This is a genomic window from Orrella dioscoreae (assembly GCF_900089455.2).
GTDB lineage: Bacteria > Pseudomonadota > Gammaproteobacteria > Burkholderiales > Burkholderiaceae_B > Orrella > Orrella dioscoreae.
The window spans coordinates 4,584,818-4,695,949 of record NZ_LT907988.1 but is presented as its reverse complement, the minus strand read 5'-3'; the positions used below and the strand labels follow the sequence as shown (position 1 = coordinate 4,695,949).

General features: G+C 68.4%; 105 protein-coding genes and 1 riboswitch (2 of these 106 only partly in view). Of the genes, 54 read left to right on the top strand and 51 right to left on the bottom strand.

The genetic code is table 11. From position 1 onward, the window contains the following. From ODI_RS21495 to metF, 6 genes are all read left to right on the top strand, one after another. On the top strand, positions 1-562 hold the 3' portion of the coding sequence (locus tag ODI_RS21495) for an ABC transporter substrate-binding protein (protein WP_067757837.1). 455 nt of this gene lie to the left of the window's left edge; the window shows 562 of its 1,017 coding nt (coding positions 456-1,017); its start codon lies off the left edge, out of view; the stop codon is at positions 560-562. A 186-nt stretch (positions 563-748) separates the two neighbouring features. Then, positions 749-955, top strand: coding sequence for a DUF1289 domain-containing protein (locus ODI_RS21490; RefSeq protein WP_067757835.1), 207 nt, complete (start codon positions 749-751; stop codon positions 953-955). Between the two features lie 67 nt (positions 956-1,022). Next, the gene (locus tag ODI_RS21485; RefSeq protein ID WP_157929802.1) at positions 1,023-2,117 is read left to right on the top strand and encodes a glycosyltransferase family 4 protein; all 1,095 of its coding nucleotides are present in this window, start codon (positions 1,023-1,025) and stop codon (positions 2,115-2,117) included. Beyond that, positions 2,076-2,216: riboswitch (S-adenosyl-L-homocysteine riboswitch) on the top strand. It overlaps the preceding gene by 42 nt. 75 nt (positions 2,217-2,291) lie before the next feature. Then, positions 2,292-3,710: an adenosylhomocysteinase gene (gene ahcY, locus ODI_RS21480; protein WP_067757561.1), complete on the top strand. Its 1,419-nt coding sequence runs from the start codon at positions 2,292-2,294 to the stop codon at positions 3,708-3,710. 99 nt (positions 3,711-3,809) lie between these two features. Continuing rightward, the gene (locus tag ODI_RS21475; protein WP_067757559.1) at positions 3,810-4,145 is read left to right on the top strand and encodes a phage holin family protein; all 336 of its coding nucleotides are present in this window, start codon (positions 3,810-3,812) and stop codon (positions 4,143-4,145) included. Next, positions 4,145-5,005: a methylenetetrahydrofolate reductase [NAD(P)H] gene (metF, locus tag ODI_RS21470; protein WP_067757556.1), complete on the top strand. Its 861-nt coding sequence runs from the start codon at positions 4,145-4,147 to the stop codon at positions 5,003-5,005. The genes ODI_RS21475 and metF overlap by 1 nt, the downstream gene beginning before the upstream one ends. Here metF and ODI_RS21465 read toward each other — a convergent pair whose 3' ends face one another. The 7 genes from ODI_RS21465 to ODI_RS21435 all read right to left on the bottom strand — a co-directional run bounded on the left by ODI_RS21465 (position 5,006) and on the right by ODI_RS21435 (position 12,332). Next, positions 5,006-6,139 carry an Rpn family recombination-promoting nuclease/putative transposase gene (locus tag ODI_RS21465; protein WP_157929801.1) on the bottom strand — a complete coding sequence of 378 codons (1,134 nt, stop codon included), beginning with the start codon at positions 6,137-6,139 and terminating at the stop codon, positions 5,006-5,008. 72 nt (positions 6,140-6,211) lie between these two features. Continuing rightward, positions 6,212-7,075: a proteasome-type protease gene (locus ODI_RS21460; RefSeq protein WP_067757551.1), complete on the bottom strand. Its 864-nt coding sequence runs from the start codon at positions 7,073-7,075 to the stop codon at positions 6,212-6,214. A gap of 105 nt (positions 7,076-7,180) precedes the next feature. Beyond that, positions 7,181-7,987, bottom strand: a complete 807-nt coding sequence (locus ODI_RS21455; RefSeq protein ID WP_067757548.1) for a transglutaminase family protein — start codon at positions 7,985-7,987, stop codon at positions 7,181-7,183. 23 nt (positions 7,988-8,010) lie between these two features. Then, entirely contained in the window at positions 8,011-9,009 is a 999-nt protein-coding gene (locus tag ODI_RS21450) for an alpha-E domain-containing protein (RefSeq protein ID WP_067757545.1), read from the bottom strand. A gap of 17 nt (positions 9,010-9,026) precedes the next feature. Beyond that, a complete protein-coding gene (locus ODI_RS21445) occupies positions 9,027-10,448 on the bottom strand; it encodes a circularly permuted type 2 ATP-grasp protein (protein ID WP_067757543.1) in 1,422 nt (473 codons plus the stop codon). A gap of 373 nt (positions 10,449-10,821) precedes the next feature. Beyond that, a complete protein-coding gene (locus ODI_RS21440) occupies positions 10,822-11,691 on the bottom strand; it encodes a hypothetical protein (protein ID WP_067757540.1) in 870 nt (289 codons plus the stop codon). Between the two features lie 5 nt (positions 11,692-11,696). After that, on the bottom strand, positions 11,697-12,332 hold the full coding sequence (locus ODI_RS21435) for a 5-formyltetrahydrofolate cyclo-ligase (protein ID WP_067757537.1): 636 nt from the start codon (positions 12,330-12,332) through the stop codon (positions 11,697-11,699). Positions 12,333-12,345: 13 nt separating this feature from the next. Between ODI_RS21435 and ODI_RS21430 the strand changes: the two genes are divergently transcribed. After that, entirely contained in the window at positions 12,346-14,388 is a 2,043-nt protein-coding gene (locus ODI_RS21430; protein WP_074046835.1) for a lytic transglycosylase domain-containing protein, read from the top strand. Further along, positions 14,385-15,500, top strand: coding sequence for a tRNA CCA-pyrophosphorylase (locus tag ODI_RS21425; RefSeq protein ID WP_067757534.1), 1,116 nt, complete (start codon positions 14,385-14,387; stop codon positions 15,498-15,500). The genes ODI_RS21430 and ODI_RS21425 overlap by 4 nt, the downstream gene beginning before the upstream one ends. A 21-nt stretch (positions 15,501-15,521) precedes the next feature. Here ODI_RS21425 and ODI_RS21420 read toward each other — a convergent pair whose 3' ends face one another. The 4 genes from ODI_RS21420 to ODI_RS21405 form a co-directional block, all read right to left on the bottom strand. Further along, complete coding sequence (locus ODI_RS21420; protein WP_067757531.1) at positions 15,522-16,724, bottom strand: class I SAM-dependent methyltransferase; 1,203 nt, start codon at positions 16,722-16,724, stop codon at positions 15,522-15,524. Between the two features lie 158 nt (positions 16,725-16,882). Beyond that, a complete protein-coding gene (locus ODI_RS21415) occupies positions 16,883-18,310 on the bottom strand; it encodes a DEAD/DEAH box helicase (protein ID WP_082985442.1) in 1,428 nt (475 codons plus the stop codon). Positions 18,311-18,720: 410 nt separating this feature from the next. Next, positions 18,721-19,470, bottom strand: a complete 750-nt coding sequence (locus ODI_RS21410) for a uracil-DNA glycosylase (protein WP_067757527.1) — start codon at positions 19,468-19,470, stop codon at positions 18,721-18,723. Then, entirely contained in the window at positions 19,467-20,441 is a 975-nt protein-coding gene (locus ODI_RS21405) for a LysR family transcriptional regulator (protein ID WP_067757828.1), read from the bottom strand. Before ODI_RS21405 ends, ODI_RS21410 begins: the two co-directional genes overlap by 4 nt. 143 nt (positions 20,442-20,584) lie before the next feature. Here ODI_RS21405 and ODI_RS21400 point away from each other — a divergent pair, with 143 nt between their 5' ends. The 4 genes from ODI_RS21400 to ODI_RS21385 are packed head-to-tail and all read left to right on the top strand — an operon-like array spanning position 20,585 to position 24,774. After that, positions 20,585-21,556 (top strand): Bug family tripartite tricarboxylate transporter substrate binding protein, encoded by a 972-nt coding sequence (locus ODI_RS21400; RefSeq protein WP_067757524.1) that lies wholly within the window; start codon positions 20,585-20,587, stop codon positions 21,554-21,556. 4 nt (positions 21,557-21,560) lie between these two features. Next, positions 21,561-22,607, top strand: a complete 1,047-nt coding sequence (locus tag ODI_RS21395) for a 4-hydroxythreonine-4-phosphate dehydrogenase PdxA (protein WP_231968159.1) — start codon at positions 21,561-21,563, stop codon at positions 22,605-22,607. Positions 22,608-22,663: 56 nt separating this feature from the next. After that, positions 22,664-23,836 carry an L-rhamnonate dehydratase gene (locus ODI_RS21390; RefSeq protein ID WP_067757522.1) on the top strand — a complete coding sequence of 391 codons (1,173 nt, stop codon included), beginning with the start codon at positions 22,664-22,666 and terminating at the stop codon, positions 23,834-23,836. An 8-nt stretch (positions 23,837-23,844) separates the two neighbouring features. Beyond that, entirely contained in the window at positions 23,845-24,774 is a 930-nt protein-coding gene (locus ODI_RS21385) for a dihydrodipicolinate synthase family protein (protein ID WP_067757519.1), read from the top strand. Between the two features lies 1 nt (position 24,775). Here ODI_RS21385 and ODI_RS21380 read toward each other — a convergent pair whose 3' ends face one another. The 13 genes from ODI_RS21380 to ODI_RS21320 form a co-directional block, all read right to left on the bottom strand. Further along, on the bottom strand, positions 24,776-25,201 hold the full coding sequence (locus tag ODI_RS21380; RefSeq protein ID WP_067757516.1) for an HIT family protein: 426 nt from the start codon (positions 25,199-25,201) through the stop codon (positions 24,776-24,778). Between the two features lie 17 nt (positions 25,202-25,218). Beyond that, the gene (pap, locus tag ODI_RS21375) at positions 25,219-26,700 is read right to left on the bottom strand and encodes a polyphosphate:AMP phosphotransferase (protein ID WP_067757514.1); all 1,482 of its coding nucleotides are present in this window, start codon (positions 26,698-26,700) and stop codon (positions 25,219-25,221) included. Positions 26,701-26,721: 21 nt separating this feature from the next. Beyond that, on the bottom strand, positions 26,722-27,510 hold the full coding sequence (gene trpC / locus ODI_RS21370; protein WP_067757511.1) for an indole-3-glycerol phosphate synthase TrpC: 789 nt from the start codon (positions 27,508-27,510) through the stop codon (positions 26,722-26,724). A gap of 7 nt (positions 27,511-27,517) precedes the next feature. After that, positions 27,518-28,546 carry an anthranilate phosphoribosyltransferase gene (gene trpD, locus ODI_RS21365; RefSeq protein WP_067757508.1) on the bottom strand — a complete coding sequence of 343 codons (1,029 nt, stop codon included), beginning with the start codon at positions 28,544-28,546 and terminating at the stop codon, positions 27,518-27,520. Positions 28,547-28,553: 7 nt separating this feature from the next. Then, positions 28,554-29,123 carry an anthranilate synthase component II gene (locus ODI_RS21360; RefSeq protein ID WP_067757505.1) on the bottom strand — a complete coding sequence of 190 codons (570 nt, stop codon included), beginning with the start codon at positions 29,121-29,123 and terminating at the stop codon, positions 28,554-28,556. A gap of 474 nt (positions 29,124-29,597) precedes the next feature. Continuing rightward, complete coding sequence (locus ODI_RS21355) at positions 29,598-30,914, bottom strand: NtaA/DmoA family FMN-dependent monooxygenase (protein ID WP_067757503.1); 1,317 nt, start codon at positions 30,912-30,914, stop codon at positions 29,598-29,600. Between the two features lie 52 nt (positions 30,915-30,966). Continuing rightward, positions 30,967-31,782 carry an ABC transporter ATP-binding protein gene (locus ODI_RS21350; RefSeq protein WP_067757500.1) on the bottom strand — a complete coding sequence of 272 codons (816 nt, stop codon included), beginning with the start codon at positions 31,780-31,782 and terminating at the stop codon, positions 30,967-30,969. After that, positions 31,779-32,861, bottom strand: a complete 1,083-nt coding sequence (locus tag ODI_RS21345) for a FecCD family ABC transporter permease (protein WP_173719701.1) — start codon at positions 32,859-32,861, stop codon at positions 31,779-31,781. The genes ODI_RS21350 and ODI_RS21345 overlap by 4 nt, the downstream gene beginning before the upstream one ends. Next, a complete protein-coding gene (locus tag ODI_RS21340; protein WP_067757498.1) occupies positions 32,858-33,916 on the bottom strand; it encodes a FecCD family ABC transporter permease in 1,059 nt (352 codons plus the stop codon). The genes ODI_RS21345 and ODI_RS21340 overlap by 4 nt, the downstream gene beginning before the upstream one ends. A 28-nt stretch (positions 33,917-33,944) precedes the next feature. Beyond that, positions 33,945-34,916: a Fe2+-enterobactin ABC transporter substrate-binding protein gene (gene fepB / locus ODI_RS21335; protein ID WP_067757496.1), complete on the bottom strand. Its 972-nt coding sequence runs from the start codon at positions 34,914-34,916 to the stop codon at positions 33,945-33,947. 6 nt (positions 34,917-34,922) lie between these two features. After that, positions 34,923-37,187 (bottom strand): TonB-dependent siderophore receptor, encoded by a 2,265-nt coding sequence (locus ODI_RS21330; RefSeq protein WP_231968108.1) that lies wholly within the window; start codon positions 37,185-37,187, stop codon positions 34,923-34,925. Positions 37,188-37,323: 136 nt separating this feature from the next. Next, on the bottom strand, positions 37,324-38,241 hold the full coding sequence (locus ODI_RS21325; RefSeq protein ID WP_082985440.1) for an AraC family transcriptional regulator: 918 nt from the start codon (positions 38,239-38,241) through the stop codon (positions 37,324-37,326). 176 nt (positions 38,242-38,417) lie between these two features. After that, positions 38,418-40,478, bottom strand: coding sequence for a LamG-like jellyroll fold domain-containing protein (locus ODI_RS21320; RefSeq protein WP_157929800.1), 2,061 nt, complete (start codon positions 40,476-40,478; stop codon positions 38,418-38,420). Between the two features lie 259 nt (positions 40,479-40,737). Here ODI_RS21320 and ODI_RS21315 point away from each other — a divergent pair, with 259 nt between their 5' ends. After that, positions 40,738-41,760, top strand: a complete 1,023-nt coding sequence (locus tag ODI_RS21315) for an SAM-dependent methyltransferase (protein WP_067757488.1) — start codon at positions 40,738-40,740, stop codon at positions 41,758-41,760. A 27-nt stretch (positions 41,761-41,787) separates the two neighbouring features. Here the strand turns inward: ODI_RS21315 and ODI_RS21310 are convergent, their stop codons facing one another. The 3 genes from ODI_RS21310 to ODI_RS21300 all read right to left on the bottom strand — a co-directional run bounded on the left by ODI_RS21310 (position 41,788) and on the right by ODI_RS21300 (position 44,175). Beyond that, positions 41,788-42,540 carry an amino acid ABC transporter ATP-binding protein gene (locus ODI_RS21310; RefSeq protein WP_067757486.1) on the bottom strand — a complete coding sequence of 251 codons (753 nt, stop codon included), beginning with the start codon at positions 42,538-42,540 and terminating at the stop codon, positions 41,788-41,790. Positions 42,541-42,565: 25 nt separating this feature from the next. Continuing rightward, positions 42,566-43,219, bottom strand: a complete 654-nt coding sequence (locus ODI_RS21305) for an amino acid ABC transporter permease (RefSeq protein WP_067757483.1) — start codon at positions 43,217-43,219, stop codon at positions 42,566-42,568. A gap of 161 nt (positions 43,220-43,380) precedes the next feature. Beyond that, positions 43,381-44,175 carry an amino acid ABC transporter substrate-binding protein gene (locus ODI_RS21300; protein ID WP_067757480.1) on the bottom strand — a complete coding sequence of 265 codons (795 nt, stop codon included), beginning with the start codon at positions 44,173-44,175 and terminating at the stop codon, positions 43,381-43,383. 372 nt (positions 44,176-44,547) lie between these two features. Here ODI_RS21300 and ODI_RS21295 point away from each other — a divergent pair, with 372 nt between their 5' ends. From ODI_RS21295 to ODI_RS21285, 3 genes are all read left to right on the top strand, one after another. Continuing rightward, positions 44,548-45,639 carry a tartrate dehydrogenase gene (locus ODI_RS21295; RefSeq protein WP_067757478.1) on the top strand — a complete coding sequence of 364 codons (1,092 nt, stop codon included), beginning with the start codon at positions 44,548-44,550 and terminating at the stop codon, positions 45,637-45,639. Between the two features lie 43 nt (positions 45,640-45,682). Further along, a complete protein-coding gene (locus ODI_RS21290; RefSeq protein ID WP_067757476.1) occupies positions 45,683-47,167 on the top strand; it encodes an NAD-dependent succinate-semialdehyde dehydrogenase in 1,485 nt (494 codons plus the stop codon). 105 nt (positions 47,168-47,272) lie between these two features. Then, a complete protein-coding gene (locus ODI_RS21285) occupies positions 47,273-47,947 on the top strand; it encodes a class I SAM-dependent methyltransferase (protein WP_067757475.1) in 675 nt (224 codons plus the stop codon). A gap of 10 nt (positions 47,948-47,957) precedes the next feature. Here the strand turns inward: ODI_RS21285 and ODI_RS21280 are convergent, their stop codons facing one another. Continuing rightward, positions 47,958-48,704 carry a sulfite exporter TauE/SafE family protein gene (locus ODI_RS21280; protein ID WP_067757472.1) on the bottom strand — a complete coding sequence of 249 codons (747 nt, stop codon included), beginning with the start codon at positions 48,702-48,704 and terminating at the stop codon, positions 47,958-47,960. Between the two features lie 86 nt (positions 48,705-48,790). On the opposite strand from ODI_RS21280, the gene ODI_RS21275 reads away from it, so the two are divergent. Continuing rightward, on the top strand, positions 48,791-49,321 hold the full coding sequence (locus tag ODI_RS21275; protein ID WP_067757469.1) for a GNAT family N-acetyltransferase: 531 nt from the start codon (positions 48,791-48,793) through the stop codon (positions 49,319-49,321). Here ODI_RS21275 and ODI_RS21270 read toward each other — a convergent pair. From ODI_RS21270 to ODI_RS21260, 3 genes are read right to left on the bottom strand one after another with little or no spacing between them, the layout of a single operon-like run. Then, the gene (locus tag ODI_RS21270) at positions 49,303-50,460 is read right to left on the bottom strand and encodes an iron-containing alcohol dehydrogenase (protein WP_067757466.1); all 1,158 of its coding nucleotides are present in this window, start codon (positions 50,458-50,460) and stop codon (positions 49,303-49,305) included. The two genes, ODI_RS21275 and ODI_RS21270, sit on opposite strands and share 19 nt — an antisense overlap. A 42-nt stretch (positions 50,461-50,502) precedes the next feature. Next, positions 50,503-50,838, bottom strand: coding sequence for a DUF202 domain-containing protein (locus tag ODI_RS21265; RefSeq protein WP_067757463.1), 336 nt, complete (start codon positions 50,836-50,838; stop codon positions 50,503-50,505). Next, a complete protein-coding gene (locus ODI_RS21260; protein ID WP_067757456.1) occupies positions 50,835-51,185 on the bottom strand; it encodes a YidH family protein in 351 nt (116 codons plus the stop codon). The genes ODI_RS21265 and ODI_RS21260 overlap by 4 nt, the downstream gene beginning before the upstream one ends. Positions 51,186-51,311: 126 nt before the next feature. On the opposite strand from ODI_RS21260, the gene ODI_RS21255 reads away from it, so the two are divergent. The 4 genes from ODI_RS21255 to ODI_RS21240 all read left to right on the top strand — a co-directional run bounded on the left by ODI_RS21255 (position 51,312) and on the right by ODI_RS21240 (position 55,845). Further along, a complete protein-coding gene (locus ODI_RS21255; protein WP_067757453.1) occupies positions 51,312-52,943 on the top strand; it encodes a GMC family oxidoreductase in 1,632 nt (543 codons plus the stop codon). Between the two features lie 216 nt (positions 52,944-53,159). Then, entirely contained in the window at positions 53,160-54,782 is a 1,623-nt protein-coding gene (locus tag ODI_RS21250) for a PepSY-associated TM helix domain-containing protein (RefSeq protein ID WP_197707122.1), read from the top strand. Then, positions 54,779-55,069, top strand: a complete 291-nt coding sequence (locus ODI_RS21245) for a DUF3649 domain-containing protein (protein WP_067757448.1) — start codon at positions 54,779-54,781, stop codon at positions 55,067-55,069. The genes ODI_RS21250 and ODI_RS21245 overlap by 4 nt, the downstream gene beginning before the upstream one ends. Beyond that, complete coding sequence (locus ODI_RS21240) at positions 55,066-55,845, top strand: DUF3325 domain-containing protein (protein ID WP_067757444.1); 780 nt, start codon at positions 55,066-55,068, stop codon at positions 55,843-55,845. Before ODI_RS21245 ends, ODI_RS21240 begins: the two co-directional genes overlap by 4 nt. 93 nt (positions 55,846-55,938) lie before the next feature. On the opposite strand, the gene trpE is transcribed toward ODI_RS21240, so the two are convergent. The 3 genes from trpE to rpe form a co-directional block, all read right to left on the bottom strand. Next, positions 55,939-57,462, bottom strand: coding sequence for an anthranilate synthase component I (gene trpE / locus ODI_RS21235; RefSeq protein WP_067757441.1), 1,524 nt, complete (start codon positions 57,460-57,462; stop codon positions 55,939-55,941). A 275-nt stretch (positions 57,463-57,737) separates the two neighbouring features. Beyond that, positions 57,738-58,454 (bottom strand): phosphoglycolate phosphatase, encoded by a 717-nt coding sequence (locus tag ODI_RS21230; protein ID WP_067757438.1) that lies wholly within the window; start codon positions 58,452-58,454, stop codon positions 57,738-57,740. Next, positions 58,447-59,181, bottom strand: coding sequence for a ribulose-phosphate 3-epimerase (gene rpe / locus ODI_RS21225; protein ID WP_098020958.1), 735 nt, complete (start codon positions 59,179-59,181; stop codon positions 58,447-58,449). Before rpe ends, ODI_RS21230 begins: the two co-directional genes overlap by 8 nt. Before the next feature lie 71 nt (positions 59,182-59,252). Here rpe and apaG point away from each other — a divergent pair, with 71 nt between their 5' ends. From apaG to ODI_RS21175, 10 genes are all read left to right on the top strand, one after another. After that, positions 59,253-59,627: a Co2+/Mg2+ efflux protein ApaG gene (gene apaG, locus ODI_RS21220; RefSeq protein WP_067757434.1), complete on the top strand. Its 375-nt coding sequence runs from the start codon at positions 59,253-59,255 to the stop codon at positions 59,625-59,627. Between the two features lie 51 nt (positions 59,628-59,678). Then, on the top strand, positions 59,679-60,980 hold the full coding sequence (gene mltA / locus ODI_RS21215) for a murein transglycosylase A (RefSeq protein WP_067757432.1): 1,302 nt from the start codon (positions 59,679-59,681) through the stop codon (positions 60,978-60,980). Next, positions 60,977-62,146 (top strand): UbiH/UbiF family hydroxylase, encoded by a 1,170-nt coding sequence (locus ODI_RS21210; protein ID WP_067757429.1) that lies wholly within the window; start codon positions 60,977-60,979, stop codon positions 62,144-62,146. Before mltA ends, ODI_RS21210 begins: the two co-directional genes overlap by 4 nt. Further along, positions 62,143-62,985, top strand: a complete 843-nt coding sequence (locus ODI_RS21205; RefSeq protein WP_157929799.1) for a DsbC family protein — start codon at positions 62,143-62,145, stop codon at positions 62,983-62,985. Before ODI_RS21210 ends, ODI_RS21205 begins: the two co-directional genes overlap by 4 nt. 84 nt (positions 62,986-63,069) lie before the next feature. Beyond that, complete coding sequence (locus ODI_RS21200; protein WP_067757423.1) at positions 63,070-63,264, top strand: YqaE/Pmp3 family membrane protein; 195 nt, start codon at positions 63,070-63,072, stop codon at positions 63,262-63,264. A 100-nt stretch (positions 63,265-63,364) separates the two neighbouring features. Next, on the top strand, positions 63,365-64,327 hold the full coding sequence (locus ODI_RS21195; RefSeq protein ID WP_067757419.1) for a D-2-hydroxyacid dehydrogenase family protein: 963 nt from the start codon (positions 63,365-63,367) through the stop codon (positions 64,325-64,327). 114 nt (positions 64,328-64,441) lie between these two features. Beyond that, positions 64,442-65,581, top strand: coding sequence for an AI-2E family transporter (locus ODI_RS21190; RefSeq protein ID WP_067757417.1), 1,140 nt, complete (start codon positions 64,442-64,444; stop codon positions 65,579-65,581). A gap of 107 nt (positions 65,582-65,688) precedes the next feature. Then, positions 65,689-66,204 (top strand): sigma-70 family RNA polymerase sigma factor, encoded by a 516-nt coding sequence (locus ODI_RS21185; RefSeq protein WP_067757415.1) that lies wholly within the window; start codon positions 65,689-65,691, stop codon positions 66,202-66,204. A gap of 29 nt (positions 66,205-66,233) precedes the next feature. Continuing rightward, positions 66,234-67,214, top strand: a complete 981-nt coding sequence (locus ODI_RS21180; protein ID WP_082985436.1) for a FecR domain-containing protein — start codon at positions 66,234-66,236, stop codon at positions 67,212-67,214. An 80-nt stretch (positions 67,215-67,294) separates the two neighbouring features. Continuing rightward, positions 67,295-69,730 carry a TonB-dependent siderophore receptor gene (locus tag ODI_RS21175; protein WP_231968107.1) on the top strand — a complete coding sequence of 812 codons (2,436 nt, stop codon included), beginning with the start codon at positions 67,295-67,297 and terminating at the stop codon, positions 69,728-69,730. 16 nt (positions 69,731-69,746) lie between these two features. On the opposite strand, the gene ODI_RS21170 is transcribed toward ODI_RS21175, so the two are convergent. Next, entirely contained in the window at positions 69,747-70,649 is a 903-nt protein-coding gene (locus tag ODI_RS21170; protein WP_067757410.1) for a LysR family transcriptional regulator, read from the bottom strand. A gap of 116 nt (positions 70,650-70,765) precedes the next feature. Between ODI_RS21170 and ODI_RS21165 the strand changes: the two genes are divergently transcribed. Continuing rightward, on the top strand, positions 70,766-71,467 hold the full coding sequence (locus tag ODI_RS21165; protein ID WP_067757407.1) for a pirin family protein: 702 nt from the start codon (positions 70,766-70,768) through the stop codon (positions 71,465-71,467). A 94-nt stretch (positions 71,468-71,561) separates the two neighbouring features. Then, a complete protein-coding gene (locus ODI_RS21160) occupies positions 71,562-72,476 on the top strand; it encodes a VTT domain-containing protein (protein WP_067757405.1) in 915 nt (304 codons plus the stop codon). 51 nt (positions 72,477-72,527) lie between these two features. On the opposite strand, the gene ODI_RS21155 is transcribed toward ODI_RS21160, so the two are convergent. The 6 genes from ODI_RS21155 to ODI_RS21130 all read right to left on the bottom strand — a co-directional run bounded on the left by ODI_RS21155 (position 72,528) and on the right by ODI_RS21130 (position 78,913). After that, the gene (locus ODI_RS21155) at positions 72,528-74,036 is read right to left on the bottom strand and encodes a tripartite tricarboxylate transporter permease (RefSeq protein WP_067757402.1); all 1,509 of its coding nucleotides are present in this window, start codon (positions 74,034-74,036) and stop codon (positions 72,528-72,530) included. Positions 74,037-74,073: 37 nt separating this feature from the next. Next, entirely contained in the window at positions 74,074-74,541 is a 468-nt protein-coding gene (locus ODI_RS21150) for a tripartite tricarboxylate transporter TctB family protein (protein WP_067757399.1), read from the bottom strand. 86 nt (positions 74,542-74,627) lie between these two features. Beyond that, positions 74,628-75,602 carry a tripartite tricarboxylate transporter substrate binding protein gene (locus tag ODI_RS21145; RefSeq protein ID WP_067757398.1) on the bottom strand — a complete coding sequence of 325 codons (975 nt, stop codon included), beginning with the start codon at positions 75,600-75,602 and terminating at the stop codon, positions 74,628-74,630. 82 nt (positions 75,603-75,684) lie between these two features. Continuing rightward, complete coding sequence (locus tag ODI_RS21140; protein WP_067757395.1) at positions 75,685-76,851, bottom strand: mandelate racemase/muconate lactonizing enzyme family protein; 1,167 nt, start codon at positions 76,849-76,851, stop codon at positions 75,685-75,687. A 72-nt stretch (positions 76,852-76,923) separates the two neighbouring features. Continuing rightward, complete coding sequence (locus ODI_RS21135; protein ID WP_067757392.1) at positions 76,924-77,721, bottom strand: enoyl-CoA hydratase; 798 nt, start codon at positions 77,719-77,721, stop codon at positions 76,924-76,926. Beyond that, positions 77,711-78,913, bottom strand: coding sequence for a CaiB/BaiF CoA transferase family protein (locus tag ODI_RS21130; RefSeq protein WP_067757390.1), 1,203 nt, complete (start codon positions 78,911-78,913; stop codon positions 77,711-77,713). The genes ODI_RS21135 and ODI_RS21130 overlap by 11 nt, the downstream gene beginning before the upstream one ends. A 259-nt stretch (positions 78,914-79,172) precedes the next feature. Here ODI_RS21130 and ODI_RS21125 point away from each other — a divergent pair, with 259 nt between their 5' ends. After that, positions 79,173-79,922 carry a GntR family transcriptional regulator gene (locus ODI_RS21125; RefSeq protein WP_082985435.1) on the top strand — a complete coding sequence of 250 codons (750 nt, stop codon included), beginning with the start codon at positions 79,173-79,175 and terminating at the stop codon, positions 79,920-79,922. Between the two features lie 8 nt (positions 79,923-79,930). Here the strand turns inward: ODI_RS21125 and ODI_RS21120 are convergent, their stop codons facing one another. Then, a complete protein-coding gene (locus ODI_RS21120) occupies positions 79,931-80,809 on the bottom strand; it encodes a LysR family transcriptional regulator (protein WP_067757387.1) in 879 nt (292 codons plus the stop codon). Positions 80,810-80,972: 163 nt separating this feature from the next. Between ODI_RS21120 and ODI_RS21115 the strand changes: the two genes are divergently transcribed. From ODI_RS21115 to ODI_RS21045, 15 genes are all read left to right on the top strand, one after another. Then, complete coding sequence (locus tag ODI_RS21115) at positions 80,973-81,695, top strand: ribonuclease activity regulator RraA (RefSeq protein ID WP_067757385.1); 723 nt, start codon at positions 80,973-80,975, stop codon at positions 81,693-81,695. Positions 81,696-81,878: 183 nt separating this feature from the next. Beyond that, complete coding sequence (locus tag ODI_RS21110) at positions 81,879-82,886, top strand: Bug family tripartite tricarboxylate transporter substrate binding protein (protein ID WP_067757382.1); 1,008 nt, start codon at positions 81,879-81,881, stop codon at positions 82,884-82,886. A gap of 7 nt (positions 82,887-82,893) precedes the next feature. Beyond that, positions 82,894-84,087 (top strand): alpha-hydroxy acid oxidase, encoded by a 1,194-nt coding sequence (locus ODI_RS21105; RefSeq protein ID WP_067757379.1) that lies wholly within the window; start codon positions 82,894-82,896, stop codon positions 84,085-84,087. Between the two features lie 176 nt (positions 84,088-84,263). Continuing rightward, entirely contained in the window at positions 84,264-85,070 is an 807-nt protein-coding gene (locus ODI_RS21100) for an ABC transporter ATP-binding protein (RefSeq protein ID WP_067757376.1), read from the top strand. Positions 85,071-85,072: 2 nt separating this feature from the next. Further along, a complete protein-coding gene (locus ODI_RS21095; protein WP_067757373.1) occupies positions 85,073-85,876 on the top strand; it encodes an ABC transporter permease in 804 nt (267 codons plus the stop codon). A 48-nt stretch (positions 85,877-85,924) separates the two neighbouring features. After that, on the top strand, positions 85,925-86,929 hold the full coding sequence (locus tag ODI_RS21090; RefSeq protein WP_197707165.1) for a zinc-binding dehydrogenase: 1,005 nt from the start codon (positions 85,925-85,927) through the stop codon (positions 86,927-86,929). 16 nt (positions 86,930-86,945) lie between these two features. Beyond that, complete coding sequence (locus ODI_RS21085; protein WP_067757368.1) at positions 86,946-87,383, top strand: PaaI family thioesterase; 438 nt, start codon at positions 86,946-86,948, stop codon at positions 87,381-87,383. 4 nt (positions 87,384-87,387) lie between these two features. After that, the gene (locus ODI_RS21080) at positions 87,388-88,239 is read left to right on the top strand and encodes a VOC family protein (RefSeq protein ID WP_067757365.1); all 852 of its coding nucleotides are present in this window, start codon (positions 87,388-87,390) and stop codon (positions 88,237-88,239) included. Beyond that, a complete protein-coding gene (locus ODI_RS21075) occupies positions 88,223-89,755 on the top strand; it encodes a class I adenylate-forming enzyme family protein (RefSeq protein ID WP_067757363.1) in 1,533 nt (510 codons plus the stop codon). The genes ODI_RS21080 and ODI_RS21075 overlap by 17 nt, the downstream gene beginning before the upstream one ends. A 43-nt stretch (positions 89,756-89,798) precedes the next feature. Beyond that, a complete protein-coding gene (locus ODI_RS21070; protein WP_067757360.1) occupies positions 89,799-90,884 on the top strand; it encodes an ABC transporter substrate-binding protein in 1,086 nt (361 codons plus the stop codon). Positions 90,885-90,936: 52 nt separating this feature from the next. Continuing rightward, positions 90,937-92,031 carry an ABC transporter substrate-binding protein gene (locus ODI_RS21065; protein WP_067757358.1) on the top strand — a complete coding sequence of 365 codons (1,095 nt, stop codon included), beginning with the start codon at positions 90,937-90,939 and terminating at the stop codon, positions 92,029-92,031. Then, a complete protein-coding gene (locus ODI_RS21060; protein ID WP_082985434.1) occupies positions 92,028-92,852 on the top strand; it encodes an ABC transporter ATP-binding protein in 825 nt (274 codons plus the stop codon). The genes ODI_RS21065 and ODI_RS21060 overlap by 4 nt, the downstream gene beginning before the upstream one ends. A 7-nt stretch (positions 92,853-92,859) precedes the next feature. Then, positions 92,860-93,642: an ABC transporter permease gene (locus tag ODI_RS21055; RefSeq protein ID WP_082985433.1), complete on the top strand. Its 783-nt coding sequence runs from the start codon at positions 92,860-92,862 to the stop codon at positions 93,640-93,642. Continuing rightward, positions 93,614-94,453: a class II aldolase/adducin family protein gene (locus ODI_RS21050; protein WP_074046834.1), complete on the top strand. Its 840-nt coding sequence runs from the start codon at positions 93,614-93,616 to the stop codon at positions 94,451-94,453. The genes ODI_RS21055 and ODI_RS21050 overlap by 29 nt, the downstream gene beginning before the upstream one ends. Continuing rightward, positions 94,450-95,445, top strand: coding sequence for an ABC transporter substrate-binding protein (locus ODI_RS21045; protein ID WP_067757345.1), 996 nt, complete (start codon positions 94,450-94,452; stop codon positions 95,443-95,445). The genes ODI_RS21050 and ODI_RS21045 overlap by 4 nt, the downstream gene beginning before the upstream one ends. A 55-nt stretch (positions 95,446-95,500) precedes the next feature. Here ODI_RS21045 and ODI_RS21040 read toward each other — a convergent pair whose 3' ends face one another. Together ODI_RS21040 and ODI_RS21035 are read right to left on the bottom strand one after the other, a co-directional pair. After that, positions 95,501-96,559, bottom strand: a complete 1,059-nt coding sequence (locus tag ODI_RS21040) for a PDDEXK nuclease domain-containing protein (protein ID WP_067757342.1) — start codon at positions 96,557-96,559, stop codon at positions 95,501-95,503. Positions 96,560-96,728: 169 nt separating this feature from the next. Beyond that, positions 96,729-98,048, bottom strand: a complete 1,320-nt coding sequence (locus ODI_RS21035; protein WP_067757339.1) for an acyl-CoA thioesterase/bile acid-CoA:amino acid N-acyltransferase family protein — start codon at positions 98,046-98,048, stop codon at positions 96,729-96,731. A gap of 207 nt (positions 98,049-98,255) precedes the next feature. On the opposite strand from ODI_RS21035, the gene ODI_RS21030 reads away from it, so the two are divergent. Continuing rightward, positions 98,256-99,293: a 5-methyltetrahydropteroyltriglutamate--homocysteine methyltransferase gene (locus tag ODI_RS21030; protein ID WP_067757336.1), complete on the top strand. Its 1,038-nt coding sequence runs from the start codon at positions 98,256-98,258 to the stop codon at positions 99,291-99,293. 16 nt (positions 99,294-99,309) lie between these two features. After that, a complete protein-coding gene (locus tag ODI_RS21025; protein WP_067757333.1) occupies positions 99,310-100,284 on the top strand; it encodes a Bug family tripartite tricarboxylate transporter substrate binding protein in 975 nt (324 codons plus the stop codon). A gap of 9 nt (positions 100,285-100,293) precedes the next feature. Here ODI_RS21025 and ODI_RS21020 read toward each other — a convergent pair whose 3' ends face one another. From ODI_RS21020 to ODI_RS21005, 4 genes are read right to left on the bottom strand one after another with little or no spacing between them, the layout of a single operon-like run. Further along, positions 100,294-101,154 (bottom strand): GntR family transcriptional regulator, encoded by an 861-nt coding sequence (locus ODI_RS21020; protein WP_082985432.1) that lies wholly within the window; start codon positions 101,152-101,154, stop codon positions 100,294-100,296. 26 nt (positions 101,155-101,180) lie between these two features. Beyond that, positions 101,181-102,428 carry an amidase gene (locus tag ODI_RS21015; protein WP_067757331.1) on the bottom strand — a complete coding sequence of 416 codons (1,248 nt, stop codon included), beginning with the start codon at positions 102,426-102,428 and terminating at the stop codon, positions 101,181-101,183. Between the two features lie 13 nt (positions 102,429-102,441). Next, on the bottom strand, positions 102,442-103,359 hold the full coding sequence (locus ODI_RS21010; RefSeq protein WP_067757328.1) for a polysaccharide deacetylase family protein: 918 nt from the start codon (positions 103,357-103,359) through the stop codon (positions 102,442-102,444). Continuing rightward, on the bottom strand, positions 103,356-103,793 hold the full coding sequence (locus ODI_RS21005; protein ID WP_067757800.1) for a nuclear transport factor 2-like protein: 438 nt from the start codon (positions 103,791-103,793) through the stop codon (positions 103,356-103,358). The genes ODI_RS21010 and ODI_RS21005 overlap by 4 nt, the downstream gene beginning before the upstream one ends. Before the next feature lie 267 nt (positions 103,794-104,060). Between ODI_RS21005 and ODI_RS21000 the strand changes: the two genes are divergently transcribed. Genes ODI_RS21000 through ODI_RS20990 form a run of 3 tightly spaced genes read left to right on the top strand, consistent with a single transcriptional unit; the run spans position 104,061 to position 108,676 of the window. Then, positions 104,061-105,245, top strand: coding sequence for an ABC transporter substrate-binding protein (locus tag ODI_RS21000; protein WP_067757325.1), 1,185 nt, complete (start codon positions 104,061-104,063; stop codon positions 105,243-105,245). 27 nt (positions 105,246-105,272) lie between these two features. Then, positions 105,273-106,151 (top strand): branched-chain amino acid ABC transporter permease, encoded by an 879-nt coding sequence (locus tag ODI_RS20995; RefSeq protein WP_067757322.1) that lies wholly within the window; start codon positions 105,273-105,275, stop codon positions 106,149-106,151. Next, a complete protein-coding gene (locus tag ODI_RS20990) occupies positions 106,148-108,676 on the top strand; it encodes a branched-chain amino acid ABC transporter ATP-binding protein/permease (protein ID WP_067757320.1) in 2,529 nt (842 codons plus the stop codon). Before ODI_RS20995 ends, ODI_RS20990 begins: the two co-directional genes overlap by 4 nt. Positions 108,677-108,710: 34 nt before the next feature. On the opposite strand, the gene ODI_RS20985 is transcribed toward ODI_RS20990, so the two are convergent. The 3 genes in view from ODI_RS20985 to ODI_RS20975 are tightly spaced (each overlapping or abutting the next) and all read right to left on the bottom strand, a layout consistent with a single transcriptional unit that may run on beyond the window. Then, positions 108,711-109,469, bottom strand: a complete 759-nt coding sequence (locus ODI_RS20985; protein ID WP_067757317.1) for an ABC transporter ATP-binding protein — start codon at positions 109,467-109,469, stop codon at positions 108,711-108,713. Next, the gene (locus ODI_RS20980; protein ID WP_067757315.1) at positions 109,453-110,298 is read right to left on the bottom strand and encodes an ABC transporter ATP-binding protein; all 846 of its coding nucleotides are present in this window, start codon (positions 110,296-110,298) and stop codon (positions 109,453-109,455) included. The genes ODI_RS20985 and ODI_RS20980 overlap by 17 nt, the downstream gene beginning before the upstream one ends. Beyond that, on the bottom strand, positions 110,295-111,132 hold the 3' end of the coding sequence (locus ODI_RS20975) for an ABC transporter permease (protein WP_067757313.1). 1,040 nt of this gene lie beyond the right edge of the window; only the last 838 of its 1,878 coding nucleotides appear in the window; the start codon falls outside the window, past its right edge — the gene reads right to left on this strand; its stop codon occupies positions 110,295-110,297. The genes ODI_RS20980 and ODI_RS20975 overlap by 4 nt, the downstream gene beginning before the upstream one ends.

Genomic DNA, 111,132 nt, shown 5'->3' with positions numbered 1-111,132 from the left:
CCAGGCCCGCCTGTTGCAGATGGCGGCCGCCAAGCAGCATGGACAGGCCCAGTTCAATCGCTATGACGCCCTGACCGTGGCGCTGCCGCATGCCGACGCGACCAGCGTGCTGCTGGCGGGCGGCAACGCCGTCGTGGGCAGCTTTGCGGGCGAGCCCTTCACGACGCTGGCCTTGCGCAACCCGTCGGTGCACAAGGTCATCAGTTCCTACGAGATCCTGGGCGGCCCGCATACGGTCAACCTGATCTGGGCGACCAGCCGCTTCCGCGAGCGCGAGCCCAAGGCCTATCGCGCGGTGCTGGCGGCGCTGGCCGAGGCGCAGACATTCGTTCAGGCCGACCCGCAGGCGGCGGCCGATGTCTTCCTGCGCCAGGGCGACTCCAGCCTGCCGCGCGAGCAGGTGCTGGCCCTGATCCAGAATCCCGAGACCCGCTATACGCTGGTGCCCGAGAACACCTTCCCCTTTGCGCGGTTCATGCACCAGGTGGGCGCGATCAAGCACCTGCCTGCGTCCTGGAAGGACTACTTCTTCGAGGAGGCCTACGCCCTGGGCGGGAGCTGAGGCGGGCGGCCAATGGCCCGGTCAGGCATTCACGCACCCGCCGTAGGGACAGAAAATGGGGCCGCAAGGTCTGGTGCTAAGCTTGACGCGATGTGTGCAACACCCGACTCCCTCTTGCCGCCCCCTGCGGCGGCCCCGTCCGATGACAGGGACACCGCTGCCGCCAGCGGCGTCCCGCTCCACCGTATCGAGATCAAGACCGCGCGCGGCACGTTCGTCGCGACGGATTCCCCCTGCGTGGCGGTCTGCTCCACCCTCTATGACGACATCTGCCGGGGCTGCGGCCGCACGGCCATGGAAGTCGCCAATTGGGTCTTCATGAACGAAGCGGAAAAGCATGAGGTCTGGGTGCGCATCCGCGCCCAGGGTTATCCGCGCCGCAACAACCCCTAGCCCCTTGTCTTGGTCATGTCATGTGGTCGGTGCCTAATAGCCGCAACGTCACCCGACAGACCGCCTCATGCGTATCCTGCTCGTTACTGATGCTTGGCATCCCCAAGTCAGCGGTGTGGTCCGTACCTGGACCATTATGCAGAAGCTCCTGGTCTCCTGGGGCCATGAACTTGTCGTCATCAGCCCGCAAGGCGCACGCACCGTCAGGGCGCCGTCCGAAAAGGGCCTGCGGCTGGCCATCGATCCGGCCTCGCACCTGCGCCGCCAACTGGGCGATTTCGTGCCCGATGCCATGCACATCGCCACCGAAGGCCCGCTGGGCGTTGCCGCCCGCAGCCTGGCCATGAAGCGCGGCTGGCGCTACACCACCTCCTTCCACACGGTCTTCCCCGAATACCTGCGCATGCGCATGGGCATTCCGGCCGGCTGGACCTGGCGCTACATGCGCTGGTTCCACAAGCACTCCCAGCGCGTGCTGGTGCCGACGCACGCCATGCGCACGCTGCTGGCCTCGCACGGCCTGTGCAACATGCAGGTCTGGGCGCGCGGCGTCGACGCCCGGGCCTTCGCGCCCGATGACGGCATGGCCCTGGCCGGCCTGCCGCGCCCCATCCACCTGAGCGTGGGGCGCCTGGCCCGTGAAAAGAATCTCGACGCCTTCCTGTCCCTGGACCTGCCGGGCAGCAAGGTCGTGGTGGGCAGCGGTCCCGACGAGGCGCGGCTGCGCCGCCGCCATCCCGACGCCGTGTTCCTGGGCATGGTCCCGCATGACCGCCTGGCGCCGCTCTATTCGGCGGCCGATGTGTTCGTCTTCCCGAGCCTGACCGACACCTTCGGGCTGGTGATGCTGGAGGCCATGGCTTGCGGCACGCCGGTCGCGGCCTTGCCGGGCGAGGCGCCGCAGGCGGTGGTGGAAGAGGGCGTCACGGGTTGCCTGGATGCAGACCTGGCGCGCGCCTGCCATGCCGCGCTGTCCCTGGACCGTGTCACGGTGCGCGAACGCACGCTGGGCCGCACCTGGGAGACCATCGCGCTGGCGCTGCTGGGGGCGTTGACGCCGCTGCGCGCCGCGCAGGCGCAGGCCTTGCCGCAAGAGGCGGGCGCAGGTATACAATGCGGGCTTCCTGAGGAGCGTTGCGACGGGTCGCGCGTTGTCCGCTAGGGGGCGCATCCCTCCAGCCGGACCCCACCCGCCAGGCTCAGGAACTTCCTCTTTCCAGCCGCTTGCCCGTGCAAGCGGCTAGAACGGCGCTCGCCAACCCTGTCCGCGCAGGGAGGGCGAGGCCATTTCCACGGCAGCGCCCCGACGCGCGTGCAGGTTCTTCCGGAGCCATGCATGAATACCGTGACCGACAAGACCTTCACCGACTACATCATCGCCGACATCGCGTTGGCTGACTGGGGCCGCCGCGAGCTCGCGATCGCCGAAACCGAAATGCCCGGCCTGATGGCGACCCGCGAGGAATACGCCGCGTCGCAGCCCTTGAAGGGCGCGCGCATCGCCGGCAGCCTGCACATGACCATCCAGACCGGCGTGCTGATCGAGACGCTGCAGGCGCTGGGCGCCGAAGTGCGCTGGGCCTCGTGCAACATCTTCTCGACCCAGGACCATGCCGCCGCCGCCATCGCCGCCACGGGCACGCCCGTGTTCGCCGTCAAGGGCGAGACGCTGGAGGAGTACTGGCAGTACACCCACAACATCTTCGACTGGCCCGGTGAAGAACAGGCCAACATGATCCTGGACGACGGCGGCGACGCCACGCTGCTGCTGCACCTGGGCACCCGCGCCGAGTCGGACCTGTCGGTGCTGGACAAGCCGGGCAGCGAAGAAGAGCGCATCCTGTTCGCGTCGATCCGCGAGCGCCTGAAGCAGGATCCCAAGTGGTACTCGACCCGTCTGGCGCAAGTGCGCGGCGTGACCGAGGAAACCACCACCGGCGTGCACCGCCTGTACCAGATGTCGAAGAAGGGCGAGCTGGCCTTCGCCGCCATCAACGTGAACGACTCCGTCACCAAGTCCAAGTTCGACAACCTCTACGGTTGCCGCGAGTCGCTGGTTGACGGCATCAAGCGCGCCACCGACGTGATGGTGGCCGGCAAGATCGCCGTCGTGGCCGGCTACGGCGACGTGGGCAAGGGCTGCGCCCAGGCGCTGGTCGCGCTGCGCGCGCAAGTGTGGGTGACCGAGATCGACCCGATCTGCGCGCTGCAGGCCTCGATGGAAGGCTTCAAGGTCGTGACGATGGAAGAGGCTGCCGACAAGGCCGACATCTTCGTCACCACGACCGGCAACTTCAACGTGATCCGCCGTGAGCACATGGATCGCATGAAGGACCAGGCCATCGTCTGCAACATCGGTCACTTCGACAACGAAATCGACGTGGCGGGGATCGAAGACTGCCAGTGGGAGGAAATCAAGCCCCAGGTCGACCATGTGATCTTCCCCGACGGCAAGCGCATCATCCTGCTGGCCAAGGGGCGCCTGGTGAACCTGGGCTGCGCCACCGGCCACCCCTCGTTCGTGATGTCGGCGTCGTTCACCAACCAGACGATTGCCCAGATCGAGCTCTTCACGCGCGGCGACGCCTATGAGTCGGGCAAGGTCTTCATCCTGCCCAAGCATCTGGATGAGAAGGTTGCGCGCCTGCACCTGAAGAAGCTGGGCGTCCAGCTGACCGAACTCACGCCTGCCCAGGCGGCCTATATTGGTGTCTCGGCACAGGGTCCGTACAAACCCGATCACTATCGTTACTGATCGCGTTACGCCCGCCAGGCGGGCGCGCGTGTAAGCTCCTTCTAAGCCGTCCCCAGTTTTGGGGACGGTTCCTTCATCAACAGGAACAGGACTTTCGACATGTCGCTCATACTCGTCTGGCTCTTGAACGCCGTGGCCTTGCTGGCCGTTGCCTATCTGCTGCCCGGCATCACCGTGGCAAGCTTTGGTTCCGCGCTGATTGCCGCCCTGGTGCTTGGCCTGCTGAACATGCTGGTCAAGCCGGTGCTGGTCTTCCTGACGCTGCCCATCACCATCGTTACGCTCGGGCTCTTCCTGATCGTGCTCAACGCGCTGCTGTTCTGGTTCGCGGGCTCGATCCTCAAGGGCTTCCAGGTCGCGGGTTTCTGGTGGGCGTTGGCCGGCGCGGTGCTCTACAGCCTGATTTCGGGGCTCCTCTCGAGGTTGATCGTTTAATGTCCCTGGACACGGAAAAGGCTGCCATCAGCCTCGAGTTCTTTCCTCCGCGCGACCTCGCCGCGCAGGAGCGCCTGGTGCGCACGGCCAAGCAGCTGCTGGCCGTGCAGCCCCGGTATGTCAGCGTGACCTTTGGCGCGGGTGGTTCCACCCGCGACGGGACGTCGGGCACGGTGCGCACCTTGCGCAACCTGGGTTGCGACGCCGCGCCTCATCTGTCCTGCATTGGCGCATCGCGCGACGAATTGCGTCAGATCCTGCAAGGCTATCGCGACGAGGGCGTGCGCCGGGTCGTGGCCCTGCGTGGCGACTTGCCTTCCGGCATGGGGGGCGACGCCGGCGAATTGCGGTATGCGGCCGACCTGGTGGCGTTCATCCGCGCGGAGTTCGGCGATGCCTTCCACGTCGAAGTGGCGGCCTACCCGGAAATGCATCCGCAAGCCGAGAGCCCTTCCGCCGACCTGCGTCATTTCGCCGACAAGGTGGCCGCAGGCGCCGACAGCGCCATCACGCAGTATTTCTTCAATGCCGACGCGTACTTCGATTTCCTCGACCGTACACAGGCCCTGGGCGTGTCCGTGCCGATCGTGCCCGGCATCATGCCGATCACGAACAATACGCAGCTCACGCGCTTCTCGCAGATGTGCGGCGCGGAAATCCCGCGCTGGATCCGGCTGCGCCTGGCCGAGTTCGGCGACGACAAGGCGTCCCTGCGCGCCTTCGGTGTGGACGTGGTCAGCGAGCTGTGCCAGACCTTGCTGGACAACGGCGCGCCGGGCCTGCATTTCTATACCCTGAACAGTGCCGACGCGCCGCTGGCGATCTGGCGGCAACTGGGGCTGGAGCGTGCCGCGGCCTGATCAGCTTGCGGGTGTGCCGGCAGGGAGAGCGGCTTCGGCCGCTTTTTCTTTTTCCAGCGCGAATCGGGTGTGTGCAAAGACGCTGCCGATATCGGGCGCGTCGAGCAGCGCGAGCGACCACTGCTCGAGGTCTTGCAGCGATGCCCGTGCGATGCGTTGGCCGATTGCAGCGGGAACGGGACCAAAGCGGCAGGTCAGTTGGCGAGTGAGCAGTGTGCGGGTGGCGTCGTGTTTGCCTTCTTGGCGGCCTGCCTGTCTGCCTTCTTTTCTTCCTTCACGTCTTCCTTCTAGCATGCCCAGGCGCTTCCCTTCACGCCTTCCTTCCTGCATGCCCTCCCGCTTCCATTGGCGGGTCCAATCCTTGACCGTGTCTGCCAGCATGTCCCGGAACTCCTCGAGGTCGTCGATGGTGGAGAGCTTAAGGCTGGGAAAGCGTCCGGGCAGCAAAGCGTTCCTGAGCCATTCGACGAAGGCGCGGCGCAGGCTGGCATCGCCAGGAGAACGGGTGCAGCGGGCCAGGTCCGCCAGGATGTTCGTCATTTCGTTGGGATGACGGCTTTGCTCCAGCTGGAACAACAATGCGACGGGGTTGTCGATGTACGCGGCGCCAGTGCATGCCAGCTGCAACGGGTCCAGAAGGAGATACCGGAGTTGAGGCTGATAGGCTTGCAGGTCCGGGGGGCAGGCATCGGCAAGGTCCCGGTATTCCGTCCGCGCTCGCCATGCGCGCTGGCCGTTGTACAAGACCACGGCCAGCACGGGCGGCAGCCGGCCGTTCTGTGTCGAGGTTCTCGCATGCGCCTGCAGCAGCAGCGAGACATAACTCATCATGCGCAGCGCCATGTGGGGGTCGGGCCGGGATTGGAATTCCAGCAGCAGATGGATGTTGGCCGTTGCGTTTTGCGGGTGCCGGCGCAACGGAATGCGCCAGACGCGGTCGCTGTGCCGTTGCTCGCCGCGGTCCGAGAGATAGGAGGCGGGAAGCTGCGTCAGCGCGGTGGCATCGATGTGCGCGACCCATGCTTGCGGGACGAACCCGCGCAGCAGGGCCATCACCATCCGGGGATGGGAAAACAGCTGCTTGTAGTGGGTGTCGTGATGAGGCATGGCATCGGTGAGGCGTGAAACCTGCACCGTATTGCCCTTTGCCGGACTGTGCGCACCGGGCGCGCCGGAAATGTCCGCCCCGGTTTTCCCACCGAGGCCTTATTCCGCCTGAGCGCTCGGCTCGCCGTCGGCCAGCACCTGGATGTCGGTGAAGTCGGTGGGTTCGGCGTGATCGGGAATCATGCGTACCGGTTGATGCACGCGGCCGGCCGGCACCAGCGATTGCGGGTCGTGGGCCGAGCTCCAGACCGGATCGGGGATCTCCGCGAAGACCTGGCGCAGGCGCTCGCCCCAGGAGCTGCGGATCATGTGGAAGTATTCGTTGTGCTCGTCGATGTTGGCGAAGTGCGTCACGCGCAGCTTGTCCGCTTCGTAGACCAGCAGGTCCAGCGGCAGGCCGACCGAGATGTTCGAGCGCAGCGTGGAGTCCATGGAGATGAGCGCGCACTTGGCGGCCTCGTCCAGCGTGGAGTCCGGGCTCAGCGCGCGGTCCAGGATGGGCTTGCCATACTTGGCTTCGCCGATCTGGAAGTAGGGCGATTCGGCGTGGGCCTCGATGAAGTTGCCGGCCGAGTACACCTGGAACAGGCGGCAGCTTTCCTGGCCGATCTGGCCGCCGAAGATGATGGAGACGTTGAAGTCGATGCCCTGTTCCTTCAGGGCCGGCCCTTCGCGCAGGTGGATGGCGCGGATGGCCTCGCCGACGTGGCGCGCCGCATCGAACATGCTGGCGGCGTTCCAGATGGACTCGGCGCCTTCGCGCTCGTGCGCGGCCAGCAGATTGAGCACGGCCTGGCTGATGGCCAGGTTGCCTGCGGTCATCAGGACCATGACCCTGTCACCCGGCCGTTCGAAGACACTGAGCTTGCGATAGGTGCTGATCTGGTCGACACCGGCGTTGGTGCGTGAATCGGCCAGGAAAACCAGTCCGGCATTGAGCCGGGCCGCAACACAGTAGGTCATGGTAAGGCAGGGTCCGTAACGAGCAGGCTTCAGGCGGATGTCAGGTGCCGCCGACAAGCGCGCATCCAGCGCGCCCCGCCGATTGTATAGCGCCTGCCAGCCTGATCAAGCCTGGGTTGCGCCCTGCATGACCTGCACGTTCACCATCATGGATTCGACGCCGCCGCCATGGCGCACGCCCCGCACGGGCGAGGCCGAGTCATAGTCGCGCGCCACGGCCAGCCGGCAGTGGCATTCCGAGGCGTACTGGCGATTGGTGACGTCGATGCTGACCCAGCCGGTATCGGCCAGCCAGACATCGATCCAGGCGTGGCTGGCGGCGTGCTCGGCCGTGGTGTACAGGTAGCCGCTGACGTAGCGGACGGGCAGGCCGAGCCCGCGTGCGCAGGCCAGGAACAGGTGGGCGTGGTCCTGGCACACGCCGTGGCCCAGGCGCAACACTTCCGGGGCGGCGGTCGTGACGTCGGTCATGCCGGGCTCGTAGTGCACCCGGTCGCTGATGGCGGTGGCCAGCGCCAGGGCGTCTTCGGGCGCCCGGATGCCTTGCGGCAGGACCTCGCGGCAGAAGGCCATGACGGTCTCGTCGGGCCGCGTGAGCGGCGTGCTGACGCAATAGGCCTGCACCGGCAGGCGATCATCGTCGCGGCGCAACACGCCGCCGGGCAGCGACTCGACCTCGACCTGGCCGGTCACCCGCAATTCGATCTCGGTGTGCGGCTGGTTCAGCGTCAGGGTGTGCGTGATGTTGCCGTAGGCGTCGATGCTGGATTGCAGCGGCCCGGGCGCGTCGATGTGCCAGCGCAAGGCGTGCTGGTGATCCTCGGTGCGCGGCGTCAGCCGCAGGGTCTGGATGCTGTAGGTGGCCGGCTGCGTGTAGCGGTAGCGGGTCACATGGCGGATCAGGTGCTTCATGTCGTGGCTCCTTGCCGTCGCCATCAGGTGGAGAGCGGCACCAGGAAATCCTGGGCGATTCGGTTGCCGAGGTCGTTGATGCGCTTCAGGAAACGTTCCAGGTAGGTGTGCAGGCCTGCCTCCAGGATGTCCTCGATCCTGCCGTACTCCAATTCGGCGCGTAGCATGCCCGCCAGGCGCTCTGTTTCACTGGAACGTTCGTTGGAGATCTTGCCGAGGTCCTTGGACACGGAGCGCACCGAGGCCAGCAGCGAGCGCGGCATGTCGCCGCGCAGGATCAACAGCTCGGCCACGCGCGCCGGCGTGATGACGTCGCGGTAGACCTTGCGGTAGATCTCGAAACCCGAGACCGCGCCCAGGATGGCCGACCAGCGATAGAACTCGCCCACGGCAGGGTCGGCATCGTCGTTGCGCGCGCGCTCCGGAGACGGCGAGTGCGAGTGGAACTGCAATTGCGACTGGGTCGTGCGTTCGTGGAACTTCACGTCCAGCAGGCGCGCCGTGTTGTCGGCGCGTTCCAGGTGCATGCCCAGCCGCAGGAAGTACAGCGCGTCGTCCTCCAGCATGGTGCCGATGGTCACGCCGCGCGCCAGGTGCGAGCGCAGCTTCACCCATTCGAAGAACTCGCCCGCGTTGTGCTCCAGCAGGCCGCCGCGCAGGTGGCGCTGCATTTCCAGCCAGATGCCGTTGTAGGTTTCCCAGACTTCGGTGGTCAGGCTGCCGCGCACGGCGCGGGCATTCTCGCGCGCGGCGTGCAGGCAGGCATAGATGGAGGAAGGATTGTTCGGATCGTGCACCATGAAGTGCAGGATTTCCTGCGTGGTGCCCGAGGGATACGCTGCGTCGAAGCGGTTCTGCAGTTCGCTGATGCCCAGCACCGCGCGCCACGACGCGGCGCGCGTGGCGGGGTCCTGCGGCAGCAGGGACATGTGCAGGTTCACGTCCAGCATGCGCGCGGTGTTTTCCGCGCGCTCCATGTATCGGCACATCCAGAACAGATTGTCGGCGGTGCGGCTCAGCATCGTGTCTCTCCTCGTCCTCAGCGTTCCAGCACCCAGGTGTCCTTGGTCCCGCCGCCCTGGCTGCTGTTGACGACCAGCGAGCCTTCGCGCAGCGCGACGCGGCACAGGCCGCCGGGCACGGTGGTGATCTGCCGCGATCCGCAGACCACGTAGGGACGCAGGTCGACGTGGCGCGGCGCGATGCCGGACTCCACATAGGTGGGCACGGTCGAGAGCGCGAGCGTGGGCTGCGCGATGTAGTTGGCCGGGTTGGCGCGCACGCGCTCGCGGAAGGCGTCGATCTCGGCGCGGCTTGCGCCGGGGCCCACCAGCATGCCGTAGCCGCCGGCGCCATGGACTTCCTTCACGACCAGCTCGGCCATGTTCTCCAGCACGTAGGACAGTTCCTGCTGCAGGCCGCAGCGCCAGGTGGGCACGTTGGACAGGAGGGGCTCCTCGCCGAGATAGAAGCGGATCATGTCGGGCACGTAGAGATACGTCGACTTGTCGTCGGCGATGCCGGTGCCGATGGCGTTGGCCAGCGTGATGCGGCCGGCGCGATAGACCGACAGCAGGCCGGGCACGCCCAGCGCCGAGTCGGCGCGGAAGGAGAGCGGGTCCAGGTAGTCGTCGTCGACGCGTCGGTAGATCACGTCGACGCGCTTGGGACCTTGCGTGGTGCGCATGTAGACGGTGTCGCCGTCCACGAAGAGGTCGCGTCCTTCCACCAGTTCCACGCCCATCTGCTGGGCAAGGAAGGCGTGTTCGAAATAGGCCGAGTTGTACATGCCAGGCGTCAGCACGACCACCGTGGGTTCGTCGCCGCTGGGCGAGACGTCGCGCAGGTTTTCCAGCAGCAGGTCGGGATAGTGGGCGACCGGCGCGATCTTGTTGCTGCCGAAGGCCTCGGGCATCAGGCGCATGGAAACCTTGCGGTTCTCCAGCATGTAGGACACGCCCGACGGCACCCGCAGGTTGTCCTCCAGCACGTAGAACTCGCCCGCGCCAGCGCGCACGACGTCGATGCCGGCGATATGGCAATAGATGTCTTCGGGCACGTCCACGTCCTGCATCTCGGGACGGTACTGCGCGTTCATGAAGACCTGCTCGGCGGGGATCTTGCCCGCGCGCACGATCTCATGGTCGTGGTAGATGTCGCGCAGGAACATGTTGAGCGCGCGCACCCGCTGGCGCAGGCCCGCGTCCAGGCGCTCCCAGTCGTCGGCGGGGATGATGCGGGGAATCAGGTCGAAGGGGATCAGCCTTTCCGTGCCGGCTTCATCGCCCGCCACGGAGAAGGTGATGCCCACCCGGCGAAAGCTCAGGTCGGCCTCGACCCGCTTGGCGGTCATGACCGAAGAGGGCTGGGCGGACAGCCAGCGCGCGAAGTCCGCGTAATGCGGGCGGATATCGCTGTCGCTGTCGAACATCTCGTCGAAAGCCGGCGGTTTCAAGGTCATGCGGCGATTCCTGTGGCGGGCCGCCACTGGGGGCGGCCGCGGTGCTGAAGGGGCCCACTTGGCTCGGCATATGCAAGCAAGCAGCGTGCCATGCTGAAGGCGGCTTGCCAGCCTATGCGCGAATCCGGCGCGCAATTGTCACGGCGGCGTAACCGCGTGCCCTATTGTGTGGCGGGGTCTGTCGGCGCGTAAAGGGTGAGGTGCAGCATGGCACGGTGCATGCCACGGCGGGCGGCACCGCGCTGGTGCCCTCGGACTGCCGGCGTGCCTTGCCGTGGTGCGTGACGCGATGCGCAAAAAACGGAGCGTTTGCGCCACCCGTCGTAGCATCCGCACGCAAATTACCCGGGTGTTGTCACACTCGGCCACGCGGTCAGCTGGCCTGCCGGGCGGCAAGCAGGAAAACCCGGGCGTCCCGGACCTGGCCATCCTGCAGGGTCAGGCACAGGTGGCTGATGCCGCGCTTGGCCGGGCCGCCGTTGGCGTGCCCGTCCAGCCGGGCGGGCCAGGCGAGCGCCGCCAGGGCGGCTGCCTCGGTGGCCAGGCCGCGCTCGCGCAAGGCGTCCAGCATCAGGCGCCAGCGTGCGGCGGGATCGGGATTGCCGCGGCTGACCAGCAGCTCCAGGCCCCAGCGGGGACGAGGGCCTTGCGCATCGATATCGAAGGTGGCGACGCAGCGGTCGGCGAGGCTGGCCAGCGCGTGGGCCGTGTCGCCCAGCCGCTGGTGGGGAGGGCATCCCAGTGGCAGGTGCGAGACGTAGCAGCGTATCGGCTGGCCGGGGCGGCGGTCCAGCCAGCCGATGTTGTCCAGCGTGGCCTCGGGCGGGAAAGCCACCAGGCAGGCCTGCGCGCGCGCCACGGTGTCCGGCGGCACGCCCAGCGCATGCAGGGCCTCGGCCACGCGCGGGGTGTCGGCGGCATGCACGCCGGGCGGCACCAGCGGCAGGGGCACGCTGGCATCGCCGGCGTCGTTGCGGGTGTAACGCAGATAGGCGTGGCTCAGTCCGCCGGGCAGGCCCGCGGCCGCCATTTCGGTCTCGCCGCGCAGGGCCAGGTACAGGTGCGCGCGCAGGCCGGGGGTCAGGCCGCACTCCAGCGCGAATGCGGCGGCGGGCGGCGTGTCGGACGAGGCGGCCAGCCGGTCGAAGGCGCCGCGTGCCACGGCGTCGAGGAGCACCTCGGGAACGTCGGGCCCGTGGGCGCGCCACAACGCATGGAAAGCGCCTTCGCGCGGCGTCGTCATGGGACTCAGCGTGGCGCCGGGGCGGCCGGGAGCCAGCCGGCGGGCGTCAGGATGGCGTCGAGCCGGACATCGTGCGGCGCGGCCTGATAGTCGGGATCGTCGATGCGTCCTTCGGTCCAGGCGATGCCGATGGTGACGGGCGAGGGGCCGGACTCGCGCAGGGCGGCCAGCGTGCGGTCGTAATAGCCGCCGCCGTAGCCCAGGCGGTCGGCCTGGCGGGTGTAGCCCAGCGTGGGCACCAGCACGACATCGGGGCGCTCCGGCGTGCCCAGCGGCGGCACCGGGATGCCATAGGCGCCCGGGCGCATCGGCGTGTCGGGCGTCCAGCGATGGAAGCGCAGCGGCGCGCGCGTTTCTTCGATGACGGGCAGCAGCACGGTCATGCCGGCGTCGGCCCACTGGCTCAGCAAGGGGCGCAGGTCGGGCTCGTCTTCCATGGGCCAGAACGCGGCGACCGAGCGGGGCGCCTGGCGGCCTTCCGAGACGGCGGTATCGCGGTTCACGCCCAGCCAGGTGAAGAGCCGTCCGCGCATCAGCAGCGCGCCGCGGCGGCGCTCGTCGGCGGGCACATTCGCGCGTGCCTCGCGCAATCGCTTGCGCAGCGCGACTGCGTTATCCTGTGCGCTGTTTTGAGTGTTCATGCGGGCTGACACGATGTTCCTGGTTTCAGAGCTACGAAAGTATCAGAAATCCGGCCGGGGCGTCCTGGCGCGCGGCCGCGGGGCCGGTGCGTTGACGCTGGCCGTGATTTCCGCCGCCCTCGGGGCGGCTGTTGGGGCCGCGCCCGCTGCCGCCCAGACCGTGCGGCAGGCGGTGCAGCCTGCACAGCCCCAGACGCCGCAGGAGGCCGTGGCGGCCGCCCGCGATGCGGTCAACAAGCGCCAGTGGGCGCAATTGCCGCCGCTGGTGTCGCGCGCCAAGGGCGATCCCCTGGCCATGTATGCCGAATACTGGCTGCTGCGCTATCGCCTGAACGCGTCTTCGGTGCCGACGCCCGCCGCGGATCTCGAGGATTTCATGCGGCGTAACCAGGGCGCCTACCTGGCCGACCGCCTGCGTGGCGACTGGGTGCTGGCCGCCACGCGCTCGGGCGATTTCGCCACCGCGCGCCGCCTGGGCGAGGTCGTGGCCGCCACCGACCAGGTGAAGTGCGCGCAACTGGAGGCCGCGCACCTGGGCGGCCAACGCGCCACGCCCGCGCAAGCCCAGGCTGTCTTCACGCCGGGCTCTGCCTGTTGGGACCTCTATGACCAACTGGTCGCCGACCGGGTGCTGGGCCCGCAGCAGTTGATCCCGGCGCTGCGCGACGCGCTGGAAGCCAACAAGCGCGACGATGCGCGCCGCTATGCGGTGTATGTGTTCGAGCCCGCGCAACTGCGCGATTACGACGCGCTGATGAAGGATCCCATGAAGTGGCTGGTGCGCCAGCCGCGTCCGGTCAAGGGCGACATGGAGCGCGAGCTGGTGGCCGTGGCGCTGTCGCGCCTGGCGCGCAGCGACATGACGCCCGGCGAGGCCTATCTGCGCCGCGAGTGGGAGGGCCTGCCGCGCGAACTGAAGCAGTGGGTCTACAGCCAGTTCGCCCTGGTGGCGGTGCTCAATCTCGATGATCGTGCCCACGAGTGGTACAAGCACGCGGGTGACGTGCGCATGAGCGAATACAACCACGCCTGGCGCGTGCGTGCCGCCTTGCGCCAGCCGAAGATCGACTGGGCGTGGGTCATGAAGTCCATCAGCCAGATGCCGGCCTCGCAGCAGGCCGAGCCCGTCTGGGTGTACTGGCATGCGCGTGGCCTGCAGGCCACCGGCCATCCCGAGCAGGCGCGCAAGCAGTACGAAAGCATCGCCCCCGGTTTCAACTTCTATGGCCAGCTGGCGGCCGAGGAGCTGGGCCGCGTCATCACCGTGCCGGCCCGTCCTTCGCCGCTGACCGACGCCGAGATCGCCGAGGCGCGTGGCCATGCCGGCCTGCAGCGTGCCGTGGCGCTCTTCAAGCTGGGCTGGCGCCCGGAGGCCGTGCCCGAGTGGAACTACTCGCTGCGCGGCATGAATGACCGGCAGCTCATGGCCGCGGCCGAGCTGGCGCGCCAGGAAGGCATCTACGACCGCGTGGTCAACACGTCCGAGCGCACCGAGAGCGAGTTCGACTTCACCCAGCGCTTCATCGCGCCGTTCGAAGGCCGGGTCAGCGCGCAGGCGCGCCAGATTTCGCTGGATCCGGCCTGGGTCTATGGCCTCATCCGCCAGGAGTCGCGTTTCATCACCGACGCACGTTCCGTCGTGGGCGCATCGGGGCTGATGCAGCTGATGCCCGCCACGGCCAAGTGGGTGGCGAAGCGGATCGGCATGACCGACTTCCAGCCTTCGCGCGTGAACGAGTTCGAGGTCAATACGATCCTGGGCACGAACTACCTGAACATGGTGCTGGGCGACCTCAACGGTTCGCAGGTGCTGGCCAGCGCCGGCTACAACGCCGGTCCGGGCCGTCCGCGCCTGTGGCGCTCGCGCCTGTCGCATCCGGTGGAAGGCGCGATCTTCGCCGAGACGATTCCTTTCACCGAGACGCGCCTGTATGTGAAGAACGTCCTGTCGAACGCCACGTACTACGCGGCGCTCTTCACCGGCGAGCCGCAGTCGCTGAAGGCGCGCCTGGGCCACATCGCGCCGCAACGCAACGAACGCACGGCCTTGCCGTGACGGCGGCCGCTGCCGATCCCGCCCTCGACGGCCTGCAGGTCTATGTCGTGGGCGGGGCCGTGCGGGACGACCTGCTGGGGCGTCCCGCCGGCGACCAGGATTGGGTCGTGGTGGGCGCCAGCCCCGAGGACATGGCCGCGCGCGGCTTCATCCCGGTGGGCGGCGATTTTCCCGTCTTCCTGCATCCGGACACCAAAGAGGAATACGCGCTGGCGCGCACCGAGCGCAAGTCGGGGCGCGGCTACAAGGGCTTCGTCTTCCATGCGGGGCCCGAGGTCACGCTGGAAGAGGATCTGGCGCGGCGCGACCTGACCGTCAACGCCATTGCCCGCCACGCCGATGGCACGCTCGTCGATCCGATGGGAGGTGTCGAGGATGTGCGCGCACGCGTGTTGCGCCACGTGGGCGAGGCTTTCCAGGAAGATCCGGTGCGCGTGCTGCGGCTGGCGCGCTTCGCGGCGCGTTTTGCCGATTTCACCATCGCGCCGGAAACCCTGGCGCTGTGCCGCCGCATGGCGGCCGAGGGCGAGGTGGATGCCCTGGTGCCCGAGCGCGTGTGGCGCGAGGTGTCGCGCGGCCTCATGGCGGCGCAGCCCTCACGCATGCTGCGGGTGTTGCAGGACGCGGACGCCTTGCCGCGCATCGCGCCCGAACTGCGGTTGACCGACACGCTGCTGTCCGACCTGGACCGTGCCGCGGACCAGGGCCTGGCCTTGCCTGGGCGTTACGCCCTGCTCGCGCGTGGCGCCCAGGATCCGGATGCCCTGGCCAAGCGATGGCGCGTGCCGTCGGAGTGCGCCGATCATGCGCGCCTGCTGCGCCGTGTGCTGGATTACGCGGCGTCGGATGCCCGCGATGCGCTCGCGATGCTGGACCTGATCGAAAGCTGCGACGGCCTGCGCAAGCCCGAGCGCTTCCTGTCCCTGCTGGATACCGCGGCAGTCGTCGCGGACACGGACCGTGAGCGCTTGACGCTGGCCTTGGCGCAAGTGCGCGGCGTGGATGCGGGCGCGGTGGCGCGCGCCTGCGCGGCCAATCCCGCCGAGATCAAGTCGCGGGTGCGCGAGGCGCGCTTGCAGGCCTTGCTCGGCCAGGACGCCGGCACGCCCTGAGCCCGCCGGGCGTCGAGGGTTCTACAGCGCGCCGCGCCGGTCGCCGCGCAGGAAGCCCAGCAGCGGCGGGTCGATGTCCCGGCCCACTGCCAGCACCTTGAAGAGCTCACCCATTTCCGCTTCGGAGAGCAGCCGTTGCACGGGCGCCAGGCGCGCGGCATGGGCGCGCACGTCGGTGGCGTCCGCCTGCGACAGCAGCGTCAGCAAACCGGCATTGCCCAGGAAGCGCGCCTGCGAGGTGTAGCCCAGCACGTCCAGGCCGCCGGCCAGCGCCGCGTCGGCCATGGCGGTGAAGTCCACGTGCGCCGTGATGTCCTGCAGGCCGGGCGCGACGAAGGGGTCGGCGTGCGCGTGGTGGCGCAGGTGGCACATCAGCGTGCCTTCGGCGCGCTGCGGGTGATAGAACTCATGGCGCGGGAAGCCGTAGTCGATCAGGATCGCGGCGCCGCGCGTGAGCCATGTGCCCAGGTCGCGGACCCAGGCCTCGGCCTGCAGGTTGATCTCGGTGACGTAGCCAGGCAACGCTGGCATGCGCTCGGCCAATGCCGCGCGCAGCGTGGCGTCGGCAGGACGCGCGTCCCAGGCAAAGGCCGGGGCACCTGCAGCGGCGGCTGCATCCAGCACCACGCCGTATTCGAGCACGGCGCCTTCGCCGTTCCAGCCCGCGCGCCGCGCCGGCATGGCGTCCAGCACTTCGTTGGCGATGACACAGCCCTGGAAGCCCGACGGCAATGCATCCAGCCACTGCACCGCGTCGCCATGGGCTGCCAGTGCCGTCTGCTGGCGTGCGCGCAGGTCGGCCGACACCTCCAGGATGTCGTAGCGGATGCTGCGGCCCTCTGCCCGCAGGGCATCGAGCACGCTGCGCGCCAGCGCGCCCGAGCCCGCGCCGAATTCCAGCACGCGGTTCGATTCGCTGCGATCCAGCACCTCGGCGATCTGGCGGGCCAGCGTGTGGCCGAAGAGCGGGGTGAGTTCAGGCGCGGTGGTGAAGTCGCCCGCAGGGGCGCGGACATCGCCTGCATCGAGCTTGGCGCTGCCGGCGGCGTAATAGCCCAGGCCCGGCGCATACAGCGCCTCGCGCATATAGGTGTCGAACGGCAGCCAGCCGCCGGCTGCCTGCACGCATTCGGCCAGGTGCGCCGCGACGCGTGCGCCATGGGCAAGCGCGTCGGGATGCAGCGGGGGCAGGCCGCGGGGGGGAGGGGTGGCGGAGGCACTCATGCGTGGGTCCTGATTGATGCACCCGGCATGATAAAGGAAGCGAAAGGGGAGGGCCCCAAGCCGCAGGCGCGGCCCGGAAAGCAAACCGCCGACCACGAGGGTCGGCGGAATGGAGACAGCGTGTTCGGCGCGCACCTTGCGGTACGCGCCGTTGGCGATCAGGCGTAGTCGCGGCGGGCGGGCTTGCCGGCGGGACGCGCGCCCTGGGGGCGGCCTTCCGGGCGGGCGCCTTGGGGACGGCCCTGCGGGCGCGCCTGCGGGTGGCCTTGATAGCCGCCCTGGCCGTAGCCTTGCGGGGCGCTGCCTTCGGGGCGGCGCGACTTGCCGTAGGACGGCTTGCCGGCGTTGCCGCCGAACTCAGGCTTGCCTTCGCCGGGACGGCGCTTGGGGGCGCCGCTGGGCTTGAAGCCGGGACGGCGGCCGGTGGGCGGGCCCGAACGCACGATGCGCTTGGGTTCCAGGCCTTCGATGACCTGGGCCGGGATCGGCTGGCCGATGTATTGCTCGATACGGCGGATCTTGTGGCGCTCGGTGTGCGTGACCAGGGTATAGGCCTGGCCGCTGCGGCCGGCGCGGCCCGTGCGGCCGATACGGTGCACGTAGTCCTCAGCCTGCATGGGCAGGTCGAAGTTGAAGGCGTGGCTGATGCCCTGCACGTCGATGCCGCGGGCAGCCACGTCGGTGGCGACCAGGATGCGGACCTGGCCGCGTTGCAGCTGGGACAGGGTGCGGGTGCGCTGGCGCTGGTTCATGTCGCCATGCAGCGCGGCGGCGGGGAAGCCCTGGTCGGCCAGGCGGTCGGCCAGGTCATCGGCGCCACGCTTGGTGGACGTGAAGACGATGGCCTGGTCCAGGCTGGCGTCACGCAGCAGGTGATCCAGCAGGCGCAGCTTGTGCTCCGAGTCGTCGGCGTACAGCAGGTTCTGCGTGATGTTGGCGTGCTTGTCACGCTGGCCGGCGAGTTCGAGGCGCTCGGGCTCGCGCATCATGCGCTGGGCCAGGCGGGCGATCGTGCCATCCAGCGTGGCCGAGAACAGCAGCGTCTGGCGCGTAGCGGGCGTGGCGGCCACGATGGTTTCGATGTCTTCGATGAAGCCCATGTCCAGCATGCGGTCGGCTTCGTCCAGCACCAGCGTGTGCACGCCGGACAGGTCGACGCGGCGGGCGTTCAGGTGGTCGATCAGGCGGCCGGGCGTGGCGACCAGGACGTCGACGCGGCGCGACAGGGCGCGCAACTGGGCGCCGTAGGGCATGCCGCCGACGACCGTGGCGGTGCGCAGGTCCTTCAGGCCCTTGCCGTATTGCAGCGTGGCGTCGTTGACCTGCAGGGCCAGTTCGCGCGTGGGCGTCAGGACGAGCACCTGCACGCCCTTGGATTTGTTGGAGGCTTCCTGCACGATGCGGTGCAGCGAGGGCAGCATGAAGGCGGCGGTCTTGCCGCTGCCGGTCTGCGAGGAGACCATCAGGTCCTGGCCGCTCAGGGCCTTGGGGATGGCGGCGCTCTGGACGGGCGTGGGCGTGGTGAAGCCGGCTGCGTTCAGGGCGGACAGCAGTTCGGGCGCGAGGCCCAGGGTATCGAAGGACATGCGGGTTCCATTGCGGCATGCGCCGCGCAACAGGACGCGACCGGGCAAATGCGCGGTACGCGGGGACCTACGGTTGATCGAACATCGTGCCGACCGAATCAACCGTGCGCGAGCGGCATCCAGAACAGAAGGAGCCAGCGAATGGAAAGGAGGTCAGGAAGCGATGGCTGTCGGTATCGATGCCGGCATTGCCGGGCGGACTGCTAATGCGCCGAGGAGATGTGTGTGGCGCGCGTCGATACCGCAACGAGTGTGCAGTGCGAGCATCATACTCGAAAACCCTAGGTCAAGCACGCAAGTCTCGGGAAACATTGCTGAAATCTTGGGAAATCGTCGCGTGGATCAGACGAAAGGGCGGGAAGGCGTCATGTTTTCGTCATTTTTTGGCAAGCGCGACGGACCCCGCAGGGTCAGGCCGCGGGGGCTTCCCAATCAATCGGCGCCGCACCCTGTTCCACCAGCCACGCATTGGCCTGCCGGAAATGGTCGCAGCCCAGGAAGGGCACGGGCGGGCGGCGCGCGGACAGCGGCGAGGGATGGTTGGCCATCAGCACACGGTGGCGGCCATCGGCGGGCAGGAGCGCGGCCTTGGCCTGCGCGTGGGCGCCCCACAGCAGGAAGACCTTGGGTGTGGGCAGCGCAGCCACGCGCTGGATCAGCGCGTCGGTGACCGCCTCCCAGCCGCGCTTGGCGTGTGCGCCCGCCTGGCCGTCTTCCACGGTCAGCGAGGTGTTGAGCAGCAGCACGCCCTGGCGCGCCCAGCGGGTCAGGTCGTTGGGCATGGTGTCGGCGCGGGCCTTGGCGTCGGCCGGCGTCACGCCGGCTTCGCTTGCGATCTCGAGGAACATGTTGCGCAGGCTGGGCGGGCGGCGCATGGCGTCCGGCACCGAAAACGCCAGGCCCTGCGCCTGGCCGGGTCCGTGATAGGGATCCTGCCCCAGGATCACCACGCGGGTATCTTCGGGCGCCACCAGTTCCAGGGCGCGGAAGGGCCGGGCCGGATAGATGATGGCGCCGGCCTGCCGCCGCTCGTCCAGGAAGGCCTGCAGGCGCGCCAGCGCTTGCGCCGCGGCGGGCTGGGCGAGGGCGTCGCGCCAGGCCGGCGACAGTTGCGCGGCCTCGTCGGCCAGGGAGGTGCTGAGCAGGTTGGAGGCAGTCATGGGCGCGATTGTGGCATGCCAGTCGTGCCCGACGCGGCGGCGTCGCCGGCGGGTCGGTGCAGCAGGTCCAGGAAATGCCGGGCGGGCGCGCTCAGCGGACGGTCGCGCGGCACGATGCTGCCGTAGGTGGTCAGGCGGCGCTGGATCCGGTAGCCCAGGATGGCCAGCAGGCCGTGCTGCGCGTAGCGGCTGGCGACGGATTCCGGAATCACGCCCAGCATGTCGGACTTCATCGCCAGGTTGGTGGTGGTGAGGATGGAGGCCGATTCGATGAGCCCGCGCGGCAGCGGGTGGCCGTGCGCACGGAACTCCTGCTCCATGACTTCGCGCATCGGGCTGCCTTGCGGCTGCAGGACCCAGGGATAGGCCTGCATGGCCGCGAAGTCGACATGCGCCAGGCTGGCCAGGGGGTGGTCCACGGCCGCGATCACCGACAGCGCCTCCTTGTCGATGTCGCGGAAGACGTAGTCCTGGTTGGAGAGCGACAGCATGCGGCCGATGACGACGTCCAGCTTGCCTTCGTTCAACTGGCGCGCGAGCAGGTCGCTGGTGCCGGTGGATATCTCCACGGCCAGCAGGGGATAGGTCTTCTTCAGCGCCAGCAGCGCATCGGTCAGCGGCCCGGGCGAGGCGGCCATGATGCTGCCGATGAAGAGCTTGCCCGCGCTGCCCAGGCGCAGCTCTTCCAGCTCACGCGCCAGCGACGAGACCGTACCGCGCAAGCCGCGGAAATAGCCCATCACGCAGTCGCCCGCGGCGGTCAGCGTCAGGCCTCGGCCGATGCGCTCGAAGAGCGGCTGGCCCACGGCCAGTTCCAGCTCCTGCAGCATCTTGCTGGCTGCCGACTGCGTCATGTTCAGGCGCGCGGCGGCGGCGCGCAGCGTGCCGCGCTCCTCGATCTCCAGCAGCAGCACGATCTGCCGCATGCGCAGGCGGCTGAGCAGCGCGGGGACGTTCAGCGAGGTGGCCATGATGTGAAACCCTGGATCGTTCACCTGAGGTGAACGGTTGAGTAGAAAGTTTCATTTTACGGAAACAAAGGCGCTCCCTAAGATGGCGCCATCGACCCCGCGTCACGACGGGGCGCATACAAGAAGATCACAGGAGACAAAAAGTGAAGCGTTCGCTCATCGCCTTGATATCCGCCTGCGCGCTGGGTCTGGCGGCAGCCGCCCCGGCCACCGCCCAGACCCCTTGGCCGACCCAACCCCTGCGCCTGTACGTGGGCTCCGCGCCCGGCGGTGGCACCGACGCCATGGCGCGTGCCGTGGCCGACAAGCTGGGGCCCGCGCTGGGCCAGACCGTGGTGGTCGAGAACAAGCCCGGCGCGTCCAACACGCTGGCTGCCGTGCAGGCCTTGCGGTCCACCGACAACCATTCGATGGTGATGGGCGTCTCCACCGCCCATGCGATTGCGCCGCACCTGCTGAAGCTCGGCTACGACAACGACCGCGACCTCGTGCCGGTGGTGTTCGTGGGCGCCGTGCCCAACGTGCTGGTGGTCAACAACGACATGCCGGCCAAGACCGCCCAGGAATTGATCGCCCTGCTGAAGGCCAGGCCGGGCGCGTACAACTTCGCCAGCAGCGGCGCGGGCAGCACGCAGCACATCGCGGCCGAGCTCTTCAAGGATGCGGCGGGCGTGCAGATGATCCACGTGCCTTACCGCGGCAGCGGCCCCGCGCTGGTGGACCTGATGGGCGGGCAGGTGCAGATCGCCTTCGAGACGGCGTCGTCCGTCATCCCGCACATCCAGTCGGGCAAGGTGCGCGCGCTGGCCGTGCTGAGCGAGCAGCGCAACCCGCAGATTCCGGACGTGCCCACGTTGGCCGAAGCCGGCCTGCCGGGCGTGGAGATGAGCGCCTGGTATGGCATCTACATGCCCAGCAGCGTGCCGGCGGCGTACCAGACACGCATCCACGACGAGGTCAACGCCGCGCTGTCGCAGCCCGACACGCAGAAGCGCCTGCAGGCCATCGGTGCGCAATTGAAGCCCATGAGCCAGTCCGCGTTCGCGCAGTTCCACCAGGCCGAGAACCAGCGTTACGCCGCCATCATCAAGAAGAACCGCATTTCCCTGGAGTGAAGCCATGACCGGTGAAGCCATGACCGCAACGTCCCGACCCGTGATCGCCCTGACGCTGGGCGACCCCGCCGGCATCGGCCCCGAATTGATCGCGCGCTTGCTGGCCAAGCCGGAAACCGGTGCCCGCGCCAATATCGTGCTGGTGGGCGACCCCTGGCTGTGGGAGGCCGGGCAGGCGGTGGCGGGGTTGCGGGTCGCCACCGACGCCATCGATGATTTCGCCTCGGTGCGTGAGCGCGCCAGCGCGGCGCGGCCGGCCTTCCTGCGCATGGACACCGTGACGCAAGCCGACTCGCCGTTGGGCGAGGCGCGCGCGACGGGCGGCGCCTCGGTGCTGACGGTGCTGAACGCCTGCATGGACGCTGCGCAGCGCGGCGAGATCGACGCGATCTGCTTCGCGCCGCTGAACAAGTACGCCATGAAGCTGGGCGGCCTGGGGCATGACGACGAGCTGCACCACTTCGCGAAGTACCTGGGCGTCGAGGGCTACTTCTGTGAGTTCAACACGCTGGGCGACCTGTGGACCTCGCGCGTGTCCTCGCACATCCCGCTGAAGGACGCGGCAGCGGCGCTCAGCGTCGCGGGCATCCAGGCGGCCACCCGGCTCATCCATCGCTCGCTCGTGGCGAACGGCTTGCCCGACGCCAGGGTGGCGGTGGCGGCCTTCAATCCGCATGGCGGCGACGGCGGCACCTGCGGGCGCGAGGAAGTCGACATCATCGCGCCGGCCGTGCGCGCCCTGCAGGCCGAGGGCCTGCCGGTGGTGGGCCCGTATCCGGCCGATACCATCTTCCTGAAGGCGCAGGCGGGCGAGTTCCAGGCCATCGTCACCATGTATCACGACCAGGGCCAGATCGCGCTGAAGCTGCTGGGTTTCTCGCGCGGCGTGACGGTGCAGGGCGGCCTGCCCATCCCGATCACGACGCCCGCGCATGGCACGGCCTATGACATCGCAGGCCAGGGGCGCGCCAACGTCGACGCCACCTGGCAGGCGTTCCAGATCGCCTGCCGCATGGGCGCGGCGCAGCGTGCCAGCGCGCTGGCACGCTGATCTCCCGCAACTGAATCCCGACTCCACGACCACGTCATCACCAGGCAGGACTCTCCATGAAGATCAAATCCGTCCGCGCACGCGTCTATGAATGGAAGGGCAAGACCGTGCCGCCGCAAGGGCACTTCTGCTCCAACGCGATGGACATGCTGTATTCCCCCGCCGAGACCATGAGCACCTTCCGTTTCCACGGCTGGACCGTGGTGGAAATCGAAACGGACGACGGCATCGTGGGCCTGGGCAACGTGGCGCTGGCGCCGCGCATCGCCAAGGCCATCATCGACCAGTACCTGGCGCCGCTGGTCATCGGCCACGACCCCTGGGACTATGAATACCTGTGGCAGCGCATGTACCGCGCCACCCACGCCTGGGGCCGCAAGGGCGTGACCATGGCCGCGATCTCGGCGGTGGACCTGGCGATCTGGGACATCCTGGGCAAATCGGTGGGCAAGCCCGTCTTCAAGCTGCTGGGCGGCCGCACCAAGGAGAAGATTCCCTGCTATTACTCCAAGCTCTACCGCGGCGACCTGGACGCCATGCAGCGCGAGGCGCAGACCTACCTGGACCAGGGCTTCACGGCCTTCAAGATGCGCTTCGGCTATGGTCCGGCAGACCTGCAGAAGGGCGTGGTCGAGAACCTGAAGTCGGTCGAGGCCGTGCGCGAGGTCATCGGCTACGACAACGACCTGATGCTGGAGTGCTACATGGGCTGGAACGTCGAGTACGCCAAGCGTATCCTGCCCAAGCTGGAGAAGTACCAGCCGCGCTGGCTGGAGGAGCCTGTCATTGCCGACGACATCGACGGCTATGCCGAGCTGAACGGCCTGACATCCATTCCGATCTCTGGCGGCGAGCACGAGTTCTCGCTATATGGCTTCAAGCATCTGCTGGACCGCAAGGCGGTGTCGGTGGTGCAGTACGACACCAACCGCGTGGGCGGCATCACGGCCGCGCACAAGATCAACGCCCTGTGCGAGGCCTTCAGCGTGCCGGTGGTTCCGCATGCCGGGCAGATGCACAACTACCACCTGACGATGAGCACGCTGGCCTCGCCCATGAGCGAGTACTTCCCGATGTTCGACGTCGAAGTGGGCAACGAGCTCTTCTACTACATCTTCGATGGCGAGCCCGTGGCCAAGGACGGGTTCCTGGACCTGTCGGATGACGTGCCGGGGCTGGGCCTGACGCTCAAGACCGACTACCTGAACGACTTCAACATCATCGAATGAGGCCTGCCATGACGACTGCCCGCGCGCCGCGTTACCGCGGCATCTTCCCGGTGGTGCCCACCATCTTCACCGGCAGCGGCGAGCTGGACCTGCCCGGCCAGCTGCGCGCCGTCGATTTCATGATCGACTCGGGCGCCGACGGCCTGTGCATCCTGGCCAACTTCTCGGAGCAGTTCTCGCTGTCGGACGCCGAGCGCGAACTGCTGACCCGCCGCATCCTGGAGCACGTGGCGCAGCGCGTGCCGGTCATCGTGACCACCACGCATTACGGAAGCCAGGTGTGTGCCGCGCGCAGCCGCCAGGCCCAGGATTGGGGCGCGGCCATGCTGATGATCATGCCGCCCTACCACGGCGCCACGCTGCGCGTGCCCGAGGCCGGCGTCGTCGAGTTCTTCCAGCGGGTGTCCGATGCGGTGGACATCCCCATCATGATCCAGGATGCGCTCATGAGCGGCACGCCGCTGTCCGCGCCCCTGCTGGCGCGCATGGCGCGCGAGATCGAGCAGGTGTCCTATTTCAAGATCGAGACACCGGGCGCGGCCACCAAGCTGCGCGACCTGATCGCATTGGGCGGCGATGCCGTGGAGGGGCCGTGGGATGGCGAGGAAGCCATCACGCTGATGCCCGACCTGGACGCCGGGGCCACCGGCGCGATGACGGGTGGCGCCTATGCCGACGGCCTGCGGCCGATCATCGTGGCGCATCGCGAAGGGCGCCGCGAGGAAGCGGCGCAGCGGTACGAGCGCTGGCTGCCGCTCATCAACTACGAGAACCGCCAGGGCGGCATCCTGAGCGCCAAGGCCTTGATGCAGGCAGGGGGCATCATCCAAAGCGATGCCTCGCGCCATCCTTTCCCGGCCCTGCGCCAGGAAGTGCGAGAGGGGCTGCTGGAGACGGCGCGCCGGCTGGATCCACTGGTGTTGCGCTGGGGGAAGTGAGTCAGGTCAACGCGCGCAGCGCCGCCACCAGGGCGTCGCGATAGGCCGGCAAGCGTGCGCGGGCCGCCTCGGCGCCCGCGCCGATCGCCTCGCGGCGCGGCGCGACCCAGACCGGATCGGGGAAGGCGCGGTCGTCGCGCCAGCGCGGGATCACGTGCCAGTGCACGTGCGCCACCATGTTGCCCAGCGAGGCCAGGTTGACCTTGTCGGGCATCAGGAACTGCCGCTGCGCCACTTCCACCGCGTGGACCGCGCGCAGCAGCCGTGTGCGTCCGGCTTCGGTGATGTCGCTCATCTCCGCCGCATGGGCGTTCCAGATGATGCGGGTGAAACCGGGATAGGCGGGGTCGTCGACCTCGATGGCACGCCACTCGGCATCGCGCCAGAGCACCGTGCCGCCATCTTCACGGCAAAGGGGGCAGTCCATGCGCGGGGCTCCTGTTGTCAGTCCTTCTTTTTCTTCAGCGCGGCTTCCAGCGCCAGCACCGTCTGCGCCAGCACGCTTACCCGCGCATGGCGCTTGTCGTTGGCCGACAGCACGTGCCACGGGGCGTTGGGCGTGTCGGTGCGGGCGAACATCTCGTTGGCCGCGTCGGCGTAGGCATTCCACTTGCGGCGGTTGCGCCAGTCGTCCGGCGTGATCTTGAACTGCTTGAAGGGCGACTGCTCGCGGTCGCGGAAGCGGCGCAGCTGCTCGTCCTTGGTGACGGCCAGCCAGAACTTCAGCAGCACCACGCCCTGGTCGGTGAGCTGGCGCTCGAAATCGTTGATCTCGTCATAGGCGCGTTTCCAGTCGGCGGGGGCGGCATAGCCTTCCACCCGTTCGGCCAGCACGCGGCCGTACCAGCTGCGGTCGAAGATGGCGATGTCGCCCAGGGCCGGCACCTTGCGCCAGAAGCGCCACAGGTACGGATAGGACAGTTCCTCGGCGGTGGGCGCGGACACCGGCGTGATGACGTAGCGGCGGGCATCCAGCGCGTGCGTGACGCGGCGGATGGCGCCGCCCTTGCCCGCGGCGTCCTGGCCTTCGAAAGCCAGCACCAGCGAGAGATCCTTGAAGCGCTTGTGCCGCACCGCGCGCGCCAGGCGGGCCTGCCATTGGCGCAGTTCGGTGTCGTATTCGTCCTTCTCGATGTGCGCGGCGTAGTCCAGCCCCGCCAGCCGGTCGGAAGGCTTGGCGCGGCGCGAGACGATGCGCAGCGGCCGGTCCACGCGCGGCGCGCTGGCGCGAGAAATGGCCGACAGCACGGCCTCGCCGGTGCGCACCGTGCGCATGCGTTCATCGGCGCTGGGAATGATGACCCAGGGCGCGTGGCGCGTGTGCGTCTGGTTGATGATGTCCATGCCCGCCGCGCGGATCTGGTCATAGTGCTTGCGCACCTTGCGGTCCTGCGTGGTGACCTGCCAGGCGGTGTCAGGGTCTTTCAGCAAGCGGTCCACGCGCTGGTGTTGCGCGTCCTTGGACAGGTGGAACCACAGCTTCAGGATCTGCACGCCGTTGGCCGCCAGCGTGGCCTCGAAGCGCAGCACTTCCTCGGCCAGCTCGGCCATCTTTTCCGCGTTGGGATGCTTCTGCGCGCCTTCCATCACCAAGGGCATGTACCACGAGCCGAAGACGATGCCGGTGCGGCCGTTGGCGGGCAGCGCGTTCCAGTAGCGCCACAGGTCGGGGCGGGCTGCTTCCGTCACCGTGGGCAAGCCGAAGGCCAGCGTGCGGATGTGGCGCGGATCCATCCACTCGTTGAGCAGGTTGATGGTGGCGCCCTTGCCCGCGCCGTCGATGCCCGCCGCCACGATCAGCAGCGAACGCTTCGGGTCCTGCAGGCGCGCGTACTGCGCCTTCAGCAGCGCGGTGCGCAGGCGCGCCTCGTGCCGGTCCGCCTCGGCGGCGGTCAGTGTCGGGTCGGATTCGGCTTCTTCGAACATGGGCGGGAAGGGAGAGGGAGATCAGTGAATCAGGCGGGCGAGCTCGGCGCCGGGCTCTTCCGCGCGCATGAAGGCTTCACCGACCAGGAACGCTTCCACGCCATGGTCGCGCATCAGGCGCACGTGCTCGGGCGCGAGGATGCCACTCTCGGTCACCACGCGCTTGCCCGCGGGGATGCGCGGCAGCAGGTCCAGCGTGTTCTGCAGCGAGGTCTCGAAGGTGCGCAGGTTGCGGTTGTTGATGCCCAGCAGCGGCGTGCGCAGGGTCAGCGCGATGTCCAGCTCTTCGGCGTCATGCACTTCCACCAGCACGTCCATGCCCAGCTCCAGCGCCACGGCTTCCAGGTCGCGCAGCTGCTGCGCTTCCAGCGCGGCCACGATCAGCAGCACGCAGTCCGCGCCCAGCGCGCGCGCCGAGATGACCTGGTAGGGATCGATGACGAAGTCCTTGCGCAGCACGGGCAGCGGGCACGCCGCGCGCGCCTGGCGCAGGTGGTCGTGCGAGCCCTGGAAGAACTGCACGTCGGTCAGCACGGACAGGCAGGCGGCGCCGTGCGCGGCATACGAGGCGGCGATCTCGGCGGGCACGAAGTGTTCGCGCAGCACGCCGCGCGAGGGCGAGGCCTTCTTCACTTCGGCGATGACGCCGGGCTTGCCGGCGGCGATCTTGTCCTCGATGGCCTGGGCGAAGCCGCGCACGTCCTTGCGCGCCGTGGCTTCGCGCAGCAGGTCGGCTTCGCTGCGGATCTGGCGGGCGGTGACGACCTCGTCTTCCTTGACGGCGAGGATTTTGGCAAGAATGTCGTTCATATCGGCTTTAGAGGTAGGTCCGGGTGTGGGCACAGAATGCCTCGAGTTTCGCGCGGGCGGCACCGCTGGCCAGCGTCTCGCGGGCCAGCGCCAGGCCGTCCTCGATCGAGTCGGCGGCGTTGCCGGCATAGATGGCCAGGCCAGCGTTGAAGGTCACGATGTCGCGGGCGGTGCCCGGCACGTTCTCCAGGGCTTCGAGTACCAGATCGCGGGATTGTTCACGGTTTTCCACGCGGATGGAACGGTTCGACACCATGGTCAGGCCGAAATCCTCCGGGTGTATTTCATATTCGCGCACGTCGCCGTCCTTCAGTTCGCCCACCAGCGTGGCGGCGCCCAGCGAGGCTTCGTCCATGCCGTCCTTGCCGTGCACGATGAGCACGTGCTTGGCGCCCAGGCGTTGCAGCACGCGCACCTGGATGCCGACGAGGTCGGGATGGAACACGCCCATCAGCTGGTTGGCGGCGCCGGCGGGGTTGGTCAGCGGGCCCAGGATATTGAAGAGGGTGCGCACGCCCAGTTCCTTGCGCACCGCGGCGACGTTCTTCATGGCGCTGTGGTGGGCCGGCGCGAACATGAAGCCGATGCCCAGTTCCTGGACGCATTCGGCCACCTGCTCGGGCGTGAGCGACAGGTTGGCGCCCAGGGCTTCCAGCACGTCGGCGCTGCCCGAGGACGAGGACGCACTGCGGCCGCCGTGCTTGGCGATGCGCACGCCCGCGGCGGCGGCCACGAACATGGCGGTGGTGGAGATGTTGAAGGTGTTGCTGCCGTCGCCGCCCGTGCCGCACATGTCCAGCAGCGAGCCGGGATCGGGCACGTTCACGGGCGTGGCGAACTCGCGCATGACCTGGGCGGCCGCGGCGATCTCGCCGATGGTTTCCTTCTTGACCCGCAGGCCCATCAGCAGGGCGCTGGCCAGCTGGGGCGAGACCTCGCCGCGCATCAGGCTGCGCATGAGGGTCAGCATTTCGTCGTGGAAGATCTCGCGGTGTTCGATGCAGCGGGTCAGGGCTTCGGAAAACGTGATCGTCATGGCGGACTCAGTTCAGGGCCAGGAAGTTCTTGAGCAGGGCGTGGCCGTGCTCGCTCAGGATCGACTCGGGATGGAACTGCACGCCATAGACCGGCAGGGTCTTGTGGCGCACGCCCATGATTTCGCCGTCTTCGGTCTGCGCCGTGACTTCCAGGCAATCGGGCAGGCTGGCGCGTTCGATCGCCAGCGAGTGATAACGGATGACAGTGTAGGGCGAGGGCAGGCCCTTGAAAACGTCGCTGTCGGTGTGCGTGATGGGCGAGGTCTTGCCGTGCATGATCTCGCGTGCCCGCACGATCTTGCCGCCGTAGGCCGCGCCGATGGCCTGGTGGCCCAGGCACACGCCCAGGATGGGCAGCCGGCCGGCGTAGCGCTGGATGATGGGCACCGAGATGCCGGCCTCGGCCGGCGAGCAGGGGCCGGGCGAGACGCAGATGCGGTCCGGCGCCAGGGCCTCGACCTCGTCCAGCGTGATCTGGTCGTTGCGGTGCACCAGCACGTCCACGCCCAGCTCGCCGAAATACTGCACCAGGTTGTAGGTGAACGAATCGTAGTTGTCGATCATCAGGAGTTTCATGAGTCTGGCCTGTTGATTTAGCGGATTTGTTCGCGGGCGAGGGAGGACGCGTGCGTGCCTGCGCTGCCGGGCTGGCGGCGCGAACGACTGTCGGAAGGGAATCGAGTGAGGGACATCGGCCATTCTCCGTTTTGGGGAGCCGCCGTGCCGGTGAACCGTCTGACCTGACCTTGTCTACCGGTACGGCGACAAGGTGCGATCCGAGACCGCAGCAACATGCCGCTTCCTATTGGAAGCGCCACCACTGGGCTGCGAGGGTTACGGTCTTGAAGGTCATTTGCTTTGCGGGAAACAGGTGCCTGCCAAGCGGCGCGCGCCAGGAAAGGGCGGCGGATACGTTGCGGGCGTCGGTAGTTTACACGCACTTTCTGGGCGATGCAGCCATGCCGGTGGGCCAGCGGGCGGCCCGCCCGGGGAGGGCAAGGTGCGGCGCGCAGAGCTCCTTGGGGGCAAGGCCGCGCCACCGACTGCCGCCTAGTTCTCCGGTGGAATCCCCAGGTGCGCGGCCAGGGTTGCACCGGCATATTCCCGCCGGAACCGTCCGCGCGCGACGAGCCTCGGCATGAGTTCGTCCAGGAACAGGTCCAGCGACCCCGCCGATCCCCCCGGCAAGGCAATGAAGCCGTCGGCCGCCCCGGCATCCGCCCACGCCAGGATCTCGCGCAGGGCATCGTCGGCGGTTCCCACTACGCGCCAATGCGCGGAGCCCCCGGTCTCCGGGCGGCGCAGCAGTTCCTGCACCGTTGGCTGCTCGCGTTCGACCAGCCGGCGCAGCAGATCCGCATGAGTCTGGCTGCGCAGCGTCGTGACGGGTTCGCCCAGCATCGCGCGGGTCAGCGGTTGGTCGGGCGCGAATTGGCGCACGTCGATGCCGAGCATGCGCGCTAGGTAGTCGAGCCGGCATGCCTGGTCCGTATCGGCGTGCGTCGCTTCGTACAGGTCGCGGGCTTCGCTTGCCGTGCGACCCAGGTACAGGCTCAAACCGGGCAGGACCCGTATGTCGTCGGGCCGGCGGCCGTGGGCCGCCGCGCGGCTGCGCAGGTCCTGGCGCAGTTCTGCGCACGCGTCCAGGTCCGGCGCGGCCGCGAAAACGGCGTCGGCCACGCGTGCCGCGAAGTCGCGCCCCCAGGCTGACGCACCAGCCTGGAACAACGGGATTCGGCCGGCGCCATGCGCGGGAAGGTTCAAGGGACCCTGCACGCTGAAGTAGGGGCCCCGATGGTCGATGGGGCGGACGCGCGCGGTGTCGGCATACCTTCCCGTCGCGCGGTCGACCACGAGGGCGTCCCGGGGGTAGCTGCGCCACAGGCGCTGCACGACATCGGTGAACTCGAGCGCCTTGTCATAACGCGCCTTGGAAGGAGGCATGGGCGCGTCGCCGAAGTTGCCGTTGCCATCCAGGGCCGTGACGACATTCCAGCCCGCGCGGCCCTGGCTGATCCAGTCCAATGACTGAAGCTGGCGGGCCACGACATAGGGCGGGTTGAAGGTGGTCGCGGCTGTCGTGACCAGGCCGATGCGCGTGGTGCTGGCGGCGATGGCGGAAAGCAGGACGGTGGGATCCAGGCTGCTGAAGCCGGGGGAGCGCGCCAGCACGCGCGTGTCGAGATACAGCGTGTCGGGACGGAACAGGAAGTCCAGGCAGGCTGCTTCCGCCCGCCGGGCGATGGCGGTGTAGAAGCTGGATGCGTGGATGGCCTCCACACAGCTGTCGGGCCGGCGCCAGCCGTTGCCGGTGAGCCAGGTGATGGCGAGGGACAGGCCGATGCACAGCGGGGGCCGTTGGGACATGGAGAGCTCCTATCAGACATGAGGAAAAGGGACGCGCGCTGGCCTGCAAGCCTCAGGCCGGGGTCGTGTGCAGGGGGATCACCAAGGGCGAGCCGTCCACCGGATCGGGCATCACGATGCAGCGGATGCCAAAGAGGCGTTCGACGAGGGCTGGCGTGAGTACCTCGCGAGGCGGGCCGGAGGCCAGGATCGTGCCCGCGCGCATCGCAATGAGGCGATCCGCGTAGCGGGCAGCCTGGTTCAGGTCGTGCAGCACCATCACCAGGGTTTGCCCGTTCTCGCGGTTGAGTTTCCTGCACAGTGCCAGCAGGTCCAGCTGGTGGGCGATGTCGAGGAAAGTGGTGGGCTCGTCCAGCAGCAGGACGGGGGTTTGCTGGGCCAGCGCCATGGCGAGCCAGACGCGTTGGCGCTGGCCGCCAGACAGATCATCCACGGCTCGCTCCGCGAGATCAGTGACGCCGGTGTCCGCCATGGCTTGGCAGAGCGCGGCCTCGTCCGCATCGGACCATTGCCTGGCGGGGCTCAGGTGCGGATAACGGCCGCGCGCGACGAGGTCGGCGACCCGGATGCCGGGAGGCGCCAGGCAGGACTGCGGCAGCAGGCCGAGCTTGCGGGCCAGTTCCCGCGCGCGATAGCGGCGGATATCCTTTCCATCCAGGATCACCTGTCCCGCGTGCGGCGCGAGCAGCCGTGACAGGGCGCGCAGAAGCGTCGACTTGCCGCAGGCATTGGGCCCCACGATCGCGGTGATGCAACCGCGCGGAATGTCGACGTCCAGGCCGCTCGCGATGCACCGGCCGTCATAGGCAAGATCCAGCGCCAGGCCGGCAATCATCGTATTCTCCACGCAGGTCGGCTGCCGCGTCATGGCGCGGCTCCCGCGCCGCGCCTGGGAGCGGCCGTCAGCAGCCAGATGAGATAGAGCCCGCCAAGCACGCCCGTCACCTTGCCCACGGGCAGATTCAAGCCCATGAGGTGCAGCTGGCTGACGAGGTCCGCGGCCACCAGCAGGCAGGCGCCCGTCACCGCCGCGCCCACGATCGGCACGCCGTCCGGGCCGCAAAGGCGCCGGGCGAGCTGCGGCGCGGCCAGCGCGATGAAGGCGATGGGACCGGCCGCGCCGGTGGCGAGGGCAGCCAGTATGACCGCGCACAGCACCATCGCCAGGCGCGTGCGCTCCACGGGAATCCCGAGCTGGCGGGCGGTGTCGTCGCCCATCTCCATGATGCCGAGGCGGCGGGCCCCCAGAAGGATGGGGGGCAGGAAAAGCGCGAGGCCCGCCATCGCCAGCCCGGCGTGCATCCAGTTGCGCGCGTTGAGCGTCCCCGCCAGCCACAGGTTGCCCATTACCGCGTCGTCCAGTTCGCTCTTGACCAGCATCAGTCCGTTGAAGGCGTGGAGGATGGCGCCGACCCCGATCCCCACGAGCACCAGGCGCTGGCCCGCGGCCGCCCCGCGCCTGAGAGAGAGGAGGTAGACGAGCAACGAAGTGGCCAGCCCGCCCAGTCCCGCGCCCAGCGCGATGCCCGCCATCGTCTGGCCGTGGACCACGATCTGCAGCAGGGCGCCCGTGGCCGCGCCGGTGGTGAAGCCAATGACGTCGGGCGATCCCAGCGGGTTGCGGGTGATGGACTGGAACACAGCCCCGGAAACGCCCAGCGCCGCGCCCACGAAACAGGCTGTCAGCACACGGGGAAGGCGAATGCCCAGGACCAGCCTCGTGCCTGGACTGGCCGACTGCGGATCGACCAGCGCCTGCAGCAGGGTGGCCAAGCCCACGCCCGTGCGTCCGGTGCTCAGAGAGGCCGCGGCCAGGACCAGCAGGGCGGCAGCAATCGCCATGCAGACGATGACCGCCCGGGGCTGGATGGACAGGGTGAGGGCGCCCAGCCGCCAGATGCGTCGTCCGGGCTGGCGCGTGCGCCGCAGGGAGCCGAATGCCGTCATCGCGGGCCCAGCCGTTGCCGCCTGGCTAGCGCCACGAAGACGGGGCCGCCGATCAGCGCCGACAGAATGCCCACCGGAATTTCACCAGGACGCGCGATGACGCGTCCCAGTATGTCGGCGGCCAGAACCAGCAGTGCGGCGGCCAGCATGGCGAACGGCAGCGTCCAGCGGTGGTCCGCGCCCCCCGCATGGCGGGCGAGATGGGGGGCGGCCAATCCGATGAATGCGATCGGTCCCGCGGCGGCCGTGGCCGCGCCGGCGAGCAGGACGATTGCGGTCGCGCATCCCTGCCAGACCAGTGCGGGACGCGCACCCAGGGCCGTTCCCAGTTCCGTTCCCAGCGCGACGGCGTCCAGCCGCCGCGCCATGGCGAACGCGATCAGCAGGCCAAGCGCCGTCGCTGCCGCGGCTGGCCACAGCACTGCATGTCCACGCCCCTGCAACGATCCCACGGCCCAATGGCGAAACTGGTCGAACACGGCGTTGTCGCTGTTGACGGTGATGATCTGCGTGGCGGCGAGCAGGACTGCGGACAGGGCCGCGCCTGCGAGCACCATGCGCAGTGGTTCGGCTGCCTGGCGGATGCCGCCGAGCAGGTAAACCATCGTCGCGGCGAGTGCCGCGCCGGCAAGGCCGAAGCCCAGCTGTCCGGCGGGATGCGTCACGCCGAAGGCGGCGATGGCGCCAGCGATGGCGAGCGCCGCGCCGGCGTTGACGCCCAGCAGCCCGGGGTCGGCCAGCACGTTGCGCGTGAGCGCCTGCATCAGGATGCCTGCGGCCCCCAGGGCGGCACCCGCGACGATGGCGAGCAGGGTGCGCGGCATTCTCAGGTGCCACAGCAAGAGATGATCGTTGTTGGACGGATCGAAGGCGGTGATGGCGCGCCATGCGGTAGACAGTTCCAGTTCGCGCGCGCCTGCCAGGAGGCTCACGATGGCCAGCGGCATGATCGCCGTCAGGCCGATCGACAGCGCGAGCAGGCGGTGGCGGCGTGCCCGGTTTCGGTTCCCGCTGATGCCAGACGGAGACGAGGCGTGTCGGGTCGCGTGTTGCATGTCTCGATGAAATCGGGGCGTGGGCCGCTCAGCGCCCGAACAGGCGCTGGATCCGGTCCACCACCTCGGTCGCGCTGTAGTAATCGATCCGGAAGGCGTTCGGGCCCAGCGCGTAGACCTGCCCGGCGCGCACCGACGGCATGTTGGCGAGCATGGGATCGCGCAGCATCTCGGCGACGCCCGCGTCGTCCGTGCGCAGCAGGAAAGTGGTACCGGCACGCAGCTCGGGCAGGAACTCGTAGGCCGCCCAGATGAAGTCGCTCGATGGGTCGGCCGTGCCGTGCCAGCGGGGGTCCGGCGCCTCCACGTCGAAGCCCAGCGCGCGCAGGAGCTGCCCATGCACGCCGCCGCGCGTGGCGATGGGGTTGCTGGCGCCTGGGCCGTTGTAACTGATGAGGTTCACCTGGCCGCGCGGGAGGATCAGATTTCCCTTGATGTCCGCGACATGGCGGTCGAATGCCGTGATGCGGCGCTGGGCGTGCGCCGCAAGCCCCGTGGCCTGCCCCAGTTCGTGTGCCAGCTCCTGCCAGCTCTGCCGGCCGTAGTCCACCACGACGGTGGGCGCCACTGCGCGTAACCGCGCGAGATGGTCGCGCGCGGAGTCCGCCCCCGTGGCGGAGACGACGATCAGGTCGGGCGAGACGGCGTAGACCGCCTCCAGGTCCACGCGGCCGGCAGGCCAGATGTTCTCCACGCCGCGTTCCCGGGCCGTCGCTTCCCATTGGGAGAAGAATTTGCCATTGGCTGCCGATGCGCTGGCGGTCACCGGCGCATCGATGGCCAGCAGCGTTCCCGTGGCCGTGACCGAGGTGGAGAGGATGCGCGCAGGCGCGGCGGGCAGCTCGGTCACCGTGCCGTCGGCGTTCTGGAAGCGGCGCGGCCAGCCCCCCTCGGGTTGGCTGGCGCCGAGGACACGGCTGGGCGCCAGCACGGGGCTTGCGCCCAGCGCCGCCAGCGACAGCAGGAAGCGGCGCCTTGCGCGATGGAAGCCAGGCTGCATGCGTTCCTACCAGCTCAGGCGGGCGGTGGCCATCACGCTGCGGCCCGTGCCGTAATAGCACGAGGTCGCCGCCGTGCAGGTGGCCACGTAGCGCTTGTCCGCCAGGTTGCTGGCGTTCAGCGCCAGGTTCAGGCGCATGTTGCCCACCTTGCCCGCGTCGTAGCGCAGGGCGGCGTCGAACAGTGTGTAGGAGGGGATGCGCAGGTGGTTGGCCAGGTCGCCATAGGTCTCGTCCACATAGCGCACGCCACCGCCCATGCCCAGGCCGGCCAGCGGGCCGCCCTGGACGGTGTAGTCCAGCCACAGCGCGCCCATCCATTCCGGCACGCGCGTCATGCGATTGCCGGTGTAGCCGTCGTTGTTGCGCACCACCTTGGAACTCATGCGCGTGACGGCGCCAATGACGCTCAAGCCGCGCATCGGCGTGATGCGTCCTTCGAGTTCGACGCCGCGCACCCGGACCTTGCCGGTCTGCACCTGATAGGCTTCGTCGCCCTGGTTCTCGGGATCGGCGGTCAGTACGTTCTGCTGGTTCAGTTCGTAGGTCGAGAGCGTAATCATCCCGTCGCTGCCCAGCGGTTCATACTTCAGGCCAGCCTCCCACTGCGTCCCGGTCACGGGCTTGAAGGTGCTGCCATCGCGCTTGAGCCCGCCCGTGGGCTGGAACGATTCCGCGTAGCTGAGATAGGGGGCCAGGCCGTTGTCGAACAGATAGGTGGCGCCCGCCCGGCCCGTGAAGGCGTCGTTCTTGGTCAGCGTGCGCCGTTGGGTCAGGCGGTCGAGGGTGTCGATGCGGGTCCAGTCCTGGCGTCCTCCCAGCGTGAAACGCCACTTGCCGAGGGCCATCTGGTCCTGCAGGTACAGTCCCACCTGTTCGTCGGTTTCCCGCGTGGACATCTGTGGCGCGAGCGTCGGCGCGAAGTCGTAGTGGGTATAGACGGGGTTGTAGATGTCGATGGCAATGGCCGTGGGCGAGACCTGTGCTGCCTTGCGCAGGAATGTCCAGTTGGTCTTCTGCCAATCGAAGCCGGTCAAGAGGGTGTGGGACACCGCGCCGGTTGCGAATTTTCCTTCGATCCGGTTGTCGAGGGTCTGCGCATCCGAGTCGCCTTCGCCCTGCACGGCGCGCCGGTTCAGGGTGCGGCCGTTGACCAGCGTCCTGAGCTGGGTGAGCGGCGCGCCGCGCACCCCGTTGCCGACGGTGGCGCGGTAGAGCGAATCGACGTGCGTGTGGCGGGCATTCTGGTTGAATTTCCAGTTGTCGTTGAACTGGTGTTCGAACTGCCAGCCAGCCGTCCAGATATCACGGTTGTAGACGTTCCAGTCGGGCTCGCCCAGGAACGTGTCATGGTCGAGGTAGCCGTCGGCCGCCGGGATGACCGTTCCCTCGTAAGGCAGGAACTGGAAGGTGCTGCCGCCCCGGTCCCGCTGGAGCATGCCCAGCAGCGTCAGGCGCGAGCGATTGTCGTTGAAGCGCAGGGTCGCGCTGGGAGCGATGAACCATTGCTGATGGTCGGTGTGCTTGATCTGCGTGTCGCCGTCGCCATACAGTCCGACCAGCCGCCACAGCAGCTTTTCATTCTCGCTGTCACCGCCCAGGTCGAACGCGGTCTGATGCCGGCCATGCGCGTCGAGTTGGAACCGCAGGGTCTGTAGCTGGCCCGCCTCGGGCGTCTTGCTCACCTGGTTGACCATGCCGCCGGGGGCGAGCTGGCCGTAGAGCACGCTGGAAGGTCCTTTCAGGACCTCCACCCGTTCCAGGTTCCAGGTGTTGAACGAGCTGCGGTTCCAGCTCAGATTACTGTCCGAGGGGGCGCGCAGGCCATCGAGCATCACGTTGGTGCCGAAGCTGCCGGCGTCGAAACCGCGGATGTACAGGTCGTCGACGCGATTGTCGATGCCCTGGCTTTCGGGCAGCACGCCGGCGGTATATCGGGTGGCCTCGTTGAGATTGCTCACGCCACGCGCGTCCATTTCCTCGCGCTCGATGACCGAGACCGACTGGGGGACTTCCAGCAGGGGAGTATCCGTCTTGGTCGAGCCGCCGATGGTTTCCGCCGTGCGATAGGCGTTGACCGTGATGGACTCCAGCATCTGGGGAGCGTTGGCGTCTGCCGATGCGGAGGATTGTCCGGCTGCGCTGCCCCAGGTGACCGCCAGCAGCAGGGGCAGCAGGCGACGGACCTGTCCGCCGCGTCGCGGCGTGGGGGCGGAACGGAGCCGGGACGGTGCCAGGGCGGCGGGGGACGGCGTGAGAGGGGATATCTGCACGAATGATCCTTCATTGCAAATGGGAGTTGTTCGCATTTGTGATTGTGATCGTTCATGCGGCTGTCGTCCTTCGCACGCGCGGCGGAAATCTTCGTGCGCACGGCAATCTGTCGCGGCGGGCCGGTCCGCGCGCGTTTTACAGCCGGGGCCGTACCTGTTTCGGCGAGACGCCGAAGCGCCGCTTGAATGCCGTCGCGAAGCTGTTCTGGCTGGCGTAGCCGGCGAGCGCCGCCGCCTCGCCCACGCTGATGCCTTCGCGCTCCAGCGCCTGGCGCGCCTGCCTCAGCCTTTCCTGCTGCAGGTAGTCGGAGATGGTGATGCCGTGGACGCGCCTGAAATGGCGCTGCAGCGTGGTGGAAGTGGTATTGAGGTGGCGCGCGATCTGTTCGAGGCAGGGCGGCGCCGAGGCCCGATCGCGCAGCCAGGCCTTGAGCTCCTGCATGCGCTGATAGGCAGCGGGCCGCAGCGTGCCGGGATCCGTAGCGCGTCCCGTGTGCGGCGCGGCCTGCGAGAGCGCCTCGACGACCAGTTCGATCGCGCGGCTCTCCAGGTACATGCCAGTCACGTAGGCGGGCATGGACGGCGGGTTGAGCATCTGTTCGGCGATCATGCGCGCGCGTGTCGAGGCATGCCAGATGCGTGTCTCCAGATGGCGCGACGTGGGGGTCGCGGCGGCGCAGGCGCCTTCGTATAACGATGCCTCCAGCCATGCGCGCGCCAGCCCTATGCTGATGCGCCGGGAAGTTTCCCCCTGGTGCACCACCCGGCGGCACTCCTCGGGTTCCAGCATCGTGACCATGGCGGCATTCATTCCGCCTGCCGCGGGCTTGCCTGCCTTCAATTGCACGCGGCTGCGCCCGTAACTGACGTCGATCGTGCCCTCCAGGACCAGCACGATCCGGACGTGGTCCTCGACCAGGGCGAGTCCGGTGGACGCCTCGCAGGCCAGTTCGTTGCCGAAATGCAGGGAAAGGCCGGGGCGCAGCATGCGGTGCTGCCGGGTGGGTGCGGGCTCATGCCGGCCCGAGGAAAGCATTCCGTTCTGGGAGGCCATGGTTTCGGACCCATGATGGCTGACTGCCGGGGATGGCTGGCCGCGTACGCGCGCCGGGACGCGGTGCGGGACAAAACGGAATGATAACGTTTCTTGTTATGTTTTGTCTTGGTGAGCCAGCGTGTCGCCACGGGCCGTTGCCGCCAGGCGCCCCGGCCGGGGCGCCTGGCAAGCCATCAAGGCTGGGCCGGACGCGCCGTCAGCCATTGCGCCGGCGGCAGCGCCTTGGCCACCATGCGGATTTCGTTGACGCAGCCGTTGAAGCCGTAGTGCAAGGTGCCGCCCGACGTGCCGGCGCCGACGCGCCACGGCGCGCCGCCTGCGCGCACGCCCATGCCGATGCCGCCGCTGGCGTTGCGCAGGACCTTGACGCCTTCGACATACATGTCGGTGTTCAGGCCGTCGTTCACGATCGCGATGTGCTGCCAGGTCCCGCCGGGCAGTTCATGCGACCAGTTGGTGAAGTGGGCCTGGTTGACGTCCGCCGTGTTGGTCGGCACGACCTCCCATTGCGCTTCCTTCAGGCTGGAGATGCCCAGGATCGCGGACGAACTGTCCGGCTCCGAGTTGTGACGCCATCCCGGGACCTGGTTGCGTCGCGAGGTCTGGGCCAGGATCTTGGCCCAGCGGTGCTCTGCTTCGGTGAAATCGTCCACGCGCACGATGGCCTCGACCGTGTAGCCGCTGACGAACGTTTCATCGTTCACCGGCGCGCCGGCCAGCGTCTGCAGGAAGTTCACGATGCGCGGCTGGCCGTTGATCTCGCGCGTGCCGACCATGCAGATCGAGCCCTTGGCGGCCGAGAAGGGATGGTGCGAATCGGACCACACCATCTGTTCAAGCCGGGCGTCGTTGGTGATGCCGTTGGTCGTCGGGACGATCTGGCGTTGCAGCGGGTTGCCCTTGCCGGACGCGTCCGGGATTTCGCCCGCGGCGTCGGGTTGCACGGGGTCGCCGGCAGCGACGCCCGAGGGACGCACGAAGCGCCAGTGCGCGCTGGTCTCGGGCACCTTGACGTAGTCCTGGTCATCGGCGGCCGGCTTGCGCGGGTCGGCGGGCATCACGTAATTCGCCGCATCGACGAAGGTCTTGGCGTCGGCGATGAACGAGGCGTTGCCAGCGGTCTCGGGCACGGTGAAGTCCGGGTTGAAGCCCGAGAAGCGTGCCTTGAAGTCCATGTTGACCGTGAAGCTGTCGGGCGCGTCGGCCAGTTCCAGCGCGTCGATATAGCTGCGCTCGGCTTCGGGCTTGCTGCGCAGCCAGGACGAGAACGTGTAGGTCTCGATGGTGTTGCGCGCCAGGTCGAACTCCATCAGGCGCAGGTAGCCGTTGCCGCCGTCGGTGTCCATCTGGTAGTCGGCCAGCACCTGGATGACGTCCAGCCCTGCGTTGTTCTGCTGCACGCGGTGCGCGGCGCCGTGATAGTGGCCGTTGATGGTCAGGAAGACCTGGGGATTGGGCGCGATCACGTCGTTCCACAGCGCGGCGCCAGAGCCGGCGTCGTCCGCGGGGTCGATCGCGTTGCCATCCTGGATGGTGATCAATTGGTGGGTCGTCAGGATGGCCGGCAGTGTCGGATTGTCGGCCAGGACCTGGTTCGCCCAGGCGCGCGTCTGCGCCGACGGCTTCCAGCCCAGCGCCAGCACCAGGAACTTCTGGCCTTGCGCCGTGAACGTGTGCCACGTGTTGTAGCCGGTGCCGTCCATGCCGCCGAAGGTGGCGCTGGATGCCTGGCGGCTGCGCGGGAACCAGGTCAGGTAGGGCTCGTTGCCCGGCGTGCGCTGGTCGTCCCACTGGTTCCAGTTGCTGGTGTCATGGTTGCCCGGCAGGATCGAATACGAGATCCTGGCGTCTTCCAGCACCTTCAGGGCTGCGTCGGCGCCGACCCATTCGGCGTTCTGGCCGGCCTGGTCGACGATGTCGCCCAGGTGCAGCACCATCGGCACTTGCAACTGCGTGGCGTGGTCGGCGATCCACTGGGTCTGCGAGAAGAAGATGTTGCGGTTGTAGCGCGAGTAGAACTGGGTGTCGGGCAGCACCGGCAGCACGAACGAGGAATAGGTCTTGGGCACGTCGACCGGCACTTCCGGCTCGGCGGGCGTTTCCTCTTCGGTGGGCGGGGCGGCCGGGTCGCCGGGTTGGGTGGTGGGCAGGTCGGAGACCGGCGCGTCGTCGTCGCTGCCGCCGCACGCGGTCAGCGCGCAGGCGAGCAGGACGCAGCAGAAGGGATTCTTCATGGCAATGGAACAGAGGCTCAAGGTGGGCGCGCCGTGCACAGCGCTGCGGGGAATGCGGATCAACCCGAAGCCGCGCATCCTATTGAGCCGGTATGACATCCCGGTGACTTCCCCTTGCCCGGATTGTTAAGTTTTATCAAGAAGGGACCGGGGGCGGGCGGGGCGCGTTCTTTCCACGCGTGCCAGGCACCCAAAATGCGCGGTGCTATCCTTTCCGCTGCATTGCTTCCCGTTCCCTGCATTCGGCCGCAATCGGCCTGTGCCTGCCGTATTCCCCCTGCCTGACTCCACCGTGACGCTTTCTTCCCGCCGCCTGTCCTGTCCTGCCTCCCGTCTTCCCCTGTCTCGTCTGCTGGCCATCCTGAGCCTGGGCCTTGCCTGGCTATCCGCCCCCCTGCACGCGTCGGCCCAGGCGACCCAGGCCAGCGCGCAGGAAGAAACGTTCGCGCCGCAGCTGGGCCGTCATGGCAAGGACGTGATGTGGCTGCCGACCCCCGACGCGCTGGCTGAACGCCTGATGCGCATGGCCGGCCTGGGACCGCAGGACATCTTCGTGGATCTGGGCGCCGGGGATGGCCGTGTCTCCATCGCCGCCGCGCGCGACTTCCAGGCGCAGGCCCTGGGGGTGGAGTTCGATCCGCAGATGGTCGCGGTGTCGCAGCGCAATGCGCGGGAAGCGGGCGTGGCCGACCGCGCGCGGTTCATCGAAGGCGATATCTTCAAGGCCGATTTCTCCCAGGCCAACATCGTCTTTATGTACCTGCTGCCGCAACTCAACCTGCGCTTGCGGCCCACGCTGATGGCCATGGCGCCGGGCACGCGCCTCATCACGCATCAGTTCCACATGGGACGCTGGGAGCCTGACGAGACCACGCTGATCGCGCATCGTCCGGGGTATTTGTGGATCGTGCCGGCCAATGCCGGGGGCCAGTGGGCCTTGAGCTATCCACTGGGCGCCGGCCGTGGCCAGGCGACCCTCGATCTGTCGCAGACCTTCCAGAAGCTCAAGGGCACGGTTGCCATGGGCGAGCTCCAGACCACCTTGCGCCAGCCGCGGCTGACGGGTGATCGCATCGCCTTTGCCTTCACCGATCCCCAAGGGCATCTGCGTGAATTCACGGGCGTGGTCACGGCAGACCGTCTCCGTGGCACGGTGACGGGCCCGGAGGATTCCGCCTCGTTCACGGCCAGGCGTGTGGGGGCGGCTCCTCCCGTCGGCGGATCCGAACCGCCCTCGCAGGAGGAACTGGACGCCGCCGCGGCCTCCCTGGGCAGCGAGTGACCGCGGCGGGCTGCCGCCCGCCTCGCACTACAGCATCTGTCCCAGGAACGCCTTGGTGCGCGGATGCGCGGGCGCCAGGAAGAAGGCCGGGGCGGGGCCTTCCTCGACGATGCTGCCCTGGTCCATGAAGATGACGCGGTGCGCCACTTCGCGCGCGAAGCCCATCTCGTGCGTGACCACCAGCATGGTCATGTGTTCGTCGGCCAGCTGGCGCATGGTGCGCAGCACTTCGCCGGTCAGTTCCGGGTCCAGCGCCGAGGTCGGCTCGTCGAACAGCATGATGTCCGGTTCCATGGCCAGCGCGCGCGCGATCGCCACGCGCTGCTTCTGGCCGCCCGACAGCCGGCTGGGATAGTTGTCGCGCTTCTCCAGCAGCCCCACCTTGCGCAGCAGTTCCTCGGCCTTGGGGAGGATCTCGTCGCGCGCCATGCCCTTGACGGTGATGGGCGCTTCGATGATGTTCTGCAGCACGGTCATGTGCGGGAACAGGTTGAAGGACTGGAAGACCATGCCCATCTTGCTGCAGATGCGGCGCACCTCGGCGTCGCTGCCGTAGCGGCTGTGGCCGCTGCCCTCGTCGGTGGCCAGTGTTTCGCCTTCGATCAGGACGGTGCCCGCATCGATGGTTTCCAGGTGGTTCAGGCAGCGCAGGAAGGTGCTCTTGCCCGAGCCCGACGGACCGATGACGGCCACGACCTCGCCCTTGCCCAGCGTGAGCGACACGCCGTCGAGCACGCGCAGCGCACCGAAGGATTTCACGATGCCGCGCGCCTCGATCATGGCGGGGCGCGTGGCGGCCGCGGCGCTATTGGTCGTACTTGGCATAGTGCTTCTCCAAGCGCTGGAAGCCCCAGGTCAGCACCAGGGTCATCAGGAGATAGAAGAGGGCGGCCACCAGGAACGGCGTCGTCGTGAAGTCGCGCTGCACGATGCCACGCGCCACGCGCAGGATGTCGTTCAGGGCCAGCACGTAGATGAGCGAGGTGTCCTTGACCAGCGTGATGGTTTCGTTGCTGAGCGGCGGCAGGATGCGCGGCACCATCTGCGGCAGCACGATGCGGCGCAGCGTCTGCAGCGGCGTCATGCCCAGCACCTTGCTGCCTTCGTACTGGCCGCGGTCGATGGACAGGATGCCGGCGCGGAAGATCTCGGCGAAATAGGCCGCGTAGTTCAGCGCGAAGGCCACCACGGCGGCGGGGAAGTCGGGCAGCCGCACGCCGATGACCGGCACGAAGGGCAGCGCGAAATAGATGAACAGCATCTGCAGCATGAGCGGCGTGCCGCGCATGAGCCAGATATAGCCATTGACCGCGTTGCTGAGCGCGCGCCAGCGCGACACCCGCGCCAACGCCAGCACCAGGCCCAGCGGCACGGCCAGGCCCAGCGTGATGAAGAACAGCGTTAGCGTGACCTGCGCGCCTTGCGCAAGCGGTCCAACGAGAGAAAGGGCGTATTCCATTCAGGGCTTCCTGCCAGCGCAAGCAACGCCACGCCGGCGGAACAAGGCAAAGCGGTAATACAAAAGAACCTCAGGAAGCCGGGGCGCCGCGGAGCTGGCTCCGCCAGTCCGCCAGCGCCGCCCCCCTGGGGGGGGAGGGGCGAAGCCCCTCGGGGGGGGACCTACTTCACGATATCGGCGCCGAACCACTGCATGGCGATGCGGCCGGCGGTGCCGTCCTGCTTCATCGCGGCCAGCACTTCATCCAGCTTGGCGTTCAGCGCGGTGTCTTCCTTGCGGGTGCCCACGCCGTAGTCCTCGGTGCCGAAGTTGTCGGTCAGCACGCGGTAGTCATTGGCGCGCTTGGCCACCAGGTAGCGGCCCACCACTTCGTCCACCACCACGGCGTCCAGGCGGCCGGCCGACAGGTCGACCAGGGCGGTCACGTTGTCGCCGAAGGTCTTGAGCGACTTCAGGCTGGCGGCGACCTCGGCTTCCTTCTTGATGGCGTCCACGGCGCTGCTGCCTTCCTGGGCGCCCACGACGTGGCCGGCCAGTTCGGCCTTGGTCTGGATGCTGGAGGCGGCGGCCACCACGATGATCTGGTGGTTTTCCATGTAGGGCGCGGTGAAGGCGATGTTCTTCTTGCGCTCTTCGGTGATGGTCAGGCCGTTCCACAGCGCGTCGACGCGCTTGCTGTTGAGCTCGGCTTCCTTGGCGCTCCAGTCGATGGGCTTGAACTCGACTTCGATGCCCAGGCGCTTGGCGGCTTCACGGGCCATGTCGATGTCGAAACCGACCAGCTCGTTCTTCTCGTCGCGAAAGCCCATGGGCGGGAAGTTGTCGTCCAGGCCGACGACGATCTTGGCAGGCACGGCCGGCGCGGGTGCGGCGGCTTGCGGCGCGTCCTCGCCCTTGCCGCAGGCGGCGAGCAGGACGGAGGCGGACAGGGCCAGGACGGCGGTCAAAGTCTTCATGGTGTCGAAAGAGGGAAGTGAAGGAAGTCGGACGGTTGCGTGGCCGCGCCCAATGCAGGGCGGGCAATGGGCCGGGGCAGAACCGCCGGCGGAAAACGCACCGCGGCCCGTGCCGGGGCAGGCCGGGCGGGCCACGAAGGGCAAAAGGTTAGCGCAAACGCGGACCGCGCGCTTGTCCGCCCGGCGCGGGGCTGGATTTGGCACCCGTGCGCAAGCGCGCCAAGGCGGCCGTCAGCCACCAATTTGCTCGGGGAATACCCTTGGTTGGGGGGCGCGGGGCAGGGGGTGCGGCACTAGAATCGAAGACCCGCGCGCGCTGCCCGCCAACCTGGCCCCGTGCCGCGGCCCCTTTTTCTACTTCCCCAGGACGCCATGAGCAAGAAGACATTCCGCATTGCAGCCATCGCAGGTGACGGTATCGGCAAGGAGGTCATGCCGGAAGGGCTGCGCGTGCTGGACGCCGCCGCGCGCCGCTACGGCATCGGCCTGGACATCGTCGAGATCGAGTGGGCCAGCTGCGATTACTACGCCGCCCACGGCCAGATGATGCCCGACGACTGGAAGCAGCAGCTGCAGGGCGTGGACGCGATCTTCTTCGGCGCGGTGGGCTGGCCCGCCACGGTGCCCGACCATGTGTCGCTGTGGGGCTCGCTCCTGAAGTTCCGCCGCGAGTTCGACCAGTACATCAACCTGCGCCCCGTGCGCCTCTTCGACGGCGTGCCGTGCCCGCTTGCCGGCCGCAAGCCTGGCGACATCGACTACCTGGTGGTGCGCGAGAACACCGAGGGCGAGTACACCTCGCTGGGCGGCATCATGTATGAAGGCACGGACCGCGAGATCGTGATCCAGGAGTCGGTCTATTCGCGCCATGGCGCCGACCGCGTGCTGAAGTATGCCTATGAGCTGGCCAATCGCAGCCGCCGCAAGCGCCTGACGGTGGCCACGAAGTCCAACGGCATCGCCATCAGCATGCCGTGGTGGGACAAGCGCGCCGAGGCCGTGGGCCAGGACTATCCGGACGTGTCGGTGGACAAGCAGCACATCGACATCCTGAGCGCGCGCTTCGTGCTGCAGCCCGATCGCTTCGACGTGGTGGTGGCTTCCAACCTGTTCGGCGACATCCTGTCCGACCTGGGACCCGCCACGACCGGCACCATCGGCCTGGCGCCTTCCGCCAACCTGAACCCCGACCGCAAGTTTCCCTCGCTGTTCGAGCCGGTGCACGGGTCTGCCCCCGACATCCACGGCCAGAACATCGCCAATCCGGTCGCCATGATCTGGTCGGCCGCGCTGATGCTGGACTTCCTGACCGAAAGCCAGGGCGCGGGCCGCGCGGCGCATGACGCCATCGTGCAGGCCATCGAGGCCGCCATCGTCCAAGGGCCGCGCACGCGCGACCTGGGCGGGCAGGCCTCGACCACGGAGATGGGCAAGGCCATCGCCGAGCGTGTTGCCCAGGGCTGAGCCCGGGTTCTTCTCGTCATCGTCATCCAAGGAGTTGCACGCAATGCCGCTGTCCATCCAGAATGGGTCCCTTTTTCAGCCGGGCCGCAACCATATCGGCGACGCCTGGTGCGCGGCCGATGACGGCCGAACCCTGGCGGTGTCCGACCCCGCCACCGGCAAGGCATTTGCCGAGGTGCCGGACAGCGGCGCGGCCGATGCGCGCCGTGCGCTGGAGGCGGCGCATGCGGCGTTCCCGGCCTGGCGCAAGGTGCCTGCCAAGGAGCGCGCGCGGATCCTCAAGCGCTGGAACGACCTGATACTGGCGCAGCAGGAGGACCTGGGGCGGCTGATCTCGCGCGAGCAGGGCAAGCCGCTGGCCGAGGGCAAGGGCGAGGTGGCCTATGCGGCGAGCTATGTCGAGTGGTTCGCCGAAGAGGCCACCCGCATCGAGGGCGAGCTGATCGAGGCGCCCGTGGCGGGGCGTCGCATGTTCGCCTTGCGTGAACCCGTGGGCGTGATCGCGGCGGTGACGCCGTGGAACTTCCCGGCCGCCATGATCGCCCGCAAGATCGCGCCCGCGCTGGCCGCGGGCTGCACGGTGGTGTGCAAGCCGGCCGAGGACACGCCCCTGACCTCGCTGGCGCTGGTCAAGTTGGCCGAAGAGGCCGGCGTGCCGCCGGGCGTGCTGAACATCGTCACGGCCTCGCGCGAGCGCACGCCGGAGGTGGTGGACGTGTGGCTGGATGACCCGCGCGTGCGCAAGTTCACGTTCACCGGCTCCACGCCGGTGGGCAAGCACCTGGCGCGGCGGTCGGCCGATACGCTGAAGAAACTGTCGCTGGAGCTGGGCGGCAACGCGCCCTTCATCGTGTTCGACGACGCCGACCTGGACGCCGCGGTGGAAGGCCTGATGGCCTCGAAGTTCCGCAATGGCGGCCAGACCTGCGTGTGCCCGAACCGCATCTATGTGCAGACGGGCGTGCACGACGCCTTCGTCGAGAAGCTGGCGCGCCGGGTGGGCGCGCTGGTGGTGGGGCCGGCCAGCGATCCGGATTCGCAGATCGGCCCGATGATCAATGCGCGCGCGGTGGAGAAGATCGAGCGCCACGTGGAGGACGCGGTCAAGCGCGGCGCGAAGATCGTGGTGGGCGGCAAGCGCGTGCGGGATGCGCGCTGCGATGGCCCGACCTACTACGCGCCCACGGTGTTGACCGGCGTCGACGGCAGCATGGATTGCTCTTGCGAGGAGACCTTCGGCCCCGTGGCGCCGGTCACGCGCTTCACCACCGAGGAAGACGTGATCGCCGCGGCCAATGCCACGCCCTTCGGGCTGGCGGCCTATTTCTATTCGCAGGACGTGCGCCGCATCTGGCGCGTCGTGGACGCATTGGAAACCGGCATCGTCGGCGTGAACGAAGGCGCGATCTCGTCCGAGGCCGCCCCTTTCGGCGGCGTGAAGGATTCGGGCTATGGCCGCGAAGGCTCGCGCCTGGGGCTGGCCGAATACATGCACGTGAAGTACGTCTGCCAGGGCCAGCTGGACTGAGGCCACGCGCCGGGAACCCGCGCCAGCCTTGCCACGTGGCAGGGTGGCTGGGCGGTCCGGCCGCTATCATCCAGGCTTTCCGCAACGCCACGGGAGGCTTCATCCATGTCGGTCACGCAAGAAGACGCGGCGCGCATGCGCGCCCTGGCGGCGCAGCTCGGTCACCCGCAAGGCGAGGACGGCCTGCGCGTGGGCGAGACCATGCACGAGAGCAACATCGGCATGACCCGCGCCTGCCTGGCGGCGCTGGCGTTGCAGGCGGATGACGTCCTGCTGGAAGTGGGGCACGGCAATGGCGCCCATGTGGCCGAATGCCTGGCAGCCGCGCCTGGCCTGCGTTACCAGGGGCTGGAACTGTCGGCCCTGATGCATGAGGATGCCGCGCGGCGCAATGCCGCGCTGGGCGAGGCCGCGGGCTTCGCCCACTACGACGGCCAAGCCTTTCCTTTTCCCGATGCGTGCTTCACGCACGCCATGTCGGTGAACACCTTGTATTTCCTGCCCGACCCGCCGGCTTTCCTGGCGGAACTGCGGCGCGTGCTGCGGCCCGGCGGCACGCTGGGCCTGGCATTTGCCGACGCGGAATTCATGCGTGCGCTACCTTTCACCGAGCATGGCTTCCGCCTGTACGCCATGGAGGCCGTTCGCGACGCATTGGCGGAGGCAGGGTTCCTGCCGGGCGAAGCCCGGCGCATCGAGGAACAGGTGCCCAGCAAGGCCAGGCCCGGCACGACGCAGTCGCGGCCGTCGTGGGTGCTGACCGCGCGTACGCCGGCCTGATCGCCTGCCGTCAGAAGGTCTGCCAGATCATGTGCAGGCTGACCAGCGTCATGACGATCTTGAAACCCAGCTTGAAGTGCTTCTCGGGCAGGTTGTCCAGCGTGCGCGTGCCCACCCAGGTGCCCAGCACGCCGCTGGCGATCATGGCGACCAGCATGGGCGCCCAGGCCGCATAGGCGAAGCCCAGCGTACCGAAAGCCAGGATCTTCAGGCCATGCTGGATCACCATGCAGGCGGCATGCGTGGCCACCAGCGGCTGCTTCACCAGGCCCGTGCCCGCGATCAGCGCGGCCACCAGCGGGCCGGTGGCGCCCACCAGCATGGTGCAGAAGCTGGAGACGGCGCCGCCCGCCACGAAATAGCGCTTGCCGTGCCTGCTCGCGCCGGCCTGGGGTTTCTTGCGGTACACCGACCACAGGATGAAGAGGGCCAGTGCCCATTTGGCCAGCGCATCGGGAATGGAGACGACGACCGAGGCGCCCACCGCGATGCCGATGACGCTGCCCACGGTGAACCACAGCAGCAGCGGCCGCACCAGGTGTTTCCACTGGATGATGACGCGCCCGGCGTTCGAGCCCGTCTGCACGACGCCATGCACGGGCAGCACGGTGGTGACGGGCATGCCAAGGCCCATGACGGCCAGCATGGCCACGCCGCCGCCCAGGCCCAGGGCCGCGGTCAGGGCGGAAGTCACGAAGCTGGTGATGATGAGGACGGCGGCGAAGGCCGTGGAGATATCGGGGGGCACGAAAGACATGGGCGCAAGCATACTCCCGCCGCTTGCCCGGGGTGCCGCTGGCATACTGGCAAGGTGTTTTCCACCCCGCCTGGCGTTATTGACCGATGACCCTGACCGTCAGTATCGAATCCCCCGCGCAGCCCGAGGTCGAGGCCCTGCTGCAACGTTCCAATGATTACCACCTGGCGCTGTATCCGCCGGAAAGCTGCCACTTCCTCGACAGCCGCGACCTGTCCGCGCCGCACGTCACGTTCTGGGTGGCAAGGCTGCAGGGCCAGGCCGTGGGCTGCTGCGCGCTGGTGGCGCTGGGCGGCGGGGAAGGGGAGATCAAGCGGCTGTGGGTCGAGTCCGCGGCGCGCGGGCAGCGCGTGGGGGCACGGCTGATGGATGCGCTGGAAACCGGCGCGCGCGGCCAGGGGCTGGATGTCGTGCTGCTGGAAACGGGCATCGACCAGCCCGAAGCGCTGGCGCTGTACCGCTCACGCGGCTATGAGGCGTGCGAACCTTTCGGCAATTACCTGCCCGATCCGGTCTGCGTATTCCTGCGCAAGGACTTGCGCAGGAACCTGGGCAAGGAAGAGGCCGGAAAGGTGCAGGGCCTTTCCGGCGCGGCGCGTCAGTACGCCGCCGAGTAGATCGCGAACGCGTCGTCCTCGGTGACCTCGCGCGGGTTGTTGCCGAGCAGGCGCGTCTGCTTCATGGCGTCCCGTGCCATGCGGCGCAGATCGCCTTCCTGCACCCCCACTTCGCGCAGCGTGCGCGCGATGCCGGTCTGGGCCGCGACCGATACGTGATAGGCGATGAAGGCCTGCGTGCGGGCCTCGTCGCTGCCTGTCACCGTGGGGGCCACGATGGCCGCCAGCTCGGCATACAGCGCGGACGCCGCCGGAGCGTTGAAGCGCAGCACGTGCGGCAGCACCAGGGAGTTGGACAGGCCATGCGGCACGTGGAAGATGCCGCCGATGGGATAGGCCAGCGCGTGCACCGCCGCCACGGGGGCGTTGGCGAATGCCTGGCCCGCCAGCATGGCGCCCAGCAGCATGTCCTGGCGCGCCTCGCGGTCCTGGCCGTTGCGGCAGGCCTTGACCAGGCTGCGCGACAGCAGGCCCAGGGCCTTCTCGGCCAGCATGTCGGACAGCGGATTCTTCAGGTGCCTGCTGGTATAGGCCTCGATGGCGTGCACCATCGCGTCGATGCCGGTGGCGGCCGTGGCCGCGGCGGGCAGGCCCAGCGTCAGGTCCGCGTCCAGGATGGCCAGGTCGGCATAGAGCGTGGGCGACACCACGCCGGACTTGGTGGTTTCGCCGGTGGTCACGATGGAGATGGGCGTGACTTCCGAGCCGGTGCCGGCCGTGGTGGGAATCTGCACCAGCGGCAGGCGCGTGCCGCGCACGTTGCCGATGCCGTACATCTCGGCCAGCGGCTGGTCCGAGGCGGCCAGGATGGCGATGAGCTTGGCCACGTCCATCGACGAGCCGCCGCCCAGGCCCATCACGAGCTGCGCGCCGCCTGCCCGGGCGCGGTCGGCGGCGGCCAGCACGACGTGGTCGGGCGGGTCGGCCACGACGTCGTCGATGACCTGCACCTGCCAGCCGTGCGCGGCCAGGTCCGCCAGCGCGTCGGCCAGCAGGCCGCTGCGGTGCAGGAAGCCGTCGGTGACCAGGCACAGTCGGGTCAACGCTTCATGGCGCTCGCGCAGCAGCGCCCCCAGGCGCCTGGCGGCGCCCAGTTCGACCAGGATGTCGGGCGTCGTGCGGAATTCGAAGGCTTTCATGCGGGAGTCCTCAATGCGGGGCCGGGCAGCGCGTCCGGTCTTTCAACCCAGTCCGGCCAGGCGTCCCAGGGTCAATGCGCCGCCCACGCAGGCGAGCACGCACACCACCACCACGGCTTGCAGCATGACGGCGGGCGGCGCGCCGGGCGCATCGGCCCGCATCAGTGCCTGCTTGCGCCAGGCCGCCACCAGCACCAGGCCCGCGGCGGCCACCAGCAGGAGGATGCCAAACACGGTCAGCAGGGGCTCTTCGCCGTGCACGCCCACGCGCAGCACCAGCGCTGCGTTCACGCCCACGGCCATGGCCGTGCGGCTCCAGGCCAGCGCCGTGCGTTGCGGCTGCAGCCCCGGGTCCCTGGGCGTCGCGGCCGTGGTCACAGCAGCAGCATGCCGGCCAGCACGGCCGCCACCATGAGCAGCGCCGCGGCCGTGACGGGGATCAACAAGCCGTGCGGCAGGGACTCGCCGCGCCGCATGGCGATTTCATTGGATTTCCAGCGCTGATAGGCGCCCGCCGAGAGCAGGCAGGCCAGTACCGCCAGCAGCAGCGCCAGCGCCACCAGCACGCCGCGTGGCTGCAGCGTGACGGCGAACTGTTCCAGCAGGACGCCGGCTGCCAGCAGCGACAGCGCCGTGCGGATCCAGGCCAGGAAGGTGCGTTCGTTGGCCAGTGAAAACCGGTAGTCCGGTTCTTTTCCTTCCTGTTGCCAGCGCGGGCGGTGCATGATGTCTCCTGATGTGCGCGGACGTGGCCGTGCCGGCCCGCCGCAAGCCCTCTATGATATTCCTCAAAAGAATGAACGGCACGACAGGCTGGCCGTTCGACATATAAGCGGAGCGAGACGATACGCATGGACGACCTCACCTTCGATACGGTGGTCATCGGCGCCGGCACGGCCGGCGCGCTCATGGCCAACCGCCTGAGCGCCGACGGCAAGCGGCGTGTGCTGCTGGTCGAAGCCGGTGGAAAGGACAGCTATCACTGGATCCACATCCCGGTCGGTTATCTGTATTGCATCGGCAATCCGCGCACCGACTGGCTGTACCGCACCGAGCCCGACCCGGGCCTGAACGGGCGCGTGCTGCGCTATCCGCGTGGCAAGACGCTGGGCGGCTGCTCCAGCATCAACGGCATGATCTACATGCGCGGGCAGGCGCGCGACTACGACCACTGGGCGCGGCTGACGGGCGAGGACGCCTGGCGCTGGGACAACGTCGTGCCCGCGTTCAAGCGCCACGAAGACCACTACCTTGGCGCCGATGCGCTGCACGGTGCGGGCGGCGAGTGGCGCGTGGAAAAACAGCGGCTGCGCTGGGACATCCTGGACGCCTTCGCCGAGGCCGCGCAGGAGGCCGGCATTCCGGCTTCGCCGGACTTCAACCGGGGCGACAACGAGGGCGTGGGCTATTTCCAGGTGAACCAGAAGAACGGCTGGCGCTGGAACACGGCCAAGGCCTTCCTGCGGCCGGCCTGCATGCGGCGGCCCAATTTCACCCTGTGGACGGGCGCGCAGGTCACGGGTCTGCGTTTCGAGGCTGGCGCCGATGGCCAGCCGCGCTGCGTGGGCGCCACCGTGCGCAAGGATGGCCAGGCGCACGTCGTGCGCGCGGCGCGCGAGGTGGTGCTGTGCGCGGGCAGCATCGGCTCGCCGCAGTTGCTGCAGTTGTCCGGCATCGGCCCGGCGGCGCTTCTGCGCGAGCATGGCATTGCGGTGGTGGCGGACCTGCCCGGCGTGGGCGAGAACCTGCAGGATCACCTGCAGATCCGCGCCGTCTATCGCATCCATGGCGCGCCCACGCTCAACATGCTGGCCGCCACGCTGTGGGGCAAGGCGCGTATCGGCATGGAATACGCCTTGCGGCGCAGCGGCCCCATGAGCATGGCGCCCTCGCAGCTGGGCGCCTTCACCCGCAGCGATCCGGGCCGCCCGTGGCCCAACCTGGAGTATCACGTGCAGCCGCTGTCGCTGGATGCCTTCGGCGAGCCCCTGCATCCCTTCGCGGCCTTCACCGCCAGCGTCTGCAACCTGAACCCGACGAGCCGCGGCTCGGTGCGCATCCGCAGCGCCCGCGCCGAGGATGCGCCGGCCATCGCGCCGAACTACCTCGGCACGGACGAGGACCGCCAGGTGGCGGCGGACTCCCTGCGCGTGACGCGCCGCATCGTGTCGCAGCCGGCGCTGGCGCGCTACCGGCCCGAGGAGTGGAAACCGGGCGTGCAATACCAGACCGACGAGGAACTGGCCCGGCTGGCGGGCGACATCGCCACGACGATCTTCCACCCCGTGGGCACGACGAAGATGGGGGCGGCCGACGACCCGATGGCGGTGGTGGATGCGCGCCTGCGCGTGCGTGGCGTGTCGGGCCTGCGCGTGGTGGACGCGGGGGTGATGCCGACGATCACCAGCGGCAATACCAACAGCCCGACCTTGATGATCGCGGAGAAGGCGGCGGGCTGGATCCTGGAAGAGACGGCGCCGTGACGGGCGTGCCCCGCTGGCGTCGATGCTGAACCTGGCCGGGCGGGAGGCTTGCGCGGCGACATCCCCGCGAATGATAATGCGAGTCTTTATTATTGTTGGCAGGTGGGCCCCGACGCCGGGGAACGGACGGCAAGGCGCGTAGGAGATCGTCCGGCTGCCACGCAGGAAAATCGCGCGACGAGGGCGGAGAAGGTGAAAGAGGGTTTCAGGCAATCGATGGCCTGGTTGCACACCTGGACGGGTGTCGTGGTCGGCTGGGTGCTGTTCTTCGTGTTCGTCACGGGCACTGCCGGCTACGTCGACAACGAGATCACGCGCTGGATGAAGCCCGAGCTGCCGCTGGCCGGCCAGGCGCAGAAGGGCGAGCGCGACACGCAGATCAGGCTGGCGCTGGACCGGCTGGAAACCGTGGCGCCGGGTGCCAGGAACTGGACGGTGACCTTTCCGCACCAGAGCCTGAATCCGCGCGGCGAGCATCCTTTCCTGATTTCCTGGGAAGACCTGCCCAGCCGCAACCATGAAGCGGGCCGACGCGGCAGCGAGATCCTGGATCCGGTGACCGGCGAGTTCAGCTTCGAGGCGGAAGGCCGCGCGACGGGCGGGGGCGGCCTGCTCTACCGCATGCACTACATCCTGCACTACATGCCTTACCAGACCGGCATCGCGCTGGTCGGCGCATGCACGATGCTGATGTTCCTGGCGATCCTGTCGGGCGTCATCACGCACAAGAAGATATTCACCGACTTCTTCACCTTCAGGCCCGGCAAGGGCCAGCGCTCGTGGCTCGACGCGCACAACGTGGTCAGCGTGATGTCCCTGCCGTTCTTCCTGATGATCACCTATACAGGCCTGATGTTCTTCGCCTTCGACTACATGCCCGCCGCGCGCGACGTGGTCTATGGCAGCACGCAGGCGGATCGCCAGGCGTATTTCCGCGAGGCATTTCCGCGCGACACGGGTCCGCACGATCCGATGGTCCGTCCCGCTGCCAACGTGGCCGAGCTCGTGGCGCGTGCAGAGGCCGAATGGGGCGTGGGCAAGGTGGCGGGAGTGAGAATGGCGCGCCCGCAGGGCGAGCCTGCCTATGTGGATGTCACGCGCGTGGTCGACGGCCGGCTCCTGGTCTACGTGGCGGACCGCCTGCGCTACAGCGCCGAGGACGGCCGTCCGCTGGCCCACGACGACAGGCGGTCGAACACCCAGAACGTCCGCGACGTGATGTTCAGCCTGCACGAGGGCCTTTTCGCCAACTGGTGGTTGCGCTGGCTCTATGTCGTCATGGGCCTGATGGGCTGCGCCGTCATCGGCACCGGGCTGGTTATGTGGACCGTCAAGCGCCGCACGCAGCACCAGAAGAAGCACGGGCCTTCGCGCCTGGATGCGGCGGGCCTGCGCGTCGTGGAAGTGCTGAACGCCGGGACGCTGGTGGGCCTGCCCCTGGCCGTGGCCGCCTATTTCTGGGCGAACCGGCTGTTGCCGGTCTCGCTGGGCAGCCGGCCCGACTGGGAGGCGCATTGCATGTTCCTGGCGTGGGGCTGGAGCTTCCTGTATGCCTCGTTGCGGCCGCTCAAGCGCGCCTGGCTGGAACTGCTGTGGCTCACCGTGGCGGCGTATGCCTTGCTGCCGGTGCTCAATGCGCTGACGACCCAACGCCACCTGGGCGTGACGCTGCCCCATGGCGACTGGGGCCTGGCAGGCTTCGACCTGTCCATGCTGGGCCTGGCGGCCATCTTCGCGTACATCGCCCACAAATTGCGCCGGCGCTGGCTGGGTGCGGTGGCGCAGGCTCGCCCGGCAGCCGGCGCCGTCCCTGTCACCGCCCGGGAGTCGACGACATGAGCGCCGTGACGGCTCGCTATCGCCTCCTGGTGCTCTCGCGCATCGTCGTGGCGGCGCTCGGTGGTTACGCGCTGGCCTCGGCCATGGCGGTGTTGCTGGCGCTGGCGTGGCCCTTGCCGCGTGCCGAAGCCGTCATGGCGTCCACCCTGCTCAGCTTTGTCTGGTATGCCGTGGCGGTGATCTGGGTGTTCAGCGTGCGCAGCGTGCTGCGCGCCTGGATCGGCATCCTGGGCGTCACCGCCGTGTTGTCCCTGCTGTGCTGGCTGTTGTCGGGGAGCGCGCCATGATGCTCAACCTGTCGGTGGCGCTGATCGCGCTGGCCGGATTCGTCTGCCTGGCCCTGGCCGCCGAGCGCCAAGGTGAGCAGCTGCTGGGCCGGGTGCCGCTGCCCGCGTTCAGGCGGGGGTGCCGCACGGCGGGCTGGCTCTTGCTGGGAGCCGCCCTGCTCATCTGCCTGGAAGGATGGGGTGACACGATCGGCGGCGTTGCCTGGGTGGCCTGGATTGGCGTCGTCTCCGCCTTGCTGGTGTTCGCGTTGCCGCGCTGGACCGAGAAACCTGCGCGGCCACTTCCCATCGAGGCATCGGCGCCGCTTTCCGCAAGGCGTCGCTGGGTGGCCGTGGTCGTGTTGTGCGCGGTGCCGGTATTGTTCGGCATCGCGCTGGCGCAGGCGCCGGTCAAGCCGGTGTTGCGCGACGACGCCTTGCATGGCGAGATCGGGCCCTGGACGTTCAGCCTGGCCGAAGCAGACCTGGACGCGCCGCAGATGATCCTGGGCGAAACGCCGTTCAAGAAGTACCAGTTGCGCTTCTGCGAGGCCTGCGATGCGCAGATCCGTGCCGCTTACCTGAAGGTGCACAAGCCGCGCTCCTTGCGCGGCGCGGGCATCACGTTCGGCGGCGCGCGTTGGGATCGCAGCGTCGAGATCCAGCTGCCCTCGCGCGGCGGGCCCGAGACCGAGGTCTGGCTGACGGTGGAGGGCAAGGACGGGTCCGTGCACCAGCGCGGCTGGCGCATGGACGAGATCTCACCCGCCACCGCGCGCTGGTACGCCCAGCGCTAGGGCAGGGCAACAGACCCCCACGCCGCGCCTTCGGCTTGCTGCCCCCCGAGGGGGCGCCTTTTGCCTTGGGACGGCCCGGCGGCAAAGGGACCGTCAGAACGGCTCGTCCAGCCCTGCCTGCACCTGCTCGGCCGCGCGCAGCACGGCGCGCGCCTTGGCTTCGGTTTCCAGCCATTCCTTTTCGGGATCCGAATCGGCCACGATGCCGGCGGCCGCCTGCACATACAGCATGCCGTTCTTGATGACGCCCGTGCGGATGGCGATGGCCACGTCCATTTCGCCGCCGTAGCTGAGATAGCCCGCCGCGCCGCCATAGATGCCGCGGCGCACGGGTTCCAGTTCGTCGATGAGTTCCATGGCGCGGACCTTGGGCGCGCCCGTCAGCGTGCCCGCCGGGAAGGTGGCGCGCAGCACGTCCATGCTGCTCATGCCCGGCAGCAGCGTGCCGTTCACGTTGGACACGAGATGCATCACGTGCGAGTAGCGCTCGATGACCATGGTGTCGGTGACTTCCACCGTGCCGGTGCGCGCCACGCGGCCGACGTCGTTGCGGGCCAGGTCGATCAGCATCACGTGTTCGGCGCGTTCCTTGGGATCGGCCAGCAGTTCTTCCGCCAGCGCCGCGTCTTCCTCGGGTGTGCCGCCGCGCTTGCGGGTGCCGGCCAGCGGGCGGATGGTGACCCGGCTGGCCGCCTCGCCCTCGACGGTGGAGACGGCTTCCTGGCGCACCAGGATCTCGGGCGAGGCGCCCACCACCTGGAAGTCGCCGAAGTTCCAGAAGTACATGTAGGGCGAGGGGTTCAGCGAGCGCAGCGCGCGATACAGCGACAGCGGCGCATCGCTGAAGGGCTTGGCGATGACCTGTCCCACCTGCACCTGCATCAGGTCGCCCGCGGCGATGTATTCCTTGGCGCGGCGCACGGCGGCCAGGTAGTCGTCCTTCTTGAAGTCGCGGCGTGCCTCGGTCTGCACGCTGGCGTGGCTGTAGGGGATGTCCACCGGCTTGCGCAGTTGCGCGCGCAGCGCCTTCAGGCGTTGCTGGGCCTGGGCATAGGCCTCGGGCTGGCTGGGATCGGCATACACCATCAGGTAGGTGCGGCCCGCCAGGTTGTCGACGATGACGAGTTCGTCGACGTGCATCAGCATGATGTCGGGCGTGCCCTCGTCCATGCCGGCGGGGAAGGGCTTGACCGCCGGTCCCAGGCGCGGCTCGATGTGGCGCACGGTGTCATAGCCGAAGTAGCCGGCCAGGCCGCCCGCGAAGCGCGGCATGCCGGGGCGCAGCGCCACCTTGAAGCGTTGCTGGTATTGCTCGATGAAGGCAAGCGGATCGCCCTCGTGGGTTTCGGCGACCTTGCCGTCGCGCAGCAGTTCCGTCTTGGTGCCATGGGCGCGGATGACGGTGCGCGCGGGCAGGCCGATGAAGGAGTAGCGGCCGAAGCGTTCGCCGCCCACCACCGATTCCATCAGGCAGCTCATGCGGCCGCCTTGCGGGCCGGCGTGGGCCAGCTTCAGGTAGATGGCCAGCGGGGTGTCGAGGTCGGCGTAGGTTTCCGCCACCAGCGGGATGCGGTTGTAGCCTTGGGCGGCAAGGGCCTTGAATTCGATTTCGGTCATGGGAAGCGTCTCTCGGTTCTGCCTGATGTTCTTGAAAGTGCCGCCCCGCCGCTACCCGATCCATGCTGCCCCCGGGCTGGCCGAGGCGGCATAAAAAAGCCCGGCCATTTCTGGGTCCGGGCGGGCGACTTGCGGGTTACTGCTGGCGGCCTGTGCGCGGTAAGGCGCGCGGCCGGTGCGTGATCACCACCCGGACGACGAACGCCACCAGCGCCAACGGGCGCTGATGACGGTCTGGAGTCGGGTGGCGGTCATGGATACGAGGGTTATGGGTGTCAGGATGCCGGCACGGCGCTGGGATCAGCGGCCCAGCGCGCGGCGTCCAGGAGCGAGGCAACTATACCATCGACGTCCAGCGTCCGGACGTCGCGGCCTTCGTTGTAGCCATACGGCACGGCCAGCACGCGGCAGCCCGCCGCGCGGGCGGCCACGGCATCGTTGATGGAGTCGCCGATGGCCAGGCTGCGCCCGGGCGTGACGCCCAGCCGTTCGCACGCGTGCAGCAGCGGCATGGGGTCGGGTTTCTTTTTCGCGCAGGTGTCGCCGCAGACGACCACCTGGAAGAAGCCCGCCAGCCCGGTGCGCGCCAGCAGCGGCTCGGTGAATTCGGTGGGCTTGTTGGTGACCACGGCCAGGGCGATGCCCTGGTCGCGCAGCGCCTTCAGGCCGTCCAGCACGCCGTCGTAGACCTGGGCCTTGTCGCCGTTGACCAGGTGGTAGTGATGGCGGAACGAGGCCAGGCCGCGCTGCATCAGGTCCTCGTCGACCTCGCCGCCGTCCAGGTTGGCGGCCAGCGTGCGGCGCACGAGGTTCTCGATGCCCTTGCCGACGAAGGTGGCCAGCACGTCTTCCCGCAGCGGCGCTTCGCCCAGGTCCACGCGCATGGCGTTGGCGGCGAAAGCCAGGTCGGGGATGGTGTCGAGCAGGGTGCCGTCCAGGTCGATCAGGGCGGCGTCGAAGGCGCGTCCGGCGGTGTGTTGAACCTCAGCCACGGCTGGCTTCTCCTTGGGCGATCTGTTGGCGCATGGCGTCGATGACGCCGCGATAGTCGGGCTTGCCGAAGATGGCCGAGCCCGCCACGAAGGCATCGGCGCCGGCGGCGCGGATCTCGGCGATGTTGTCCACCTTCACGCCGCCATCGACTTCCAGGCGGATGGGCTGGCCGCCCTCGGCCGTCCAGGCGTCGATGCGCGCGCGGGCGGCGCGCAGCTTGGGCAGCGCCGAGGGCAGGAAGCCCTGTCCGCCGAAGCCGGGATTGACTGACATCAACAGAATCATGTCCAGCTTGTCCATCACGTGGTCCATCCAGTCCAGCGGCATGGCCGGGTTGAACACCAGGCCTGCCTTGCAGCCGTGATCGCGGATGAGGGCCAGCGTACGGTCCACGTGACGGGATGCATCCGGGTGGAACGTGATCATGTTGGCGCCCGCCTTGGCGAACTCGGGAATCAGCGCGTCCACCGGCTCGACCATGAGGTGCACGTCGATGGGCACCTGCACGTGCGGGCGGATGGCCGCACAGACCATGGGGCCGATGGTCAGATTGGGAACGTAATGGTTGTCCATGACGTCAAAATGAATCCAGTCGGCGCCAGCGTCGACGACGGCGCGGACTTCCTCGCCCAGGCGGGCGAAGTCGGCCGAGAGGATGCTGGGGGCGATGACGGCAGGCGGGAGGGAGGAAATGTCGGACATGTGGGCGGGCAGGGGCGAAGGCATAATGTGCCATTATTGCAGTTCGGCGCCGGGCCTGCGCCCGGCCCCGGGCGTGATTACCGGATCCAAGGCCAGTGAAATCCTACGACCTCACCGTTACCGTGACGCCCCGCTATGTCTCCGACCAATCGGACCCGGCCCAGCGGCAGTATGTGTTCGCCTATACGGTGCGCATCACCAACACGGGCGAACGGCCGGCGCAGGTCATCGCGCGGCACTGGATCATCACCGATGGCGAACAGCGCCAGCAGGAAGTGCGCGGCCTGGGCGTGGTGGGGCAGCAGCCGCTGCTCGCGCCCGGCGAAACCTTCGAATACACCAGCGGCTGTCCGCTCCCCACCCCGGTGGGCACGATGCGCGGCGCCTATCACTGCGTGGGCGAGAACGGCATTCCGTTCGACGTACCGATCTCCGAATTCGTGCTGGCCATGCCTCGCACGCTGCATTGAGTGTCTATGAAATCTGGCGGGTCTCGTAATCCAATCCTCGGCGGCGCAAGCGTGCGCCGCGCGTTCTGTGTCCTGGCAGGTGTCGTATTGGCGGGTTGCGCCTCGCCGCCGGCGCCGGACGACACGGCGCCCAGCGTGCCGGGCATGCCGGGCGCCAAGCCGCTGCCGGCGGAGGGTCCCTTGACCGTGCCGCCCCTGTCGCGCCTGCCCGACACCACGCCGCGCAAGCTGGCCGGCGGTTTCACCCAGGCCACCTGGCGTGATCTGCCGGGCTGGGACGCCGACAACCTGGAACAGGTCTGGGAGGGCTTCCTGCGCAACTGCCGCGGCCTGATGCGGCCCACGGGCGGCTCGCTGACGGCGCCCGCGCGCGCCGCGCCGCGCGACTGGCAGCCCGTCTGCGCCATTGCCGCCGATCCGGCGCGCGCGCCGGCGGCCGGCGACACCGCCGCCGTGCGCCAGTTCCTGCAGACCTATCTGCAGCCCTGGCGCGTGCTGGGCGCCGATGGCAAGCCGGCCGCCAACACCGTCACGGGCTACTACGAACCCCTGGTGCGCGGTTCCCGCGAGCAGGGCGGCAAATACCAATGGCCTTTGTATGCCGTGCCCAAGGACCTGCTGGTCATCGACCTGGGCGGGCTGTATCCGGAACTGGCCGGCAAGCGGGTGCGCGGCAAGCTGCAAGGCCGCCGTGTCGTGCCCTACGACACGCGGGAACAGATCAACGCGGGGGCCGAGAAGCCCGCCGTCCTGGCCTGGATCGACGATCCGGTAGACGCCTTCTTCCTGCAGATCCAGGGCTCGGGCCGCGTGGCGTTGACGGGCGGGCCGGGCGCGGGCGACACGATCCGCCTGGCGTACGCCGATCACAACGGCCATCCGTATGGCTCGGTGGGCAAGTGGCTGGCCGACAAGGGCGAGCTGCCCCTGGCCCAGACCTCCATGCAGAACATCCGCCTGTGGGCCCAGCGCAATCCGGGCCGCGTGAATGAAATGCTGAACGTGAACCCCGCGATGGTGTTCTTCAGCGAGGAAGCCATTACCGACCCCAGCGCGGGCCCGCGCGGCGCCTATGGCGTGCCGTTGACCGAGGCGCGCTCGGTGGCCGTCGACGCGTCCTTCGTGCCGCTGGGCACGCCGGTGTTCCTGGCCACCACCCGCCCTGCTTCGCAAACCGCCATGAACCGCCTGGTGTTCGCACAGGACACGGGCGCGGCCATCAAGGGCGCGGCGCGCACGGACTTCTACTGGGGCTATGGCGACGCGGCCGGGGAACAGGCCGGTCGCATGAAGCAGCGCGGCCAGATGTGGGTGTTGTGGCCCAAGGCGGCGGGCCAGCCGAAAGCGCGATGAGCCAATCCGACATCGTCGTCTGCGGCTCGGGCATCGTCGGCCTGGCTTGCGCCCTGGCGCTGGCGCGACGCGGCCAGTCGGTCAGCCTGCTGGGCCCGCGCGTGCCGGTGCCCCCTGCCGGCGCGCTGTATCACCCGCGCGTCTACGCCATCTCGGCGGCCAGCCAGCGTTTCCTGGCGGGCTTGGGCGTCTGGGACAGCCTGCCCGCCGCGCGCATGGCCGAGGTGCAGGCCATGGACGTCCGCGGCGACGCGGGCGGCCAGGTCGTGCTGCATGCCTGGCAGGGCACGCGCGCGCAGCTGGCCTGGATCATGGAGTCGGGCGAGATCGAGCGCGTCCTGGCGCAGGCCGTGCAGATCTATGGCATTCCCTGGCGCGACGAGCGTTGCGTGGGAGTTGAAAATGGCGAGCTGCTGACCGAGTCCGGCGTGCGCCTGCGCCCGGCCCTGACCGTGGCGGCCGATGGCGCGCAATCCCGCCTGCGCGCCGCCGCGGGCGTGGCAGTGCGTTCGCGTTCGTATGAGGCCGTGGGCCTGGTCACCCACCTGGACGCCCAGCGCCCGCATGGCGGCACGGCCTACCAATGGTTCCGCGAGGACGGTGTGCTTGCCCTGCTGCCCATGCCCGACACCGAGCAGGGGCCGCAGGTGTCCATGGTCTGGTCCATGAAGACGCCGTTGGCGCGCGCGCTGCAGGGCCTGCCGGCCGAGGCGCAGACGCAGGCGCTCATCGAGAAGCTGGGCGCGGCCACGGGCGGGGTGCTGGGCGCCTTGCGCCCGCGCCAGCCCATGCACGGTTTCGACCTGACGCTGGCCACCACGGATATGATCGGGGAGCGCTTCGCGCTGGTCGGCGACGCCGCCCACCGGCTGCATCCCCTGGCGGGGCAGGGACTGAACCTTGGCCTGTCCGACGTCGAGGCGCTGGTGCGGGCCGTGGCGGACCGCGAGTCCTATCGTTCCGCTGGCGATCCGCAAGTGCTGCGGCGCTACCGGCGTGCGCGGGCCGAGCCCGTGTTCGCCATGAAGTTCGCCACCGACGGCCTGCACCGTCTGTTCGATACGCCCGCCGCGCCGGTGGCGTGGTTGCGCAATACGGGCATGCAGGTCATCGAGCGGCTGCCTTTCGTCAAACGGCAATTGATTGCCCGCGCTTCGGAGTCATGATGCAAGTCTTTTCACTGGCCACCTTCCGCCGTGTCGCCGCGCTGGCGCTGTTGTCCGTCGGCCTGGCCATCGGCGCCGCGCAGGCGCAGTCCACCGCGCCGCTGTCCGCGGCCGGGCAGGCGGCCGTCGATGACGTCATCAGCAAGGCTGCCGATGACGCGGCCGACGCGGCCATCGCCGCCAACGTCCACGAGCGCTTCGTGTCGCGCTTTCCCGGCGCGCCGGTTACCGACGTGCGCGCCACGCCCTACGGCCTTTATGAAGTGAACCTGGGCGGCGACCTGGTCTACACCGACGAGGCCGTGCGCTTCGTGCTGGACGGCACGCTCATCGACGCGGAAACGCGCCGTGACGTGACCCGCGCGCGCAAGGAGGAACTGAGCCGCATCGCCTTCGACGACCTGCCGCTGGCGCTTGCGCTCAAGCAGGTCAAGGGCAAGGGCGAGCGCCGCATCGCCATCTTCGAGGATCCCAACTGCGGCTATTGCAAGCAGTTCCGCCGCACGCTGGAAGAGGTCGACAACCTGACCGTGCACACCTTCCTGCTGCCCATCCTGTCGCCCGATTCGCACGTGAAGGTGCGTGACGTCTGGTGCAGCAAGTCGCGCGAGAAGACCTGGGACGACTGGATGCTGCGCGGCAAGGTGCCGCCCGCCGCCACCTGCGACGACGTGGGTGGCGAGGTGGTGGCCCTGGCGCAGAAACTGATGGTGCGCGGTACGCCCGCGATCTTCTTCGACGACGGCTCGCGCGCCAATGGCGCGTTGTCGCTGGACGCCTTCAAGACGCGCCTGGACGCCGCCGCGCAGGCCGCGCCCAAGGCCGACGCCCGCAAATAAATAATCCCATTTCCGCCTGAAGGCACTTCCCCTTTCCTGGGGCGTCGATCCGGCGCCCCCTCCCTGACCTCAAAGAGTCCTGCCATGCGTCTCATCCTTGCCATCCTGTTGCCCTGGTTCCAGTTCTTCACCATCGGGCGGCCGTTCGCGGGCATCATCTGCCTGATCCTGCAGATCACGCTGATCGGCTGGATCCCCGCCGCGATCTGGTCCGTGTACGCGCTGAGCCAATACAAGACCGACCAGAAGATCGAGCGCGCGATGTCCGGCCGCCAGTAGGTGGCCGTCGGCGTGTGAACGCCAGCAAGCCCATGCGAGCCGGGGCAGGTGCCCGTGCCCGCATGCAGGGCGGCGCAGACCGCCAGATCGAGGAGCCGCCATGAAGATTGCCGTCCTGGATGATTACCTGAACGTTGCCCGCGGCCTGGCCGATTGGGGCGGCCTGGCCGAGGCCGAGGTCGTCTTTTTCGATGCGCCGCTGCCCGCGGATGACGCGGCGCGCGCCAAGGCGCTGGCGGGCTTCGACGTGATCGTCGCGATGCGCGAGCGCACGCCCTTCGACGCGGGCCTGCTGTCCCGGCTGCCCGCGCTGCGCCTGCTGGTGACCACGGGCCTGCGCAACAATGCCATCGACATGGCGGCCTGCCGTGCGCAGGACGTCGTGGTCTCGGGCGCGCCCGGCCATCCCGACAGCGTGGGCGCCACGGCCGAGCTGACCTGGGCATTGATCCTGGCCCTGTTCAAGAACGTGCCGGCCGAAGCGGCGAACATGCGCGCCGGCCTCTGGCAGACGGCCATTCCCGCCAGCGTGGCGGGCAAGCGGCTTGGCCTGGTCGGGCTGGGCAACCTGGGCCAGCGCGTGGCCCGCGTGGGGCAGGCCTTCGGCATGGACGTGGTGGCCTGGAGCCCCAACCTGACGGACGCGCGTGCCGCGCAGGCGGGCGTGCAGCGCGTGGACAAGCAGGCGCTCTTCACCTCCTCCGACGTGGTCTCCCTGCACCTGGTGCTGAGCGAGCGCACGGCCGGCGTCGTCGATGCCGAGGCGCTGGCGGCCATGAAGCCCTCTGCGTATCTCGTCAACACCGCGCGCGCGGGACTGGCCGACCACGACGCGCTGGTGCGCGCGCTTACCGGCAGGCTCATCGCGGGCGCCGGGCTGGATGTGTATCCGCAGGAGCCGCTGGCCGCCGATGACCCGCTGCGCCGCCTGGACAACGTGGTGCTGACGCCGCACCTGGGCTATGTCACGCCTTCCAACTTCGTGGCCTTCTATGGCAATGCCGTCGCCGCCATCGCCGCCTGGCGCCGGGGCGAGCCCATCCATGTGCTGAACGCCGCGTAAACCCCCATGCGCGATGCCCGCGCTGCCGCCGTTGACCGGCAGTGGCAGCGGCGGATCGCGTTCGCCCGGTATAGTCCCGCTGACACCCTGCTTAAAGAAGACCCAGAGATCGCCATGCCTCCCGTGCTTCCCGCCTTCCTCGTCGCCCGCTGGTTGTTGCTGCTGATCCTGCTGGCGGGCGTGTATTTCTTTGGCGGCTTCCTGGTCCCCGTGCTGGCCGCGCTCATCGTGGGCCTGGCCAGCTGGCCGCTCTACCAGCGCTGGCTGCGGGCCTGCGGTGGCCGCAACATCCTGGCCGCCAGCGTCGCCATCACGGTGGTCATCGTGGTGGCCGTGGTGCCGCTGTCGATGGCCCTGTCCTATGCCATCAAGGAGGCCAGCAACGCCATCGCCTGGCTGCTGGCCGCCAACCGCGACGGCGTGGCCGTGCCGAACTGGATCCTGGCGCTGCCGATGGTGGGCGAGCGCATCGCGCCTTACTGGAACGAGTACCTGGGCCATCCCCACGCGCTGGGCGACTGGGTGCAGGCCGTCAGCGGCCAGCACCTGGGCAACATCTACCGGGTGGTGCTGTCCCTGACGGGCAATGCCTTCAGCCTGGCGCTGAACGTGCTGTTCCTGCTCATCACGCTCTTCTTCGTCTACAAGGACGGCGACCGTATCGTGGCGCAGCTGGATCTCCTGGGCGAGCGCATCCTGCCCAAGCGCTGGCAGCGTTTCTCGCGCATGGTGCCGGCCACCGTCAGCTCCACCGTCACCGGCATGGGCCTCATCGCCATCGGCGAAGGCGTGGTGCTGGGCCTGGCCTACTGGATCGCCGGCGTGCCGTCGCCCGTGCTGCTGGGCGTCATCACCGGTTTCATGGCGCTCATCCCCGGCGGCGCGCCCCTGTCCTTCACGCTGGTCTCGCTGTACCTGGTGGGGTCCGAGCAACTGGTGGCGGGCGTGGCGCTCTTCGTGTGGGGCACGGTAGAACTCTTCATCGTCGACAAGACCCTGCGGCCCAAGCTGGTGGGCGGACCCGTCAAGCTGCCGTTCCTGCCGACGTTCTTCGGCCTGGTGGGCGGAGTGAAGACCATGGGCATCGTCGGCCTGTTCGTGGGGCCGGTGCTGATGGCCCTGCTGGTCGCCGTCTGGCGCGAATGGCTGTTGGACGTGAAGACCAATTCCGATGCGCACCGTCTGGAATCGGCGGAAGGCGACGGGCAGGTGTCCCTCGTCGAGGGCGGACCTCGCAACGAGGACAGGCGCTAGGCGCCGCAAGGGGCGCCCCAGGGGGCTTATTTCCGGCAATGATAATTGTTATCATTGCCGGATTCTGGCGCTGATCCTCAGGGCCAACAGCCAGTCCGCGCGCCGCGATGCATGCCCCCGCTCCCGACCTATCCCGCCACGAGGCGACCGAGACGCTTTACGTCCAGCATCATCGCTGGCTGGCGAACTGGTTGCGGCGCCGCATGCACGGCGATGACCAGGCCGCCGACCTGGCGCAGGATACCTTCCTGAAGCTCCTGGACGCGCGCGAGACGCCCACCTTGCGCGAACCCCGGGCGTTCCTGGCCACCATCGCGCGGCGCGTGCTGGCCAACCACTATCGCCGCCAGGCCATCGAAGAGGCCTACCTCGACAGCCTCGCCTCCCAGCCCGATCTGCATGCCCCCAGCCCGGAGACCCGTGCCTTGGTGCTGGAGGCGCTGTGCCAGATCGACCAGGCGCTGGACGGGCTTCCCGCCCCCGTGCGTCGCGCGTTCCTGCTGGCGCAGCTCGAAGGCCTGGGCTATGCGGAGATCGCCTGCCAGCTGGGTGTCACGACGCGAACCGTCGGCAACTACATGGCGCGCGCCGCGGCGCAGTGCTTCTTCGCACTGGAAGCCTGAGATGGCCGCTCATTGCAGGTGCCGCGCGCATGACTAGGATGGGGCCGCGGGCGGGGGGAGAACCCCTGGCCGAAGGGGTGGCGCGCGAGGCCGCGCACTGGTTTTCGCTCTGGCGCTCGGAATGCATGACCGACATCCAGCGCGAGGCCTGGCAACGCTGGCGCGCCGCGCATCCTGATCATGAGCGCGCCTGGCTGCATATCGAGGCGGTGACCGCGAGACTCACGGGCTTGCCCGCAAGCGCGGCAATGACCGCGTTGCAGGCAGGCAGCCAGGCGGGCCGGCGCCGTTTCTTCAAGTCGATGGCGATCCTCGCCATGGTGGGTGGGGGATCGGCAGTGGTGGCAACGCGAGGTGATTGGCGCGCCTGGTCGGCGGACCACGCCACGGCGGTCGGCGAGCGCAGGGCCTGGCACTTGCCGGATGGCACCACGGTACTTGCCGATACCGACAGTGCCTTCGACGTGAGGCTGGAGCCCGCGTGGCGGACGCTGGTGCTGTATCGTGGGGAAATCCTCGTCACCACGGGGCATGACGGCCCCGGTGCCGATCGGCCGTTGCGGGTGCTGACACCCGTCGGGCACGCGCGTGCGCTGGGCACCCGGCTGGCCGTCAGGCGCCTGCCAGGGCAGGCGCGCGTGTCGGTGTTCGAGGGCGCGGTGGCCCTGGCGCCGCGCCGGAATGCGGAGGCGGGCCGGGTCCTGCATGCGGGAGAGTCCGCCACGTTCGGAGACGACTGGGTGGAGGATGGCAGTGCGGTGGGCACGTCGCAACCGGCATGGGCGCGTGGCGAGCTGGCCGCCGACGATATGGCGTTGGGCGACTTCCTGGCGGAACTGGGCCGTTATCGCCGCGGCGTGCTTGGCTGTGATCCGGACGTGGCGGACTTGCGGCTGTCGGGCTTGTTTCCGCTGGACGACACCGACAGGGTATTGCAAGCCGTCGTGCGCCTGCTGCCGGTGCGGCTGCGCATGCGCACCCCCTATTGGGTCACGGTGGTTTCCCGTTGACCGTCCTGGCAAAAGGATTTTCCGGTTTTCCGTTTTCGCGTGACCTCCCTTTCGAACCAGTCCAACAAGAAAGGGAATCCATGCAAACGTGCACGCAGCAGGTCGTCCAGCCAGAGACCGGATCGAAGGTAAAACAGGGAGGGGAACGGATGCGCGGTGGCGTGCTGGCAGCGCTGCTGGCCATGGCGCCGTTGCTGGCGGCCCTGCCCGCGGCGCCTGCCGGCGCGCAGACCGCGTCCTCGCCGGCCAGGCAGTCGTATTCCATTGCGCCGGGTTCTCTGGCGGCCTCCTTGCAGGCCGCAGCCAGCCGAGGGCAGGTCATGTTGAGCTTCGCGCCGCGGCTGGCCGAAGGCCGCCAGAGCCCAGGCCTGCAAGGTGTCTACACGGTCCAGGAAGCCTTTGCCGCGTTGCTGGCAGGGAGCGGGCTGGAGGCCGTCGACACGGGCGTGGGCGGCTACCAGCTGCGCGAGCGGCCCAATCCCCCGCCTGGCGTCTCCACCTTGTCGCCGGTACGGGTGGAGGCCGGCCTGGGCGGTCCGCTGGGGCCCGACATCGGGTATGCCGCAACCCGCACGGCCACGGGCAGCAAGACCGCGACGCGCCTGGCCGAGATTCCGCAGTCCATCTCGGTGGTGACGGCAAAGGAGATCCGCGACCGTGGCGCGCAGAGCGTGGTGCAGGCCATCCAGTACACGCCTGGCGTGCAGGTGAACAATTTCGGCGGCAACGAGATCCGCAATGACTGGATCGTGCTGCGCGGCTTCGATGCCAAACTCACGGGCGATTATCGCGACGGGCTCAGCCAGATGCCCTACGACCAGATCCGCGCACGGATGCCGGCCTACGCGCTGGAGCGCATCGAGACCTTGCGAGGGCCCTCGTCCGTACTGTTCGGGCAGGTGGCGCCGGGCGGCATCGTCAATCGCATCACCAAGCGGCCTACCGCGGAAACGCTGCGCGAAGTCGAGCTGCAGGCAGGCAGTTTCGATTATTACCAGGCGGCCGCCGACCTGGGCGGCGCGGTGGATGAGGCGGGGGCGCATCGCTATCGCCTGACCGTGGTGGGGCGCGACGCGGGGACCCAGGAGAAATACGACAGTGGCCATCGCTACAAGGACGACGCCTTGTACGTGGCGCCCGCCTATACCTGGCAGCCAAGCGCGGCGACGTCGCTGACGGTGCTGGCCCATTACCAGCGCGACCGCAACGATGGCGAGTCACGGCCGGTGTATCCCACCCGCACGCTGGTGGGGGACTACAGCTTCGACTTGAATGACCGTGAGCTCTACAGCCTGGGCTGGCAGTTCGAACATCGCTACAGCGACAGCGTGACGCTGCGCCAGAACGCGCGCCTGCAACGCGGTGACATGAGGCTGCGCAACCTGTACCAGCTGTCGCTGGCGGCCGACCGGCGCACCCTGTCGCGTTATGCGCTGGTGGCGGACGAGCGGGCCGAGAGTGCGGTGATCGACAACCAGGCGGAGATCCGCCTGGAAACGGGGGCGGTGAAGCACCAGGTCCTGGCGGGACTGGACGCGCGACGCCTGAACGGCGAGTCGGAGTATCGCCAGGCCATGGCGCCCTCGCTGGATCTGCTGAATCCGGTGTATGGGCGCGATATTCCTTATCCTGCTGCGGCCGCACGCATCATCGACCAATACGAGACCAGCCGGCAACTTGGCGTCTACCTGCAGGACCAGGTCAAGTGGAAGCAATGGATCCTGACCCTGGGTGGACGCCATGATTGGGCGGAAAGCACGCTGGACAATCGCCTGAACGGCAGCCGCACGCGTCAGCGCGATGACGTCTTCACCGGCAGGGCGGGCCTGGCCTATGCATTCGCTTCGGGCGTCGTGCCCTATGTCAGCTATGCCACCTCGTTCCTGCCGCAGGCGGGCGTGAATGCGGCTGGGGAGGCCTTCGTGCCCACACGCGGCAAGCAGTACGAGGCGGGCATCAAGTATGAACCCCCGGGCGGAGGCAGCCTGTACACGTTGTCGGTCTTCGAGCTGACCCAGCGCAACGCACTGACTCCCGATCCCAGCCTGCCCACCTTCAGTGTGCAGACGGGCGAAATCCGTTCACGTGGCGTGGAGCTGGAAGCCAAGGCCGAGCTGGCGCGAGGCTGGGATGCGACGGCCTCGGCCACCTACAACCAGGTCAAGGTCACGCGCAGCAACGATGTGGACCTGGGCAAGACGCCCATCGTCACGCCGCGCCGGATGGCGTCGCTATGGCTCAACCACGTGGTGCAGGGGGGACCGCTGGCCGGGCTGGGCGCGGGGTTGGGCGTGCGCTATGTCGGGCCGAGCTATGCCGATGTGCGCAATACCCTGCGCAATGGCAGCGCGACCTATGTCGATGCCGCCATGAACTACGAGCGCGGCAGTTGGCGCATCGGCCTGAACGTGAACAACCTGTTCGACCGGGAAACCGTGGTCTGCCGCAACAATCTTGCCAATTGCCGTTACGGGATCGAGCGCAGCGTGATCGGCACGGTGGCCTATCGCTATTGAGCGGGATTGCCGCGTTTCAGCGATAGCGGTGCGTGTCCGCGGCCACTTCCTCGGTGATCACCTCGGCCAGCCGGCGCGTGGCGGGACCGGGTTCGGTGGCGCCGTACATCAGGTACAGCGGCACGCGCCGGCGGCCTCCCTCGCGCAGCGGCAGGGGCAGCACCGTGCCTTCATCGATATGCCGCTGCGCCAGGTGGCGCGGCAGCCAGGCGAAGCCCAATCCGCTGGCCACCATCGACAGCGATGTCTGCATGGCGGTGACCGTCCAGCGCTGGCGCGCGCCCAGCCAGCCTTCGTCGCGCGGGTGCTGCGTGCCGGAGTCGCGCAACACCACCTGCAGCTCGCGCGCCAGGTCTTCCGTGGTGAGTTCTCGGCCCAGTCGATGCAGCGCGTGGGCGGGGTGCGCCAGCGCCACGAACTCCACGTCCAGCAGCAGGTCGCCCAGGTGGCCCACCGGCACCCGGGTGCCGATGACGAGGTCGGCGGTGTGCGTGAGCAGGGCCTCTTCCGCGCCTGACAGCACCACTTCCTTCAATTGCACCCGGGTCTGCGCGGCCAGGTCGGTGTAGCGCGCCAGCGCCTGCACCAGCAGCCCGGTGGGAAAGGCCACGTCAACGGCCATGCGCACCTCGGGTTCCCAGCCCTGGCCCAGGCTGGCTGCCAGGCGCTCCAGCCGGCCCGCGTCGCGCAGCAGTTCATTGGCCGCCGCCAGCAGCGCCTGGCCGGCGTCGGTGAGCCGCGCCTTGCGGCCCTCGAGCACCAGCAGTTCCACGCCCACCTGCTCGCGCAGCCGGGCCACCATGTAGCTGACCGAGGACTGGCTGCGGTGCAGGGCCTCGGCGGCCTGGGCGAAGCCGCCGTGCTCGACGATGGCCTGCAGGACCCGCCATTGCTCCAGCGTCGTGCGGGGGATGGACATATCTGATTATTAGATAAATAGGTGCCAAATTTTGCGCTTTTTTATCGAATTTACCAAGCCTAGAATTCTTTCATCGACACCACTGCGGCATGCGCGGCATGCCAGGGAGCCTCACGATGAACACGATTCGCCACGCTGAAGACCGCGGCCATGTCCAACTGGGCTGGCTCGACAGTCATCACACCTTCTCCTTCGGCCACTACCACGACCCGGCGCAAATGGGTTTCGGCGCGCTGCGCGTCATCAATGACGACATCGTCGAGCCGGGCAAGGGTTTCGGCACGCACGGCCACCGCAACATGGAAATCCTGTCCTATGTGCTGGATGGCGCGCTGGAACACAAGGACTCGATGGGAAGCGGCTCGGTGCTGCGCCGGGGCGACGTGCAACTGATGAGCGCGGGCACCGGGGTGGAGCACAGCGAGTTCAACCACTCGCAGTCCGAGCGCGTGCATTTCCTGCAGATATGGATCGTGCCCAAGTTCACCGGCACCCGTCCCAACTACCAGGAAACCCGTTACGAGGACGCCGACAAGCGCGGCCAACTGCGCCTGCTGGCGTCGCCCGATGGCCGTGACGGCTCGCTGACGGTGGGGCAGGACGTGGGCGTGTACGCCACGCTGGTGGACGGCGATGAACAGGTGACGCTGCCGCTGGCCGAGGGCCGCCAGGGCTATGTGCAAGTGGCCCGCGGGGCAGTGACGGTCAACGGCCAGGCGCTGAAGGCCGGCGATGGACTGAAGGTCAGCGCGGAAAGCGCCATCGCCCTGCGCGACGGCCGCGACGCCGAAGTGCTGCTGTTCGACCTGGCTGCCTGACGGCAACCCTGGCAACAGCATCGCGAAGGCCCCGTTCGGGGCCTTCCGCGTTTATCGTTGCGCTTGCATTCACAGCGTCCCGCCCGCCACCACCATGAACGACATCCAAACCCTGCTGCAGGCCTGGGGCCCCGGCCTGGTCTTCGTCAACGTCCTGCTCGAACAGGCCGGTGCGCCCATTCCCGCCTATCCGCTGCTGGTGGCCGCGGGGGCGCTGCCCTCGGGCAGCGTCTGGCTGAGCCTGGTGCTGGGAGTGCTGGGCTGCCTGCTGGCGGATCTGGCCTGGTATTTCGCGGGTAGGCGCTATGGTTCTGGACTGCTGTCGACGGTGTGCCGCGTGTCGCTTTCCAAGGATTCCTGTATCCGCCAGACGCAGTCGCTGTACCTGCGCGTGGGCGTGCGCATCCTGCTGGTGGCCAAGTTCCTGCCGGGCGCCAGCGGGCTCTCCACCGTCATGGCAGGCCTGACCCGCACGCCGCTGCGCAGCTTCCTGCTGTACGACATGCTTGGCGCGGTGATCTGGGTAGGCTCGGCCTTGCTGCTGGGCGCGCTGTTCAAGGATGCCGTGGCCCAGGTGGTGCAGTGGCTGGGAGATTACGGTCCGATGGGCATCGCGCTGGTACTCACCTTGCTGGCGATCTATGTGCTGGTGCGCACCGTGCGCCGCTACACCCTGCGCCAGGCCATGAAGCACGTGCCGCGCCTGAGCGTCGATGAACTGCTGCTCTGGCAGAACGAAGGGCGCGATACCCTGATCCTGGACGTGCGCGCGGAGGCGCCGGAGGGGCCCCGCATCCGTGGCGCCCGGGCGGTGGATGCGCGTGCGCCCATCAAGGCGCTGGAAATCGGCGCCTGGACAGGCGATATCGTGGTGTATTGCGCCTGCCCGGATGAGGTGTCGGCCGCGGCGCTCGCCGTGCGCCTGCGCCGCGCGGGGCACGCCGGCATCTGGGCGCTGTCGGGCGGCTATGACGCCTGGTCCAGCCAGGCGCCCGACCGGGTGGAATGACGGACGCCGCGGGCTTGCCGCGGCGTCCGTCATCCAAGGCGCCTGCATTCCTCAGGCGGTGCTGACCTCCCGGGTCTTGCGCCGCAGCGTGCGTGACACCAGGGGGAACAGGATCACGACGGCTGCCATGATGAAGAAGGCCAGCGAGATCGGCCGCGCGAAGAACACGCCCAGACCGCCTTCCGACAGGATCAGGGTGCGGCGGATGTTGTTCTCCAGCATGGGACCCAGCACCACGCCCAGCACCAGCGGCACCGCCGAATACTCCAGCTTCAGCATGAGGTAGCCCAGGCCGCCTGCGATCAGCGCCAGCAGCACGTCGGTCATGGCGTAGTTGATGGAATAGACGCCGAACAGGATCATGCCGATCACCACCGGATAGAGTAGGGCGGTCGAGACGAACACCACGCTTGCCAGCAGCGGGATCATCAGCAGCGTCAGGAAGAGCAGCATCAGGTTGCCGATCCAGAAGCTGCCGAACACCGTCCAGACGAAGTCGGGGTTGTTCGCGAAGAGCAGCGGCCCGGGCTGCAGGCCCAGCATCAGCAGGCCGCCCAGCATGATGGCGGTGGTGGCCGAGCCGGGAATGCCCAGCGTGAACATCGGCACCATCGACACGTAGGCGGCGCTGTTGTTGGCGGCTTCGGGCGCGGCCACGCCCTGCATGGCGCCCTTGCCGAACGCCTCGGGGGTGCGCGACACCTTCTTGGTGGCGGCATAGGCCAGCATGGTGGCGGCCGTGGCGCCCACGCCCGGCAGCACCCCCACCAGGAAGCCCATGATCGAGCCCAGCGCGACCGCGCCCTTGCACTGGATCATGTGCGTGGCGCGCGGCAGCAGCGAGCGCAGCGAATAGCGGGCGGCCACGCGCTTGCCTTCGCTCTTCTCGGACAGGTTGTAGAAGATTTCCGCCAGCCCGAAGATGCCGACCGCGATGATGGTGAAGTCCACGCCGTCCAGCAGGTCCATCAGTTCGAAGGTGTAGCGCGGCGGGCCGGAGATCGGGTCCATGCCGATCATGCCGATCCAGATGCCCAGTCCCAGCGCGGTGAAGCCCTTGACGATGTTGCGCCCGCCCAGCACGCTGACCAGCGAGAACGCCAGTACCATCACCGCCGTCATCTCGGTGGGCCCGAACTTGATGGCCGCGCGCGCGATGACCAGCGCCAGCAGGGCCATCAACAGCAGGCCCACCAGCCCGCCGATGAAGGACGAGAACACGCTGATGCCCAGCGCTTCGCCCGCCCGGCCCTGCTTGGCCATGGCGTAGCCGTCCAGCACGGTCATGACCGAGGCCGACTCGCCCGGTATGCCCAGCAGGATGGACGTGACCGCGCCGCCGAACATGGCGCCGTAATAGATGCCGCCCAGGCCGGCGATCGCCTCGACGCCGCCGAAACCCACCGCCACCGGCAGCATGATGGCGACGCCCGCCGCGGGTCCGAGCCCGGGCAGCACGCCGACCATCAATCCGATCAGCACGCCCACCAGCGTGGCCACCAGCACCGACCAGGTCATGGCCTGGCCGATGCCCTGGGCCAACAGAATCAGTGAATCCATGATGTCTCCCCCTCTTTTCTCTTCGGGTCTTGTGGGTTCAGAAGCCGAGCACGCCCACTGGCAGCGGCACGCCCAGGTAGGTGCCGAAGGCCAGGCTGGCGGCCACCGGGAACAGCACGGCGGTGGCCAGGATCTTCATCGTGAAGACGCGGTCCCAGCGGGGATGGATGATGCGGCCGATGGCCAGCACCAGCGCGGCGCAGGCCAGGATCATGCCCAGCACGTCGGCCAGGAAGACGAAGGCCACCAGCACCAGCGTGACCAGGGCGGGCTTGAGCAGGCCCGGCACGCTGATCTCGTTCGTGAGCGTTTCCTTGCCCGCCACGCTGCGCACGAAGTTGACGATGGACAGGCCCGCGATCAGGATGCCGACCCACAGCGGGAAGAAGCCGGGGCCGGGATTGCCCTCGGACAGGTAGCCATAGGACGGGGCGGAGACGGAGATGTACAAGCCAAGGAAGAAGAGTCCCATGGCGAACAGCCGGTCGAGGATCTCGATTCTCATGATGGTTTTCCAGGCGGGGCACGGCGCCCCGCTTCAGGGTTGGCGAAAGCGCCGCGCGCGCCCGAGGGCAACGCGCGCGGCGGGACTCACTTGATGATGTCCAGTTCCTTCATGACCGCCACGTAGCGGTCATTGGTCTGCTTGATGAGCGCGGCGGCGTCCCTGGCGTTCTCGTAGCGCGCCTCTTCCTTGAAGCGATCCAGGTAGCGCTCCTTCCATTCCTTGCTCTCGGCCACCTTGCGCATCACGCCTTCCCAATAGGCGATGACCTCGGGCTTGACGCCCGCGGGCATCACCACGCTGCGCAGCATGGTGTGCTCGATGTCGTAGCCCTGTTCCTTGAAGGTGGGCACGTCCGGCATGGAACTCAGGCGATTGCCCGCGCTGACGGCAATCGCCCGCATGGTGCCCGCCTCGATCTGCGGCATGATCTCGCTGGGGTTGCCGAACATGAAGTCGATGTGCTCGCCCAGCACCCCGGTGGTGATCTCGCCTTCGCCGTCGAAGGGCACCACGTCCACGCGCACCTTCAACTGCTTGCTGACCATGTCGGCCAGCAGCCGGGCGTCGGACACCACGCCCACTGTGCCGGTGGTCAGGCGCTTGGCCGCGCCGAAATCCTCCAGCGTCTTCAGCTTCGAGTCCGCTTTCACCGCCAGCACGTAGGGCGACATGGAGATGGCGGCCACCGGCGTGAAGTCTTCCTGCTTGAAGGGCGCGCGGCCGATCAGCGGCGTGGTGAAGAAGCTCACGCTGACGGTTGCCATGACGTAGGGGTCGTTCTTGCGCCGCGAGGCTTCCTTGTAGCCGCGCGCGCCGCTGCTGCCGGGCAGGTTCTCGTACAGGATGTCCACCGGCACCAGCTTCAGGTCCTTGATCACCGAGCCGATGGTACGGGCCAGCACGTCGCTGCCGCCGCCCGCGCCGAAGGGGATGATCATGCGCATGTTCTTGCTGGGATAGTTGTCCTGCGCGGCGGCCAAGGGCGCGGCAAGCGCCAGCAGCGTGCCGCAGGCGGCGAAAAGAAGGCGGCGCCTTCCGGTGTGCGTGCGTGCTTGCATGGTGTCTTCCTCCTGGTGTCGCCGGTGCGTGCCGCCCGGCGTTCTGGTTCTGTGTGAGGGGGGGCGGCGCGGGCCGCCAGGGTCAGGTCGCGGGAATGGCCTCGCGCAGCAGATAGCCGTGGCTGTCGCGGCCTTCCAGCCGGCTTTGAGACGGATCGGTGATGCGTGCCTCGCGCAGGGCGTCGCGCTTGGGCGTGAAGCCCAGGCCCGGCTTGCCCGACAGGGTCATGCGGCCGTTCACCGGGTCGGGCGTGCCATCGAAGAAGTGCTTGCCGGTCTGCCACATGCCGTAGTGGAACTCCACCGGGCCGCCGTTCATCACGCCGCACAGCAGGTGCATGTTGAAGATCGGCCAGCCGCCGCCGTTGGCGAGCGGCAGGTTGTAGGCCTGCGCCAGGTGCGCCACCTTCAGCGACTCGGTGAAGCCGCCGTTGTAGAGCACGTTGGGTTGCAGCACGTCCACGGCGTGATGGGACACCAGCTCGCGGTAGCGCCAGCGATGGCCTTCCATCTGGCCCGCGGCGATGGGCACCGAGGTGTGCTGGCGCAGGTCGGCCAGCGCGCGCGCGTCGTTCTGCTGGATGGGTTCCTCGAACCACATCACGTTGCAGTCCTCGATGGCGTGGCACAGCAGCCGCGCGTCATAGGGATTGAACCAGCAGTTGGCGTCGATCATCAGGCCCACGTCGGGGCCGATGGCCTCGCGCGCCGCCTGCACGCGGCGCACGTCGTCGCGCCAGGTGCGCGTGGGTTCGCCGCCCACCACCATCTTCAGCATGGTGTGGCCGTCGTCGCGGAACTTGCGGCCATAGTCCGCCAGTTGCGCTTCGTCGAAGAAGGGATAGCCGAAGGTGGCATAGGTGGGCGCCCAGTTGCGGTAGCCGCCCAGCAGCTCGTGCACCGAGCGGTTCTCGGCCTTGCCGCGCAGGTCCCACAGCGCCACGTCGATGGCCGACAGTGCGTTCGAGATCACGCCGGTATAGGCGCGGCTGTTCAACTGCTTCCACACGTGCGCGTGGATGGCTTCGGTGTGCAGGATGTCGCGGCCCTTCAGCGCCGGCGCCAGGTGGTTCTGGATGCAGGCGATGACGGCCCAGGGCAGGATGGAGCCGGTCAGGCCGAAGCCCGTCTGCCCTTCATCGGTGGTGACTTCGACGAACACGAACATGCGGCTCTCGATCGACTTGCCGATACCCGGCAGGTCGATTTCGTGGCGATGCAGCGTGGCGTCGATTTTCTCGATCTTCATGCTGTTGTCTCCTCCCCCGGCATCTGTCGGCCGGGTGGTCGGTGGCGCGCCGCAGCCGGCGGCGCGGCGGGTTCAATGTCCGGTGAACGCGGGCGGGCGCTTGTCGCGGAATGCCGCCTGGCCCTCCTTGTAGTCCTCGCTGGCAAAGCAGGCGCGCAAGGCCTGCTGGCAGGCCTCCAGGCCGTGCAGGCCCGGGTTCACCGCTTCGTCGATGGCCATCTTGCTGGCGATGTGGCTGAGCGGCGACAGCCCTGCCATCTTCGCGGCCATCGCTTCCGTGTCGGCCAGCGCGCGCACGTCGTTGATGAGTCCCACGGCGAGGGCCTGCTGCGCGTCGTAGCGGCGCGCCGTGTACATCAGTTCCTTGGCCACTGCCGGTCCCACCAGCGCGGACAGGCGGCGCAGCCAGTCGGGGTAGTAGGCCACGCCGAGCTTGGCCGCGGGAATCGCGAAGCTGGAGGCCGGCGTCGCGAAACGCATGTCGCAATGCAGGGCCAGGCCCATGCCACCGCCGAAGCACAGGCCGTCGACCATGGCGATGGAAGGCTTGCGCAGGGCGGCCAGGCGCGCCACGGCCTTGACCACCGTGTTGTTCCACAGCGTGATGCCTTCCTCGGTGCTGCGGCGTTCGCCGAACTGCGAGATATCGGAGCCCGATGAAAAGGCCTTCCCGCCCGCGCCGCGCAGCACGACCACGCGCACGGCGGGGTCCTCGTCCGCCTGTTCGATCAGTTGCGGCAGCAGCACCCACATGTCGAAGGTCATGGCGTTGTGCCGCGTGGGATGGTCGATGGTGAGCGTCGCGACGCCGCCGTCCACGGCATAGTGGATGACGGGCGTGTGCTCGGCGGTGATGACGTCAGATGACATGCCGGTTCCTCAGGGATTGAAGCTCGTTCTGTTGCAGGCCCAACTGGCCCAGGATCTCGGCGTTGTGCTCGCCGGGCATGGGCGCGACGCTGCGCAGGGCTGCCTGGTGGCGGTTGCTGCGGATGGGCTGGCCGACCAGCTGGATGTCGCCCAGTTGCGGATGGGTCACGGGCCAGGCAATGCCCAGGTGCTGTACCTGCGGATCGGCGAAGGCCTGGTCCACCGTGTTGACCGCGCCGCAGGCCAGGCCGGCGGCGTTCAGTTTCTCGATCCAGTATTCGCGCGGCTGCTGCATCAGGATGTCGTTGATTTCCTGGTTCAGGGCGACCCGGTTGTCGGAGCGGTCGCGGTTGGTGCGATAGCGTGGGTCTTCCAGCCACTGGGGCCTGTCCATCGCCTTGCACAAACGTTCCCACATCAGCTGGCCGGGAACCTGCAGGGTCATCGGGCCGTTCTGCGTGGTGAAGAGGCCGGTCGGGATGATGGTGGGATGGTTGTTGCCCGCCTGGATCGGCACTTCGCCGGCCACCAGCCAGCGCGCGGCCTGGAGGTCGAGGATGGCGAGCTGGGCTTCCAGCAGCGAGGTCTGCACCCATTGGCCGTTGCCGGTGCGCTCGCGGTCCAGCAGGGCAATCAGGATGCCGATGGCGCAATAGAGGCCGGCGGTGGTGTCGGCCACCGCAATGCCGGCGCGCACCGGGCCGGACTCGGGCAGGCCGGTCACCGACATCATGCCGCCCATGCCCTGCACGATCTGGTCGTAGCCGGGGCGCTTGGCGTAGGGGCCGTCCTGGCCGAAGCCCGAGATGCTGGCATAGATCAGGCGCGGGTTGATGGCCTTCAGCGTTTCATAGTCGATGCCCAGGCGGTGCTTCACGTCGGGACGGTAGTTCTCGACGATGACGTCGGCCTCGCGCACCAGCTTTTCCAGCACGGCGCGGCCCTCGGGATCCTTCAGGTTGAGCGTGACGCTCTTCTTGTTGCGTTGCAGGTTCTGGTAGTCAGGTCCCAGGCGCATGCCGCCCATTTCCGTCTCGGTGCTGGCCTTGACCGGCTCCTCGATCTTGATGACCTCGGCGCCCCAGTCGGCCAGCTGGCGCACGGCCGTGGGGCCGGCGCGCACGCGGGTCAGGTCGATGACCCGGTACGGGCTCAGGGGCAGGGCGGGGGGGCTGGCGGGGGTGTTCGTCATGGCGGGTGTGCTCCTCACGTGTCTGATGACAGGGCGCCGCACGCCGGGCTGCCATCCGTCCGGACGCTTGCGACAGGCAAGGCCGGTTTTGATTTTGTGAGGACGATGGTATGGAGTCGATCAAAAAGTGTCAACACTTTCATTTGAATCGAATACGATAATTCATCGTTCGTCATCGATTTTGGTGAAGTGAAGGTACAATCGCGCCGTCCGCTGGCGAGGTTTCGCGTCAGCGCCCACTCTCTACAAGCGCCAGCCCATGACCGAGCACATCGAGAAAAAGGCCACGCCGCGCGGTGCCGCGCGCGCGTCCAAGGCCAGCGCCAATGCCCAGCCCGCCGACGGCGCCGCCGCCGCCGTGGCCGAGGCGAAGACACCGCTCCTGGCCGCGACCGCCGCCGAGGAGATCAAGCGCCTCATCTATGCGGGCGACATCGCGCCCGGCGCGCGCCTGAACGAGGCCGCGCTGGCGCAGCAGATGGGCATCAGCCGCGGTCCCATCCGCGAGGCCATCCGCATCCTGGCCGGCAGCGGGCTGGTCACGGCGGTGCCCCATCGCGGCATGTTCGTGCGGCAGATGTCCATGCGCGACATGCTGGAAAGCTACGACCTGCGGGCCTTGATCTTCGGCTTCGCGGCGCGGCGCGCCACGGAGCACCTGTCACCCGAGCGGGAGGCCGACCTGGACTCGCAGCTGGCCGCGATGGAGGCCGCCACGGCGATCTCGGACGGCAGCGCGTACTACGAGCTGAACCTGCGGTTCCACGACACGATCCTGGCCTACAGCAACAACCGGCACGCGGCGCGCGCGTACACGGAATACGTCAACGAACTGCACCTCTTCCGGCGCAAGTTCTTCAACTACACGGCGAAGATGCACCGCTCCAACCAGGAGCACCGCGCGATGGTCGATGCGATCAAGGCGGGCAACGTGGTGCTGGCCGGTGAGCTTGCCGAGCAGCACGTGCTGGCCGGCAAGCAGCGGCTGCTGGCGGACCTGGCGGATTAACAGAGGCCCTAGGTCGCCGCGCTGGCGTCGGTGTCCATGGCCGCCACCAGCGTCTCGAACAGCCGGCCGTAGGTCGAGTGATGGGGCCACAGCACGCCCAGTCGCCGCGCCAGCGTGTTGCGCGGCAGCGGAATCACGGCCACGCCGGGGGGCAGGGTGCCGGGCCGGAAACAGTCCGGCACCAGCGAGATCCCCAGGCCCATTTCCACCAGCGTCACCAACCCGTCGGGCGAGTCGAGCTCGAAGCGCTCGCGCGGGCGCAGGTTGCGGGCCTGCAGGTACTGGTCGGCCAGCGAACCGCCCCAGGTGCGGCGGTCATAGCGCAGCAGCGGCTCCTGTGCCAGCAGCGTGTCGGGGTCGATACCGGTCAGCGCCGTGGGCGCGAGCAGCACCAGGGGCTCCACGCGCAAGGTGTGCCACGAGAAGGATTTCGGCGTGCGAAAGGGCGGTTCCACCAGGAATGCCGCGTCGACCTTGCCGCCCGTGACCTGGTGGTACAGCTCATGCGAGGCGCCGATTTCCACCGTGGCGTCCAGGCCGGGATGGTGATCGGCAATGTGCTTGAGCGCCAGCGGGATCACGTTGCCCAGCGCGGTGCGGATGGAGCCCACGCGCAGTCCCCCGGGAAAACCCTCGGTCGACACGGCGGCCTTCAGCGCCCGCACCTCGCGCTGGAAGCGGCGCGCGCGCTCCAGCAGCCGGGCGCCGCCCTCCGTGATGCGCACGAAGCGGCCCGAGCGGCTGAAGAGCGGCACGCCGAACTCGCGCTCCAGCGCATGCAGGCGCTGGGCCAGCGCCGTGGGCGTGATGTTCATGCGGCGGGCGGCCTCCGCCATGGAGCCGCACTCGGCCACGAGCACGAAGGTGTCGACGTAGCGGGTATCCATGAATCCACAAATCCTTCATTCTCAAAGTTCTAAAAGCAAATTGTGCTTCAGTTACTGGCTGTACCACAATGGACTGCAACGGGGCCCGCCCGACGGGCCCGGGCACAGGTCGTCCCAGAAGCGGCCGATGCCATTCCTTTCTTGCCGCCAGGAGTTCCTTGTCATGTCCGTCGAAGCTTTGCCCATCGATCCCAAGATTCAGAAAGCGCTGGAAGGCGTCACCACCGCCACGCTCACCACGGTCCTGCTGAAGAAGGGCCTGCGCAACGTCTGGCTGCGCGGCGCCTTCCCGCTCGTGCCACAGGGCAAGCGCATCGTTGGCCGCGCCTTCACGCTGCGCTTCGTGCCGGCCCGCGAAGACCTGGCGACGCCGGCCTCTTGGTCCTCGCCCATCTCGACGCGCGCGGCCATCGAAGCCATGCCCGAGGGCGCCATCGCCGTGGTCGACGCCATGGGCGCGACCGATGCCGGCATCTTCGGCGACATCCTGTGCGCCCGCATGAAGAAGCGTGGCGTGGCTGCGCTGGTGACCGACGGCGCGGTGCGCGACCTGGAAGGCGTGCTGGGCACCGACCTGCCCGTGTGGGCCAGCGGCGCCGCCGCGCCTCCTTCGGTGGCCAGCCTCACCTTCGTGAACTGGCAGGAGCCCATCGGCTGCGGCGGCGTGGCGGTGTTCCCGAACGACTACATCGTCCTGGACCGTGACGGCGCCGTGCTGATTCCCGCCGACCTCATCAACGACGTGGTCGATGTCGCCGTCGAGCAGGAACGCCTGGAAGGCTGGATCATGCAGGAAGTGGATGCCGGCGTGCCGCTGCCCGGCCTCTATCCGCCCAACGAAGCCGCCGCCGCCCGCTACAAGGCCTGGCGCGACACGCAGAAGTAAACCGGCACACCGCCGCAAGATGAGTGATCACGTGCATCCGCCAGCGGCGGATGCACGCAGCGTCCTGCCCGCCGCCGACGCGGCTGGCGGAATGCGCAGCGCCCGCAGTGCCTGTCAGACCCGCAGTCCCCCATAAAAGAAAAGCCATACCAAGCCGCCCTGGCGGCAACACGGAGACAAACCATGCAGCAAACCCTGGCCGCGCGCTCGCGCCGCCGCCTGCTGGGCGCAGCCCTGGCCGGCGCACTCGCCACCCCCTTCATGCCGGGCGTCACCGCCCAGGCCGCCGACAACTATCCCAGCAAGCCGACCACGATCCTGGTGGGCTTCTCCGCCGGCGGCGCCGTGGACAACGTCGCACGCCAGATCGGCCAGGGCCTGGGCACGGCCTTCGGCCAGTCCTACGTGATCGAGAACCGCGCGGGCGCCACCGGCACCATCGCCGCCGAGGCGGCCTCGCGCGCCCAGCCCGACGGCTACACGCTGCTGCTGGGCACGCAGTCGACCATGGTGGTCGCGCCGGGCATGTATCCGACGCTGCGCTTCGACCCGATCAAGGACTTCGTGCCGGTCTCGCTGGTGGCCTCGGTGCCGCTGGTGCTGGTCGTGCAGCCCTCCCTGCCCTTGAAGACGGTGCAGGACGTCATCGACTACGCCAAGGAAAAGCAGGGCGAGCTGACCTATGCCTCGTCCGGCCTGGGCGGTCCGCAGCACGTGTCCATGGAGCTCTTCGCTTCCATGGCCGGCGTGAAGATGGTGCACGTGCCCTATCGCGGCGAGGCCAATGCCATCACCGACCTGCTGGGCAACCAGGTGCCGCTGATGTTCAGCAACCTGCCCACGCTGCTGCCGCACATCAAGAGCGGCAAGCTGCGCGCCATCGCGGTGTCGAGCCTGGAGCGCTCGCCCACCGCGCCGGAGATTCCCACGGTGGACGAGTCGGGCCTGAAGGGCTTCGAGGCGCTGACCTGGTTTGGCCTGTATGCGCCCAAGGGCACGCCCGGCAGCGTGGTGGCCAGGCTGGAGTCCGGCGTGAAGACCGCGCTGGCCGACCCCGCGATGCGCTCGAAGATGGCCGACCAGGGCATGAAGATCGAGGGCCGCGACAGCGCCGCCTTCCGTGACTACATGCAGGCCGAGAGCGTGAAGTGGGGTGATCTCGTCCGCAAGTCGGGCATCAAGCCGGAGTAAGACGCGCATGGGCAACCCGTCATCGGTCTCCTTGCCGCGCCGCCTGCGCGGGGTGCTCTCGCTGGATGACTTCGAAGCCGCCGCGCGCAGGCACCTGCCGCGGCCGGTCTTCGGCTATCTGCGGGCCGTGGCCGAGACGGGCGCGGCCTATGACGAGAACCGCAACGCCTACCGCGACTACGTGTTCCGGCCCGCGGTGATGGTGGACGTCTCGCGCCGCAGCACCGCCATGACCCTGTTCGGGCAGGCGTACGCCGCGCCTTTCGGCCTCTGCCCGCTGGGGCTGTCGGCGCTGTCGGCCTATCGCGGCGACCTCGTCATGGCGCAGGCCGCGGCCGAGGCGCGCGTGCCGATGATCATGAGCGGTTCGTCGCTGATTCCCCTGGAAGCGGTGGCCGAGGCGCATCCGCAGGCCTGGTTCCAGGCCTACCTTCCCGGTGACCGCGCGGCCATCGAGGCCTTGATCGACCGGGTGGCGAAGACCGCCTTCCAGACGCTGGTCGTGACCGTCGATACGCAGGTCAAGCCCAATAGCGAGAACATGACGCGCAGCGGTTTCTCGGCGCCCATGCGCCCCAGCGTCAGCCTGGCGTGGCAGGGCATCACGCATCCGCGCTGGCTGTTCGGCACCTTCCTGCGCACGCTGTGGCGGCACGGCATGCCGCACTTCGAGAACAACTATGCCACGCGCGGCGCGCCCATCCTGTCGCCCAGCGTGATGCGCGATTTCGCCGAGCGTGGCAACCTGAACTGGGACACGCTGCGCGCGATCCGCGCGCAATGGCGCGGCCGCCTGGTGGTCAAGGGCGTGCTGCGGGACGACGATGCGCGCCAAGCGCGCGACCTGGGCGCCGATGGCATCATCGTGTCGAACCATGGCGGCAGGCAGCTGGACGACGCCATCGCCCCCTTGCGCGCCCTGCCGGAGATCGTGCGCGCCTGCCCGGACATTCCGGTGATGATCGACAGCGGCGTGCGGCGCGGCACCGACGTGTTGAAGGCGCTGGCACTGGGCGCGAAGTGCGCCTTCGTCGGCAGGCCCTTCGGTTATGCCGCGGCGGTCGGTGGCATGGCGGGGTTGCGGCACGCCATCGGGCTGTTGTCGGCCGAAGTCTCGCGCGACATGGCGATGCTGGGCGTCACGGACGTCTCGCAGCTGGATGCCGTGCGCCATCTGGCGCCGCGCGTCGCGCGCGCGTGAGGGCATTGCCCAGTGGGCATAAGCTGAAAGCTTTTTAATCTTAAAAAGTTCAGCTATGAACAGATAGGGAATAAATCGTTCAGGTGCATACCGGTACGGGGCTAGTCTAAATAAGCCGGCGTTGTGTTCAGGTCCATTGAATGCAACTTCGCCGCTTATAGCCTCCACCGCGTGCCATGACCGACCTATCCGACCTCAGCCGCCTTCATCCTGCTGCGTCGCCTGCCCATTCCGGCGAGGCGGTGATTTCGCTGCGCGGCGTCAACAAGACCTTCGCCCGCCGCGGCGGCGCGCCGCTGCAGGTGCTGCGCGACATCGATCTCGACGTGCGGCAGGGCGAGGTGCTGGCCATCCTGGGCGCGTCGGGTTGCGGCAAGAGCACGCTGCTCAATCTCATCGCAGGCCTGGCCCACCCCGATAGCGGCAGCATCCGCATCGCGGGGCAGGATACGGCTGCGTTCACGGATTGGCGCTCGGTGGGCTACCTGTTCCAGGATGACCGCCTGCTGCCCTGGCGCACCACGCTGGAGAACGTGAGCTTCGGCCTGGAAGCCGCCCGGCTGCCGCGTGCCGAACGCCTGGCGCGTGCGCATCGCGCGCTGGAATCCGTTGGCCTGAAGGATTTCACCGAGGCCTATCCGCACGAATTGTCGGGCGGCATGCGCGCACGCGCCGCGCTGGCGCGCAGCCTGGTGAACCAGCCGCGCATCCTGCTGCTGGATGAGCCGTTCTCGAAACTCGATCCCGCCATGCGCGCGCAGATGCACGCGGAACTGCTGGCCGTGCAGGCCGAGCAGGGCATCACCGTGGTCTTCGTCACGCACGACGTCGAGGAGGCGGTGGTGCTGGCCGACCAATTGGTCATCCTGCAGCCGCGTCCCGGCCGCGTGCGCGAGCGCGTGGCGCTGGACCTGCCGCGCCCGCGCCTGCCCGAGCAGGCCGAGGTGGCCGAGCGCGTGCGCCAGTTGCGGGTGAGGGTCTAGCCATGACGACCGTCACGCAGGCAGGTGCCTCGGGCTGGAACTGGCGCGCCGTGGGCGTGGCCGCCGGCCGGCGCCTGCTGCTGGCCGTGCTGCTACTGGGCGTGTGGTGGCTGGTGGCGCGCGGCGTGCCGGCCTATGTGTTGCCTGGCCCGGCGCGCGTGGGCGACGCCTTGCAGCGCCTGCTGGCCAGCGACACGTTCTGGCGCGACCTGGGCACGACCTTCTATCGCGTGATGGCGGGCTTCGTCCTGGCTGCCATCGTGGGCACGGCCCTGGGCCTGCTGCTGGGCAGCCGCCGCAAGCTGGGCGAGTTCTTCGAGCCCGTGCTGGCCGTGACCAACACGATCTCCTCGGCCATCTGGGCCATCTTCGCCATCATCTGGTTCGGCATCTCCAACGCCACGACGATCTTCGTGGTGTTCATGACGGCGCTGCCGCTCATCCTGACCAACGTCTGGCAGGGCACGCGCTCGGTGCGGGCCGACTTCGTGGAACTGGCCCACAGCTTCCGCATGTCGCGCCTGCAGGTGCTGCGCAAGATCTACCTGCCCACCATCCTGCCTGATTTCTTTTCCGGCGCGCGCCTGGCTTTCGGCTTCGGCTGGCGCGTGTCGCTGGTGGCCGAGACCATCGGCGCGTCCAACGGCGTGGGCTACCGCCTGCGCCAGGCGGCGGACCTGGTGCAGACCGACCAGGTCTTCGCCTGGACCATCACGCTCGTCGTGCTGATGGTGCTGATCGAGTTCGGCTGTCTCAAGCCGCTGGAAAACCACCTGTTCCGCTGGCGCCGGCCAGCGCAGGCCTGAGGCCGTTCATTTCCCCCAACGTCTGGAATCCTAGCCATGTCCAAAACCATGAAGGCCCTGGTGCTCAATGCACACGGCGGCCTCGACCAGCTTCACGTCGTCAGCGACAAGCCCGTGCCCGCCATTGCACCGGGGCAGGTCGTCGTGCGCGTGGGCGCCTCTTCCTTCAACTATCACGACGTCTTCACCGTGCAGGGCATGCCCGGCATCAAGGTGCCGCTGCCCGTGGTCATCGGCCTGGACCTGGCCGGCACGGTCACCGAGGTGGGTGAGGGCGTGACCGGCTGGAAGGCCGGCGACCGCGTGCTCGTCAATCCGCTCAATCGCCAGAAAGGCCTGATGGGCGAAATGCTGGACGGCGGCATGGCCGAGTACACGCTGGCCAGCGCCGAACAGTTGATCCCGCTGCCCGACAACGTCAGCTTCGAGGACGCCGCCGCGCTGCCCGTGGCCTATGGCACCGCGCATCGCATGCTCATCACGCACAAGACGGTCAAGGCCGGCGACAAGGTGCTGATCCTGGGCGCGAGCGGCGGCGTGGGCACGGCTTCGGTCGTGCTGGCCAAGCTGCTTGGCGCCGAGGTGATCGCCTGCGCCAGCGGCGCCGAGAAGCTGGCGCGCCTGAAGGCGCTGGGCGCGGACCACGTGGTGGATTACCGCGAGACCGATTTCTCGAAGTGGGCCATCGGCCAGTACGGCAAGCCCCAGCGCCGCAACAACGAGGGCGGCGTGGACGTCGTCGTCAACTTCACCGGCGGCGACACCTGGGTGCCCTCGCTCAAGTGCATCAAGCGCGGCGGCACCTTGCTGGTGTGCGGCGCCACGGCGGGCCACGATCCCAAGGAAGACCTGCGCTACGTCTGGAGCTTCGAGATCAACGTGAAGGGCTCCAACAGCTTCTATGACGAAGACCTGCGTGCCCTGCTGGGCCTGGTCAGCGAAGGTCGCATCAAGCCCTTGATCGACCGCGTGGTGCCGCTGGAAGGCGCGGCCGAAGGCCTCGCCGCCATCCGCGACCGCAAGGTGATCGGCAAGATCGTCGTCACGCCCTGAACGCCGGAGAAGCATCATGTCTGAACAGAACAACGCATTGCCCACCGCCCAGGACGTCGAGGCGCGCCTGTTGCGCGCCCCGTATCACCAGTGGCTGGGCCTGAAGGTCCTGTCCGTGGGCGACGGGGAAATCACCCTGCGCGCCACCTGGCGCGACGAGTGGGTGGTGAATCCCGACCATCCCTACACCCACGGCGGCATCCTGGCCACCCTGATCGACCTGACCGCCGATTGGGCGCTGGTGTCGACCACCGGCCGCGGCGTGCCCACCATCGACCTGCGCGTGGACTATCACCGTCCGGCCATGCCGGGCGACCTGACGGTGCACGGCAAGGTCATCAAGGCTGGCAAGCAGTTTTCGGTGTCCGAGGCGCGCGTGCACGACGCCGAGGGCCGCCTGCTGGCCAGCGGCCGCGGCGTGTATGCCACGGCGCCGGCCCCCGCCAAGGCCTGATGCCATGACGCAAGCGCTGCCGCTGGACCACCTGGTCGTCAACACCCGCTTCGAGACGGATGCGGCCGCCGCGCTGTTCGCGCGGCTGGGTTTCACGCTGACGCCCCAGGGCCGTCATGCGATGGGGTCGGTCAATCACCTGATCGTCTTCGACCATGACTACCTGGAGCTGATCGGCCTGCCCACCGATGGCGGCGCATTGCGCCAGGAGATCCTGGCGCAGCCGGGCGGCATCGACGGCCTGGTCTACAAGCCCGAGTCCGCCGATGCCGTCCACGCGGGCCTGGTCCAGCGGGGCTTTCCGGTGCTGCCCCTGCATGCCTTCACGCGGCCCCTCGAACTCGATGGCAAGCGCTACGAGGCGTCGTTCCGCACCGTGCGTTTCGCGGCCGAGACCTTCGCCGCGGGACGTGTCTATTACTGCCAGCACCTGACGCCGGAACTGGTGTGGCGGCCCGAGTGGCAAGGCCACGCCAACGGCGTGCGCGGTCTCTCGCGCCTGACCGTCGTGTCCGGCCAGCCCGCCTGGGATGCGCAACGCCATGCGGAAGCGTCCTTTGGCGAAGCCCGGCCGCTGGGCGATGACGCCTGGCGCGTGCAGGGTCCGGCGTTCTCCCTGGACATCGTGACACCGGCCGCCTATCTGGCCCGTTACGGCGAGCTGGCCTGCCAGGGCTATGGCCGAGGCAGCTTCTTCGGCGCCATCACCCTGCGCGCGGGCGACCCGGCCGCGCTGCGGGCGCACGTGGCGGCGCTGGGCACGCAGGTGCGCAGCGTGGCGCGCGATGGCGGCCTGGCCGTGAGTCTCACGGCCTACAACACCCTCTTGGATTTCGAGTATGAGCAGCCAGCCTGATGTCTTTCCCCGCAACCAGGGCGACCTGATTCCGCCCGGCGCCGATCGTGACGCGGTGGCGCTGATCGCGCTGGACGATGCGCTGGCTGCCCGTGAATTCACCTTCGGCCAGCTGGACGACCTGGCCAACGCCGTGGCGCGCGGCCTGTTGCGCCGCGGCCTGCGGCGCGGCGACCGCGTGGCCGTGCTGTCGGCCAACAATGCCGAATTCCTGGCGACCCTGCTGGGCACGCAGCGTGCGGGCCTCGTGCTGGTGCCGGTGAACTACCGCTTCCCGCAGGCGCTTTCCGATTTCGTCATCGCCGACAGCGGCGCCGTGCTGGTGTTCACCGATGCGGCGCGGCGCGGCCAGGCGCCCGCGGGCCTGCCCGCCGTGGTGTTCGACGGCACGGGCGACGAGTCCTTCGATGCCTTCCTGGATCCGGGCCCGTTCACGCCCGTCGAGCCCGAACCCGGCGAACCGGCTTTCTTCATGTACACCTCGGGCTCGACCGGCAAGCCCAAGGGGGTGGTGCTGTCGCACCAGAGCCACCTGTGGGTCGTGAAGACGCGCCTGGGCGGCCAGCGCCACCGTGAACAGCGCTACCTGATCGCCGCGCCGATGTATCACATGAACGCGCTGGCCCTGTCGCAACTGGCGCTGGCCGGCGAGTCCAGCATCGTGCTGATGTCGCAGTTCAAGGCGCGTCCCTACATCGAGGCCATCCATCGCTATCGCCCGACCTGGCTGACCTCGGTGCCGCCGATGATGGCCATGGCCCTGCGCGAGACGGATGCCCTGGCGCAAGCCGACCTGTCTTCGGTGCAGGTGGTGCGCATGGGCTCGGCGCCGGTCAGCGAGGCCTTGTTCGCCGCCATCCAGCGTGCCTTGCCGCAGGCGCGCATCATCAATTCCTATGGCACCAGCGAGGGTGGCCCGGTCACTTTCGGTCCGCATCCCGATGGCCTGCCGCAGCCACGCATGTCGGTGGGCTATGCGCATCCCCAGGTGGGCGTGCGCCTGGTCGATGCCGAAGGCCGCGAGGCCGAGCAGGGCGTGCTGCAGCTGAAGAGCCCGGCCATCATGAACGGCTACCACAACCGGCCCGACATCCGTGGCGCGATCACTTCGGACGGCTACTACGTCACGGGCGACGTGCTGCGGCGCGATGCCGAGGGCTTCTATTACTTCGTGGGCCGTGACGACGACATGTTCGTCTGCGGCGGCGAGAACATCTTCCCCGGCGAGGTCGAGAAGGTGCTGGAGACCCATCCCGGCATCCAGCAGGCCTGCGTGGTGCCCGTGCCCGACGACATCAAGGGCCACAAGCCGGTGGCCTACGTCGTGGCCGCGCCCGGCGTGCAGCTCGAGGAAGCGGCCATCAAGCGTTATGCCCTGGCGCACATGCCGGCCTTCCAGCACCCGCGCCGCGTGTGGGTGCTGGATGCGCTGCCCCTGGCCACCACCAACAAGGTCGATCGCAAGCTGCTGCTGCGCCAGGCGACCGAGGCGGTGGGGCAGGCGGCGCACGCCTGACGCCACGCGGCTTCCGAATTTCCGATCGATCCAAGGACTCCTCATGCTTCCCCTGCGTCTGCGCAATACCCTGTCCGCGCTACTGTTCTCCGCCGGCGCCCTGGCCGCCGCACCCAGCCATGCGCTGGACGACGTCACCGTGGCCCTGGCCATTCCAGCCGCCGTGCACGACGGCGCCCCTTATGCGGCGGCCGAGGCGCTGGGCCTCTTCAAGGAAGCGGGCCTGAGCGTGAAGACCGTGGTCTTCCAGGGCGCCGGCCCGCTGCTGCCGCAAGTGGCGGGCAAGCGCGTGACCTTCGGCTATCCCACCTCCGAGCCGGTCATTTCCACCTATATCCAGGGCAAGGATGCGCTGCCCTTGAAGTACGTCTACAACGGCGTGCCGGCCACCACGATGGAATTCGCGGTGCTGGCGGATTCGCCCATCAAGACGCTGGCCGACCTGAAAGGCAAGAAGATCGGCGTGGGCGCGCTGACCTGGGGCACGATCCCGGGCGGCCGCGCCGCCCTGCGCACGGCAGGCCTCACGCCGGGACAGGACGTGAGCTTCGTGGCCGTGGGCGCGCTGGGCGCGGGTTTCCAGGCCCTGCGCAATGGCACCGTGGACGCGTTGAACTTCAACAGCAGCTGGCATGACCAGCTGGAATTCAGCGGCACCAAGATCCGCCGCATCGCCTATCCGCAGGTCTTCCAGGAAACGGCAGGCAACGGCTTCATCGCGCACGTCGACACGCTGAAGGAACAGCCCGACCTGATCCGCCGCTTCGGCCGCGCCTATACCCAGGCGCAGGTGGTCTGCGAAACCAATCCTGCCTTCTGCGTGCGGGCCTTCTGGCAGCAGAACCCTTCCACCAGGCCGGATGGGGACGAGGCCAAGGCCCTGGCCGATGCCGTGGAACTGCTCAGCCGCCGCTTGAAGCGGGTGCTGTACACGCCTGACGGCCAGCGCCGCGTGCCCGGCGAATACAAGCTCGACGCCATCCAGCGCGGCATCCAGGCCATGGCCGACGCGGGCGAGTATCCGCACGCCAACGTGCCGCTGGACCAGATCTTCACCAACGATTTCGTGCCCGCCTTCAGCGATTTCGATCGCGACGCGCTGGTCGCCCGAGCCCGGGCGGCGAAATAGCGCGGCGGCGGGTGTCGCGCCCGCCGCATTCTTCCCAGGACCTAGCCCCATCATGCAGAACCCGTTCCTTCATCCTCTTGCGCGCGCCGGCGTGGCCGCGCTGGCCCTGTCCTGCGCCGCCGCGGCGCACGCCAAGGACACCGTCACCATCGCACTGGGCATTCCGCTGACCGTGGCCAGCGGCGGCGTCTATGGCCTGGGCAAGGACCTCGGCTATTTCGACGAAGAGAACATCGAGGTCAAGACCATCGTCTTCCAGGGCGCGGGCGCATTGCTGCCGCAAGTGGCGTCCAAGAAGGTGACCATCGGCCTGCCGCTGCCCGAGCCGGTGCTGGCCAGCCACGAGACCGGCAAGACGCCCTTGCCCGTGCGCTACTTCTACAACACCATTCCATCGAACGAGCTGGAGCTGGCGGTGCTGGCGGACGGCCCGATCAAGACCATCGCCGACCTGAAGGGCAAGAAGATCGGCGTGGGCGCGCTGACCTGGGGCACCATCCCCTCGACGCGCGCGCTGCTGCGCCAGGAAGGCCTGACGCCCGGCAAGGACGTGGACATCGTCGCCGTGGGCGTGCTGGGGTCGGGCTTCCTGGCCCTGAAGGAAGGCCGCGTCGATGCGCTGAACTACAACAGCACGTGGACCGCGCTGCTGGAACTGACGGGCACCAAGGTGCACCGCCTGCCGTATCCGCCCATCTTCCAGAAGATCAACAGCAATGGCTTCGTCACGCACGAAGACACGCTGCGCGACAACCCCGAGCTGTTGGCCCGTTTCGGCCGCGCCTATACCAAGGCCGTGATCGCCTGCGACGCCAACCCGGCCCTGTGCGCCGAGACCTTCTGGAAATACCAGCCCGAGGCACGCCCCAAGGACACCGACCCGAAGAAGGCGCTGGAAGAGGCCGTGGTGCTGGTCAAGAAGCGCATGAACAGCACGCTGCGCACGCCTGACGGCCGCGACCGCGTGGCGGGCGAGTTCGACCTGCCGGTGATCCGCGAGTTCGTGAAGGCCATGCATGCCGCCGGCGAGTTCAACACCGCGGACATCCCGGTCGAGCGCATCTTCGACAATTCGCTGGTGCAGCAGTACTCGCGCTTCGATGCCCAGGCCGTGCGCAAGCAGGCCCAGGCCCAGGCGGTGCAATGAGTGCGTCCGTTCCCGCGACAGGCGCGCCGATGCTGCGCACCCGGTCGCTGTCGCTCAGCTACCGCACGCGCCGCGGTGCCATCGAGGCCTTGCGCGACGTGAACCTGGCGGTGGCGGACGGCGAGTTCGTCACCATCCTGGGGCCGTCCGGTTGCGGCAAGTCCACGCTGCTGAAGCTGGCGGCGGGCCTCATTGCGCCCACCTCGGGCAGCATCGAGGTGGCCGGCGCGCCGGTGCGCGGACCGGGCGCCGACATCGGCGTGGCCTTCCAGAAGCCCACGCTGCTGCCCTGGCGCACGGTGCTGGACAACGTGCTGCTGCCCACGCACACGGTGGGCGACAAGACCCCCGCCAGCCGGGCACGCGCGCTGGACCTGCTGGCGCTGGTGGGGCTGCGCGATTTCACCGACAACTATCCCAACGAATTGTCGGGCGGCATGCAGCAGCGCGTGGGCCTGGCCCGCATGCTGCAGCGCGACCCGCGCCTGCTGCTGATGGACGAGCCCTTCGCCGCCCTGGACGCCATGACGCGCGAGACGCTGACGCTGGAGCTGCAGCGCATCTGGATGCGCGACCGCAAGTCGGTGCTCTTCATCACGCACAGCATTCCCGAAGCCGTGCTGCTGTCGGACCGCGTGCTGGTCATGTCCACGCGGCCGGGCAGCGTGGTGGAGGACTATCGCGTCGACCTGCCGCGCCCGCGCACGCTGGACACGCTCTCGGACCCGGCTTTCGTCGCTGCCACGCAGCACCTGCGCCGGCATTTCTCCGCGCCCGCCGCGCAGGTGCCGTCCGATGAACCGGCACGCGCCACGCTGTGAGACCGCCATGCAACGCCTGACCTCCATTCTTTATCCGCTCATCACCCTGGCCGTCGTGCTGCTCGTCTGGCACTTCAGCGTCGTGCTGCTGCAGGTGCCCGACTACATCCTGACCACGCCGGGCGCGGTGCTGCGCACGCTGTGGTCCTATTTCGTGGACGGCAGCATCTGGCGCCACATCGGCTATACCGTCAGCGCCACGCTGATCGGCTATGTCATCGGCAGCACGCTGGCGCTGGTGCTGGGCGCGCTGCTGGCCGAGTCCCGCACCTTCGAGAAATTCGTCTATCCGCTGCTGATCGCCATCCAGGCCACGCCCAAGGTCGCGCTCGCGCCGCTCATCCTGGTCTGGTTCGGCTTCGGCATCGCCTCCAAGGTGGTGCTGGTGGTGCTGATCTGCTTCTTCCCGCTCTTCATCAACACCATCGTCGGCATCCGCCGCGTGGACCCCGATCTCATCGATGCCTGCCGCGCCTTCAAGGCCTCGCGCTGGTATGTGTTCCGCCACGTGAAGCTGCCGGGCGCGGCCAGCGACATCTTCGCCGGCCTGCAGATCGGCGTGGCGCTGTCGCTCATCGGCACCGTGGTGGGCGAACTGGTGTCCTCCGAGGCGGGCCTGGGCTATCTCATCGGCTCGGCCGCGGTGAATCTCAACGTGAGCACCATGTTCGCCGGCGTCATCCTGCTGGCGGCCTTCGGCATCACCGGCTCGCAACTGGTGCGCTGGCTGCACCGGCGCGTCGTCTTCTGGGAGGCAGGCCGTGCCGCCGACACTCGCGCTGACACCTGAGCCGTCCTTGGCCGATGCCCGCGCCCAGGCGCGCCGCGACCTGGCCGCCTGCCATCGCCTGGCCGCGCGGCATGGCATGACCGATCTCATCTACACGCACATCTCGGTGCGCGTGCCGGGCGAGCCGGAGCAGTTCTACATCAATCCCTTCGGCCTGCTGTTCGAGGAGGTCGATGCGGACACCCTGGTCACCGTGGCGCCGGACGGCACCGTGCTGGACGATCCCACCGGCCTGGGCATCAACCGTGCCGGTTTCGTCATCCATTCGGCCCTGCACCAGGCGCGTGAGGACATCGCCTGCGTCATGCATACGCATACGCTGGCCGGCGTGGCGGTGTCGTCGCTGCGCGACGGCTTGCAGCCCTACACGCAGCATGCCGCGCGCTTTCACCGCCGCCTGGGCTATCACGACTATGAAGGCGTGGCCGTCGACCTGGACGAGCGTGCGCGGCTGGTGCGCGACCTGGGACCGCATCACGCGCTGGTGCTGCGCAACCACGGCTTGCTGACTTGCGGGCAGTCGGTGGGACAGGCGTTCGAGCGCATGTACTTCCTGGAATTCGCCTGCCAGGCGCAGTTGCGCATCCAGGCCACCGGGCAACCTGTCGCGGCACCCGACCCCGATGCGCTGGAGCGCGCCGCGGCGGTGTTCGAGCGTCCGGACGGCCGCGCCGGCAAGCTCGCCTGGGCCGCGCTGCTGCGCGACCTGGACCGTCACGATCCTTCCTATCGGGGCCGCGCCGCGGCGGCCTCTTCCTTCAACCGGTCCGCCAAGCCCATTCCTTCCCTTTCCCCCGTGGAGTCATCATGAGTTTCCTTTCCTCTCTCAAGCGCGCGGCTGCCGCCGCGCTGGTGCTGGGCCTGGCGGCTGCCGCCGTGCCCGCGCACGCCCAGAAGATCCGTGTCGGCTATTGGCCCAGCGGCCTCACGCTCGGCTACGGTTCGGTGCTGGAAGCCGGCAGCTTCTTCAAGGACCAGGGCCTGGATGTCGAGTATGTGCATTTCTCGGACGTGAACGGCCCCACCCGTGCCATCGCCGCCAATGCCATCGACCTGGCTTTCGGTTCGCCCGCCGCGGGCGCCTTCGCCCTGGCAACCGATGGCGTGCCGGTGAAGATCATCCTGGCCACGCAGCCGGCCAACGTCGCCTTCGTGGTGCCGGAAGATTCGCCCATCAAGTCGCTGGCCGACCTGAAGGGCAAGAAGGTCGGCATGTCGCCGGCAGGCAGCTCCACCGCCACCATCGCCAGCGCCGTGCTGGCGGGCAATCACGGCATCCAGGAAAAGGATTTCTCGCTGGTGCCCGGCAACGAGGCGCGCCTGGTGCAGTTCCTGGCCCAGAAGGAAGTGGACGCAGCCGCGCTGCGCAACGTGACCGTGGCGCAGATCAAGGACCTGAAGGTGCGCACGCTGTCGACCTTCGCCGATGAGTGGCGCACGTTGACCAAGAGCGACGCCGCGCCATACAACGCCGTGGGCGTGGTGCGCAGCGAATACCTGCAGAAGAACCCGGACGCCGTCGTGCGCGCCATCGTCGCGTTGCGCAAGGGCCTGGAGTATGGCCGTGCCAATCCGGCAGAGGTCGTGAAGACCGTGCAGAAGGCCGCCAACCTGCCGCAAGCCGATGCCAAGGTCTTTGCCGACCTGTGGGACGAGAACTACCGCGTGTCGCTGGCCGAGCCCGACCAGAAGACGCTGCTGCGCGAGTTCGAGATCTTCAAGGCCAATGGCACGCTGAAGGGTGACCTGCCGGCCGGGGCGCTGGATCCGGTGCCGTATGAGAAGGCGCTTCAGGTGAAGTAAACCCGGAGTCGGCCCGCCCCCCTTAGGAAGAGGCGCTGCGCGCCTCCTTTCGCCTCTAGGCACAAGGTCGTCGTTTGATTTGCAATCGCGCCCGTTCAGCAGCCTGTTGCAGCCGTTCGCCCAGCAACGCGCGTGGTGGCAGTGTCGTCAGGTATTCGGCGACGTGGATGCCTGATCTATCCAACTCCAACAATTCGATTTGTTCGCGCTTTTTCCCGGTACAGAGGATGATGCCGAGCGGCGCAGCCTCGCCTGGTTCACGTTCGTGCTTGTCGAGCCACCGTAGATAGAGTTCCATCTGGCCTTTGTATGCGGGCTTGAATGGACCAACCTTGAGCTCAACGGCAACCAGCCGACGAAGCTTGCGGTTGTAGAACAATAGGTCAAGGTGGAAATCCTCATCATCGACCTGGATGCGCTTCTGCCTGGCCAGGAAGGAGAATCCCGCACCCAGCTCCAGCAGGAAGGATTCCATTTCCCGAATGATCGCGGCTTCCAGGTCGCTTTCCCGCCAGCTGTCCTGCAAGCCCAGGAAGTCGAGTATGTAGGGGTCGCGCATGATCAACGAAGGCGACATTGGCTGAGTATGGCGCAAGGATTGCAGCTCTTCTGCAATCGCCTCTTCCGGTTTGCCGGAGAGAGCGGTGCGTTCATACATCATTGAGTCGACACGGTCGCGCAATGTGCGGACACTCCAGCGTTCGTCCCCTGCGATTTGCGTGTAGTAATTCCGCTGCATCGGATCCTGGATTGGCAGAAGCAGCACGAAGTGTGACCAGCTCAATTGTCGCGACAGTGTCGCGACAATTGATTCGTCCGGGAACGTGACGGCGAATTTGACCATTCGTCGCAGGTTCTTTTCCCCGAAGCTTCGGCCATAGTCTCGCGTGAGTTGCCCGGACAGCATCGATAGTGTCTCCGCGCCATATCCCGCCCGCTTGCCCTCCAGAACATCCGTGTGGATCCGATGACCAATCCGCCAGAATAAAAGTGTCAGCTCCGCGTTGACAGCGGAAGCGGCACGGTGCTGCGCCGCATCGATCAACGCTCGGATGTCCACCAGCAGTCCAACGTTCGCGATGGATCGCTGGGCAGGAGATTTCTGCTTTGCCATGTCTCGGCCTTGCCGTGAAACGATGAGGCAACATAGCGCGGGCGCCTTGTCATTGCAGGATGATTCGAGATTCTTTTGTCCTTGTGCAGAGAAAAAAAAGGCCGATCGACATGCCGATCGGCCTTCACGCGCCAGGTGGGAGAACCGCAGCGCGAAGCTTTGTCGTAAGTCAGGCCGCCTGGCGCGCCCGCGCCGCCACGGCGTCCTTCAGGAAGTCCAGCACGCCCGCCCACGACGCCTGATTCGCGCGATGGTTGGCCAGCGGCGTGCCGCCGCCGGTCAGCACGATGCCCGACACCGGGTGCGGCTTGGCGATGCGCGTGGTGGGCACGCCCGGCGCCTGCAGCGCGTGGCCGGCCTCGGGGTAGTCCAGGTGCGTGACGGCATGCGGATGCTGGGCGCGGGTCAGCGTGCGCGCGACGTCTTCCGCGTAGCGGGAGGACGGCCAATAGCCATCGTCGCCCGCCGACAGCAGCAGCACCGGTCCGGCGATACGCTCGACCGGGATGCGCGCGCGTGCGACCGCCGCGACATCGCGTTGCGCATCGACGAAGGCCTGGGCCTGGCGGCGCGGCTCGGGCAGGCTGTCGATGGCCGACCAATCCTGTGCGGCGTTCCCTTCCCACACATGCGCCACGGCATCGCCGCCACGTGTCCAGGCGGTGGCGAAACGTCCTTCCTCGGGTTTGCCGGCGTTCAGCACGCCATGCACCACGGAGCTGGGCACATAGGCCACCACGGCCGACACGGCTTGCGGATATTCGCTGCCCAGCAGCAGCGACAGTTCGCCGCCGCGCGAGATGCCGCTGACCGCGACGAAATCCCAGGCGGGGCGCACGGTGGCGCGCAGCCAGGCCAGCGCGCGTTCGAAATATTCCAGCGGGATGCCCGACAGGTGGTCCGGCAGGCCCGGCGCGCCGAAGTAGCCCAGCGCCAGCGCGGCATAGCCGTGCGAGGCGAACAGCGCCGCGCGCGCCTCGTTCACGCCGCCGCCCGAGCCGTTCAGGAAGACGATGGCCGGATGCGGGCCGGGCGTGGCTGGCGTGAACAGCGCGCCCACCAGGCCGTCCTGCGACAGCGGCGTGCGCACGACGCCTTCCGCGGCGTGGCGCTGCACCAGGTTCGCGGTGGCGCGCGCGCCGTGTTCGCCCTGCGCCTGCAACACGACGGTGATGGCGCCGGCCAGGCCCTCGGGCGCGGGCACGGCCAGCGAGTCCTCGCCCGGCTGGGGCAGCCAGGCCTGCGACCATATCGGGCCCTGGCCGTCCACGCCTGCATAGCTGCCCGACACGGGCGCCTGCCGATCCAGGTCGATCGCGCCGCGCGCGTCGGCCACATAGGTGTTGACGCTGCGCCATGCGCTGCCGTCGGCCTGGCGCGAGCGCGCGGTCAGGCTGACGTGTTCGCCCGGCGCGAAGCCGGACAGGACGATGTGGCGGGGGGTGTCGAGGAGGCCCACGGCGGGCACGACGGAAATGGCTGCGGACATGCGAAAATCCAATGCAAGGAATGAACCCCTACGCTATGCCCTGGGGCCTGCAGGGCAAACGATTTTTCCGCGATAAGCTTGTGAGGCACGGCATTGTGCGGCGCGCCTCCGCGGCCAATACAAAAAAAATTCAATGAAACTTCAAATTATTTTCCGGCTATTTTTCCTATAAAGACGGGTTCTCATCTTTCCCTCGTGGAGTCCCCGATGTCCCTGCTGCTTCCCACCACCATCGTCGGTTCCTATGCCCAGCCCGATTGGCTGATCGACCGCAAGCGCCTCGGCGAGCGCTTCCCGCCGCGCGTGCGGGCGCAGGAATTGTGGCGCGTGGCGCCGGAGTGGCTGGAGCAGGCCCAGGATGACGCCACGCTGCTGGCCATCCGCGACCAGGAGGCGGCCGGCCTGGACATCGTGACCGACGGCGAGGTGCGCCGCGAGAGCTACTCCAATCGTTTCGCCACCGCGCTGGAAGGCGTGGACCTGGACAACCCCGGCACGGCCCTGGACCGCAGCGGCCATCCCAACCCGGTGCCGCGCGTGGTGGGCAAGATCCGCCGCAAGCATGCGGTGCAGGTGCGCGACGTGCAGTTCCTGCGCGCCCACACCGACCGCCAGATCAAGATCACCGTGCCGGGTCCGTTCACCATGGCGCAGCAGGCGCAGAACGACTTCTACGGCTCGCTGGAAGAGATGGCGATGGACTATGCGGTGGCCGTCAATGCCGAGATCCAGGACATGTTCGCCGCGGGCGCGGATGTCGTGCAGATCGACGAGCCCTATATGCAGGCGCGCCCCGACGCCGCCCGCGAGTACGGCATCCGCGTGCTCAATCGCGCGCTGGAGGGTGTCACCGGCACCACCGCCGTGCATATCTGCTTCGGCTATGCGGCGGTCATCCACGCACGTCCCTCGGGCTATTCCTTCCTGCCTGAGCTGTGCGAGTGCAAGGCCTGCCAGATTTCCCTCGAAACCGCGCAGTCCAGGCTGGATTGCTCGGTCTTGGAAAAACTGCCCAACAAGCAGATCATGCTGGGTGTGCTGGACCTCTCGACCAACGAGATCGAGACGCCCGACGAGGTGGCCGCGCGCATCCGCCGCGCGCTGCCGCACGTGCCGGCCGAGAATCTCATCATCGCGCCCGACTGCGGCTTCAAGTACCTGCCGCGCGAGGTGGCCTTCGGCAAGATGAAGGCGATGGTCGACGGGGCGAGGCTGGTGCGCGCCGAGCTTGGCGCGCAGGCCTGAGGAGACCGAGGAGACAATGATGCGCAGCTTCGCAACGCTTGCAGCCGGCGCCCTGGCCGGCTTGGCTTTCTCCGTGGCCGCGCCGGCCCAGGACAGCTATCCCACGCATCCGATCACCATCGTCGTGCCGGTGCCGCCGGGCGGCATCGTCGACATGGCCGCGCGGCTGGCCAGCGAGCCGCTGACCACGGCGCTGGGGCAGCCGGTGGTCATCGACAATCGCACGGGCGCCAGCGGCAACATCGCCTACGGCATGGTGGCCCATGCACAGCCCGATGGCTATACGCTGCTGGCTTCGTATTCGATGTATCACGTGGGCAATCCGTCCATGTTCTCGGCGCTGCGCTGGAAGAAGGAATCCTTCACGCCGGTCGGCATGGTGGCGGTGGCGCCGCACGTCGTCGTCGTGCACCCGTCGCTGCCGGTGCACAACCTGAAGGAGCTGGCCGAGTACGCGCGGGCCAATCCAGGCGAATTGAACTATGCCTCGCAGGGCAGTGGTTCGGTGCCGCACGTGGGCACCGAACTCTTCAAGCAGCTCACCAAGACCGAGATGACCCACGTGCCCTACAAGGGCTCGGGGCCGGCCATCCAGGATGTGCTGTCCGGCCGCGTGCAGCTCTTCATCACCACGCCGCCGTCGGTCATGGGCCATGTGCAGCAAGGCAAGCTGCGTGCCATCGCGGTCGCGGGGCGCGAGCGCCATCCCATGATCCCGGACGTGCCGACCTCGGCGGAACAGGGGTTCGAGGGATTCGAGCTGGATGCCTGGGTCTCGCTCTTTGCGCCCGCCGGCACGCCGGATGCCGCGATCCGCAAGCTGAGCGCGGCCCTGAAGGCAGGCCTGGACAAGCCCGCCACCGTGCAGAAGGCCGCGGGCGCGGGCGTGCAGGTGCGCTACCAGTCGCCCGAGGAACTGGGCAGGACGGTCGAGACCGATACGGCGTACTGGTCGAAGGTGATCACGTCGGCGGGCATCGTCGCCAACTGATGGGGCTGGTCAGGGACGCGGTTCCAGGCCCAGCATGTCGGCCAGCCCGATCGACGCGGGCGGACGGACGAGCCGGATGTGCTGCTCCAGCGCGCGCAGGTGGGCGTCCATCTCGGCCACGGCCTGCGCCACCTTGCCTTGCTCCAGATAGCTGACGACCCGGGCGTGCTCGTCGTGCTCGCAGGTGGCGTTGCCGGGCGGCTGGAAAATGGCCACCACCAGCGAGCAGCGCGAGATGACTTCGTTCAGGTAGCGCTGCAGGATGGGATTGCGTGACAGCTCTCCCAGGCGCTGATGGAAGGCGCTGGCCAGCCGCGCCCATTCCGTCTGGGGGGAGTCGTGCATGGCGCGATGTTCCGCACGCAACTGGCGCCGCAGCGACGCGAAGTCGGCGCGCGTGGCGTATTGGGCCACCAGCGGCAGGATGGCCGCCTCGAGCTGGCGGCGCGCCTCGAAAAGCTGTCCCACCTCTTCCTGGCTGGGCATGGCCACCATGGCGCCGCGGTTGGGCCGAAGCGTGATGACATGGTCGTGCGCCAGCCGTTGCAGCACTTTCTGCACCACCGAGCGCCCCACGCCGAACAGCTCGGAGAGCGCCGCTTCCGGCAGCTTGGTGCCGGGCTTGAGCCGCTGGCTCATGACGCTGCTGACCACGGCGTCATAGATGCGGCGTTCGATCTCGTCACCCGAGGCCGCCGTTGCCGCCGCGTCGCCAGTCAATGCCACGGGCCGCAGCTTCGGCCGGCCGCGTGGCGCGGCTGGCTGCGCGCGGCCAGCCTTGGCTTGCGCCGCTGGCGGCGTTGGCGCGGCGACGGCCTTGCGCTTGCTGGCAGGCGCTGACGCTGGCGACGACGAGGAGGCTTTCTTCATGAAACCATGAGGGGTGGGCAGGCTCGCTATTGTGCCATCGCTTCGTCGCGGTTCGTGGACGCGGCTGTGCCCAGGGCGCCAAGGCGCCGGCCCAGTTCGCAGGCCAGGCGGATCAGCGCCTGGTCGCTGCCCGCCGGGCCCATGATCGACACGCCATAGGGCAGGCCGTCCGCGCCGAGAAAGGGGATGCTGACCTGGGGCAGGCCGGCGATTCCCGCCAGCGAGGTCATGCGGAACGTGCGCATGCGGGCCTGGTCCACCGTGTCGGGCTGCGCGTCGCGGCGCAGCGCGGCGCTCGAGGCCGACGGCAGGATGGCAAAGCGCGTCTCGCCGAGCTGGGCACGCAGCGCCGCCCGCAGGCGTTCTCGCAAGGCATCCGCCTGCGCGGCCGCGTCGGCGCCGATGGCCGCCGCCGCGCGCCAGCGGCTGTCGACGGCGGGCGCGAATGCCGGCCGCTGACGGGTGATCCAGTCGCCGTGCGTGCGCCAGGCATCCCAACCGGACACGGTGATGTAGGTCTGGCGCCAGGTTTCCAGCGATGACTCGGGCGCTCGCGCGCCTTGCACGGGAATGCCCAAGGCCGCAACCGCCGCGGCAACGCCGTCGATCAGGGGAAGGAACGCGGCATCGGCCTCCTCCTGCGTGTCGGCCAGGAGCAGCGCGCCCTTCCAGTCGCGGTCGGGCTCCGCGTCCAGCAGGACGGGCGCCACGCGCGCGAACACGTCCGCGTCCCGCGCCAGCCAGGTGGTGGTGTCGAACATCGGCGACAGCGGCACCAGCCCCTGCGCCGGAATCCGGCCGTGCGTGGTGCGCAGGCCCCAGAGCCCGCAATAGCTGGCCGGCACGCGCGTGGAGCCGCCGGTGTCGGTCCCCAGCGCGAGGTCGCACAGGCCGGCAGCGACCGCCGCCGCGGATCCGCTGGAGGAGCCGCCCGTGACGCGGTCTGGCGCGCGCGTGTTGTGCGGGGCGCCGTAGTGCAGGTTGTCGCCGTGGATGCTGTAGGCCAGTTCGTCGGTCACCGTCTTGCCCACCAGCGTGGCGCCCGCGTCCAGCATGGCCGCCACGGCAGGGCTGTGCGCCCGGGCGGGCGCGTGGGAGGCCAGCCAGGCGGGGTTGCCCGCGCCGGTGACGTGGCCGGCCACGTCGAAGAGGTCCTTCGCGGCAAAGCGCAGGCCGTCCAGGACGCCGCTGGCGGACGGATCGAGCTGGAAGCGGCCGTGTGGAACCCAGGCGCCGACGGCGTCTTCGGGCGGCAGGGGGGGCGTGGCGCTCATGATGGGGCAGTCCTTACAACGGAAAAAGGGTGTCGACGTGGCGGTGGATCTCTCCCGGCGTGGTGAACCACACTTGTCCGGGCGCGCGGTGGGCGGCGATGTGGGAGAGCGCTCGCCGCAGGTGGCGCAGGCGATAGGGCTGGCCGACCAGATAGGGGTGCAGCGCAATGCCCATGACCAGGGGCTGGCGCTGCGCCTGCATCAGCATTTCATCGAAGTTGTCGATGATGAGCTGGGCGAAATCCTTGCCATCCATCTGGCGGGCCACGATCATCGGAATGTCGTTGACCTCCTGCGGATAGGGCAGCGACCACAGCGTGCCCTGGCGTGTCCGCACGCGCACGGGCTGGTCGTCGTGGCACCAGTTCAGGGTATAGCCATAGCCGGTCTCGGCCAGCAGGTCCGAGGTGCGCGGCGACTCGGCGATCCAGGGCGACAGCCAGCCCCGCACCGGCTGGCCGCCAGCCTGGTACAGGCGGGCTTGGCAGTGGCGCAGCAGTGCGCGTTCGTCGTCCTCCGCCATGCTGCCCTGGTGCTCGGCGTTGGTGTGTCCGTGGCCGATCAGTTCGTCGCCACGGGCAACGCACGCTTCCAGCAGTTCGGGGCAGTGGTCCAGGATGGCGGTGTTTGCGATGATGCCGGCAGGCAGCGCAAGCGCGTCGAACAGTTCCAGGCAGCGCCACGCGCCCACCCGGTTGCCATACTCGCGCCAGCTGTAGTTCAGCACGTCGGGTTCGCCGATGCTGGCGCCCAGCTTGGCGCCCATGCCTTCGCCCCAGGCGAAGTGCTCGATGTTGAAACCCAGGTAGACCGCCAGCTTGCAGTCTTGCGGCCAGGCGTAGTGCGGCCTGCGGGTGATGGGCGTGTAGTCGTAGCGGTCATGGTGGCGCAGCGGGCCGTGGTTGCGGCCCGCCGGGTCGGAGGGGCTCATGGCTGCGCCCCTTGCGCGCGCGACAGCATCCATTCCGCGCTGTCGTTCCACACATCCATTTCGACGATCAGCCCCCCGCGCAGCACGTACCGGTCGACGTAGCGGTTGCCTTCGAAGGGCGTGCCGTCCAGCCATTCCCCATACAGCGTGCCGCGGTTGTAGACCACGGCGGATTGCGGCGTGGCGCCGACCACGACATCGGTGGATTCGAAGCGCTTTTTCACCCAGCGGTAGCGCGAAGCATTGAAGGCGGTGCACTGTGCTGGGTCGTCCATGGCCCGGCCGCCGGTGAAGCGGATGCGCAGGTCGGCCGCCACGTAGCGCCGCGCGCCTTCGGGGTCGGGTTTCATGAGGACGGTCAGGTAGGTGTCGACGATCTTGCGCGCCGCATCCGCGGCATCGGCAGCGTCGCTCGATATTGGTGCGTCATGCATCATTTCTTCCCTTGTTTGCCTTGTTGTGGTGCGTCGCTGCGGGCGGTTCGCGGCTGGGCTTGCGAATGGCGGCGCGCTTGGATGAAAAATTTTCGTCGACAAAAAATACTATTTATTGTCGACAATAATAGTGATTGATTGGGTTCAAAAAAACAAGATTCATGTGTGCAATGCGCGTGCGAAAAAAATTGGCACGCCATTTGCTTGGGTTCGGGGGCCTGGCGGCGCATCCGCCTGCTCGTCCATCGATCTCCTGGGGAGAACTCCATGTCCAGCTTCACCCGCCGCACTTTCCTGTCGCTTGCCTTCGCCGTGCTGGGCCCGAGCCTGACCGCGGGCGCCCAAGCCGCCGAGCCCATCAAGATCGGCCTGATCACGGCCTTGTCAGGCCAGTCGGCCCTGGCCGGAGAGTCCCTGACGCGTGGCATCCAGGTGGCGATAGACGAGATCAATGCGAAAGGCGGCCTGCTGGGCGGCCGCCCCGTGCAACTGGTGCGCCGCGACGACGAGGCCAATCCCGCCAAGGGCGTGGTGGCGGCCCGCGAGCTGATCTACAAGGAAAAGGTGGCCGTCATATTCGGCGGCCTGGATACCCCGGTGTCCATGGCCGTCGTGCCGCTGGTCAACCAGGCGAAGATGCCGTTCATGGGCGCCTGGGCGGCGGGCACGCCGATCACCAAGAACGGCGCGGAGCCCAACTATGTGTTCCGCGTCTCCGCGGTCGACGAGATCGTCGACCAGGCCATGGTCGATTACGCCCAGAAGACCTTCGGCACCAGCAAGTTCGGCCTGATCATGGTCAACAATCCCTGGGGCGAGTCCAACCAGCGTGGCTTGGTGGCGGCGCTGTCGGAAAAGGGCATGCAGCCCGTGGGCAGCGAGAAGTTCGAGGGCAGCGACGTCGACGTGGTGCCCCAGCTCAGCCGCCTGCGCTCGGCCGGCGCCGATACCCTGTTCCTGGTCGGCAACGTGGGCCCGTCGGCGCAGGTGGTCAAGTCGCTGGCGCGCATGGGCTGGAAGGTGCCCGTGGTGTCGCATTGGGGGCCGGCCGGCGGACGCTTCACCGAACTGGCGGGGCCGGGCGCCCGGGACGTGCATTTCGTGCAGACCTACAGCTTCTTCGGCAAGCAGTCGCCCGTGGGCGAGAAGGTCGTGGCGGCGCTCAAGGCCAAGTATCCGGACATCAAGGGCCCCGAGAACATCACGCCCGCCGTGGGCGTGGCCAATGCCTATGACGCCATGCAATTGACGGCGCTGGCCATCGAACAGGCCGGCTCCACCGACGGCGACGCGATCCGCCAGGGGTTCTACAAGATCGGCACCTACGACGGCCTGATCAAGACCTACAAGCAACCCTTCACGGCGACGGTCCATGACGCCCTGAACAAGGACGACTACGTCTGGGCGCAGTTCATCGACAACCGCATCCTGCCCGTGGGCATGGCGCAGTAAGCCGGCGAAGAAAAGGGGAGGGCTTCGATGGAACTGCTGGCTGCGCTCATCAGCGGGCTGGGACTGGGCAGCATGTACGGTCTCATGGCGCTGGGCTTTCACATCACCTACTCGGTGTCGGGGACCGTCAACTTCGCGCAGGGCAGTTCGATGATGCTGGGCGCGGTGCTGTGCTTCACCTTTGCCCAGACCCTGGGCTGGCCCATGCCCCTGGCCATCCTGCTGGCCCTGCTGTTGTGCGCCGCCTATGGCGTGCTGGTGGAAGTCATCGCGGTGCGGCCCTTCGCCAGCCGTGATTCGAATGCCTGGCTGATGTCCACGGTGGCCCTGGGCATCGTGCTGGACAACGTCGTCATGCACACCTTCGGCAGGGAGCCGCGCAGCCTGCCGTCGCCGCTGGCCGACGCGCCGGTGGCGCTGGGCGGGCTGGGCCTGGGCATCTATCCCTTGCAGTTGCTGATTCCCGTGCTGGGACTGGCGCTGGCCGCCGCGCTGCACGCGGTGGCGCGCCGCACCCGCTGGGGCACGGCGCTGCTCGCGGTCGTGCAGAACCGGGACGCGGCGCGCCTGATGGGCATTCCCATCAAGCGCGCCATCGCGGCCGCCTTCGCCCTGTCCACGCTGCTGGCCGGGGTGGCGGGCGTCCTGATTGCCCCGTTGTTCAACGTCAACGCGGACATGGGAACGCTGTTCGGCCTGAAGGCTTTCGCGGTCGCCATCCTGGGCGGCATCGGCAGCGCCTGGGGCGTGATGCTGGCCGGCCTGCTGTTCGGCGTGGCAGAGGGCCTGGTGACCGTCACGCTGGGATCGAGCCACACGCAGATCATCACCTTTTCGCTGGTGATCGTGGCCCTGGCCTGCAAGCCAAATGGCCTCTTCGGACGTGCCGAGGTAAAGAAGGTATGACGACCGCATTGCATCGGAGCAAGTCCGCCGGCCAGGTCCGGCTGCTGGTCGCGACGGGCGTGATCGCCGCCGTGGGCATCGCGCTGAGCCTCACGCTCAACACCTACTATGCCTTCGTCCTGGCCAACATCGCGCTGATCGCGGTGGTCGGGATCGGCTTGAACGTCCTGCAGGGGCTTACCGGCCAGGTGTCCTTCGGGCACGTGGGTTTCTATGCGATAGGCGCCTATACCGTGGCGATCCTGACGACCAAGGCGGGCTGGGGCTTCTGGCCCGCCTGGCTGGCCGGCATGGTGCTGGCCGGCGGGTTGGGGACGCTGCTGGCGCTGCCGGCGTTGCGGGTCAAGGGGCCCTATCTGGCGATGATCACCATCGCCTTCAGTTTCATCGTCCAGCATGCCGCCGTCGAGCTCAGCGGCCTGACCGGCGGGCAGAGCGGCATCATGGGGCTGCAGCCGCCCGTCCTGTGGCCGGGGCTGGGGCCGGAGCAGACCATCGCGGTGCTGGGCATCCTGCTGGCCGCGCTGCTGACATTGGCGTATGCCCGCCTGTCACGCGGCGCCTGGGGCGCGGCAATGCGCGCGGTCAAGGACAGCGAAAGCGCGTCGGCCTCCATCGGTCTGAACCCCCTGGTGATCAAGACCGTGGCCTTCACGCTGTCGGCCGCGGCCGCGGGCCTGGCCGGCGGCCTCTTCGCGCCGTTGTCGGGCTTCGTCGTGCCCGAGACCTTCAGCTTCATGCAATCCATCCTGTTCGTGCTGGTGGTCGTGCTGGGCGGCGCGGGTTCGGTGGCGGGCCCTATCGTGGGCGCGCTGGTGGTCGGTGCGTTGCCGGAGCTGCTTGCCTCGCTGGAAGCCTATCGGCTGCTGTTCTTTGGCGCGATGCTGCTCGTGGTGTTGTGGGTGGCGCCGGAAGGGATCGTCGGCATGGTGCGCCAGGTGTGGCGCCGGCGGGGGCAGGTTGTGGCCATGGCGCCCGAGACCGTCCCGGAAGGCGCCGCGCTGGCCCGGCGCCCGCGCGCGCGACTCGTGGCGAAGGGCCTGGGCATGGCGTTCGGCGGCGTGCGCGCGGTCGCGGAACTGGACATGCAGGTTGCAAGCGGCGCGGTGACTGCCCTCATCGGTCCCAACGGCGCGGGCAAGACCACCGCCCTGAACATGCTCAGCGGCTTCTACCGGCCCAGCACCGGCGGCTTCGACCTGCTTGGCGCCAGCGGCAGCCAGCCGCTGGCGGGCCTGCCGGCGTTCCGCATTGCCCGCGCGGGCGTGGCGCGCACCTACCAGACCTCGCAGCTGTTCGGCAGCCTGAGCGTGGAAGACAACGTCGTGCTGGCCATGGGCCGCGGCAAGCTTGGCGGTTTGTTCAGCGCCGCCCGCCACGCCGATCCGGCGGCGCGGGCTCGGGCCCGCGCACTGCTGGCATTCTGCGGCTACCGTGGCGTCGCGAGCGCGCAGGCCGCGGGGCTGGCGCACGTGGACCGGCGGCTGGTCGAGATCGCGCGCGCGCTGGCCACCGATCCCGACGTGCTGCTGCTGGATGAGCCGGCCGCGGGCCTGTCGCGGGAAGACAAGGAAGTGCTGTCGGGCTTGCTGTCCCGTATCCGTGACGCCGGCGTGGGCGTGGCCCTCGTCGAGCATGACATGGCGCTGGTCATGGGCGTGTCTGACCATGTGCTGGTGCTGGACGCCGGCCGCCGCATTGCCTGGGGCACGCCGCAGGCCGTGCAGGCTGATCCCGCGGTGCGCCAGGCCTACCTGGGCGACGCCATGGCGCCTGCCCCGCGCCCGCCCCGGCCGGCAGGCGCACAGCCCGCGCGCGAATTGCTGGCGGTGGCCGACCTGGTGGCGGGCTACGGCGCCGACCCGGTCCTGCACGGCGTGAACCTGCAGGTGCGCAGCGGCGAAATGGTGGCGTTGCTGGGCGCGAATGGCGCGGGCAAGTCGACCTTGATGCGATGCCTGGCGGGCCTGCATGCCAGCCAGTCGGGCAGCATGCACCTGGACGGCCATGTGCTGGAGCGGCGCCCCGCCGAAGAGGTGGTGGGCCTGGGGCTGGTGCTGGTGCCGGAGGGGAGGCAGGTGTTTCCCGAACTGTCGGTCCTGGACAACATCCGCCTGGGCGGATTCCTGCACCCCGAGGATCGCGAGGCGCGGGTGCAGCAGATGCTGGACCGCTACCCGCGCCTGCGTGAGCGGCAGCATCAGCGCGCGGGGCTGTTGTCAGGCGGGGAGCAGCAGATGCTGGCGGTGGCGCGCGGCCTGATGGCCAAGCCGCGCGTGCTGCTGCTGGACGAACCCTCGCTGGGCCTGGCGCCGAAGATCATCGCCGAGCTGTTCGCGTCGCTCGATGCCTTGCGGACCGAAGCGATCACGATCCTGCTGGTGGACCAGATGGCCGGACTGGCGCTGGCCCTGGCCGATCGCGCCTATGTGCTGGAGAACGGCAGCGTCGTCGCGGAGGGGACGGCCGCCCAGATCGCCGCCGACGAAAGCCTGGCGGAGGCGTATCTGGGCGGAAAGGGCTGAGCGAGCACCTGGCCGTCGAATGCCGGGTGCGGCTTCAGGCCGCGCCCAGATAGGCCTTCTGCACCGACGGATCGGCGGCCAGGTCGTCGGCCTTGCCCGACAGCACCACCTTGCCGTGCTGCAGCACATAGGCGCGATCCGCCAGCTCCAGCGCCAGGCGCGCGTTCTGCTCCACGATCAGGATGGTGATGCCCTGGTCCTTCCAGCCGAACAGCACGTCGTAGACGAGGTCCACGAACTTGGGCGACAGGCCCATGGACGGTTCGTCGATGCAGACCAGCGTGGGGTTGCGCACCCAGGCGCGCGCCAGCGCCAGCATCTGCTGCTCGCCGCCGGAGAGCGTGCCGGCGGCCTGGTTGCGGCGCTCGGCCAGCCTGGGGAAGGCTTCGTACGCGCGCGCCAGCGAGGCCTGGATGGCCGCCTTTTCCTTGCGTCGCGGCCAGGCGCCCAGCAGCAGGTTTTCATAGACCGACATTTCCGGGAAGACCCGGCGGCCTTCGGGCACGCTGGCCACGCCGCGCTCGATGATGTCGGCGGGCGACAGGCCATCGATGCGCTGGCCGTCCAGCGTGACGGTGCCGCGCGTGGGCTTGACCAGTCCCAGCACCGACTTCACGGTGGTCGACTTGCCCGAGGCGTTGCCGCCCAGCACGGCCACGGTCTCGCCCTGGCGCACGTCGACGCTGACTTCGAACAGGGCCTGCACCGCGCCATAGTGGCAATCGATGCGGTCCACCGACACGCGCACCGGCGCGCCGGCGGCGGGGTTCACGACATCATCCAAGGTGGGCATTGGAGCGCTTCCTTCCTTCGCGAGGGTGGCCGATGTAGGCTTCGACCACCTCGGGGTGATCCAGGGCGTGATCGGGGGTGTCTTCCACCAGCACCTTGCCCTGGTTGAGCACGATCACACGGTCGGCGATGCGCCGCACCAGCGAGAGCTTGTGTTCGATGACCAAGAGGCCGATCTGCGGGAACAGCTTGGGCAGTTGCTCCAGCAGTTCCGTCATTTCGCCCGTCTCGGTGGGGTTCATGCCCGCCGTGGGCTCGTCCAGCAGCAGGTAGGCCGGACGCGAGGCCAGCACCCGCGCGATCTCCAGCCGGCGCCGGTTGGCGTACGAGAGGCTGAAGGCGGGCTGGTCGCGGCGCGGCCACAGGCGGTCGCCGAAGAGCTTGAGTACGTCCGCCGCCGCCGCTTCCTGCGCCGCGCGGCGGCGGCGCCAGAAGGGCAATGACAGCACCGCGCCGGCTGCTTCGCGCACCGGATCGAGCAGGCCGCTCTTGCCATTCGACAGCAATTGCATGTGCGTGCCGACCAGCACGCTGTCCCACACCGTCATGGCGGGGAACACGCGCGAGGTCTGGAAGCTGCGGCCCAGGCCCAGGCGCGCGATGCGCTCGGGCGGCAGGCGGTCGATGCGGCGGCCGTCCAGCGTGATGCTGCCGCTGCTCGGGCGGTCCACGCCGCTGATCAGCTGCACCAGCGTGGACTTGCCCGCGCCATTGGGACCGACCACGGCCAGGGTTTCGCCGGGTCGCAGGCTCAGGCTGACGTTATCGACGGCGCGCACGCCACCGAAGTCGCGCACCACCTTGTCCAGTATCAGGCCTTTTTCCATCATCGTGCTCCCAGCAGGCCTTGCGGCCGCAGGCGCAGGACCAGCAGCAGGACAATGCCATAGGCAATCAGGCGGTATTCACTGAAACCGCGCAGCAGTTCAGGCAGGATCGCCAGCACGAAGCCGGCCAGCACCGCGCCCGTGATGTTCCCCAGTCCGCCCAGCACCGCCATGGTCAGGGCCAGGATCGAGGTATCGACGTAGAAGCTCTCGGGGCTCACCACGGTCTGCGCATAGGCCAGCAGGCCACCCGCGATGCCGGCCAGCGCGCCGCTCAGCGCGAAGGCCAGCAGCAGATAGCGCTTCACCGGCAGGCCGGCGGTGTGCGCGGCCAGGCGGTCTTCGCGGATGGCGCGCCAGGCGCGGCCGATGGGCGAGGACACCACGCGTTCGGCCAGCACCAGGCAGCCCGTGACGATGGCCAGCGTCAGCCAGTAGCGCTGGCTGGCATCGGCGGGCGCCCAGCCGCCCAGCAGCCAGACCTCGGGGCGGGGAATGTTGAAGATCCCCATGGGGCCGCGCGTGACCGAGATCCAGTTGAGGAAGATGAGGCCGCCGATCTGGCCGATGGCCAGCGTGCCCAGCGCCACGGTGTGGCCCGACAGGCGCAGCAGCGGAATGGCGGCCACGGTGGCGACCAGGCTGGCGGATGCGGCCGAGGCCAGCAGCGTGGCCTCCATGGGCCAGCCCAGCGGGCGGGCGATCAGGCCCACCGCGTAGGCACCCACGCCGAAGAAGGCGGCGTGTCCGATGGACAGCACGCCAGCGGTCCCCGACGCGATGGTGACGCTGGCGGCCAACAGCGCAAAGACAAGGCCGTACAGCGACGCCTGGATG

Excerpts from the sequence above, each read along its gene's own strand:
- ODI_RS21090 (WP_197707165.1), top strand. The coding sequence starts at position 85,925 with ATGAAGGCCCTGGTGCTCAATGCACACGGCGGCCTCGACCAGCTTCAC.
- ODI_RS21430 (WP_074046835.1), top strand. The coding sequence starts at position 12,346 with ATGTTCCTGGTTTCAGAGCTACGAAAGTATCAGAAATCCGGCCGGGGC.
- ODI_RS21410 (WP_067757527.1), bottom strand. The coding sequence starts at position 19,470 with ATGACTGCCTCCAACCTGCTCAGCACCTCCCTGGCCGACGAGGCCGCG.
- fepB (WP_067757496.1), bottom strand. The coding sequence starts at position 34,916 with ATGCAGCCTGGCTTCCATCGCGCAAGGCGCCGCTTCCTGCTGTCGCTG.
- trpD (WP_067757508.1), bottom strand. The coding sequence starts at position 28,546 with ATGACGATCACGTTTTCCGAAGCCCTGACCCGCTGCATCGAACACCGC.
- ODI_RS20980 (WP_067757315.1), bottom strand. The coding sequence starts at position 110,298 with ATGATGGAAAAAGGCCTGATACTGGACAAGGTGGTGCGCGACTTCGGT.
- ODI_RS21435 (WP_067757537.1), bottom strand. The coding sequence starts at position 12,332 with ATGAACACTCAAAACAGCGCACAGGATAACGCAGTCGCGCTGCGCAAG.
- ODI_RS21205 (WP_157929799.1), top strand. The coding sequence starts at position 62,143 with ATGATGCAAGTCTTTTCACTGGCCACCTTCCGCCGTGTCGCCGCGCTG.
- ODI_RS21245 (WP_067757448.1), top strand. The coding sequence starts at position 54,779 with ATGAGCGCCGTGACGGCTCGCTATCGCCTCCTGGTGCTCTCGCGCATC.
- ODI_RS21185 (WP_067757415.1), top strand. The coding sequence starts at position 65,689 with ATGCATGCCCCCGCTCCCGACCTATCCCGCCACGAGGCGACCGAGACG.
- ODI_RS21305 (WP_067757483.1), bottom strand. The coding sequence starts at position 43,219 with ATGGAATACGCCCTTTCTCTCGTTGGACCGCTTGCGCAAGGCGCGCAG.
- ODI_RS21380 (WP_067757516.1), bottom strand. The coding sequence starts at position 25,201 with ATGGACTGCCCCCTTTGCCGTGAAGATGGCGGCACGGTGCTCTGGCGC.
- ahcY (WP_067757561.1), top strand. The coding sequence starts at position 2,292 with ATGAATACCGTGACCGACAAGACCTTCACCGACTACATCATCGCCGAC.
- ODI_RS21460 (WP_067757551.1), bottom strand. The coding sequence starts at position 7,075 with ATGACCTACTGTGTTGCGGCCCGGCTCAATGCCGGACTGGTTTTCCTG.
- ODI_RS21255 (WP_067757453.1), top strand. The coding sequence starts at position 51,312 with ATGGACGACCTCACCTTCGATACGGTGGTCATCGGCGCCGGCACGGCC.
- ODI_RS21285 (WP_067757475.1), top strand. The coding sequence starts at position 47,273 with ATGTCGGTCACGCAAGAAGACGCGGCGCGCATGCGCGCCCTGGCGGCG.
- ODI_RS21045 (WP_067757345.1), top strand. The coding sequence starts at position 94,450 with ATGAGTTTCCTTTCCTCTCTCAAGCGCGCGGCTGCCGCCGCGCTGGTG.
- ODI_RS21390 (WP_067757522.1), top strand. The coding sequence starts at position 22,664 with ATGAAGATCAAATCCGTCCGCGCACGCGTCTATGAATGGAAGGGCAAG.
- ODI_RS21060 (WP_082985434.1), top strand. The coding sequence starts at position 92,028 with ATGAGTGCGTCCGTTCCCGCGACAGGCGCGCCGATGCTGCGCACCCGG.
- ODI_RS21025 (WP_067757333.1), top strand. The coding sequence starts at position 99,310 with ATGATGCGCAGCTTCGCAACGCTTGCAGCCGGCGCCCTGGCCGGCTTG.
- ODI_RS21135 (WP_067757392.1), bottom strand. The coding sequence starts at position 77,721 with ATGTCATCTGACGTCATCACCGCCGAGCACACGCCCGTCATCCACTAT.
- ODI_RS20995 (WP_067757322.1), top strand. The coding sequence starts at position 105,273 with ATGGAACTGCTGGCTGCGCTCATCAGCGGGCTGGGACTGGGCAGCATG.
- ODI_RS21240 (WP_067757444.1), top strand. The coding sequence starts at position 55,066 with ATGATGCTCAACCTGTCGGTGGCGCTGATCGCGCTGGCCGGATTCGTC.
- ODI_RS21210 (WP_067757429.1), top strand. The coding sequence starts at position 60,977 with ATGAGCCAATCCGACATCGTCGTCTGCGGCTCGGGCATCGTCGGCCTG.
- ODI_RS21345 (WP_173719701.1), bottom strand. The coding sequence starts at position 32,861 with ATGACGGCATTCGGCTCCCTGCGGCGCACGCGCCAGCCCGGACGACGC.
- ODI_RS21110 (WP_067757382.1), top strand. The coding sequence starts at position 81,879 with ATGCAGCAAACCCTGGCCGCGCGCTCGCGCCGCCGCCTGCTGGGCGCA.
- ODI_RS21385 (WP_067757519.1), top strand. The coding sequence starts at position 23,845 with ATGACGACTGCCCGCGCGCCGCGTTACCGCGGCATCTTCCCGGTGGTG.
- ODI_RS21040 (WP_067757342.1), bottom strand. The coding sequence starts at position 96,559 with ATGGCAAAGCAGAAATCTCCTGCCCAGCGATCCATCGCGAACGTTGGA.
- ODI_RS21485 (WP_157929802.1), top strand. The coding sequence starts at position 1,023 with ATGCGTATCCTGCTCGTTACTGATGCTTGGCATCCCCAAGTCAGCGGT.
- ODI_RS20985 (WP_067757317.1), bottom strand. The coding sequence starts at position 109,469 with ATGCCCACCTTGGATGATGTCGTGAACCCCGCCGCCGGCGCGCCGGTG.
- trpE (WP_067757441.1), bottom strand. The coding sequence starts at position 57,462 with ATGACCGAAATCGAATTCAAGGCCCTTGCCGCCCAAGGCTACAACCGC.
- ODI_RS21080 (WP_067757365.1), top strand. The coding sequence starts at position 87,388 with ATGACGCAAGCGCTGCCGCTGGACCACCTGGTCGTCAACACCCGCTTC.
- ODI_RS21155 (WP_067757402.1), bottom strand. The coding sequence starts at position 74,036 with ATGGATTCACTGATTCTGTTGGCCCAGGGCATCGGCCAGGCCATGACC.
- ODI_RS21450 (WP_067757545.1), bottom strand. The coding sequence starts at position 9,009 with ATGCTGAGCCGCACCGCCGACAATCTGTTCTGGATGTGCCGATACATG.
- ODI_RS21020 (WP_082985432.1), bottom strand. The coding sequence starts at position 101,154 with ATGAAGAAAGCCTCCTCGTCGTCGCCAGCGTCAGCGCCTGCCAGCAAG.
- ODI_RS21065 (WP_067757358.1), top strand. The coding sequence starts at position 90,937 with ATGCAGAACCCGTTCCTTCATCCTCTTGCGCGCGCCGGCGTGGCCGCG.
- ODI_RS21030 (WP_067757336.1), top strand. The coding sequence starts at position 98,256 with ATGTCCCTGCTGCTTCCCACCACCATCGTCGGTTCCTATGCCCAGCCC.
- ODI_RS21125 (WP_082985435.1), top strand. The coding sequence starts at position 79,173 with ATGACCGAGCACATCGAGAAAAAGGCCACGCCGCGCGGTGCCGCGCGC.
- ODI_RS21055 (WP_082985433.1), top strand. The coding sequence starts at position 92,860 with ATGCAACGCCTGACCTCCATTCTTTATCCGCTCATCACCCTGGCCGTC.
- ODI_RS21290 (WP_067757476.1), top strand. The coding sequence starts at position 45,683 with ATGCCGCTGTCCATCCAGAATGGGTCCCTTTTTCAGCCGGGCCGCAAC.
- ODI_RS21455 (WP_067757548.1), bottom strand. The coding sequence starts at position 7,987 with ATGAAGCACCTGATCCGCCATGTGACCCGCTACCGCTACACGCAGCCG.
- ODI_RS21280 (WP_067757472.1), bottom strand. The coding sequence starts at position 48,704 with ATGTCTTTCGTGCCCCCCGATATCTCCACGGCCTTCGCCGCCGTCCTC.
- ODI_RS21120 (WP_067757387.1), bottom strand. The coding sequence starts at position 80,809 with ATGGATACCCGCTACGTCGACACCTTCGTGCTCGTGGCCGAGTGCGGC.
- ODI_RS21000 (WP_067757325.1), top strand. The coding sequence starts at position 104,061 with ATGTCCAGCTTCACCCGCCGCACTTTCCTGTCGCTTGCCTTCGCCGTG.
- ODI_RS21105 (WP_067757379.1), top strand. The coding sequence starts at position 82,894 with ATGGGCAACCCGTCATCGGTCTCCTTGCCGCGCCGCCTGCGCGGGGTG.
- ODI_RS21275 (WP_067757469.1), top strand. The coding sequence starts at position 48,791 with ATGACCCTGACCGTCAGTATCGAATCCCCCGCGCAGCCCGAGGTCGAG.
- ODI_RS21310 (WP_067757486.1), bottom strand. The coding sequence starts at position 42,540 with ATGATCGAGGCGCGCGGCATCGTGAAATCCTTCGGTGCGCTGCGCGTG.
- ODI_RS21395 (WP_231968159.1), top strand. The coding sequence starts at position 21,561 with ATGACCGGTGAAGCCATGACCGCAACGTCCCGACCCGTGATCGCCCTG.
- ODI_RS21295 (WP_067757478.1), top strand. The coding sequence starts at position 44,548 with ATGAGCAAGAAGACATTCCGCATTGCAGCCATCGCAGGTGACGGTATC.
- metF (WP_067757556.1), top strand. The coding sequence starts at position 4,145 with ATGTCCCTGGACACGGAAAAGGCTGCCATCAGCCTCGAGTTCTTTCCT.
- ODI_RS21475 (WP_067757559.1), top strand. The coding sequence starts at position 3,810 with ATGTCGCTCATACTCGTCTGGCTCTTGAACGCCGTGGCCTTGCTGGCC.
- ODI_RS21010 (WP_067757328.1), bottom strand. The coding sequence starts at position 103,359 with ATGAGCCCCTCCGACCCGGCGGGCCGCAACCACGGCCCGCTGCGCCAC.
- ODI_RS21170 (WP_067757410.1), bottom strand. The coding sequence starts at position 70,649 with ATGTCCATCCCCCGCACGACGCTGGAGCAATGGCGGGTCCTGCAGGCC.
- ODI_RS21070 (WP_067757360.1), top strand. The coding sequence starts at position 89,799 with ATGCTTCCCCTGCGTCTGCGCAATACCCTGTCCGCGCTACTGTTCTCC.
- ODI_RS21325 (WP_082985440.1), bottom strand. The coding sequence starts at position 38,241 with ATGGCCTCCCAGAACGGAATGCTTTCCTCGGGCCGGCATGAGCCCGCA.
- ODI_RS21075 (WP_067757363.1), top strand. The coding sequence starts at position 88,223 with ATGAGCAGCCAGCCTGATGTCTTTCCCCGCAACCAGGGCGACCTGATT.
- ODI_RS21260 (WP_067757456.1), bottom strand. The coding sequence starts at position 51,185 with ATGCACCGCCCGCGCTGGCAACAGGAAGGAAAAGAACCGGACTACCGG.
- ODI_RS21440 (WP_067757540.1), bottom strand. The coding sequence starts at position 11,691 with ATGACGACGCCGCGCGAAGGCGCTTTCCATGCGTTGTGGCGCGCCCAC.
- ODI_RS21140 (WP_067757395.1), bottom strand. The coding sequence starts at position 76,851 with ATGAAGATCGAGAAAATCGACGCCACGCTGCATCGCCACGAAATCGAC.
- ODI_RS21100 (WP_067757376.1), top strand. The coding sequence starts at position 84,264 with ATGACCGACCTATCCGACCTCAGCCGCCTTCATCCTGCTGCGTCGCCT.
- ODI_RS21035 (WP_067757339.1), bottom strand. The coding sequence starts at position 98,048 with ATGTCCGCAGCCATTTCCGTCGTGCCCGCCGTGGGCCTCCTCGACACC.
- rpe (WP_098020958.1), bottom strand. The coding sequence starts at position 59,181 with ATGCCTTCGCCCCTGCCCGCCCACATGTCCGACATTTCCTCCCTCCCG.
- ODI_RS21420 (WP_067757531.1), bottom strand. The coding sequence starts at position 16,724 with ATGAGTGCCTCCGCCACCCCTCCCCCCCGCGGCCTGCCCCCGCTGCAT.
- ODI_RS21150 (WP_067757399.1), bottom strand. The coding sequence starts at position 74,541 with ATGAGAATCGAGATCCTCGACCGGCTGTTCGCCATGGGACTCTTCTTC.
- ODI_RS21145 (WP_067757398.1), bottom strand. The coding sequence starts at position 75,602 with ATGCAAGCACGCACGCACACCGGAAGGCGCCGCCTTCTTTTCGCCGCC.
- ODI_RS21005 (WP_067757800.1), bottom strand. The coding sequence starts at position 103,793 with ATGCATGACGCACCAATATCGAGCGACGCTGCCGATGCCGCGGATGCG.
- ODI_RS21085 (WP_067757368.1), top strand. The coding sequence starts at position 86,946 with ATGTCTGAACAGAACAACGCATTGCCCACCGCCCAGGACGTCGAGGCG.
- ODI_RS21190 (WP_067757417.1), top strand. The coding sequence starts at position 64,442 with ATGCCTCCCGTGCTTCCCGCCTTCCTCGTCGCCCGCTGGTTGTTGCTG.
- ODI_RS21320 (WP_157929800.1), bottom strand. The coding sequence starts at position 40,478 with ATGAAGAATCCCTTCTGCTGCGTCCTGCTCGCCTGCGCGCTGACCGCG.
- pap (WP_067757514.1), bottom strand. The coding sequence starts at position 26,700 with ATGTTCGAAGAAGCCGAATCCGACCCGACACTGACCGCCGCCGAGGCG.
- ODI_RS21250 (WP_197707122.1), top strand. The coding sequence starts at position 53,160 with ATGGCCTGGTTGCACACCTGGACGGGTGTCGTGGTCGGCTGGGTGCTG.
- ODI_RS21445 (WP_067757543.1), bottom strand. The coding sequence starts at position 10,448 with ATGACCTTGAAACCGCCGGCTTTCGACGAGATGTTCGACAGCGACAGC.
- ODI_RS21195 (WP_067757419.1), top strand. The coding sequence starts at position 63,365 with ATGAAGATTGCCGTCCTGGATGATTACCTGAACGTTGCCCGCGGCCTG.
- ODI_RS21270 (WP_067757466.1), bottom strand. The coding sequence starts at position 50,460 with ATGAAAGCCTTCGAATTCCGCACGACGCCCGACATCCTGGTCGAACTG.
- ODI_RS21160 (WP_067757405.1), top strand. The coding sequence starts at position 71,562 with ATGAACGACATCCAAACCCTGCTGCAGGCCTGGGGCCCCGGCCTGGTC.
- ODI_RS21360 (WP_067757505.1), bottom strand. The coding sequence starts at position 29,123 with ATGAAACTCCTGATGATCGACAACTACGATTCGTTCACCTACAACCTG.
- ODI_RS21415 (WP_082985442.1), bottom strand. The coding sequence starts at position 18,310 with ATGTCCTTCGATACCCTGGGCCTCGCGCCCGAACTGCTGTCCGCCCTG.
- ODI_RS21300 (WP_067757480.1), bottom strand. The coding sequence starts at position 44,175 with ATGAAGACTTTGACCGCCGTCCTGGCCCTGTCCGCCTCCGTCCTGCTC.
- ODI_RS21340 (WP_067757498.1), bottom strand. The coding sequence starts at position 33,916 with ATGCAACACGCGACCCGACACGCCTCGTCTCCGTCTGGCATCAGCGGG.
- ODI_RS21095 (WP_067757373.1), top strand. The coding sequence starts at position 85,073 with ATGACGACCGTCACGCAGGCAGGTGCCTCGGGCTGGAACTGGCGCGCC.
- ODI_RS21130 (WP_067757390.1), bottom strand. The coding sequence starts at position 78,913 with ATGACGAACACCCCCGCCAGCCCCCCCGCCCTGCCCCTGAGCCCGTAC.
- ODI_RS21405 (WP_067757828.1), bottom strand. The coding sequence starts at position 20,441 with ATGGCCACCTCGCTGAACGTCCCCGCGCTGCTCAGCCGCCTGCGCATG.
- trpC (WP_067757511.1), bottom strand. The coding sequence starts at position 27,510 with ATGAACGACATTCTTGCCAAAATCCTCGCCGTCAAGGAAGACGAGGTC.
- ODI_RS21355 (WP_067757503.1), bottom strand. The coding sequence starts at position 30,914 with ATGTCCCAACGGCCCCCGCTGTGCATCGGCCTGTCCCTCGCCATCACC.
- ODI_RS21115 (WP_067757385.1), top strand. The coding sequence starts at position 80,973 with ATGTCCGTCGAAGCTTTGCCCATCGATCCCAAGATTCAGAAAGCGCTG.
- ODI_RS20990 (WP_067757320.1), top strand. The coding sequence starts at position 106,148 with ATGACGACCGCATTGCATCGGAGCAAGTCCGCCGGCCAGGTCCGGCTG.
- ODI_RS21175 (WP_231968107.1), top strand. The coding sequence starts at position 67,295 with ATGCAAACGTGCACGCAGCAGGTCGTCCAGCCAGAGACCGGATCGAAG.
- ODI_RS21015 (WP_067757331.1), bottom strand. The coding sequence starts at position 102,428 with ATGAGCGCCACGCCCCCCCTGCCGCCCGAAGACGCCGTCGGCGCCTGG.
- ODI_RS21165 (WP_067757407.1), top strand. The coding sequence starts at position 70,766 with ATGAACACGATTCGCCACGCTGAAGACCGCGGCCATGTCCAACTGGGC.
- ODI_RS21180 (WP_082985436.1), top strand. The coding sequence starts at position 66,234 with ATGACTAGGATGGGGCCGCGGGCGGGGGGAGAACCCCTGGCCGAAGGG.
- ODI_RS21350 (WP_067757500.1), bottom strand. The coding sequence starts at position 31,782 with ATGACGCGGCAGCCGACCTGCGTGGAGAATACGATGATTGCCGGCCTG.
- ODI_RS21200 (WP_067757423.1), top strand. The coding sequence starts at position 63,070 with ATGCGTCTCATCCTTGCCATCCTGTTGCCCTGGTTCCAGTTCTTCACC.